General features: G+C 54.6%; 97 protein-coding genes and 1 tRNA gene (1 of these 98 only partly in view). 46 read left to right on the plus strand and 52 right to left on the minus strand.

Annotation, left to right across the window (positions count from 1 at the left end; all coding sequences use genetic code 11):
* The 6 genes from QK300_RS06260 to QK300_RS06285 all read left to right on the plus strand — a co-directional run.
* Nucleotides 1-676: the 3' portion of an ABC transporter permease gene (locus QK300_RS06260; RefSeq protein WP_281300898.1), read on the plus strand. Its footprint begins 98 nt before the window's first position; only the last 676 of its 774 coding nucleotides appear in the window; its start codon lies beyond the left edge, outside the window; the stop codon is at nucleotides 674-676.
* Nucleotides 673-1,449, plus strand: a complete 777-nt coding sequence (locus tag QK300_RS06265; protein ID WP_281300897.1) for an ATP-binding cassette domain-containing protein — start codon at nucleotides 673-675, stop codon at nucleotides 1,447-1,449. The genes QK300_RS06260 and QK300_RS06265 overlap by 4 nt, the downstream gene beginning before the upstream one ends.
* A gap of 88 nt (nucleotides 1,450-1,537) precedes the next feature.
* A complete protein-coding gene (radA, locus tag QK300_RS06270) occupies nucleotides 1,538-2,923 on the plus strand; it encodes a DNA repair protein RadA (RefSeq protein WP_281300896.1) in 1,386 nt (461 codons plus the stop codon).
* Between the two features lie 98 nt (nucleotides 2,924-3,021).
* Complete coding sequence (locus QK300_RS06275; RefSeq protein ID WP_281300895.1) at nucleotides 3,022-3,711, plus strand: CvpA family protein; 690 nt, start codon at nucleotides 3,022-3,024, stop codon at nucleotides 3,709-3,711.
* A 159-nt stretch (nucleotides 3,712-3,870) separates the two neighbouring features.
* Nucleotides 3,871-5,358: an amidophosphoribosyltransferase gene (purF, locus tag QK300_RS06280; protein ID WP_281300894.1), complete on the plus strand. Its 1,488-nt coding sequence runs from the start codon at nucleotides 3,871-3,873 to the stop codon at nucleotides 5,356-5,358.
* Nucleotides 5,359-5,376: 18 nt separating this feature from the next.
* Entirely contained in the window at nucleotides 5,377-6,117 is a 741-nt protein-coding gene (locus QK300_RS06285) for an SDR family NAD(P)-dependent oxidoreductase (protein WP_281300893.1), read from the plus strand.
* Here QK300_RS06285 and QK300_RS06290 read toward each other — a convergent pair.
* Genes QK300_RS06290 through QK300_RS06310 form a run of 5 tightly spaced genes read right to left on the minus strand, consistent with a single transcriptional unit; the run spans nucleotide 6,114 to nucleotide 10,235 of the window.
* Nucleotides 6,114-6,752 carry a glutathione S-transferase family protein gene (locus QK300_RS06290; RefSeq protein WP_042086197.1) on the minus strand — a complete coding sequence of 213 codons (639 nt, stop codon included), beginning with the start codon at nucleotides 6,750-6,752 and terminating at the stop codon, nucleotides 6,114-6,116. The two genes, QK300_RS06285 and QK300_RS06290, sit on opposite strands and share 4 nt — an antisense overlap.
* 10 nt (nucleotides 6,753-6,762) lie before the next feature.
* Nucleotides 6,763-7,380 (minus strand): DUF6445 family protein, encoded by a 618-nt coding sequence (locus tag QK300_RS06295; protein WP_281300892.1) that lies wholly within the window; start codon nucleotides 7,378-7,380, stop codon nucleotides 6,763-6,765.
* 59 nt (nucleotides 7,381-7,439) lie between these two features.
* A complete protein-coding gene (locus QK300_RS06300) occupies nucleotides 7,440-7,790 on the minus strand; it encodes a 2Fe-2S iron-sulfur cluster-binding protein (RefSeq protein ID WP_281300891.1) in 351 nt (116 codons plus the stop codon).
* Nucleotides 7,787-8,965: an aminotransferase class V-fold PLP-dependent enzyme gene (locus QK300_RS06305; RefSeq protein ID WP_281300890.1), complete on the minus strand. Its 1,179-nt coding sequence runs from the start codon at nucleotides 8,963-8,965 to the stop codon at nucleotides 7,787-7,789. The genes QK300_RS06300 and QK300_RS06305 overlap by 4 nt, the downstream gene beginning before the upstream one ends.
* 58 nt (nucleotides 8,966-9,023) lie before the next feature.
* Nucleotides 9,024-10,235, minus strand: coding sequence for a cysteine desulfurase family protein (locus QK300_RS06310; protein WP_281300889.1), 1,212 nt, complete (start codon nucleotides 10,233-10,235; stop codon nucleotides 9,024-9,026).
* Between the two features lie 191 nt (nucleotides 10,236-10,426).
* Between QK300_RS06310 and QK300_RS06315 the strand changes: the two genes are divergently transcribed.
* Entirely contained in the window at nucleotides 10,427-11,065 is a 639-nt protein-coding gene (locus tag QK300_RS06315; RefSeq protein WP_042086199.1) for an alpha/beta hydrolase, read from the plus strand.
* A gap of 26 nt (nucleotides 11,066-11,091) precedes the next feature.
* On the opposite strand, the gene QK300_RS06320 is transcribed toward QK300_RS06315, so the two are convergent.
* Entirely contained in the window at nucleotides 11,092-12,243 is a 1,152-nt protein-coding gene (locus tag QK300_RS06320; protein ID WP_281300888.1) for an anhydro-N-acetylmuramic acid kinase, read from the minus strand.
* A 117-nt stretch (nucleotides 12,244-12,360) separates the two neighbouring features.
* Here QK300_RS06320 and tyrS point away from each other — a divergent pair, with 117 nt between their 5' ends.
* Nucleotides 12,361-13,644 (plus strand): tyrosine--tRNA ligase, encoded by a 1,284-nt coding sequence (tyrS, locus tag QK300_RS06325; RefSeq protein ID WP_281300887.1) that lies wholly within the window; start codon nucleotides 12,361-12,363, stop codon nucleotides 13,642-13,644.
* Between the two features lie 28 nt (nucleotides 13,645-13,672).
* Here tyrS and QK300_RS06330 read toward each other — a convergent pair whose 3' ends face one another.
* On the minus strand, nucleotides 13,673-16,954 hold the full coding sequence (locus QK300_RS06330) for a DUF3971 domain-containing protein (RefSeq protein WP_281300886.1): 3,282 nt from the start codon (nucleotides 16,952-16,954) through the stop codon (nucleotides 13,673-13,675).
* A gap of 143 nt (nucleotides 16,955-17,097) precedes the next feature.
* Between QK300_RS06330 and QK300_RS06335 the strand changes: the two genes are divergently transcribed.
* The 10 genes from QK300_RS06335 (at nucleotide 17,098) to QK300_RS06380 (ending at nucleotide 28,494) form a co-directional block, all read left to right on the plus strand.
* A complete protein-coding gene (locus QK300_RS06335; RefSeq protein ID WP_281300885.1) occupies nucleotides 17,098-20,013 on the plus strand; it encodes a bifunctional [glutamine synthetase] adenylyltransferase/[glutamine synthetase]-adenylyl-L-tyrosine phosphorylase in 2,916 nt (971 codons plus the stop codon).
* A complete protein-coding gene (bcp, locus tag QK300_RS06340) occupies nucleotides 20,010-20,510 on the plus strand; it encodes a thioredoxin-dependent thiol peroxidase (RefSeq protein WP_281300884.1) in 501 nt (166 codons plus the stop codon). The genes QK300_RS06335 and bcp overlap by 4 nt, the downstream gene beginning before the upstream one ends.
* A 21-nt stretch (nucleotides 20,511-20,531) precedes the next feature.
* A complete protein-coding gene (locus QK300_RS06345) occupies nucleotides 20,532-21,371 on the plus strand; it encodes a ferritin-like domain-containing protein (protein ID WP_281300883.1) in 840 nt (279 codons plus the stop codon).
* Between the two features lie 165 nt (nucleotides 21,372-21,536).
* Entirely contained in the window at nucleotides 21,537-22,970 is a 1,434-nt protein-coding gene (locus tag QK300_RS06350) for a peptidoglycan DD-metalloendopeptidase family protein (RefSeq protein WP_281300882.1), read from the plus strand.
* Nucleotides 22,957-23,607: a polymer-forming cytoskeletal protein gene (locus QK300_RS06355; RefSeq protein WP_281300881.1), complete on the plus strand. Its 651-nt coding sequence runs from the start codon at nucleotides 22,957-22,959 to the stop codon at nucleotides 23,605-23,607. The genes QK300_RS06350 and QK300_RS06355 overlap by 14 nt, the downstream gene beginning before the upstream one ends.
* Before the next feature lie 244 nt (nucleotides 23,608-23,851).
* Nucleotides 23,852-25,774 (plus strand): alanine/glycine:cation symporter family protein, encoded by a 1,923-nt coding sequence (locus QK300_RS06360; protein ID WP_281300880.1) that lies wholly within the window; start codon nucleotides 23,852-23,854, stop codon nucleotides 25,772-25,774.
* 226 nt (nucleotides 25,775-26,000) lie between these two features.
* Complete coding sequence (locus QK300_RS06365) at nucleotides 26,001-26,363, plus strand: c-type cytochrome (RefSeq protein ID WP_281300879.1); 363 nt, start codon at nucleotides 26,001-26,003, stop codon at nucleotides 26,361-26,363.
* Nucleotides 26,364-26,443: 80 nt separating this feature from the next.
* On the plus strand, nucleotides 26,444-27,100 hold the full coding sequence (locus tag QK300_RS06370; protein ID WP_281300878.1) for an ABC transporter substrate-binding protein: 657 nt from the start codon (nucleotides 26,444-26,446) through the stop codon (nucleotides 27,098-27,100).
* Between the two features lie 31 nt (nucleotides 27,101-27,131).
* Nucleotides 27,132-28,175: a dipeptide epimerase gene (locus QK300_RS06375; protein ID WP_281300877.1), complete on the plus strand. Its 1,044-nt coding sequence runs from the start codon at nucleotides 27,132-27,134 to the stop codon at nucleotides 28,173-28,175.
* Between the two features lie 76 nt (nucleotides 28,176-28,251).
* Nucleotides 28,252-28,494 carry a DUF4170 domain-containing protein gene (locus QK300_RS06380; protein ID WP_042086218.1) on the plus strand — a complete coding sequence of 81 codons (243 nt, stop codon included), beginning with the start codon at nucleotides 28,252-28,254 and terminating at the stop codon, nucleotides 28,492-28,494.
* A gap of 89 nt (nucleotides 28,495-28,583) precedes the next feature.
* Here QK300_RS06380 and QK300_RS06385 read toward each other — a convergent pair whose 3' ends face one another.
* A complete protein-coding gene (locus tag QK300_RS06385) occupies nucleotides 28,584-30,068 on the minus strand; it encodes a leucyl aminopeptidase (RefSeq protein ID WP_281300876.1) in 1,485 nt (494 codons plus the stop codon).
* 212 nt (nucleotides 30,069-30,280) lie between these two features.
* On the opposite strand from QK300_RS06385, the gene lptD reads away from it, so the two are divergent.
* The 4 genes from lptD (at nucleotide 30,281) to rsmA (ending at nucleotide 35,839) form a co-directional block, all read left to right on the plus strand.
* Nucleotides 30,281-32,488, plus strand: a complete 2,208-nt coding sequence (gene lptD / locus QK300_RS06390) for an LPS assembly protein LptD (RefSeq protein ID WP_281300875.1) — start codon at nucleotides 30,281-30,283, stop codon at nucleotides 32,486-32,488.
* A 189-nt stretch (nucleotides 32,489-32,677) separates the two neighbouring features.
* Complete coding sequence (locus QK300_RS06395) at nucleotides 32,678-33,955, plus strand: peptidylprolyl isomerase (RefSeq protein ID WP_281300874.1); 1,278 nt, start codon at nucleotides 32,678-32,680, stop codon at nucleotides 33,953-33,955.
* Between the two features lie 49 nt (nucleotides 33,956-34,004).
* A complete protein-coding gene (pdxA, locus tag QK300_RS06400; RefSeq protein ID WP_348651838.1) occupies nucleotides 34,005-34,970 on the plus strand; it encodes a 4-hydroxythreonine-4-phosphate dehydrogenase PdxA in 966 nt (321 codons plus the stop codon).
* Entirely contained in the window at nucleotides 34,967-35,839 is an 873-nt protein-coding gene (gene rsmA, locus QK300_RS06405) for a 16S rRNA (adenine(1518)-N(6)/adenine(1519)-N(6))-dimethyltransferase RsmA (RefSeq protein ID WP_281300872.1), read from the plus strand. Before pdxA ends, rsmA begins: the two co-directional genes overlap by 4 nt.
* Nucleotides 35,840-35,852: 13 nt before the next feature.
* On the opposite strand, the gene gmk is transcribed toward rsmA, so the two are convergent.
* Entirely contained in the window at nucleotides 35,853-36,488 is a 636-nt protein-coding gene (gene gmk, locus QK300_RS06410; protein ID WP_281300871.1) for a guanylate kinase, read from the minus strand.
* A 140-nt stretch (nucleotides 36,489-36,628) separates the two neighbouring features.
* Between gmk and QK300_RS06415 the strand changes: the two genes are divergently transcribed.
* Nucleotides 36,629-37,390, plus strand: coding sequence for an SDR family NAD(P)-dependent oxidoreductase (locus QK300_RS06415; RefSeq protein ID WP_281300870.1), 762 nt, complete (start codon nucleotides 36,629-36,631; stop codon nucleotides 37,388-37,390).
* On the opposite strand, the gene mltG is transcribed toward QK300_RS06415, so the two are convergent.
* The 5 genes from mltG to fabD all read right to left on the minus strand — a co-directional run bounded on the left by mltG (nucleotide 37,362) and on the right by fabD (nucleotide 41,932).
* Nucleotides 37,362-38,360, minus strand: a complete 999-nt coding sequence (gene mltG, locus QK300_RS06420) for an endolytic transglycosylase MltG (RefSeq protein ID WP_281300869.1) — start codon at nucleotides 38,358-38,360, stop codon at nucleotides 37,362-37,364. The genes QK300_RS06415 and mltG overlap by 29 nt on opposite strands.
* A 30-nt stretch (nucleotides 38,361-38,390) precedes the next feature.
* Nucleotides 38,391-39,659: a beta-ketoacyl-ACP synthase II gene (fabF, locus tag QK300_RS06425; protein ID WP_281300868.1), complete on the minus strand. Its 1,269-nt coding sequence runs from the start codon at nucleotides 39,657-39,659 to the stop codon at nucleotides 38,391-38,393.
* A 102-nt stretch (nucleotides 39,660-39,761) separates the two neighbouring features.
* Complete coding sequence (locus tag QK300_RS06430; protein WP_042086239.1) at nucleotides 39,762-39,995, minus strand: acyl carrier protein; 234 nt, start codon at nucleotides 39,993-39,995, stop codon at nucleotides 39,762-39,764.
* A gap of 206 nt (nucleotides 39,996-40,201) precedes the next feature.
* Nucleotides 40,202-40,960, minus strand: a complete 759-nt coding sequence (gene fabG, locus QK300_RS06435; protein WP_281300867.1) for a 3-oxoacyl-[acyl-carrier-protein] reductase — start codon at nucleotides 40,958-40,960, stop codon at nucleotides 40,202-40,204.
* A 30-nt stretch (nucleotides 40,961-40,990) separates the two neighbouring features.
* Nucleotides 40,991-41,932 (minus strand): ACP S-malonyltransferase, encoded by a 942-nt coding sequence (gene fabD, locus QK300_RS06440; RefSeq protein ID WP_281300866.1) that lies wholly within the window; start codon nucleotides 41,930-41,932, stop codon nucleotides 40,991-40,993.
* 242 nt (nucleotides 41,933-42,174) lie between these two features.
* Here fabD and rpsF point away from each other — a divergent pair, with 242 nt between their 5' ends.
* The 4 genes from rpsF to QK300_RS06460 all read left to right on the plus strand — a co-directional run bounded on the left by rpsF (nucleotide 42,175) and on the right by QK300_RS06460 (nucleotide 44,911).
* The gene (rpsF, locus tag QK300_RS06445; protein ID WP_281300865.1) at nucleotides 42,175-42,675 is read left to right on the plus strand and encodes a 30S ribosomal protein S6; all 501 of its coding nucleotides are present in this window, start codon (nucleotides 42,175-42,177) and stop codon (nucleotides 42,673-42,675) included.
* 2 nt (nucleotides 42,676-42,677) lie between these two features.
* Nucleotides 42,678-42,923, plus strand: coding sequence for a 30S ribosomal protein S18 (gene rpsR, locus QK300_RS06450; RefSeq protein WP_042086242.1), 246 nt, complete (start codon nucleotides 42,678-42,680; stop codon nucleotides 42,921-42,923).
* A gap of 11 nt (nucleotides 42,924-42,934) precedes the next feature.
* Nucleotides 42,935-43,546, plus strand: a complete 612-nt coding sequence (gene rplI / locus QK300_RS06455; RefSeq protein WP_281300864.1) for a 50S ribosomal protein L9 — start codon at nucleotides 42,935-42,937, stop codon at nucleotides 43,544-43,546.
* 171 nt (nucleotides 43,547-43,717) lie between these two features.
* A complete protein-coding gene (locus QK300_RS06460) occupies nucleotides 43,718-44,911 on the plus strand; it encodes a cyclopropane-fatty-acyl-phospholipid synthase family protein (RefSeq protein ID WP_281300863.1) in 1,194 nt (397 codons plus the stop codon).
* Here the strand turns inward: QK300_RS06460 and QK300_RS06465 are convergent, their stop codons facing one another.
* The 5 genes from QK300_RS06465 to QK300_RS06485 all read right to left on the minus strand — a co-directional run bounded on the left by QK300_RS06465 (nucleotide 44,912) and on the right by QK300_RS06485 (nucleotide 51,113).
* Nucleotides 44,912-46,396: a DUF4139 domain-containing protein gene (locus QK300_RS06465; protein WP_281300862.1), complete on the minus strand. Its 1,485-nt coding sequence runs from the start codon at nucleotides 46,394-46,396 to the stop codon at nucleotides 44,912-44,914.
* 103 nt (nucleotides 46,397-46,499) lie between these two features.
* Nucleotides 46,500-46,997: a single-stranded DNA-binding protein gene (gene ssb / locus QK300_RS06470; protein WP_348651839.1), complete on the minus strand. Its 498-nt coding sequence runs from the start codon at nucleotides 46,995-46,997 to the stop codon at nucleotides 46,500-46,502.
* Between the two features lie 91 nt (nucleotides 46,998-47,088).
* Nucleotides 47,089-47,199 carry an aa3-type cytochrome c oxidase subunit IV gene (locus QK300_RS13600; protein WP_348651840.1) on the minus strand — a complete coding sequence of 37 codons (111 nt, stop codon included), beginning with the start codon at nucleotides 47,197-47,199 and terminating at the stop codon, nucleotides 47,089-47,091.
* A gap of 111 nt (nucleotides 47,200-47,310) precedes the next feature.
* On the minus strand, nucleotides 47,311-50,475 hold the full coding sequence (locus QK300_RS06480) for an autotransporter outer membrane beta-barrel domain-containing protein (RefSeq protein ID WP_281300859.1): 3,165 nt from the start codon (nucleotides 50,473-50,475) through the stop codon (nucleotides 47,311-47,313).
* 335 nt (nucleotides 50,476-50,810) lie between these two features.
* Entirely contained in the window at nucleotides 50,811-51,113 is a 303-nt protein-coding gene (locus QK300_RS06485; protein WP_281300858.1) for a hypothetical protein, read from the minus strand.
* An 807-nt stretch (nucleotides 51,114-51,920) separates the two neighbouring features.
* Here QK300_RS06485 and QK300_RS06490 point away from each other — a divergent pair.
* The gene (locus QK300_RS06490; RefSeq protein WP_281300857.1) at nucleotides 51,921-53,360 is read left to right on the plus strand and encodes an ATP-binding protein; all 1,440 of its coding nucleotides are present in this window, start codon (nucleotides 51,921-51,923) and stop codon (nucleotides 53,358-53,360) included.
* Nucleotides 53,361-53,406: 46 nt separating this feature from the next.
* On the opposite strand, the gene QK300_RS06495 is transcribed toward QK300_RS06490, so the two are convergent.
* The 3 genes from QK300_RS06495 to QK300_RS06505 form a co-directional block, all read right to left on the minus strand.
* A complete protein-coding gene (locus QK300_RS06495) occupies nucleotides 53,407-54,792 on the minus strand; it encodes a TolC family protein (protein WP_281300856.1) in 1,386 nt (461 codons plus the stop codon).
* Nucleotides 54,793-54,863: 71 nt separating this feature from the next.
* The gene (locus QK300_RS06500) at nucleotides 54,864-55,901 is read right to left on the minus strand and encodes an HlyD family efflux transporter periplasmic adaptor subunit (RefSeq protein ID WP_281300855.1); all 1,038 of its coding nucleotides are present in this window, start codon (nucleotides 55,899-55,901) and stop codon (nucleotides 54,864-54,866) included.
* Nucleotides 55,898-57,577 (minus strand): ABC transporter transmembrane domain-containing protein, encoded by a 1,680-nt coding sequence (locus QK300_RS06505; RefSeq protein ID WP_281300854.1) that lies wholly within the window; start codon nucleotides 57,575-57,577, stop codon nucleotides 55,898-55,900. Before QK300_RS06505 ends, QK300_RS06500 begins: the two co-directional genes overlap by 4 nt.
* Nucleotides 57,578-57,685: 108 nt before the next feature.
* Between QK300_RS06505 and QK300_RS06510 the strand changes: the two genes are divergently transcribed.
* Complete coding sequence (locus tag QK300_RS06510; protein ID WP_281300853.1) at nucleotides 57,686-58,597, plus strand: hydrogen peroxide-inducible genes activator; 912 nt, start codon at nucleotides 57,686-57,688, stop codon at nucleotides 58,595-58,597.
* 153 nt (nucleotides 58,598-58,750) lie between these two features.
* Nucleotides 58,751-59,806, plus strand: coding sequence for a hemolysin family protein (locus tag QK300_RS06515; protein WP_281300852.1), 1,056 nt, complete (start codon nucleotides 58,751-58,753; stop codon nucleotides 59,804-59,806).
* 96 nt (nucleotides 59,807-59,902) lie between these two features.
* Here QK300_RS06515 and gyrA read toward each other — a convergent pair whose 3' ends face one another.
* From gyrA to QK300_RS06530, 3 genes are all read right to left on the minus strand, one after another.
* Complete coding sequence (gyrA, locus tag QK300_RS06520) at nucleotides 59,903-62,704, minus strand: DNA gyrase subunit A (RefSeq protein WP_281300851.1); 2,802 nt, start codon at nucleotides 62,702-62,704, stop codon at nucleotides 59,903-59,905.
* Between the two features lie 200 nt (nucleotides 62,705-62,904).
* A complete protein-coding gene (locus QK300_RS06525; RefSeq protein WP_281300850.1) occupies nucleotides 62,905-64,014 on the minus strand; it encodes a DUF2336 domain-containing protein in 1,110 nt (369 codons plus the stop codon).
* 92 nt (nucleotides 64,015-64,106) lie between these two features.
* Nucleotides 64,107-64,373, minus strand: coding sequence for a hypothetical protein (locus QK300_RS06530; protein ID WP_281300849.1), 267 nt, complete (start codon nucleotides 64,371-64,373; stop codon nucleotides 64,107-64,109).
* Nucleotides 64,374-64,410: 37 nt separating this feature from the next.
* Here QK300_RS06530 and QK300_RS06535 point away from each other — a divergent pair, with 37 nt between their 5' ends.
* The gene (locus tag QK300_RS06535) at nucleotides 64,411-66,087 is read left to right on the plus strand and encodes a DEAD/DEAH box helicase (RefSeq protein ID WP_281300848.1); all 1,677 of its coding nucleotides are present in this window, start codon (nucleotides 64,411-64,413) and stop codon (nucleotides 66,085-66,087) included.
* Nucleotides 66,088-66,284: 197 nt separating this feature from the next.
* The gene (locus QK300_RS06540) at nucleotides 66,285-67,121 is read left to right on the plus strand and encodes an enoyl-CoA hydratase-related protein (protein WP_281300847.1); all 837 of its coding nucleotides are present in this window, start codon (nucleotides 66,285-66,287) and stop codon (nucleotides 67,119-67,121) included.
* 40 nt (nucleotides 67,122-67,161) lie between these two features.
* Here the strand turns inward: QK300_RS06540 and der are convergent, their stop codons facing one another.
* From der to panB, 4 genes are all read right to left on the minus strand, one after another.
* Nucleotides 67,162-68,667: a ribosome biogenesis GTPase Der gene (gene der, locus QK300_RS06545; protein ID WP_281300846.1), complete on the minus strand. Its 1,506-nt coding sequence runs from the start codon at nucleotides 68,665-68,667 to the stop codon at nucleotides 67,162-67,164.
* Between the two features lie 13 nt (nucleotides 68,668-68,680).
* Nucleotides 68,681-70,015 carry a PQQ-binding-like beta-propeller repeat protein gene (locus tag QK300_RS06550; RefSeq protein WP_281300845.1) on the minus strand — a complete coding sequence of 445 codons (1,335 nt, stop codon included), beginning with the start codon at nucleotides 70,013-70,015 and terminating at the stop codon, nucleotides 68,681-68,683.
* On the minus strand, nucleotides 70,012-70,725 hold the full coding sequence (locus tag QK300_RS06555; RefSeq protein ID WP_281300844.1) for a tetratricopeptide repeat protein: 714 nt from the start codon (nucleotides 70,723-70,725) through the stop codon (nucleotides 70,012-70,014). Before QK300_RS06555 ends, QK300_RS06550 begins: the two co-directional genes overlap by 4 nt.
* A 106-nt stretch (nucleotides 70,726-70,831) precedes the next feature.
* Nucleotides 70,832-71,710 carry a 3-methyl-2-oxobutanoate hydroxymethyltransferase gene (panB, locus tag QK300_RS06560; protein ID WP_281300843.1) on the minus strand — a complete coding sequence of 293 codons (879 nt, stop codon included), beginning with the start codon at nucleotides 71,708-71,710 and terminating at the stop codon, nucleotides 70,832-70,834.
* Nucleotides 71,711-72,008: 298 nt separating this feature from the next.
* Between panB and QK300_RS06565 the strand changes: the two genes are divergently transcribed.
* Nucleotides 72,009-73,139: an alkene reductase gene (locus QK300_RS06565; protein ID WP_281300842.1), complete on the plus strand. Its 1,131-nt coding sequence runs from the start codon at nucleotides 72,009-72,011 to the stop codon at nucleotides 73,137-73,139.
* Nucleotides 73,140-73,323: 184 nt separating this feature from the next.
* On the plus strand, nucleotides 73,324-75,498 hold the full coding sequence (gene katG / locus QK300_RS06570) for a catalase/peroxidase HPI (RefSeq protein WP_281300841.1): 2,175 nt from the start codon (nucleotides 73,324-73,326) through the stop codon (nucleotides 75,496-75,498).
* 111 nt (nucleotides 75,499-75,609) lie between these two features.
* On the opposite strand, the gene QK300_RS06575 is transcribed toward katG, so the two are convergent.
* From QK300_RS06575 to QK300_RS06610, 8 genes are all read right to left on the minus strand, one after another.
* Nucleotides 75,610-75,825 (minus strand): helix-turn-helix transcriptional regulator, encoded by a 216-nt coding sequence (locus tag QK300_RS06575; protein WP_042086696.1) that lies wholly within the window; start codon nucleotides 75,823-75,825, stop codon nucleotides 75,610-75,612.
* On the minus strand, nucleotides 75,822-76,307 hold the full coding sequence (locus tag QK300_RS06580; protein WP_281300840.1) for a hypothetical protein: 486 nt from the start codon (nucleotides 76,305-76,307) through the stop codon (nucleotides 75,822-75,824). The genes QK300_RS06575 and QK300_RS06580 overlap by 4 nt, the downstream gene beginning before the upstream one ends.
* A 133-nt stretch (nucleotides 76,308-76,440) precedes the next feature.
* Entirely contained in the window at nucleotides 76,441-77,988 is a 1,548-nt protein-coding gene (guaA, locus tag QK300_RS06585) for a glutamine-hydrolyzing GMP synthase (protein ID WP_281300839.1), read from the minus strand.
* Nucleotides 77,989-78,046: 58 nt separating this feature from the next.
* Nucleotides 78,047-78,676: a hypothetical protein gene (locus QK300_RS06590; RefSeq protein ID WP_281300838.1), complete on the minus strand. Its 630-nt coding sequence runs from the start codon at nucleotides 78,674-78,676 to the stop codon at nucleotides 78,047-78,049.
* Between the two features lie 80 nt (nucleotides 78,677-78,756).
* The gene (locus QK300_RS06595) at nucleotides 78,757-80,085 is read right to left on the minus strand and encodes an RsmB/NOP family class I SAM-dependent RNA methyltransferase (RefSeq protein WP_281300837.1); all 1,329 of its coding nucleotides are present in this window, start codon (nucleotides 80,083-80,085) and stop codon (nucleotides 78,757-78,759) included.
* Nucleotides 80,086-80,165: 80 nt separating this feature from the next.
* Complete coding sequence (gene guaB, locus QK300_RS06600; RefSeq protein ID WP_348651842.1) at nucleotides 80,166-81,638, minus strand: IMP dehydrogenase; 1,473 nt, start codon at nucleotides 81,636-81,638, stop codon at nucleotides 80,166-80,168.
* A 122-nt stretch (nucleotides 81,639-81,760) separates the two neighbouring features.
* Complete coding sequence (locus QK300_RS06605) at nucleotides 81,761-82,504, minus strand: RlmE family RNA methyltransferase (RefSeq protein ID WP_042086748.1); 744 nt, start codon at nucleotides 82,502-82,504, stop codon at nucleotides 81,761-81,763.
* A gap of 62 nt (nucleotides 82,505-82,566) precedes the next feature.
* Nucleotides 82,567-83,634, minus strand: a complete 1,068-nt coding sequence (locus QK300_RS06610; protein WP_281300834.1) for a Ppx/GppA phosphatase family protein — start codon at nucleotides 83,632-83,634, stop codon at nucleotides 82,567-82,569.
* 234 nt (nucleotides 83,635-83,868) lie between these two features.
* Between QK300_RS06610 and QK300_RS06615 the strand changes: the two genes are divergently transcribed.
* Together QK300_RS06615 and QK300_RS06620 are read left to right on the plus strand one after the other, a co-directional pair.
* A tRNA-Gln gene (locus QK300_RS06615) sits at nucleotides 83,869-83,942 on the plus strand.
* Between the two features lie 155 nt (nucleotides 83,943-84,097).
* The gene (locus QK300_RS06620; RefSeq protein WP_281320827.1) at nucleotides 84,098-84,289 is read left to right on the plus strand and encodes a hypothetical protein; all 192 of its coding nucleotides are present in this window, start codon (nucleotides 84,098-84,100) and stop codon (nucleotides 84,287-84,289) included.
* On the opposite strand, the gene QK300_RS06625 is transcribed toward QK300_RS06620, so the two are convergent.
* A complete protein-coding gene (locus tag QK300_RS06625; RefSeq protein ID WP_281300832.1) occupies nucleotides 84,286-85,077 on the minus strand; it encodes an SPOR domain-containing protein in 792 nt (263 codons plus the stop codon). The genes QK300_RS06620 and QK300_RS06625 overlap by 4 nt on opposite strands.
* A gap of 170 nt (nucleotides 85,078-85,247) precedes the next feature.
* On the opposite strand from QK300_RS06625, the gene QK300_RS06630 reads away from it, so the two are divergent.
* The 3 genes from QK300_RS06630 (at nucleotide 85,248) to QK300_RS06640 (ending at nucleotide 90,175) form a co-directional block, all read left to right on the plus strand.
* A complete protein-coding gene (locus QK300_RS06630) occupies nucleotides 85,248-85,784 on the plus strand; it encodes a PadR family transcriptional regulator (RefSeq protein ID WP_281300831.1) in 537 nt (178 codons plus the stop codon).
* Between the two features lie 138 nt (nucleotides 85,785-85,922).
* Nucleotides 85,923-87,011 carry an efflux RND transporter periplasmic adaptor subunit gene (locus tag QK300_RS06635; protein ID WP_281300830.1) on the plus strand — a complete coding sequence of 363 codons (1,089 nt, stop codon included), beginning with the start codon at nucleotides 85,923-85,925 and terminating at the stop codon, nucleotides 87,009-87,011.
* A complete protein-coding gene (locus tag QK300_RS06640) occupies nucleotides 87,008-90,175 on the plus strand; it encodes an efflux RND transporter permease subunit (RefSeq protein WP_281300829.1) in 3,168 nt (1,055 codons plus the stop codon). Before QK300_RS06635 ends, QK300_RS06640 begins: the two co-directional genes overlap by 4 nt.
* A gap of 29 nt (nucleotides 90,176-90,204) precedes the next feature.
* Here the strand turns inward: QK300_RS06640 and pssA are convergent, their stop codons facing one another.
* The 3 genes from pssA to QK300_RS06655 all read right to left on the minus strand — a co-directional run bounded on the left by pssA (nucleotide 90,205) and on the right by QK300_RS06655 (nucleotide 93,627).
* Nucleotides 90,205-90,981 (minus strand): CDP-diacylglycerol--serine O-phosphatidyltransferase, encoded by a 777-nt coding sequence (pssA, locus tag QK300_RS06645; protein ID WP_281300828.1) that lies wholly within the window; start codon nucleotides 90,979-90,981, stop codon nucleotides 90,205-90,207.
* Complete coding sequence (locus QK300_RS06650) at nucleotides 90,981-91,676, minus strand: phosphatidylserine decarboxylase (protein ID WP_281300827.1); 696 nt, start codon at nucleotides 91,674-91,676, stop codon at nucleotides 90,981-90,983. The genes pssA and QK300_RS06650 overlap by 1 nt, the downstream gene beginning before the upstream one ends.
* Nucleotides 91,677-91,800: 124 nt before the next feature.
* Complete coding sequence (locus QK300_RS06655) at nucleotides 91,801-93,627, minus strand: ABC transporter ATP-binding protein/permease (RefSeq protein ID WP_281300826.1); 1,827 nt, start codon at nucleotides 93,625-93,627, stop codon at nucleotides 91,801-91,803.
* A gap of 101 nt (nucleotides 93,628-93,728) precedes the next feature.
* On the opposite strand from QK300_RS06655, the gene QK300_RS06660 reads away from it, so the two are divergent.
* Nucleotides 93,729-94,184, plus strand: coding sequence for a hypothetical protein (locus tag QK300_RS06660; RefSeq protein ID WP_281300825.1), 456 nt, complete (start codon nucleotides 93,729-93,731; stop codon nucleotides 94,182-94,184).
* 122 nt (nucleotides 94,185-94,306) lie between these two features.
* Entirely contained in the window at nucleotides 94,307-94,636 is a 330-nt protein-coding gene (hspQ, locus tag QK300_RS06665; RefSeq protein WP_281300824.1) for a heat shock protein HspQ, read from the plus strand.
* A 10-nt stretch (nucleotides 94,637-94,646) separates the two neighbouring features.
* Here the strand turns inward: hspQ and nrtS are convergent, their stop codons facing one another.
* Nucleotides 94,647-94,910: a nitrate/nitrite transporter NrtS gene (gene nrtS / locus QK300_RS06670; RefSeq protein ID WP_281300823.1), complete on the minus strand. Its 264-nt coding sequence runs from the start codon at nucleotides 94,908-94,910 to the stop codon at nucleotides 94,647-94,649.
* Nucleotides 94,911-95,016: 106 nt separating this feature from the next.
* Here nrtS and trmFO point away from each other — a divergent pair, with 106 nt between their 5' ends.
* The gene (trmFO, locus tag QK300_RS06675; protein ID WP_281300822.1) at nucleotides 95,017-96,351 is read left to right on the plus strand and encodes a methylenetetrahydrofolate--tRNA-(uracil(54)-C(5))-methyltransferase (FADH(2)-oxidizing) TrmFO; all 1,335 of its coding nucleotides are present in this window, start codon (nucleotides 95,017-95,019) and stop codon (nucleotides 96,349-96,351) included.
* Between the two features lie 23 nt (nucleotides 96,352-96,374).
* On the opposite strand, the gene QK300_RS06680 is transcribed toward trmFO, so the two are convergent.
* The 8 genes from QK300_RS06680 to hppD all read right to left on the minus strand — a co-directional run bounded on the left by QK300_RS06680 (nucleotide 96,375) and on the right by hppD (nucleotide 103,252).
* A complete protein-coding gene (locus QK300_RS06680; protein ID WP_281300821.1) occupies nucleotides 96,375-96,977 on the minus strand; it encodes a peptidylprolyl isomerase in 603 nt (200 codons plus the stop codon).
* A gap of 73 nt (nucleotides 96,978-97,050) precedes the next feature.
* Nucleotides 97,051-97,578, minus strand: a complete 528-nt coding sequence (coaD, locus tag QK300_RS06685; RefSeq protein WP_281300820.1) for a pantetheine-phosphate adenylyltransferase — start codon at nucleotides 97,576-97,578, stop codon at nucleotides 97,051-97,053.
* A gap of 90 nt (nucleotides 97,579-97,668) precedes the next feature.
* The gene (locus tag QK300_RS06690) at nucleotides 97,669-98,352 is read right to left on the minus strand and encodes a TIGR04282 family arsenosugar biosynthesis glycosyltransferase (RefSeq protein ID WP_281300819.1); all 684 of its coding nucleotides are present in this window, start codon (nucleotides 98,350-98,352) and stop codon (nucleotides 97,669-97,671) included.
* Entirely contained in the window at nucleotides 98,349-98,990 is a 642-nt protein-coding gene (locus QK300_RS06695; protein ID WP_281300818.1) for a hypothetical protein, read from the minus strand. Before QK300_RS06695 ends, QK300_RS06690 begins: the two co-directional genes overlap by 4 nt.
* 12 nt (nucleotides 98,991-99,002) lie before the next feature.
* Entirely contained in the window at nucleotides 99,003-99,878 is an 876-nt protein-coding gene (phhA, locus tag QK300_RS06700; RefSeq protein WP_281300817.1) for a phenylalanine 4-monooxygenase, read from the minus strand.
* Nucleotides 99,875-100,894, minus strand: a complete 1,020-nt coding sequence (locus QK300_RS06705) for a fumarylacetoacetate hydrolase family protein (protein ID WP_281300816.1) — start codon at nucleotides 100,892-100,894, stop codon at nucleotides 99,875-99,877. Before QK300_RS06705 ends, phhA begins: the two co-directional genes overlap by 4 nt.
* A gap of 55 nt (nucleotides 100,895-100,949) precedes the next feature.
* Nucleotides 100,950-102,098 carry a homogentisate 1,2-dioxygenase gene (locus QK300_RS06710; protein ID WP_281300815.1) on the minus strand — a complete coding sequence of 383 codons (1,149 nt, stop codon included), beginning with the start codon at nucleotides 102,096-102,098 and terminating at the stop codon, nucleotides 100,950-100,952.
* A gap of 50 nt (nucleotides 102,099-102,148) precedes the next feature.
* Complete coding sequence (hppD, locus tag QK300_RS06715; protein WP_042087293.1) at nucleotides 102,149-103,252, minus strand: 4-hydroxyphenylpyruvate dioxygenase; 1,104 nt, start codon at nucleotides 103,250-103,252, stop codon at nucleotides 102,149-102,151.
* A gap of 168 nt (nucleotides 103,253-103,420) precedes the next feature.
* Here hppD and QK300_RS06720 point away from each other — a divergent pair, with 168 nt between their 5' ends.
* Entirely contained in the window at nucleotides 103,421-103,939 is a 519-nt protein-coding gene (locus tag QK300_RS06720) for a MarR family winged helix-turn-helix transcriptional regulator (protein WP_281300814.1), read from the plus strand.
* A 29-nt stretch (nucleotides 103,940-103,968) separates the two neighbouring features.
* Here the strand turns inward: QK300_RS06720 and QK300_RS06725 are convergent, their stop codons facing one another.
* Nucleotides 103,969-105,183 (minus strand): acetyl-CoA C-acyltransferase, encoded by a 1,215-nt coding sequence (locus QK300_RS06725; RefSeq protein WP_281300813.1) that lies wholly within the window; start codon nucleotides 105,181-105,183, stop codon nucleotides 103,969-103,971.
* A 151-nt stretch (nucleotides 105,184-105,334) separates the two neighbouring features.
* On the opposite strand from QK300_RS06725, the gene QK300_RS06730 reads away from it, so the two are divergent.
* Genes QK300_RS06730 through QK300_RS06740 form a run of 3 tightly spaced genes read left to right on the plus strand, consistent with a single transcriptional unit; the run spans nucleotide 105,335 to nucleotide 106,467 of the window.
* Nucleotides 105,335-105,601 carry a hypothetical protein gene (locus QK300_RS06730; RefSeq protein WP_281300812.1) on the plus strand — a complete coding sequence of 89 codons (267 nt, stop codon included), beginning with the start codon at nucleotides 105,335-105,337 and terminating at the stop codon, nucleotides 105,599-105,601.
* Between the two features lie 25 nt (nucleotides 105,602-105,626).
* The gene (locus QK300_RS06735) at nucleotides 105,627-105,950 is read left to right on the plus strand and encodes a YbjQ family protein (RefSeq protein WP_042087303.1); all 324 of its coding nucleotides are present in this window, start codon (nucleotides 105,627-105,629) and stop codon (nucleotides 105,948-105,950) included.
* The gene (locus QK300_RS06740; RefSeq protein WP_281300811.1) at nucleotides 105,916-106,467 is read left to right on the plus strand and encodes a heavy metal-binding domain-containing protein; all 552 of its coding nucleotides are present in this window, start codon (nucleotides 105,916-105,918) and stop codon (nucleotides 106,465-106,467) included. The genes QK300_RS06735 and QK300_RS06740 overlap by 35 nt, the downstream gene beginning before the upstream one ends.
* Here QK300_RS06740 and QK300_RS06745 read toward each other — a convergent pair.
* On the minus strand, nucleotides 106,464-107,660 hold the full coding sequence (locus tag QK300_RS06745) for a flagellin (RefSeq protein WP_281300810.1): 1,197 nt from the start codon (nucleotides 107,658-107,660) through the stop codon (nucleotides 106,464-106,466). The genes QK300_RS06740 and QK300_RS06745 overlap by 4 nt on opposite strands.
* Nucleotides 107,661-108,152 lie beyond the last annotated feature (492 nt).

A 108,152-nucleotide genomic window follows, 5' to 3' on the forward strand; every position in this document is an offset into this window, starting at 1 on the left:
TTTGCCGCCCTTGTTTTTGAAAAACATCGGCCAGCAGATGATGGTCATCGGTTATAATTCCCTTCCCGTTGTGGGGCTTACGGCCTTGTTTACCGGCGCCGCCCTTGCCCAGCAGATCTATGTGGGATCGGAACGCTTCAATGCCGAAAGCACCATGGCCGCCGTGGTGGTGATTGCCATCGTGCGCGAGCTGGGCCCGGTTTTAGGGGGGCTGATGGTGGCGGGTCGGGTGTCTTCAGCAATGGCGGCAGAGATTGGCACCATGCGGGTGACCGAACAGATCGATGCCCTCGTCACCTTATCGACCAATCCTTATAAATATCTTGTGGTGCCGCGCCTCATCGCAGGTGTCGTCACCCTGCCCGGTCTGGTCATCGTCGCTAATATCATCGGGGTTTTTGGCGGTTTTCTGGTCGCCACCCAAAGGCTGGGATTCAATCCCGGCAGCTATCTCACGGTGACGATGAATTTTCTTGAAGTCACCGATATCGTCTCATCCCTTGTGAAGGCGGCGGTTTTCGGGTTCGTCATCGCCCTGATGGGCTGCTATCACGGCTATTATTCCACCGGCGGGGCACAGGGTGTGGGCCGGGCCACCACCAATGCCGTGGTTTCGGCCTTCATTCTCATTTTACTTGCCAATCTGATCATCACCATCACGGTTTTCCAATCATGAGCACCGCGCCTAAAATCGAACTCTCAGGCGTTAAAAAACGCTTTGGACCCAAAATCGTGCTGGATGGGCTCGATCTCAGCGTTGCCAAGGGCGAAAGCCTCGTGGTCATCGGCGGATCGGGCACCGGCAAATCGGTTTTGCTCAAATGCATCATCGGCCTTTTGACCCCCGATGAAGGCACCATCCGCATCGATGGTCAGGATGTGCTCACCCGCAGCCAGAAAGATCGGCAAAAGCAGATGTCGAAATTTGGCATGCTGTTTCAGGGGGCTGCCCTGTTCGATAGCCTTAAAGTCTGGGAAAATGTGGCTTTCGGTCTGATGAAAGCCCAGGGCATGGGGCGGGCGGAAGCCAAAAACATCGCCCTTGAAAAGCTCAAACGGGTGGGGCTGCAATCCGATGTGGCGGATCTGCACCCTGATGAGCTTTCAGGCGGCATGAAAAAGCGTGTGGGCCTGGCCCGGGCCATTGCGTCTGAGCCTGAAATCATCTTTTTCGATGAGCCCACCACCGGCCTCGATCCCATCATGGCCGATGTGATCAATGATCTGATCGTGGAATGTGTGCGCGATCTGGGGGCCACCACCGTCACCATCACCCATGATATGGCCAGCGCCCGCAAGATCGCGGATAATCTGGGCATGCTTTATGATGGCAAGATCATCTGGCATGGCAGCAAAGCGGATATCGATCAATCCGGCAATGCTTATGTCGATCAATTCATTCATGGGCGCGCTGAAGGGCCGATCAAAATGGCCCTGCGCTCTCATTAATCGGCTGGGATCGGCTGATGGGCTGATTTTTCGGGTTTTCATCGATTTCGCCCTTGGAAAAATAAGAACAAAACGCTAACATCGCCCAATGGTGAAAACAACAACACAATTTGTCTGCCAATCCTGTGGTGCGAGCTATCGCAAATGGCAGGGCCGCTGCGATCAGTGCCAGGAATGGAGCGCGATCATCGAGGAAACCGGCCTTGGCGGATCGGGGCGGCCCAAGGGCCTTGGCCCCTCGCGGGGGCGGAAGATCGAACTGGTGGGGCTGGATCAGCCCAGCATCAGCCCGCCCCGGATCATGAGCGGCATTGCCGAATTTGATCGCGCAACCGGCGGCGGTCTTGTCTCCGGCTCGGCTCTGCTCATCGGCGGCGATCCCGGCATTGGCAAATCCACCCTGCTCTTGCAGGCGGTGGCCGCCCTTTCAAAACGGGGCCATCATTGCGTTTATATCTCAGGCGAAGAAGCCACAGCACAGGTGCAGATGCGGGCGGATCGGCTGGCCCTGCGCGATGCCCCCATGGATTTGGGATCGGCCACCAATCTGCGCGATATTCTCACCACATTGGATCAGAAGAAGCCGCCTGCGGTTCTGGTCATCGATTCTATCCAGACCGTGTTTTCCGATCAGCTCGATTCCGCGCCGGGAACCGTGGCTCAGGTGCGGGCTTCGGCCGCAGAATTGATCGCCTATGCCAAAAGCCGTGGAACCATCATGCTGATCGTGGGCCATGTCACCAAGGATGGGCAGATCGCCGGCCCCCGGGTTTTAGAGCATATGGTTGATACCGTGCTTTATTTCGAAGGCGAGCGCGGCCATCAATATCGCATTTTGCGCAGTGTCAAAAACCGTTTTGGCGGCACGGACGAGATCGGTGTTTTTGAAATGACCGGCATGGGGCTATCGGAAGTTTCCAATCCTTCGCAGCTTTTTTTATCGGATCGCGCCTCCGCCGTGGCGGGGTCGGCGGTTTTTGCCGGGATTGAAGGATCGCGCCCTTTGCTGGTGGAAATTCAGGCGCTGGTGGCGTCCAATTCTGCGGCCAACCCAAGGCGCGCGGTGGTGGGCTGGGATTCCGGGCGTTTGGCGATGATCCTGGCTGTTCTCGATGCCCGCTGTGGGCTGGGCTTATCGGGATCAGATATTTATCTCAATGTGGCTGGTGGGCTGAAGGTGGGCGAGCCAGCGGCGGATCTGGCGGTGGCGGCAGCTCTGATTTCATCCATGTCGGGGGTGCCGGTGCCACAGGAAACGGTTATTTTCGGTGAAATCAGCCTGTCGGGGGATGTGCGCCCGGTAACCCAGGCCGAAGCCCGCCTTAAAGAAGCCGAAAAGCTGGGCTTTACCAAAGCCCTGATCCCCAACGGCACCAAGGCGGGGGCAACGGGCCTTTGCATCGAAAATTTCGGGCGTTTGCATGAACTGGTCGATCTGTTTGCCCCCGATGAACGGGCTTTGCATCTTGCTTAATCGAGCACTGGACAAAGGCGGTTTTTTCAGGCCACAAACACGGAAGGTAACCGAGATGAGGCCCGCAAAAATCCTTGGTGCATTGAAATGAGGACGCCATGTCGGAATCGATGACGGCATTTGATATCCTGGTTCTGATCGTGATGGCGGGCTTTTTCCTTTATGCCATCTTTCGCGGGTTCACCACGATGCTGCTCTCTGTTCTGGCCTGGATCGGGGCCATCCTGATCACCCTTTATGCCATGCCCACAGTATCGCGCTTTGCCCGCGACCTGATCGAACCGCCCACCCTGGCCGATTTCATCGCCCTGCCCGTTTTGTTCATCGCAAGCCTTGTCATCCTCAAGATCGTGGCGAATTTCATTGGCGGGCGGGTGCGCGCAGGGCCCGTGGGGTTTCTTGATCGTTCCCTTGGCGCGGCTTTGGGCCTGATTTTGGGGGCGATCCTGATTTCTTCCACCTATCTGTTTTTTTCCGCAACCCTAGGGGAAAAGCGCTATCCCGATTGGGTGCAACAGGCGCGCTTCAAGCCCATCGTTGCCTATGGCGCCACCATGGTGGCAAAAACCGGACCGGAAATTTTTCGCACAGTGGAACAGGATCGGACCGGCGAGGCGCTGTTGCAGCAGATGCGCAAAAGCTATGATAGCGGAAGCCGGCGCCTGCGCGATGTGGTTGAACCGGCTTATGAAGATGCCCAAAGACAGATGATGAACCAAAAGCTCGAAGAATTGCTGAAATCCCAAGACGATACGCAAAATTCAAAACCTGAAGCCAAAAACCCATAGCTCGATTTGATGTGATTTTTGCAGGGAAACGTCTTTTCACCGGCAGGCTCTGGGCGTATAGGAAGGCACAGAATAGATCTTGAAGCCGAACAGGATCGGCTTAGGTCTGGAACAGTCAAGCCTGCTTTAAGGGCAGCTCATTCGGGATCAGATCAAGACATGAGCCAATCGCCGCATAAAGCGCCCCTCATCACCTCGCCTTTCGATGATGATAAGCTGCATGAAGAATGCGGCGTCTTTGGGATCATCGGCACCGAAGATGCCGCCGCCCATACGGCCTTGGGCCTTCATGCCCTGCAGCATCGCGGGCAGGAAGCGGCGGGGATCACCGCTTTTGATGGCACGCATTTCGTTTCCCAACGCCAATTGGGCCATGTTGCCGATAATTTTACCAGCCAGAAGCTGATCGATACCCTGAAGGGCCACAGCGCCATCGGGCATGTGCGCTATTCCACGGCGGGCGGCAGTTCCATGCGCAATGTGCAGCCGCTTTTTGCCGATCTGGCCACCGGTGGCTTTGCGGTTTCGCATAATGGCAATCTCACCAATGCCTGGCATTTGCGTCGGCAGCTTGTGCGTCATGGCTCGATCTTTCAATCCACGTCCGATAGCGAGGTGATCATTCATCTGGTTGCCACATCCACTTATCGTTCGCTTTATGACAAGCTGATCGATGCCCTGCGCAAGATCGAAGGGGCCTATTCTCTTGTGATTCTGACGCGCGATGGGCTGTTTGGGATGCGCGATCCTTTGGGCGTGCGCCCGCTGGTGATGGGTAAGCTGGGCGACTCCCACATTCTGTGTTCGGAAACCTGTGCCCTCGATATTTTAGGGGCGCATTATGTGCGCGAAATCGAACCGGGGGAAATCGTTATCATCAGTGGTGAGGGAAGCGCGCAAACCGTCAAATCGATCAAGCCTTTCTCTCCGCAAAATCCCCGCCCCTGTATTTTCGAGCATGTTTATTTCTCGCGGCCCGACAGCCTGGTGGATGGCCTTTCGGTTTATGATGTGCGCAAACGCATCGGGGCCGAACTGGCGCGCGAAGCGCCCGTGGATGCCGATGTGGTGATCCCGGTTCCCGATTCCGGGGTGCCGGCGGCCATCGGCTATGCGGCACAATCGGGCATTCCCTTTGAACTGGGGATCATTCGCAATCATTATGTGGGGCGCACCTTCATCGAGCCATCGGATCATATCCGCCATTTGGGGGTTCGGTTGAAGCATAATGCCAATCGCTGGCAAATCGAAGGCAAGCGCGTCATTCTGGTTGATGATTCCATCGTCCGCGGCACCACATCGCTCAAAATCGTTGATATGGTACGGCAGGCGGGCGCGCGTGAGGTGCATATGCGGATCGCCAGCCCACCCACACGCCATAGCTGCTTTTATGGGGTCGATACCCCCGAACGTTCAAAGCTTTTGGCCGCCCGCATGGATATCGATGCCATGCGCGATTATATCCATGCCGATTCTCTGGCTTTCGTTTCCATCGATGGCCTTTATCATGCCTGTCTTCTTCCCGAAGGCCGTAATAACCAACAGCCACAATATTGCGATGCCTGCTTTAGCGGGGATTATCCAACGCATCTGACCGATCAGGAAAATGATCGCGATCAGGAACTTGCGTTATTTGTGGCCCCCTGAAACCAGCGGATAGCAAAAATGGCTTTATTAAAGGATCGGATTGCCGTCGTTACCGGCGCTTCACGGGGGATCGGCTATGCCGTTGCCAAAGCTTTGGCCGCCCAAGGGGCGCATATCGTTGCTTTGGCGCGGCCCCGCAGCGTGGGCGCTTTGGAAGAACTGGATGATGACATCCGGGCGATGGGCGGCTCGGTAACGCTCACGCCTCTTGATCTCACAGATTATGATGGGATCGATCGTTTGGGGGCTGCCCTTTATGAACGCTGGGGAAAGCTGGATATTCTGGTGGGCAATGCCGGGCTTTTGGGGTCGCTTTCACCCCTTGGTCATCTCGCTCCCAAGGAATGGGATGAGGTGATGGCCGTGAATGTGACCGCCAATTGGCGCCTGATCCGCAGCCTTGATCCGCTTTTGCGGCAATCGGATGCCGGGCGCGCCCTGTTTGTCACATCAGGGGCCGCGCACAAGGCTGTGCCTTATTGGGGGCTTTATGCCACAACCAAGGCCGCCTTGGAAAAAATGGTTGAAATCTATGCCGCAGAATGTGCCAAAACGGCGGTCAGGGTCAATCTGATCGATCCCGGCCCGATCCGCACCGGTATGCGGGCGAAAGCCTTTCCCGGTGAAGATCCTGAAACCCTGGCAAAACCGGCTGATATCGCGCCGCTTTTTCTGGAAATGCTCCGCCCTGATTATCAGGAAAACGGGGGCATGGTCCATTTCAAGGAATGGAAAACACGCCCCCGCCAAAAGGCTTAATTGGATGGGGTGGCCGCAAAGCTATAGGGGCCACCGGCTTTCAAAGCGCGGATATAAGCCGGGCGCTTTTGGATGCGGGCGACATAGCCGCTCAGATTCGGGCGTTCTTTCAGCCGTCCACTGCTTTGGGCGATTTCGGCAATGAAAATCAGCATGAAATCAGCCGCGCTCAGATCATCGCCCATGATAAAATCGCGGCCTTCCAGTGCTGCCTCAAGATAATCAAGCACATTATTGATTTCGCTGTTTATTCTTGGCCCCAAAGGCGCACCTGCTTCGCCCAGTTTTCCCACATATAACCCCAAAAGGAACGGCAGGATGGCCGATCCTTCAGCAAAATGCAGCCATTGCTGATGCGCCCAATGATCAGGATGATCGGTTTTAGGGATCAGCGCGCCCTGGCCATAAAGCTGGGCCAGATAGTCAACGATGGCCGCCGATTCAGCGATAACCAGATCGCCATCTTCGATCACCGGGGATTTTCCCAAAGGATGGATGGCTTTTAATCCTGCGGGGGCAAAGCGAGTTTCCGCATCCCGGGTCCAATGCTGGATTTCATATTCAGCCCCCAATTCTTCAAGCAGCCATAAAATCCGCTGCGAGCGGGATTCATTGAGATGATGGACCTTAATCATATTAAACCTTTCAAAGTGTTTGTTGATTTTGAAAAAACATCAGATAAACTAAACGGCCAGACACAACATCCCGACCAAATCCCGGCCCTGCCGTATGCCAATACCATGGACGCAATAAAACCAACCGGTTAAAGCGCATGGGCACCCGCATGATAGGCTCCCATTTTTCCATATTTCTACTATCGGGCAGCAGAATTTTGTCGGAAATATCCTGAAAGCTGTTCAATCCTGCGGCCGCCAACTGCGCATTGGTATAAGGCGCATGATCAAGCCCTGTGGGTATATGACGAAAGAAATCCGTGCCGCCCTGGCAATCTTCCGGACGACTGAGATAAAGAATTCCCGACCACACACATTGCGGATCAACATGAACCTTTCCCGCCCCTTCTTCGCCTTCAAGAGCCAGACGAAACTTTCCATGACCTGTGCCCGGAGTGGGCATCAAAGGTTCGCCCACAAGGCGGGAAATTTCCTGATCCAACCCATCGATCAGCAGCCTTTTATCGGAATTTCTGCCCGGAAAATTGCGCTTTTCTTCCGGCAGAGGATAATCAACCGCCAAGCCTGCCGCGCGGATTTCATCGGCATTCTGCAAAAAATCATCAATGATCAAGAGCGTTTTTGGCATGTTATTTTAATCCCCCGGCTTGGCTTTCGCCGGCTTTGTCATCCCAGCCCATTGTTTATTCAGCCCCAATCTTCATCATGATCGGGGGGTAGTTTGATCACCAGCCCATCATAATCCGGCCCGGTGATGATCTGGCAGCCTAGCCTCGATGTTGGGGTGACACCCGGCGTCAGATCAAGCAGATCGTCTTCATCCTCGCTCATGGGCGGTAATCTGGAAAAATCCTGCGGGGAAAAGATCATATGGCATGTGGAACAGGCAAGATTGCCGCCACAGGCCCCTTCCACATCCACGCCATAAAGATGCGCCAGTTTCATCAATGATATCCCGATGGGGGCCTCCACCTTTCTGCGGGATTGGCCATCCCCGGCCACAAAGATGATCTCGATATGATCCGGTTTCATAGTCATTGAGCGCGATCCCCGCTTTTGAGACCCCCCATTTCATCAATCACATGATTGATCGTTTCGTATGCGAAATTAATTTCTTCGATACTCGTCGTCCGGCCAAAGCCAAAGCGGATCGATGATAAACTCTCGGCACGCGAACGCCCGATGGCGCGGAGGACGTAGGATGGCCCCGATGTGGCCGAGGCACAGGCCGCCCCTGATGACACCGCCAGATCGCGCAGGCCAGACAAGAGCCGATCCCCATCAATCCCGGGAAAGGAGAGATTGAGATTGCCCTCATAGCGCTTTTCCAGATCGCCATTGATCAAAATCCCCGGATGCGCCTGCCGCAATCCTTCAAGAAATCGTTGCGAAAGCCTGCGCACATGGCGGCGATCTTCGTCCATTTGTTGGGTGGCCAGGCGGCTTGCCTCCCCCAATCCCACACATAAGGCCGGGGATAAAGTGCCCGACCGGACCCCTTCTTCCTGCCCACCCCCCGACATTTGCGGCACGAACCGCACCCGGGGCCGGGATCGCCGCATGAAAATCGCCCCCACCCCTTTGGGGCCATAGATCTTGTGGCCTGAAATGCTCAAAAGATCGATGTTCATCGCCTTGATATCAAGAGGAATTTTGCCAAAAGCCTGAGCCGCATCACAATGGAAATAAACGCCTTTCCGATGGCACAGGGCCCCAATTTCGGCCAAAGGCTGGATCACCCCGATTTCATTATTCAACGCCATCACCGAAACAAGGGCTGTGCGATCCGTGATAAGGCTGGCCAACTGATCCAGATCGATCAGGCCATCGCGCCCCACCGGCAACCATTTGACATGTGCGCCCCGGCGCTCCATCGCCAAAGCGGATTCCAGCACGCATTTATGTTCGGTCACCGGCACGATCAGTTCGGGCTTTACCGAAAGCATGGCCTCCATCACGCCTTTGATGGCCAGATTATTGGATTCCGTTGCCCCGGACGTGAAAAAAACCGCCCGGGGATCGGCCGCAATCACCTGCGCCACCGCCTTGCGGGCTTCATCAATGGCCGCAGCGGCTTCCCAGCCAAAACGATGGGTGGTGGAATGGGGATTGCCAAACCCTGCCCCAAACCATGGCGTCATTGCTGCATAAACCCGTTCATCAAGGGGGGTTGTGGCTTGAAAATCCAGATAGATCGGACGCTTCACAGGCATTTCACAAGTCCTGGCTTCATCGAAAATGGCTCGCCCCCCTCAGCTTCAGTCTGCAAGATCAACTCATCGACAGAGGGCGACGGGATCGGGCGCGATCATAAATCTTTTTCCACACCTCCAAAAACCGTTCGATATCTTCCATGGTGTTTTGCACACCCATGCTCAGGCGGATCACCTCGCCACACGCCTGTGATGCGGCCCCCATGGCTTTCAACACATGGCTGGTCCGCACTTTTCCCGATGAGCAGGCCGCACCGGAACTGACCGCAATGCCCTCAAGATCAAAGCTCATCACCTGGGTTTCCGCAGATAAGCCGGGCATCCGAATGGCGCTGGTATTGGCAATCCTTTCCACCGCCCGGCCATAAATTTCAGCCTCTGGCGCGATTTCGGCCAGCCTTTGTTCCAGATAACTGCGCAGGGCGGCAATCCCCTTCATTGCACCCAATTGCTGGCGAGCGTGAAGGGCGGCGGCGCCAAAACTTGCGATAGCAGGAAGATTTTCCGTGCCCGATCGACGCCCCTGTTCCTGCCCCCCCCCGGTGATGAACGGCATCAGCCCCAAAGCGGGGCGCAACCACAGGCAACCCACGCCCTTCAAAGCGCCAATTTTATGAGCCGAAAAGCTGATGCAATCAGGGCCATCCGCCGCCCCCACATCAATGGGCAGGCGGCCCAGCCCCTGCACCGCATCGCAATGCAAAAGCCCGCCCGCCTCATGCACGATACGGGCGATGGCGGCGATGGGCTGGATCACGCCGGTTTCATTATTGGCCAGCATGATCGAGACGAGCGCAGGGCCGGAGCTTTCAGCCAAACAATGGCGCAGGGCCGCAAAATCGATCAAACCATCCTGATCCACCGGGCAAAGGGCCATCTGATTGCGTGTCACCCCATCAGTATCCGGCCGCCCATCCAGCGCCGAAGCTGCCGCCAGCACGCTTTCATGCTCGGTGGCATTGATGATCAGGGGGCGGAAAGCAGCCGCATCCTTTGCCCCATCCGCGTTTTTAGGCAGGCGCAGGCCGCGCAGGGCCAGATGATTGGCTTCGGTGCCGCCGGATGTAAAAATAATATCCTGCGGCCGCGCCGAAATGAGGGCGGCCACCTCGGCCCGCGCCTTTTCCAGTTCGCGTTTGGCTGCCCGCCCTTCATGATGCACAGAAGATGGATTGCCAACCAAAAGCATGGCGCGCAGGGCCGCTTCACGGGCTTCAGGTAAAACCGGAGCCGTGGCATTATGATCAAGATAATGGCGTGTTGTTTTCATCCTTGTGAAATGGCATGTCATAAGCCCGGTTTCAAAGCTAAAAAAACCATCCTGCCAATTCCAATGGCTGGGCTGGTGCTGCACGATGGCTTGCGCCGGGGTACTACAGGGTTATATAAAGCAGGTTCGTTCCAGAGTCTGCGTGCTGGCACCCTGGTGATCATTGCCCGATCGGAGAGTACCCCAAACCTATGCCCGATGTTATTTTCAACGGTCCGGAGGGTCGGCTTGAAGGCCGATACCAACCCGGAAAATCAGCCAATGCGCCTGTTGCGCTGATCCTGCACCCGCATCCGCAATTTGGCGGCACCATGAATAACAAGGTGGTGTATCATCTGTTTCATGCCTTTGCGCAGCGCGGATTTGCTACCTTGCGCTTCAATTTTCGCGGTGTTGGCCGCTCGCAGGGCGAATTTGATCAAGGCATTGGCGAGCTATCGGATGCCGCATCGGCACTGGATTGGCTGCAAACCTTCAATAGCGAAGCGCCCGCCACTTGGGTTGCGGGCTTTTCCTTTGGTGCCTGGATTTCCATGCAGCTTTTGATGCGCCGCCCGGAAATTCAGGGCTTTATTTCTGTAGCACCGCCTGCCGATAAATATGATTTCAGCTTTCTGGCGCCCTGTCCTTCATCAGGGATCGTGGTGCAAGGCACGGCTGATGATATTGTCGCCCCCGCTGCCGTCCAAAAGCTGATCGAAAAGCTTAAGCAGCAAAAAGCCATTACCATCGATCAAGCCATCATCGAAGGCGGCGATCATTTTTTTGAAGGTAAGCTCGATCAGATGATCGGTGAAGTGAACCGCTATCTGGATAAGCGCTTAAGTTGAATTTTATGCCAGAATTGGCAGCAACATCATGAATGGGGGAACAGACGTCCCCCGCTCATGGCTTTTGGCACGCCCGTGGTTTGGGGCCAACTGATTGGCAAATCCAGTTTGGATCGCACTGCCAGATAGGCAAAGGCTTCGGCTTCCAAAACATCGCCATTCCAGCCAATCTGCTCCACGGGTTTTACCGGCACTGCCAGATGATCCGCAAGCTGGCGCATCAAACTACCATTATGCCGCCCACCCCCGGTGACATACCAGCCATCAACCGGATGGGGGAAATGATCCCGGGCCTTGCCAATGGCGCGCACCGTAAAATCCGTGAGTGTGGCCGCGCCATCCTCGGCCGATAGCCCCTTCAAAGATTGCAGGGAAAAGGCATCGCGATCCAAAGATTTGGGCGCAGGCTGCGCGAAAAACGGATGGGCCATCAGTTCCTTGATGATCCCTTCATCCGAACGCCCCGCAGCGGCCAGCCGCCCCCCCTCGTCATAAGACACCCCCAAGGATTGCCAGACCCAATCATCAATCAGGGCATTGCCGGGGCCGCAATCAAAGGCCATGATCCGCGCTTCATCCGCGCTATCGGGGTGATCCGGGGCGAGATCAAGCCAGGTCACATTCGCAACCCCGCCGATATTGAGGATGGCGACCACCTGATCCTTGAGCCGATCATCGGCACAGGTCCGGAATAGCGCCCGATGATAGGCGGGCACCAGCGGTGCCCCCTCACCCCCGGCGGCCACATCCCTGCTGCGGAAATCAGCCACCACATCGATCTGAGAAGCCTGCGCCAAAGCCCCGGCATCGCCGATCTGCCATGTCAGCCCATTTTTGGGATCATGAAAAAGGGTATGGCCATGAAAGCCGATCAGATCGATTTCATCAGGTGCCAGGCATGACTTTTGCAAAAGCTTATCCACGGCATTTTGATGCGCCGTGGTGATCCGGGCCTCGATAGCCGCCATTTCGGTTTTCACCCCAAATCCACCTTGGCGGGCGCGCGCCACCGCCTGTGCCAGATCATGGCGCAGTTCGGGTTCATAGGGCAAAAAACAGGAGGGACCGGGCCGCACCCAATCCTCGCCATCGGTTTCGATGATCGCCGCATCGATGCCATCGCGGGATGTTCCGCTCATCAATCCAAGGGCGCGATAGGCTGGCGCGGGCTTTGTCATGTCCATTCCCTGCTGTGCATCGGCCAATTGCAACCGGCGCACAGGCCGTGCTAGATAACCGGGCTTTTTCGTTCAAACACCATCTTTGGCCCCAATTTCTGACAAGAATCAATCCTTATGACGAGCTATCAATCCGATCTCATGCGTGTTCTTGATGAACGCGGCTTTTTGTTTCAAAGCACCAATGATGTGGCCTTCGATGCTTTGGCCGCCCGCCAAAGCCTGCCTGCTTATATCGGCTTTGATTGCACGGCCCCGTCCTTGCATGTTGGCTCATTGGTGCAGATCATGATGCTGCGCTGGATTCAGAAAACGGGCCATAAGCCGATTGTTCTGATGGGGGGCGGCACCACCCGCATTGGCGATCCCACGGGCCGGGATGAAGCCCGCAAATTTCTGAGCCTTGAAGATATCAATAGCAATATGGCGGGGATCAAGCGGGTTTTTTCCCGCTTCATCGATTTCGATGACAGCCCCACCGGCGGGCTGATGGTTGATAATGCCGAATGGCTGGATGGCTTGGGTTATCTTAGTTTTTTGCGTGATGTGGGCCGCCATTTTACGATCAACAGAATGCTGAGTTTTGACTCGGTGAAGCTGCGGCTGGAACGCGAACAGCCGATGACCTTTCTCGAATTCAATTATATGATCCTGCAGGCCTATGATTTTGCCGAACTCGCCAAGCGCCATGGCTGCCGCCTGCAATTGGGTGGTTCCGATCAGTGGGGCAATATCATCAATGGCATCGAATTGAGCCGGCGCATGGATGGGCTTGAGCTTTATGGCATCACCAGCCCCCTGATCACCAAATCCGATGGCAGCAAAATGGGCAAAACCGCACAAGGGGCGGTGTGGCTCAATGAAGAGGCTCTCTCTGCCTATGATTATTATCAATTCTGGCGGAATGTTCCCGATGCCGATGTTGGCCGCTTCCTCCGCCTGTTTACCGAGATTGATCTGGCCGAAATCGCAAAGCTTGAAGCCTTGGGCGGGGCGGAAATCAATGAAGCCAAGAAAATTCTGGCCTTTGAAGCTACAAGGCTGGCGCGCGGGGACGATGCCGCTTTGATGGCGCAAAATACTGCCACCCAAACTTTTGAGCAGGGCACATTGGCGGAGGGCCTGCCCCAAATCGTCATCGAGCCGGGGCGCCTCACTTCATCCGATAATCCTGCATCAACGGATGAGGGATTAAGCATCCTCGATCTTTATATCGAAGCCGGGCTAGCCCAATCGCGTAAGGAAGTGCGCCGCCTGATCAGCCAGGGCGGGGCGCGGCTCAATGATCAGCCCGTGGAGGACGAAAATTATCGGATTTCTGCCGATGATTTCGAGGGGCAGCAGCTCAAATTATCGGCGGGCAAAAAGCGCCATGCCCTCGTCATCCTGAAAGCCTCCTGAAATCCTCTTCAGCCGATCAGATGCAGCTTTAATGGGGCGGTTCGGCGCTTTCAGAGGCCGGATCGGCTTCCTCCTCATTTTTTGGCGGGTCATCCGGCTCGATCCGGCCCTTGCTGCCCTCGAAGGGTTTGCGCAAAATCCCCGGCATGATCGCCGTCAGCGCATTGACCGAGATATCGAGATCGGATGTGCGCCCCTTCACCCGATAAGACAAGGCAAACAAACCACCCCCCTGCCCGCCGGTGAACAATCCGCCGATCAAAGGAATATGGCCCAGAAAGGAATTGAGCCGATAGGCGGGAACGATCACCCCATTGATATTGATACGATCGAATTGTTCATCGATCTGCCCTTCCATGGTTAATCCGATGCGCGGACCATTGGCAGAGGCCCCATCAATATCCACGATGCCGTTTTGCAGGCTGAAGGGCACCCGCATGTCATTAAAGACCAGCCCCCCCGGGCCGATATAGTCCTCCAGCCCGCTGCTCGCATCGCCTGAAAGGGTTTCATTCTGCGATTGATGAAGGGTCACATTGCTCAGTCTGGCCTCGCCACGGGCCGCCAGATTGCCTTCAACAATGGAAAGATCGGCGCGCATATCCAAAGCGCCCCCTTCGGCATTGGGAAAAATGCCCAGTCCCTTCAGCGTCCGCCCCGCATTGCCAGACGACAAAACAAGGCTTCGACCATCCTTATTGTCCGCGGGCCCAGTATCCGCTGGCATCAGGCGCAGATATAAAGCCTCATCATTCCGGGCTTCACCATCTCCTGTTTGAGCCGATAGGTTCAAAGCCCGCACAATCTGCCCATCATGGCGACCGGAAATAGCCAGATCATAAAAGCTGATACCATCCAGCGTCACAAGCTCATCCAGATCAAAGGCAAAGGATATGGCCTCTATCGGCTGATCATCGGCTGTTTGTGCTGATGATCGGTCAGGCGAACCCAAGCGCGCGCCCAAAGATTTCAAAAGCCCCCTTAAATCAAGGCTTTTCCCATCTATATCAAGGATATAAGCTTGGTCTTTCAGGGATAATCTGGCGCTGATATCGGTTTCACCCATCTGCCAAAGGGGAAAATCGGCGGATAGAAAACGACCATCCCCGGCCAGATCAATCGAACCGGAAAGCGCGCCATCCGGCGATTGCATCCTGATCTGTTCAAAATGGATCATATCCTCATCGCTGAAATCGATGGAAAAGCTTGATGTTGCGGCCATCTCGGCGGGTTTGTGCCAGCCCAAAGGCTCCACGGCCAAAATCGCATCATCCAAATTCAGAGCCACCTGCCCCTTTTCGATTTCGGGGCCACGGCCTTGCAGGATGATCTCGGCTTTACCCGTGCCGGAAAAATAGGGCGCAGGATCAAAAAACAGATCAGCCAAAATCGCGCGATCAAAAGATGATGTTATGGTAAAATCCGAAGACAAGGACCCGTCTTCAGCCGTGAAATCTTCCCGCCAGATGATATCGAGATCGGCCACACCCAGCCGAGCCGTGCCCGCAACCTTCAGGCCATTGCGATCGACATGCAGATCAAGATTGCCGTCTTCTAAAGGTTTTTCGGCAAAAAGATCAGGGATCGCAAGCTTTTGCACAGTCGCCTGCACATCGATTTCCACATCATCCAAAGACAATTCTTTCACCAACGGAAAATCGAGCTGCGCCACAAGCTGGCCATCACCTTTCAGGCGATCCGCCTCCAGACCAAAAGCCGTAGTATAGCCTAAGGGCTCATAATCGATCAGCCGCAGAATATCGGGAAGCGGAGCCTCGACTTTCAAAGCAATGCTGGCCATTTGCGGGCCGGGCTGATCAAAATCATAAAGATGCACCTGTGATCCAGCCACCGGCAAGCCATCAGCCGCGCCGCCCTTAATCTGCAGCATCAGATCGCGCGCCGATAATGTGCCCTCGCCCGAAGCATCGAGGATGGGCGGCATCGGCCTTAAAACATGGGCCTCAAGTTTTTCAAATTTAAAATTGAGACTGAATTGTTCATTGCTCAGGCTTTCAGCCTGCCAATCTGCTGCACCAAGGTTCAAGATAAGATTGCCTTCATGAAGGCGGCCTTTGGGCATATTCTCAGCGATCCAGCGACGCGCCCCTGAAGCCAGATCATTGGGCCAATATTCCACCAGATCCTGCACCGGCAATTGCGAAAACCCGCCCTTCAAATTGATTGCGGGCGGCCCTTTGCGGCTGGGTAAAACCTTGCCTGATAAAAACAATTCCGTTTGGGCAAAGCGTGCCGAAAGGCCGGTGACCTCCAGCAATCGGCTTTTGCTGTCATATAAAAGCGATGCCGCCAATTCATCAAAAGCCCGGGGCGCCTCATACCACGGGCCTATTGCCAAAGCCCCGCTACCTGCCCGCAGATCAAGCATGATTGCCAATGTGCGATCCGGCCTTGCAGATAGATCAAGATGCAGATCCGTGCTCAGGGGCATCTCAAGACCAAGAAAAAACGCGAGTTCATCAATACCGCGCGCCAGATTGGGCAAGCGCAAAGCGGTTAAATTGGCATCAAATTGGCGCCGACCGTCTTTCCCGAAAACACGGCCTTCAAAGCTGATGGCACCGGCTGGGCCCTGATCCTTCGTGATGATCTGGCCCTGCCCCTTTATATTTAATTGCGCCTCTCCGGCCCGGCGAAATTGCAAGGCGGCATCGGGAATGGTCCAGACCACCCCGGATGGGCGTTCTTGCAATTCTATATGCGCGCTTTTGATTTCCAATTGAACAAGAGAGGAAAAGGGGGCATCGGAGCTCACTTCATCCGTCAACTGATCAATCACCGTTTTTAAAAGCGGCGGCATTTCTAGATCAAGGCCCGTATCATTGGCGTTTTCATCAAGAGTTTCAGCAACATCAACCGCCCGGCTTTCGCCGCGCAAAAGGACATCCAGCTTTTGCGCCGACCAGCCAATGCGCACATCGGCCTCTTCGATAATGATATTCAGCGGGCGAAATTGTCCCTGCAAAAGGGCGCTTGCCTCGCAATAAATGATCAGCGATGGCAGCTTCGCATCATTTTCATCACCGGCACCATCAAGCAGCGTCAGGGCCACATCCGATAAGGTGATTTCAAGGCGGTTTTCATCCCGGTTCCAAAAAAGCGCGGCCCGGGAAAAATCAACAGCGAAATCGGGATAGAGGTCATTAATAAAAATCGCCGCTTGATCAGAAAAAGGCCCAAGCGAGAAAGGCTTCAGGCTCAATCTGATCAACAAGGCCGCAGCCCCCAACACCAGCACCATCGTAAATGCGGTAATAAAAAGGGCGGTTGATTTCAGCCATCGGCGCACGCAGGATTCTCCAGAACAGGACTTTCTTTTCCCAAAAATCATGGCCCTGATATGACCGGATTCCGAACGGGACTTGACCCGATCATGCCGATTTCCGCATTGTCTGATCCATGATTTTGCGATCAGATCAGGAAGAGAGCCAGATGCCTGCCATAGCACCCCCCTATGATCAGATCAAAGCGGCAGATGCATATGACGCGCTTTTGAAGTCATGCGATGATCCCAAAGACTTGGCCCTTTTGAAACAAGCCGAAACCAAAGCGCTGGTTCACGCCATGGCAGGCAACAGCCCCTTTCTGGCACGGCTGTTACAAATGTGCCCGAATGCCTTGCTGGCGTTGCTATCCCTTGGCCCGGATGCGGCATGGACGGCACAGTGTGAAAACGTGCGACAACAGACATATTCGGCTGCCAATCTCGATCAACTGATGCAATGCCTGCGGATCGCCAAAATGCGGATGGCCCTTTTGGTGGCGGCAGCCGATCTTTCGGGCCAGTGGGATTTAGGAAAAGTCACCCGCGCCTTATCGGATTTTGCCGATCTCTCCATCGAATCGGGGGTGCAGTTTCTTTTACGGGATCGCATTCAGAAAGGTGAATTAAAGGCTGGTAACGATGGCGACAAACCCGAAGATTGCGGATATTTCGTGCTGGCCATGGGCAAGCTGGGGGCGCATGAACTTAATTATTCCAGCGATATCGATCTGATCGTTTTATATGACGAGGAAATCGCGCAAGCCACGGGCCCGCGTTCCCTATCTGATTGCATGATTAAGATCACCCAGGATCTGGTGCGGATTCTTGATGCCCGCACGGCTTATGGTTATGTGTTTCGCACCGATCTTCGGTTGCGGCCCGATCCCGGGGCGACATCCATTGCTTTATCGGTGGGGGCGGCGGAATCCTATTATCAAAGCCTTGCCCAGCCATGGGAGCGCGCCGCCATGATCAAGGCCCGGGTCTGTGCCGGTGATCGCAAGGCAGGCGCCGCCTATCTGCAAAGATTATCGCCGTTCATCTGGCGGCGTTCGATGGATTTTGCGGCCATCGAGGATATTCACCGCATCAAAAACCAGATCCATCGCCATCATCATCATGAAAAGGGTGTTTTCAGCCTCCCGGGATTTGATGTGAAGCTGGGCCGGGGCGGCATTCGTGAGATCGAATTTTTCACCCAGATCAATCAGCTCATAGCCGGGGGCAGAAACCCTGCCTTACGCAGCAAAGCAACTCTGGAAACACTTGATCATCTGGTGCAGCACAATCGGATCAAGGCCATCGAGCGGGATGAACTGGCCCAGGCCTATCAATTTTTGCGGATGATCGAACATCGCCTGCAAATGATCCATGATGCGCAAACCCATAAAATCCCCGAGCAACCCGATGATCTGGCGCGGATCGCCTGTTTTTGTGGGTTCGCATCCCCTGATGCTTTGCACAGCGCGCTCAAAAATCATCTGGACCCTGTCAGCCGGCATTATGAAGCCCTATTGCCCGCCGGCGATGAAACGGAAGACAGCGGATATCCAAATGAGGCAGCGCTGCTTTCCTTGCTTGAAGAGCTGGGCTTTGCCAATCCATCCGATATGGTGCAAGTGATCGACCGCTGGCAAAGGGGCCGCTATCGGGCCTTGAAAACGGCCCGGGCGCGCAAGCTATTATCGCATTGCCTAAAGCCGCTTTTGGAAGCCTTTTCCGGCACCCAGCAACCGGATCGCGCCCTCAGCCGATTTGATAGCTTCATCGCCCAACTGCCTGCCGGTGTTCAGATTTTCTCGCTCTTTCAATCCAACCCTTCACTCTTTCGGCTGGTGGCGCGGATCATGGGCATCGCCCCCGCTTTAGCCGAAAACATGGCCCGCCATCCCCATTTGGTGGATGCGATCCTTGATCCCGGTTTTTTTGCGCCCTTGCCCGATCAACAGACCTTGCGCGCCGATTTGGAAACCGCTCTCAAAAGGGCGCGGGATTATCAGGATATTCTCGATATCGTGCGGCGCTGGACTGATGAGCGTAAATTTCAGCTTGGGGTGCAGGCGCTTGAAGCCATTTGCGATGTGCGTGAAACCAGCCTGTCGATGACCAATCTGGCCGATGCCGTGATGGAAACGCTGCTGCCCCGGGTCGAAGATCAGTATGCCGAGCGTTTCGGGCGTTTTCCCGGCGGGGCCTTGGGCATCGTGGCGATGGGCAAATATGGCGGCCGGGAATTGTCTTTCGGCTCCGATCTCGATCTGGTGTTTCTTTATGATGTGGCGGGCGATGCCCAACAATCCGACGGCCCCAGACAGGTGGGGCCATCGCGCTATTTCAGCGGCCTGGGGCAAGCGCTATTGACCGCCTTTACGGCGCTGACATCCGAAGGGCGGCTTTGGGAGGTGGATACCCGGCTGCGGCCATCGGGCAATGCGGGGCCGCTGGTCGTCACCTTGAAAACCTTTGCCGAATATTATCGCGATGCCGCCTGGACATGGGAGCATATGGCCCTCACCCGGGCCCGACTGGTGGCCACACCCGAAAAAATGGCCGATGATATCAGGCGCAGCATTCACAGCACCCTCACCGCCGGCCATAATCCCAAGGCCTTGTTGCCCGCCGTTTTTTCCATGCGGGAAAGGCTTGCCGCGCAATTTGCAACCGATAATCCCTGGAGCCTGAAACACGTGCGGGGCGGGCTGATCGATATGGAGTTCATCATTCAATATCTGTTATTGCGCCATGGCCAAAAGCAACAAACAATCTTCACCCCAAGGCTTGATGATTGCATCGATCATCTGATCACCATCAAGGCGCTGAAATCAGATGCCGGGGATAAGCTGAAAGCGGCCCATGCGCATTTCCATGCCATCCAAAGCATCTTGCGATTGACCTTGACCGGCGAGCCTGATGAGCGCAGCTTTCCGCCCGAATTGCGCGCCGTGCTTGCCCGGGCGACCCAGTCCACAGATTTTGAGAGCACGCAAAAGCAATTGATGACCGGGCTTGCCGATGTGAAGCAAATTTATCATCATTATCTGGGTCAACACGGACAAACAGAACAAAGCGAGACAGTTTCATGACCGACAATCCATCCGCAACCGGCCCCGCAACCGGCCCCGCAATCGGCGATCACGCTCCCGATTTTTCCCTGCCCGCAGATGGCGGAGACACCTTGCGCCTTGCCGATTTCAAAGGACGGAAGCTGGTGTTGTATTTCTACCCAAAAGACAACACCCCCGGCTGCACCACCGAAGCGAATGATTTCAGCCGTCTGAAAGCGGATTTCGATGCCGCCGATACAGTGATCCTCGGCGTTTCAAAGGATTCCGTCAAAAAGCATGAAAATTTCATCGCCAAACACGATCTCAAAATCCGGCTCTTATCAGATGAAAAAGGCGATGTTTGCGAACGCTATGGCGTGTGGCAGGAAAAACAGATGTATGGCCGCAGCTATATGGGCATCAACAGATCGAGCTTTCTGATCGACCGGGAGGGCAATATTGCCCATCTCTGGCCCAAGGTGAAGGTGAAGGGCCATGCCGATGAGGTTCTGGCCGCTTGTCAGTCCTTGGCGTGATTATGGTTTTGGCGTGATAGCATGTGCAATGCCGCACTGACGAATGCTCCACCCCAATCCTTGGGGGCCATGGCGGCTCAGGTTCTGGGTTGTGATGATGCCATCCTGAAAGCCCGCAAAAGCCGGGAAGCTGCCAGCCTGTGGCAGGCGGGTGCGCTGGTGGCTAGCTTTCCCGAAGCCTTGGCCGCCCGCCCCGGACGACCGCCGAAGCCGCAGCTTTTGCCGCCCGGTGAAATGCCCCGCAGGCGCAAAGCCGGAAGCCTTGCCACCCGCATCGCCCTCCTTCATGCCGTGGCCCATATCGAATTGAATGCCATCGATCTCGCATGGGATTTGATTGCCCGCTTTGGCGCGGATATGCCCCGTGATTTTCTTGATGATTGGGTGGGGGTCGCCGATGATGAAGCCCGCCATTTCATGCTGATATCAGATCGTTTGATCGCCTATGGCTCGGCTTATGGCGATCTGCCCGCCCATGATGGGCTGTGGGAAGCGGCCATCAACACTGCGGATTGTTTTGAAGCCCGCCTTGCGGTGGTGCCTTTGGTTTTGGAGGCACGAGGCCTTGATGTTACCCCATCCATGATTGCGCGATTCCAATCCATGGGCGATTCGGAAAGCGTAGAAGCGCTTTCGACCATTTATCATGATGAAATCGGCCATGTGGCGGCAGGGGCGCGCTGGTTTCACTGGCACTGCGAAAGGCTTGGCCTTGATCCCGAAAAAAGCTTTCAATCCCTTGTCACCCGCTATTTTCGCGGGGCTTTGAAGCCGCCCTTTAATGTGGAGGCCCGCAGCAAAGCCGGGCTGGCAGAAAGCTTTTACCGGCCGCTGGCAGCTCAAACCGCTGAAAACCCTTGATCTTTGGGTCTTTTGACGGTCATTTATATCAGGAACATGAATGAATTGAGAACAATTGCTTGTCTTGTTAAGGCATTTGCAAATCATCTGCCCATAACATAAGGCTCTTGTGGCTTTCAGTTTCAGGCAAAGCAGAAATACGGTTCATAGGGATAGATCAGTCTTTTGCGTATCCACAAAGAGCATATCCTGCGTCAGGCAACGCAGCTTTTTGAGCGGGCATTTCCCGAACGCCAGATTTTTTTCCGTACCCGCGGCGAAGTCCGTTTCGCGCGCCTCTCGCCTTTGTTTCAGGCATCGGTGTCGGTCGTCGCCCTTGGGCTGATCGCCTGGACCTTGACCGCATCCATTTCCTATCTCACCGATGATAATCGGGTTGCCACCAAGCAACAGGAATTGAAATATGTCTCTCACGAATTGAATTCCCTGCTGGTTGAATTGGAACGCCTGAAAAGCAGCGCCCTTGATCGGGCCGAGCGCCTGGAAGCCAGGCAGAAATTTCTTGAAAAGCTGGCCCCTGCGGCCACCCTGAAGACGGCTGTTTCACAGCAACCCAATGAGGATGCGGCGGGCAACCCATCGCCGGATGGGCCGCTTGTTTTGCGCCCACCCCTTCGCCCCCAAAACACATCCGATGCCGCAGATGTGGATATGGATAAAGCCCATGAAACCGGCAATGAGCCGGCCCAAGACGATCTTTCATCGGTCGAGGGCGATCACCTGGATGAAGGCGCTCGTCTGAACCCTTCCGGCACGCAGTGGAAAGCGGCAAATTTTGCAAATGCGGCGATGGGCGGATTGGGGATTTCCGGCGCACAGGCAGCCCCCACACTTGATCTCATGTCGATCCCTTCCTCTTCAGATGCAGTGACATCCATTTCTGAAAGCCTTGATCTCATCATCGAAAAACTTGATCGGGTTGAACGTAATCAGGATCGAACGGCCCAAGCGCTGATCCTTTCGGAGCAGAAAAATATCGAGCGCAGACATGAGGTGATCGCCAGTTTGGGTATTCCCTATGAGGCTTTGCTGAAGAAAGCCGATCCACCAAGTGGGACTGGCGGGCCTTTTACGAGCGCCGACCCGTCTATATTTTCGCAAATATTCAAAAAACTTGGGCAATTGGCGTTTCAGCGTAGCCTGATCGATCAGGCAATCGCGAATATTCCATCCCATATTCCTGCCGCAAAATATTATATCAGCAGCCAGTTCGGGGCGCGAATCGATCCCTTTCGCAAAAGCTGGGCGGATCATTCCGGCCTTGATATGGCGGGCTGGCCGGGGGAACCCATTATGGCTGCCGCCGCTGGAACCGTGGTTACTTCTGCCCGCAAGCCGGCTTATGGGCTGATGGTGGAAATTGATCATGGCAATGGTTTTCGGACACGTTATGGCCATATGCGCAGTTTAAGCGTAAAATCCGGGGAACGTGTGAAACCCGGTCAGAAGATTGGTGAAATGGGATCAACAGGTCGATCAACAAGTACGCATCTGCATTGGGAAGTCTGGTTCAATGGTGCTCTTGTCGATCCCTTGCCCTTTATTGAGGCTGCTCTCGATGTTCAAGCGCTCCAGCAAGGCAGATATGAAGAAAATTGATCCAGCACCCAATGGAAAACGGGACAGCAGCCTATCGGGGGCCCCCTCGATCATCAGCAAGGCTGTTGAGATTCTGGGTAATATTGATAGCCCGGGTGAAATTCAGCTCGATGGCAATATCAAGGGCGATGTCACCTGCGATTCTTTGACCGTGGGGGATTGCGGCAGTATTTTGGGCACCATCCGGGCTTCGACTGTGACCATCAGGGGCACTGTGGATGGCGAAATTCGCGGCCACGCCGTGCGGCTTGAAAAAACGGCCCATGTTACGGGTGATATTTTACACCAATCTCTGTCGGTTGAGGCTGGGGCGAAATTATCCGGCAAGATCGTGCATGTGGATAATCCCCTGAAAGAAGAAACCGCAAGCAAGGCCGATCCCGTTGAGCAGCCTGAGCCTCAATCAGCCAGCAATGAAGGGGACTCCCGCCCCGCAGATCGCCAAACAGATCGCCAGACAGATCGCCAGACAGATCGTTCTGGCCGACAAAAAGATCAGGGTTACCCCGAAACGCGCCCTTTGGGTGCGGGCCTTTATGGCCGCTCGGCAAGCTCTGGACCAGCAAGCTCTGGACCAGCAGGCTCTGCTCCCTCTGGAGCCGATGGCCCATCGCGGGAAAAACAAAGAACATCCTGATCCCGCCATCAGCGGATTATGGCTTCATTCCGACTAAATGATGACGGTTTTGTTGTGCTTCGGATGCCAAGCGGCTAGCATCTCCGCCAATGCCCATTCGGTGGGCCAAAAACCAAACGATAAGGCGGGGGGCTTCATGTGTCTCTTGTCTGTGGGATGGTTGGGCATAGTGGCGGTTGCATTACCAAATGCAGCATAAAATGCATCCAAAGCCGTTCGGGGCGAAAATAATTGTGAGGCGTTCATGAAGATTGCGACCATAGCCGTTACATCGGCTCTTCTTTTCTGGTTTTCCTTCTCAAATCCGGCATCTGCCGCGCCGCCAGATCAATGCACCCCCCCAGAATTAAGTGTCGATGAAAAGATCAATGCGCTGGTCAGCCCGATCACAGATGCTGTTTCAAATTTCATCTTTTACCCAATCCCCATCAAAGGCGGGCAGGATCAATCCACGGGGGCCATCCGGGTCAGTGAAACCCGGCTTTTGGAAAACGACCGTTTAACCATTTCGATTGCAGGCAAAAGCCGGGTTTATGAAATCGATAGCGATGGATTTGTCTGCCCCGGCCATAATGCTGTGCAAAGGGCCGCCACCGGCAGCGAAACAGCCGCCAATCTGGAAGCCGCCATTTTAAACGATTTCGCGGATAGCGGCATCAGCCTCGAACGCGAACGTAATGTCATCAACCTTTCGGTTTCCAGCAATCAGAACGCATCCTTTACCCCGCTGGCATCGGGATTATTTGTCAAGGCGCTGGATAATGGGGCCATCGGCATTCCCTTCATCGTTTTGTGGCTTTTGTTCGGTGCCATTTTCTTCACCTTAAAAATGCGCTTCATCAATCTGCGCGGTTTTGTGCAATCTTTCCGCATTGTCAGCGGTAAATATGACAATCCCAAAGACCCCGGCGAGGTGACCCATTTCCAGGCACTGACGGCGGCCCTTTCGGGCACCGTGGGGCTGGGGAATATCGCGGGCGTTGCCATTGCCATTTCCATTGGCGGCCCGGGGGCCACATTCTGGATGATATTGGCCGGGCTGTTTGGCATGACCTCCAAATTCGTGGAGTGCACCCTGGGTGTTAAATACCGACAGATCGATGAAAATGGCGTCGTTTCCGGCGGCCCGATGTATTATCTCTCGCGAGGGCTGGAAAAACGCGGCATGGGCGGATTAGGCCGGGTTCTGGCCGTTATGTTTGCCATTTTGTGCATTGGCGGGGCTTTTGGCGCGGGCAATATGTTTCAGGTCAATCAATCCTCCCAGCAATTCATGGATGTGATGGTGCCGGCGCTCTTTGGCCCTGACAGTTTCATGAGCGGGAAAACCTGGATCATCGGCTTGATCTATGCCGGGGCCGTGGGGCTGGTGATCATCGGGGGCATTCGCTCCATCACCCGGGTGACAGAACGCCTTGTTCCCATGATGGGCATTTTATATGTCACATCCGCGCTCATCATTTTAGCGATGAATATCGGCCATATTCCGTCCGCCTTTGGGGCGATCATCGCCGGGGCCTTTGCCCCCATCGGGATTGCGGGCGGGTTTGTTGGTGTATTGGTGCAGGGCCTGCGCCGCGCCAGCTTTTCCAATGAAGCCGGTGTTGGTTCGGCGGCGATTGCCCATTCTGCGGCCAAAACCAAGGAACCGGTTGCCGAAGGCCTGGTCGCTTTGTTGGAGCCTTTCATCGATACCGTGGTCATCTGCACCATGACGGCTTTGGTGATCATCATCACCAATATGCATCTGGAAGCCGAAATCTCGGATGGTATTGCCCTCACATCAGCCGCCTTCGCTTCGGTTTTTGGCTGGTTTCCCTATGTGCTGTCGATTGCCGTTCTGCTCTTTGCTTTTTCCACATCGATCACCTGGTATTACTATGGCGAGCGATCTTTCGTCTATCTACTGGGCGGCAATAAAAAAATGCCAATCACCCTTTTCAAGATGGTATTCCTTTCGGTTCTGGTGATTGGTTCATCCATGCAATTGACCAGTGTGATGGATTTTGCCGATGCCATGATATTGGGCATGGCCCTACCCAATATTATTGGGCTTTATATCCTGTCGTCTGAAGTCAAGCGGATGCTCGAGGATTATCTGGCCCGTGTGCGCTCCGGCGATTTGCCCACCAATGCCGAGCGGGCAGCGCAACAACCGGCGGAATAGCGGGCGTTTCAAATCCGTGGATAAAAACCGCCGATCAAACGGGCTGCCGATAAACGGTGGCCCGTTTCGTTCATTTTACTGATCTGCATCATGAGGCGATATGCGATCTGATCTCCCCATTCCATCATTCAGCCACGCACAGCGATATCGGCGCGGCATCATTTGTGTTTTGCTGCTGATCGCGATGGCTTGCAGCATTCCCGCTAAAGCGGATGAAACCCTATCCATGCCCGGCGGTGATGCGGAACGCGGTCGCATTCTTTTTTTCAGCTGCAAGGCTTGCCATGATTTGGCCCCGGCTGATATCCACATGACCGACGACTCAAAGCCCAATCTGTTTGGCCTTTTTGGCCGAAGGGTTGGGTTTGATCCAAACTATCAACATTATTCCGCAACCCTGAAGGATGCGGATTTTATCTGGACTGAAGATCGTCTTGATCAATGGCTTAAAAGCCCGAATTCTTTATTGCCGGGCAATAAAATGCCATTTTCAGGGATTATGAAAGATCAGGATCGTTTGGACCTGATCGCTTATTTGCGACAATTCAAGGCTGATCCGCCGCCCGATGCCGTGATGACGATCAAGTGAACAGGCTTGCCATCGACATGAACGCCTCTAAATACCATAAAATGCTGCAGCATAGATCAAGAGAAGGATACCGCCCCAGAATGAAACAGAACCATTCAAGCCCATTCATCCATTGGCAGGTCCTTGTCGCAAGCCTTGTCCTCATCATCGGGCTTTTCTCATGGCAGGCAAGCGCACAGGAAACGGCTGCCGCCGATCCCGAAGGTGCCAAGGATTTCATCGCCCAGCTTTCAGATGATGCCGTCGAGGTTTGGGCAGATCCCACGAAAACCGAGGCCGAACGCCAGGCCGCCTTCCGCCAGCTTCTGCATGAAGGGTTCGATGTGGATTTCATCTCGAAGCTGGTACTGGGGCGCTATATGCGCACGGCATCTGAGGCGCAATTACAGGAATATCAAAAACTGTTTCCTGATTTCATCGTCAATAGCTTTGCGGGCCGCATCGGCGATTATGGCAATGAAAAGCTGGTTGTGGATGGCACCACGGAAGCCGGCCCCCGGGATATTTTTGTCAGAAGCAAGATCATTCGTCCGGGCGGCGAGCCTTTATTGGCGGATTGGCGGCTGCGGAAAAAAGATGACAAATTCCAGATCGTTGATATCAAGGTTGAAGGCATTTCCATGGCCATCACCCAGCGGGATGAATTTTCATCCCTCATTCAGCGCGAGGGATTTGATCGTCTTTTGGAAACCTTGAGAAAAGGGGCCAATGCGGCATCCGCCAATGAAGCGGGATAAGCGGTGATCAGGGCCTTCCTTGTGGCGTGGCATGAAATTTGATCGCTTTGGCTATCCCGAGATCACCCTGCCGCCTTTAAAGATGCGGATCGGGACTGAAAGCTTCCCCCTTGCCCGCCCTTTTCGGATTGCCCGGGGCAGCAAATTGAGCGCCGATGTACTGACCGTTATGATCGATGATGGGCAGTATCAGGGGATCGGTGAGGCCGTTCCCTATGCCCGCTATGATGAAAGCCTCAGCAAAGCCCTTGCGCAATTGCGCCCCCTTATCGAGCCCTTGGCCGAAGGTCGCCTGCGCTGGCCCGATTTGGGGATAAGGCTGCCCCCGGGGGCGGCGCGCAATGCCCTTGATTGCGCCTTATGGGATTATTGGGCACAATATAATGGCCGATCGGTGGCTGATCTCCTCGGCCTGCCGCCCTTATGTGATCAGATCACAGCTTTTACCATCAGCCTTGATCATCCCGATATTATGGCCCGGCAAGCCGCTCAGGCCGCACAAACATTGCCGCTTTTAAAGCTGAAGCTGGGCGATGCCCCCCTTGATGCGGATCGTATCAACCGATGCCGGGCGGCAGCGCCCAAGGCGCGCCTGATCATCGATGCCAATGAAGGCTGGGGCTTTGATGATCTTATGCATTTGGCGGCTGTGGCCCAAAATTGCGGTATTGAATTGATCGAGCAACCCCTGCCCGCCCATCTTGATGTCGCTTTGGGCGATTATCATGGCCCGGTTCCCCTTTGTGCCGATGAAAGCTGCCATGGTGATGATCCGGCACAAATGCGCCTTCTTTCCCGCTTTTTTCAGGCGGTTAATCTCAAGCTTGATAAATTGGGCGGGTTGAGCCCTGCCTTGCCCATGATCGATGCCGCCCGCGATGCCGGGCTCGATCTGTTCATCGGCTCGATGGTCGCCAGTTCCCTGGCTTTATGCCCGGCTTTGTTATTGGCGTCTCGCGCCCGTTGGGTGGATCTGGATGGGCCGCTTTTATTGGCCCAGGATAGATCAGGCGGCCTGATCATCGAGAATGGGGTGATCAAAGGCGCGTTATGTCGGCTATGGGGTCACGCATAAATCTTCAAATGGCAGGTTTTGCGTGCTATCTCACAGGCGATTTCCATAAAGCCACGCTTTGATGACAGGATAAACCATGACCAAAGAAACGACCGGCCCCGCCCAAAAGCCGCTTTTGCATCTGGTTTTCGGCGGCCGGGTGAATGATCCCCAAGGCCTTGATTTTGAAAATCTCGATGAGATCGAAATGATCGGCATTTTCCCCAGCTACAAGGAGGCGGAAAAAGCCTGGCGTGGGGTGAGCCAGGCCAATGTGGATGATGCTATGAAAAAATATGTGATCGTGCATCTGCATCGCTTGCTTGAGCCCGATGCCTGAAAACAGCGGCTAAAACCTGATCCAAAATGGCCAACGACGCCCCCGCACAGGGGCGTCGTTTTTTTGAAACCGATCAACCGATCAACCGATCAGCCTTTATGATCGCGCACATAGCGATCCAGCAAGCGCACACCAAAGCCCGTGGCCCCCTTTTCATAAAGATCATGCTCTTTATCCGACCAGACCATGCCCGCAACATCGATATGCACCCATGGCACATCATTGCTGAAGCGCTTGAGAAACTGCGCGGCGGTGATCGATCCTGCCGCCCGGCCGCCAACATTTTTCATATCGGCGATATCGCAATTGATCAGCTTGTCATACTCATCGGCCAAAGGCATCCGCCAAACCTTGTCCCCTGATTGATCGCCCGCCTTATAAAGAGCAGCGGAGAGACCCTCATCAGCGGTGAAATAGCCGGCATATTCATGCCCCAGTGAAATGATAATGGCCCCGGTCAGGGTTGCCAGATCAATCATGGATGTGGGTTTGAAGCGATCCTGAGTGTACCAAAGGGCATCGGCCAGAACCAGCCGCCCTTCGGCATCGGTATTGATCACCTCGATGGTTTGACCCGACATCGATGTGACCACATCGCCCGGACGCTGGGCAGATCCCGATGGCATATTTTCCACCAGACCAATCACCCCCACCACATTGGCTTTGGCTTTTCTGCGGGCAAGGGCGCGCATCAGGCCGGTTACGATCCCGGCGCCGCCCATATCCCATTTCATCTGTTCCATGCCTTCGGCTGGCTTGATGGAAATGCCGCCGGTATCAAAGGTTACCCCTTTGCCAACAAAAGCGATGGGCTGATCCGCCGGATCGCCCCCATTCCAGCGCATCACCACAAGGCGGGATTCGCGTTCGCTCCCCTGGCCCACCCCCAAAAGCGCATTCATCCCCAGTTTGCGCATCTCTTTCTCATTGAGCACCTCAACATCGATCCCATCATCGCCAAGGCTTTGGGCAATTTTGGCAAAGCTTTCGGGATAAAGGATATTGGCAGGCTCAGAGACCAGATCACGGGTCAGGAAAACGCCGGAGACAACCGCATTTTCCACGTTGAACAGGGCTTGCGCCTTTTTATGATCGGCGCTGGCCAGCACCAGTTCCTTCAAGGTCGGTTTTTTCGATTTCGGTTCTTTGGTGCGATATTTATCAAAGCGATAGGATCGCAGCATGGCCCCTGTGGCCAAAGCGCAAGCCTGCTCCGCCAAGGGCAGATCGGCCCCTGTGTTATCAAGAAGGATGGTGGCCAGAGGATCGCCCGCAGATTGCAGATATTTCGCCAGCCGCCCCCCCAGCCGTTCAAAATCAGTGACCTTCAGGGTTTTCACATCGCCCAGGCCCGCAAGAATGATCCGGCTTGCATCAATCCCATTGGGGGCCAAAAGATCAAGAATATCGGTTGCTTTTCCGTCCCAGCGGCTTGATTTGATGGCCTTTGAGATGGCCCCGCCCGTAGCACCATCCAATCGCCTGACATGGGGATTTTGGATGGCATCCTTATCAGCCAAAAGCACCAGCACGCCCGATTTTGGATCTTTTGCTTCAGAAAACGATAGTTTCATTATGAATTCCCTACTCATCACAGACAACGCCCCGCCCTATGGGCCGGGACATATTGATCACGCGCCACCATAATGTGGGCTATGGCTGCTGAAAAGCCATAGTCATCGCCACCTCGTTGATTGCGACAAATGAAAACTGCCTGTATCAAGAGAGCCATGAACCCATAGCTGACCGAAAGTTCCCCACTATCGTGACCCGTGGAAAACCTTTTTTGACCGCCGCACTGCTTTGTGCCGCCTCGTCGCAGGCGATGGCCCAAAATCTTGAACAAAACCGTGAAGGCAACAGGCTCGAGGCGGTTCCCCTCTCAGAAGAGCCGCGCCGCAGTCTTTTCAAAATGCCGGAATTGCCCGATGATCGGTTTGTCGTTTTTTCCGCCGATCAAAGCTCCATCGATCCTTCAAATGGCGAGATCATTGCCCGGGGTAATGTGATTTTAGAGCATGGCGGCTATCGTCTTGAAGCGGGGCAATTGCGCTATAATGATGAAACCGGTGTCGCCCAGGCCGAAGGTGGCGTGAAGATCACAACGCCCGAAGGGATGATCCTGAAAGCCAGTTCGGTCAATCTGAGTGGTGAATTGCGGGCTGGTGTGATCATCAATGCCCGCTTGATTCTGGCCGATGGGGCGCGGGTTGCCGCCAATCGTGGGGAACGCTTTGAAAATGGCAATAGCGAATTGCGCGATGCCGTCTATTCCCCTTGCCCGGTGTGCGATGATCGTCCGCAAAAGCCCCCTTTATGGCAGATCAAAGCGCTGAAGGTGGTTCATGACAAGGATGAGCAGCGCCTTTATTACGAAAGTGCGCGCTTTGAATTTCTTGGCATTCCGCTTTTCTGGACCCCCTATCTTTCGCATCCCGATCCCACGGTGGAGCGCGATAGCGGCCTTCTGGTTCCCCAGATTCGCAGCCGTCAGGAATTGGGGTTCGTTGCCGAATTACCCTATCATATCGTCCTTAGCGAAAGCCGCGATCTGACCATCACCCCGATCATTGCCACTGAAGAACCCCCGGTTTTAGCGCTCGGTTATCGCCAGCATCTGGGCAAAGGCTATTTTCAGTTCGATGGATCGGTCAGCCACGGGGATCAGCCTTCGGAAGCTTTGACCGGCATTCCCGATAATGGCTTTCGGGGTCATATTTTCTCTGAAGGCCGTTTTGTTCATGGGAAGAATTGGCAATCCACCTATCATGCCCAGATCGCCAGTGATGATACCTTTCTAAGGCTTTATGATTTCTCCGATGTGGATACCTTGCAAAGCGATTACAGAATCGAAGGCTTTTTCAACCGCACCTATATTTCGGGCGAACTCGTTGGCTTCAATGGCCTGCGTTTGGAAGATGACAATGGGCTGACCGCTCAGGCCCTGCCCTGGATCGATGTGAATTATGTCTCAAAACCCGGTGTTTTGGGCGGCACTGTGGAGGCGCGGTTCAATTCCATTCAGCTTGTAAGATTTGATGGCGCCGATACCGCAAGGGCCACAACCTCTGTGCAATGGCAGGCTCCGGTGATCACCCCCATGGGTCAGCGGGTCGTTTTCGATGTTTTTGCACGCACCGATCTTTATGATGTGCGGGAAGCGCAAACGATCGATGATCCGTTTTTTGCTGGCGAAAATGGCAGCGAAGTGCGGAGCGTGGCTCGCGCCTCGGCCACCATTTCATGGCCCTTTTCCAGCCATTTGGGCGGCGTTTCCCAAAGGATCGAACCCATCGTGCAATTGGTAGCGATCCCTGAGACCGGACTTTCCACAGCTATCCCCAATGAAGATAGCCGCACCATTGAATTGAATTCCAAAACGCTGTTCGCGCTCAATCGCGCGCCCGGCTTCGATATTTGGGAAGGCGGCAGCCGGGCCACTTATGGCCTTAAATATGGGCTGGATATGCACGATATCGGCCTTGATGCGGTGATTGGCCAATCTTATCGGGTGAATGATCTCACGGAATTTTTACCCCAGGGCACCGGGCTGGGCTCCAAACGATCCGATGTGGTGGGCGCCCTCGATATCCGGGTGCAAAACTGGATCGATATCAGCTATCAATTTCAATTGGATCGGAAAACGCTTGATCCCCAAAGACAGGAAGTGATCTCCTCCTTGGGAAATGATGTTTTTTATGTCAATTTAAGCTATCTTCGAATCGACCGGGATCTGGAGATTGCCGAGCGCACAAATCGTGAAGAAATCCGCTTTGATGCAACCCTACAAGCAACAAAAAGCTGGCAGATCTTTGGTGGATTGATCCATGGTCTTGGCCGGGATGCAGAACCCATTGAGTATGAAACCGGAGTGCTATACGAGAATGAATGCATGGAGCTGGGCATTCAATTGCGCAAGCGTTTCACCGAAGATCGTGATATCGAACGCGGCACATCCATTGGCTTTCGGATCAGGCTGCGCAGTTTGGGCTAGGGAAATGTGGGACGAAACAGGAAAGATCAGCCCTTTGCCTGATTTTGGCCACAATCATTGCTCAACGAGCAAGAATTGAGAGACATGTTCAGTATTCAGTGTTTACGCTTCATGATGAAAACATCCGCTTCAAGAAGAGCCTGCCTGCCGAGGCGATCAACCGTAACGGCTTGGGCGGCTTTTTTGGTCATGGGGCTATCCTTTGCGCAGGTCGATGCTCAGGCCCAGTCGCAAAATCAGCCGCAGGGTCAATCAGCGGCACCGGAATCCAATCTCGTCATCCCCCAGCGTATTGTGGCGCTGGTGAATGACGAGCCGATTTCCGCCTATGATGTGGTGCAAAGATTGCGCCTGACCATTGCTTCCATCGGTGGGATTGAAGATGAAGAACAGCTTGCCCGCCTGCAGGAACAGGTGGTGCGCAATATGGTTGATGACAAGCTGAAGCTTCAGGAAGCGGCTGAATTCGAGCTCTATATCACCGATGATGATGCCCAATCGGCCTTTGTGCGCCAAGCCCAAAGCTTCAATCAATCTCCGCAACAATTTGAAGATTATCTCACCCGTTTGGGGATCACCAAACAGGCTTATCTCGAACAGATGAAGGCCGAAATCGCCTGGGGTGAACTGGTGAATGGTCGGCTTGGCCGCATGGCCAATGTGGCACAGGAAGAAGTTGAGCAGGAAATCGCCCGCATCGAATCCAATGCCGGGCAGCCGCAATATAATGTTTCTGAAATCTATCTGCTGATCGATAATCCTTCGCGCGAAAATGATGTGCGGCAAACCGCCATAAGGATCAGCGAACAAATCAAAAATGGTGCTAATTTTGCCGGATTTGCACAGCAATTTTCCCAATCCTCAACCGCCGCATCGGGCGGCGATATGGGCTGGGTAACCCCCGATCAATTAAACCCGGCACTGGCCAATGCCCTGACAAGCATTCCCGTGGGCGACATCAGCGAACCGATCCGCCATGCCGGCGGCTATTATATCCTGCAGTTGAAAGATCGCCGCCGGGTGCTGGAAGCCGATCCATTGGATATGCAATTGGATATCCGGCAGATTTTCCTGCCCATCACACCGCAAAGCACCGAAGCCGAGCAGATCGCTTTTTTCGAGACGTTCGAATCCATGAAATCGAATATGACATCATGCGAGGCAGTGCCGGACTATACGCAGGCTTTGGGGATTGAACCTTCCCCGCCTCTTGGTCGGCTCAGGCTGCGGGACCTGCCCGGTGGATTGCGCACAATTCTTGAAGATCTGGAAATGGGCCTGCCAAGCCAGCCTGTGCGCATGGAAGATGGCTTTCGCATCTTTTTTGTCTGTGATCGCAGCAAGCCAGAGGTGCCGCTCCCGCAATTTGATGAAATCATCGATCAATTGGAACGCCAAAAGCTGGCGATCATGGCCCGGCGCTATCTGCGTGATTTAAGGCGCAATGCCATTGTCGATTATCGCTAGATCAATGGCGAACGATTCGGCCAAGCCAGTAGCTCCCTTATGCTTGACCATGGGCGATCCCGCAGGCATCGGGCCGGAATTGGCAACCAAAGCATGGATGATGCGGCAGGCGCATGGCTTGCCGCCCTTTTTTCTGATCGGTGCTCGGAAAATCTTCAAACCACTGCAAAGCGATTGCCCGCTGATTGCCATTGATGATCCGGCCGAAACCTTTGCCATATTTGATCGGGGCCTGCCGATTTTAGAATATGATGGGATGGCCGATTGTCCCGATGGGCTGGTTCCCGGTCGTCCGAATAAGGCTTTTGCCCCTTTTATCATCAAAGCTATCGAACAGGCCGTTGCCCTGGTCATGGCCAAAAAGGTGGCGGCCATCATCACCAATCCCATTCACAAACAGGGGCTTTACAGCGCCGGTTTCAAAGACCCCGGCCATACCGAATTTCTGGCCCGCCTTGCCGGTTTGCCACCCGCCTCCAGTGTTATGATGCTGGCGGTTCCGGGCCTACGGGTGGTACCGCTCACGATCCATGTTCCCTTGAATGAAGTGGCCGCCCAGATCAGTGCGGAGAAGATCATAGCGGTGGCAAAAATTCTCCATCAGGCGCTCAGCCTGCATTTTGGGATCGAAAAGCCCCGCATTGCCGTTGCCGGTCTCAATCCCCATGCCGGTGAAGGGGGGACCATCGGTGGGGAAGAAGACAGCATCATCCGCCCGGCGATCACAGCCTTGCGCCAGGATGGCCTGTTGATCGAAGGCCCCTTTGCCGCCGATAGCCTTTTTCACATCGAGGCCAGAAAAACCTATGATGCGGTTTTATGCATGTATCATGATCAGGCCCTGATCCCACTGAAAACAATAGATTTTTATGGCGGTGTGAACATCACTTTGGGCCTGCCTTTCCTGCGCACATCTCCCGATCACGGCACCGCATTCGATCTTGCCGGGCACAATAAAGCCCGGCCCGATAGCCTGATTGCCGCCATCAGAATGGCCGCGAGCCTCAACGCATGAGCCATTCAAAAACGGATCCCCCGATTGATCCTTTGCCCCCCTTGCGCGAGGTAATTGCCCGCCATGGATTGCAGGCATCGCGCTCATTGGGTCAGAATTTCATTCTCGATCTCAATCTCACCCGGCGGATCGCCCGGGCCGCGGGGCCGCTCGAGGATTATGAGGTTTATGAAGTCGGCCCCGGCCCCGGCGGCCTGACCCGCGCCCTTTTAATGGAAGGGGCAGCCCATGTCACAGCCGTGGAACGCGATAGCCGCACCCTGCCCGCTTTGGCTGAAATTGCCGCCATCTGGGCTGATAAGCTTTCGATTCTGGCCGATGATGCCTTGAAGATCGATGAGGAAAAACTGTTTTATAACAAGCCGGTCAAGATTGTTTCTAATCTGCCTTATAATATCGGAACGGCACTTTTCGTGCGCTGGATGACCGGGCCATGGGCACCCTGGTGGTCGCAGCTTATCTTGATGTTCCAGCGCGAAGTGGCTGAACGGATCATCGCCAAACCCGGCTCGAAAGCCTATGGGCGGCTTTCCATCCTATCCCAATGGCGGGCCAAAGCGCGAATTATATTCCCCGTGCCCGCCCGGGCCTTCACCCCGGCACCGAAGGTGGATAGCGCCATTATCGAGATCATCCCCACCCAGCCCCTTGATCCGCTGGTTGAGCAAAAAACTCTGGAAACCATCACCGAACACGCCTTTGGCCAAAGGCGTAAAATGTTGCGGGCCAGTCTTCGGCCCCTGACCGCCGATAGCATCAGCCTGCTGAAGGCCGCTGATATCGATCCCACGGCCCGGGCGGAAGAGATCGACATTGCCGGATTTTGCCGCATCGCACGGCAATGGCAATTGATGCGTGATGGGAGCTAAGGGCTAAAGCTGCCTATTTCCTGATCAAGCTGATGGCCAGATCCTTGATCGCATACTCTTTTTCGGCGCGCACCCGCTCGGCTGTGAGGATGGCATGCAGGCGTTTGAAGCAGGCATCAAGATCATCATTCACCAGAACATAATCATAATCTTCCCAATGCGAGATTTCTTCATGCGCGCGGGACATCCGAAATTGCACGGTTTCTTCGCTATCCTGGGCCCGATGCCGCAAACGATGTTCCAAAGCCGCCATGCTGGGGGGCAGGATAAAAATTGAGATCACCCGGGCATCTTCTGCATTGCTTCTGATCTGTTGTGCCCCTTGCCAATCGATATCGAATAAAACATCGATTCCGGCATTCAAGCGCTTTTCAACCGGCTCACCGGGCGTGCCATAAAAATTGCCGAACACCTCGGCATGTTCGAGAAATTCGCCGCCTTTTTGCATGCGCTGAAATTTATCATGGCTGACAAAATAATAATCCTGACCCTCCACCTCGTTCTTGCGCCTTTCGCGTGTAGTGGCGGAAACCGATGTCCATAAGCGATCCCCTTCTTCGCGCCGCAAATGGCTGCACAGGGTTGATTTTCCGGCCCCCGATGGCGAAGAAATGATCAATAAAAGCCCCGGTCTGGTTTTAACGGTCATCCGCTTATCCGATTTTGAGAGGTTCGTCTTTGGAACCCTTTTGCACCCCTTGATGAGGTGATAGTGATAAAGCCTCGTGCGCCTGCGATCAATCGCTGGCTGGATGAAAACAGCCGGGCCAATTCAAAAAAGGGACTGCCATGACGGAACAGAAAGCCGGATCGATTTTGATTACCGGGGCATCGAGCGGGATTGGCGAGGCTTTGGCGCTTCATTATGCCAAACCCGGTGTGTTTCTGGCTTTATCCGGTCGCGATCAGGAACGCCTTGATGCCATTGCCCAAAGCTGCCGTGGGCGCGGCGCGGATGTGGATGCACAGATCATCGATGTAGTGGATGAACAGGCCATGCGCCAGTGGATCGAGCAGGTGGATGATGCCCATCCCCTTGATCTTCTGATCGCTAATGCCGGGATTGGCCTTGCCACATCAAAAGATCGCAGCCTTCATGAAACCACGAAGAAAACCTTTGCCATCAATGTTACGGGGGTTTTCAACAGCATCCATCCGGCGCTCGAACGCATGAAAAAACGCCAAGGCGGCCAGATTGCCATCATGGCATCGGTCGCGGGTTTTCGCGGGATGCCCGGCGCTGCCTCTTATTCCGCCAGCAAAGTTGCGGTGAAGGCTTATGGCGAAGCCCTGCGCGGGGCCTATTGGGGGCGGGTGAAGGTGAATGTGATCTGCCCGGGCTTTGTGGAAAGCCGGATGACCGCGCAAAATCGCTTCCCCATGCCCTTTTTGATGACGGCTGATAAGGCTGCCCGCATCATCGCCAAGGGATTGCGCAAGAATAAGGGGGTGATCGCCTTCCCTTTCCCAACAGCCTTTGCCATGCGCTTTTTGACCCTGCTGCCTCAGGCCCTTTCCGATGCTATTTTACGTCGCTCTCCTCAGAAATAGCGCTCTCTTTTTGCAAACGCCGCCACCGGGCCACATTATCATTATGCTCACGCAAGCTGCGGGCAAAGGCATGTCCGCCGCTTCCATCGGCCACAAAATAAAAATAATCGCTGGCGGCCGGATTGAGCGCAGCGCGGATCGATAATTCACCCGGATTGGCAATCGGATGCGGCGGCAGGCCCCTGATGGCATAGGTATTGAACGGCGTTTCCTGCCGCAATTCAGAGCGCAGAATGGGCCGCCCCAAAGGCAATCCTTCGTTCACCCCATAAATCACCGTGGGATCGGATTGCAGCCGCATCCCTTTACGCAGGCGATTGATGAAAACGCTGGCAATCAGGGGTCGTTCGCTGGCGAAGGCGGTCTCTTTTTCAATGATCGAGGCCAAAGTCACCGCCTCACTCCGGCTATCAAACGGCAGTTCCGCAGCCCGCTCGGGCCAGAGCCTGTCTAAAAGCGCGGTTTGCGCCTTTTGCATCCTTTGCACCAGATCGGATCGCGCATCGCCATAGCTGTAATAATAGGTTTCCGGCAAAAGGCTGCCTTCGGGTGGCATTTCGACAATTTCACCCATCAGCCCATCTGCCTTTTCTAAAAGGGTGACGATCTGCCGGGATGTCAATCCCTCAGGAAGGGTGAGGCGGCGCAATAAAGGCGCACCATATTGCAGATTTTCAAGGATTTGCAGGATACTGGCATGGGCGGGAATTTCATATTCCCCCGCCCGCAAAGCGCGATCCGCCCCCAAGATCCGGCCCGCCAAACGAAGCGCAAAGCCGTGCCGCACCACCCCTTCGCTTTGAAGCTGATGGGCAATGCGGCCAAGGCCGATGCCCCGCTCGATCAGAATGCGATGATCGCCATCATGCGGCCCGGGGCGGCTGATTTCATATGAGAAAAGCCCCAAGACCGCGAGCAGGAGAAAAAGCGGCGGCAGCACCAGAAACAGAAAAAATCGGGCTCGGCGCATCGATCCGGCCTTATCTGAACGCGCTGGGGATCAGCCGTTAAACGCCTTGATGATCAGGGATGCATTGGTGCCGCCAAAGCCAAAGCTGTTCGACAAAACCGCCTTGATCGGACGTTCTTTCGGAGCCAGCGGAACCAGATCCATGCCCAAACAGCCTTCACTGGGGTTTTCCAGATTGAGCGTAGGCGGAGCCACCTGATCATTAATGGCCAGAATCGAGAAAATAGCTTCGACCGCACCAGCGGCCCCCAAAAGATGGCCGATCGATGATTTGGTGGATGACATCGAAAGCGTTTTCACCGCATCGCCGAACAAACGTTTCACCGCGCCCAATTCGATTTCATCACCAAGCGGCGTGGATGTACCATGGGCATTGATATAATCGATATCGGATGGGGCCATGCCCGCCCGCTTCAAAGCCGCCCGCATAGCGCGAAAGGCACCATCGCCCCCGGGGGCGGGCGCCGTCACATGATAGGCATCGCCCGACATGCCATAACCCACGATTTCCGCATAGATTTTGGCACCACGCTTTTTGGCATGTTCCAGTTCTTCAAGCACCACAATGCCTGCGCCTTCACCCATCACAAAGCCATCGCGGCCTTCATCCCAGGGGCGCGACGCTTTTTCAGGGCTATCATTATAGCGGGTGGATAAAGCCTTGGCCTGAGCAAAACCCGCAACCCCCACCGGGCAGATCGCGGCTTCCGCCCCGCCCGCCACCATCACATCGGCATCATCGAGCATGATCATCCGCGCCGCATCGCCAATGGCATGGGCACCGGTGGAACAGGCCGTGACCACAGCATGATTGGGGCCCTTCAGGCCATAGCGGATGGAAACCTGACCCGAAACCAGATTGATCAGCCGTCCGGGAATGAAATGCGGCGACACCCGACGCGGACCGCGTTCATGCATCAAAACCGATGCCTCCTCGATCCCCGGCAAGCCGCCGATGCCCGAGCCGATCATCACGCCGCTGCGTTCGGCTTCTTCGCCTTCAGGCGCGGTCCAGCCCGCATCTTCAACGGCCTGTTGGGCGGCGGCAATGCCATAGACGATGAAATCATCCACCCGCCGGCGATCTTTCGGCTCGATATAATGATCTGCATTGAAGGTGCCATTGGTGCCATCACCCAAGGGCACTTCGCACACCACCTTGGCAACGCTATCGGCAGGATCGAAACGCGAAATAAGCCCGGCGCCGGATTTTCCAGCCAGAATATTGGACCAACTGGTTTTAACACCATCGCCCAAAGGCGTGACCATTCCCAGCCCAGTGACAACAACTCGTCTCATCGAGGCACCTGCAACATTCTAGAGATCAGCAAACGGCGACAAAGGCCATAAAACTTAATGACCTTGCCGCCGTATCAGAGTCAATCAAAGATCAAAACAGCCTTAGCTATTGGCATCGATAAAATCGATCGCATCCTTGACGGTCTGGATTTTTTCCGCAGCGTCATCGGGAATTTCAACACCGAATTCTTCTTCGAAGGCCATCACAAGCTCGACGGTATCCAAACTATCCGCACCCAGATCATCGATGAAGCTGGCATTTTCCGTCACTTTGGCTTCTTCGACACCCAAATGTTCAACAACGATTTTTTTAACGCGCTCGGCCGTATCACTCATTCCCAAAATCCTTATGCTGTGGGTTCAATCCCATAGGGTCAGGCCCGATACCCGGTTCAGTAGATCTTGTATCCCATGGAATACAATCATTATTTTTTGCCCGACCGATCAAAGCCCGACAAAATCGGCTTGGCTCTATCACAGTTAATCAGCATTTCAAAGCCGCCATTTCGCATCCTTGATAGCCCTGATTTATAGCGCTGTCCTCATATCATTGCCATCCCCCCATTCACATGCAAGGTCTGACCGGTCACATAAGCCGCATTTTCACTGGCCAAATAGACAGCCGCCGCCGCCACATCCGCCCCCTCGCCAAAGCGACCGGCAGGAATCCCCGCCAAAAGGCGCGCGGTCTGGTCTTCATTCAGGGCCTCGGTCATGGGGCTTTTGATGAAGCCCGGGGCGATACAATTCACCGTGATCCCGCGGGATGCGACCTCTTGGGCCAAAGATTTGGAAAAGCCGATCAGCCCGGCTTTAGAAGCCGCATAATTCGCCTGCCCGGCATTGCCCATCACCCCGACCACACTGCTGATCGAAATGATTCGACCAAAGCGCGCCTTCATCATCGGCCGCAAAACCGCGCGGGACAAGCGAAAGGCCGATTGCAGATTGATCCGCATCACATCATCCCAATCGGCATCTTTCATCCGCATCAAAAGCTGATCGCGGGTGATGCCGGCATTATTGATCAGAATATCAAGCCCGCCCATCGCCGCAATCGCCGCCGCGGGCAAGGCCTCGACGCTTTCAGAATCGGATAAATCCGCCACCGCCACATGAACATCAGCGCAATCCAGGCCATGGGAACGCTTCAATTCATCGGCAAGCTTTTCTAACGCCTCACGCCGTGTGCCGGATAAAACAAGGCTCGCCCCCCGGGCATGAAGCGCCTGGGCAATCGCCCCCCCGATGCCGCCTGACGCTCCGGTAATCAGGGCTTTTTTTCCTGCAAGATCAAACATTGCATATCCTTATGCTTATGAAGGTTCGGCTCAAAGCGAAGCCGCAAAATCATCGATATCGGCGGGGTCTTGAATATTAGCGAGCGCCAGGGTGCGATCAATCCTTTTCACAAGCCCCGTTAAAACCTTGCCAGCGCCGATTTCAACCACCTGATCGATCCCAAATCCGCCGAAAGCCGCCACCTGTTCCCGCCAGCGCACCCGCCCTGTGACCTGCTCCACCAATAAGCGGCGCAAGACTTCAGGATCGCGTTCAGGGGCCGCCGTGATATTGCAGATCACCGGAACGCACGGGGCCGCCATGGCCGCTTCGTTCAAGGCCGTGCGCATCTCATCGGCGGCGGGCTGCATCAAAGGGCAATGAAAAGGAGCCGACACCGGCAGGAGCATCGCCCGTTTCGCCCCTTGCTCCTTCGCCAGATTGATGACCGCATCAACCGCTGCCGCATGGCCTGATACCACCACCTGCCCGGGGGCATTATCATTGGCAATAGCGCAGATCAGATCAGCGTTTGCCGCCTTCGTCAGGCACTGTTCCACCTGATCGATTTCAAGCCCCAAAAGGGCGGCCATCGCCCCCTCGCCCACGGGCACAGCCTGTTGCATGGCCTGCCCGCGCCGTTTCAAAAGCCGTGCGGTATCAGAAAGTGATAAAGCCCCGGCCGCGCACAGGGCGGTATATTCGCCTAAAGAATGACCCGCCACATGGCTCGCCACAGATCGAACGGAAACACCCCCCGCATCGAGCACATGCAGGATCGCCATCGACATGGCCATCAGGGCGGGCTGAGTGTTTTCGGTAAGGCGCAAAAGGCTTTCATCACCTTCAAACATGATCTTCGACAGATGCTGTTCCAAAGCATCGTCCACTTCCTCAAACACGGCACGCGCCTGCGGATAAGCAGCGGCCAAAGAAGCCCCCATCCCCACAAACTGACTGCCCTGGCCGGGAAAAACAAATGCGCGTGTCATGGTTTGAGATATCCTCATCAAAAAATGGCCCCAAAAGGGCATTGAGATGCTGTTTATTCGGGGATAACCCACCCTTTGCAATTGTGCAACACAGGGATCATGCCGTTCCTTAAACCTTGCACTGGGGGCGGCAGTAGGTTATAGCCGCAGCGCGTTTGGGAATGCATCCCGCGCTTTTATGAAGAAGAAGGCTGGAGGCGTTGTGGCATGGGGCCCGGCGTGCGATCAGCAAGGAGCATCAGATGCCGAAATACGAGCATATCTTTATTGCTCGGCAAGATGTGAGCACGGCTCAGGTTGAAACCCTGACCGGCGAACTGACCAAAATTGTCGAGGATCTTGACGGCCGTGTCGTCAAAAATGAATATTGGGGCCTGCGTCCCCTCGCCTATCGGGTGAAAAAGAACCGCAAAGGACATTATGTCCTCCTGAATATCGATGCGCCTTATCCGGCTGTGGCCGAAATGGAACGTCAGGCTGGTATCAATGAAGATATCATCCGTTTCATGACCATTCGTGTGGATGACCTTGAAGAAGGCCCCTCGATCTTCCTGCGCAGCAAGCCTGAGCGTTCCGACCGCAGAGGCGGCCGTGAAGGTGGTGGTCGTGATGGTGGCCGCGAAGGTGGTCGTGATGGTGCCCGCGATGGCGGTCGTCCCGGTGGTTACCGCGATGGTGGCCGGGATGGCGGTCGCGAAGGTGGCCGGGATGGCCAGCGTGAATATCGTGAGAGGAGGGACTGATCATGGCTAGTAAAGCACCCGGCGCCCGTCGCCCGTTCTTTCGCCGCAGAAAGACCTGTCCGTTCTCTGGCGCAGATGCTCCAAAGATCGATTATAAAGATACCAAGCTGTTGTCTCGCTATATTTCCGAACGCGGCAAAATCGTGCCCAGCCGGATCACTGCGGTTTCAGCTAAAAAGCAGCGTGAATTGGCGCGCGCCATCAAACGCGCCCGCAATATCGCCCTGCTGCCATTTGTCGTGAAATAAGGAGCCGATCGATGAAAATCATTCTTCTCGAACGCGTTCCGAATCTGGGCAAAATGGGTGATGAAGTCACCGTGAAGCCGGGTTTTGCTCGCAATTTCCTGTTGCCCCGCAATAAGGCCCTGCGCGCAACCATTGCCAATCGCAAAGCTTTTGAAGCCCGTCGTCAGGAAATCGAAGCGCATAATATCAAAATGCGTGAAGAAGCCGAAGGCGTGGCCAAAGTGATGGATGGTGCGCGCTTCGTTCTGGTGCGTCAGGCCGGTGAAGCCGGTCAGCTTTATGGCTCGGTCACGGCCCGCGATATTGCTGATGCTTTGGGCAGGCTGGATTTCAAGATTGGCCGTTCGCAAGTGGAATTGCTCAAGCCTATCAAGGAATTGGGTATTCACAAGGTGCTGGTGCGGCTGCATCCTGAAGTGACGGTTTCGGTCACCGCCAATGTGGCGCGTTCCGAAGCCGAAGCCGAGCAGCAGTGGAAGACCGGCGGCGCCCTTCTGGGTGAAGAAGCCCGTGAAACAGCCACTGAATCTGCGGCTGAAGGCGAAGACGAGGCCTTTGATACGGAACAATTGGTGCAGGATCTTCTGGAAGAAGAAGAGCGCGCCAATGATGCGAATGCCTGATTTTTCCGCCTGATCATTTGATCTAGGTTGAAATTAATAAAAACAGCGAAAGCCTCACTGATTGTTCAGTGGGGCTTTTTTATTGGACTGATCCTGCATCTTTTGAAAATAATCGTTTAATCGTGCATGATAAAAAGGGAATTTAATTGGAATAAACAATGGAGGGTCACCATGGGCCTGGAGGGTTTATTTTCTCATATCATTCAAAATGGCAGGCTTGATCTTCAGATCGGTACAGGTCCGATCCACTCTATCGGGAATGATAGAGGCGAACCGATTGCGATCCATATCAGGGATTTCACCACAGCCAGAAAAATTGCCCTCGATCCCTATCTCAAGCTGGGAGAGGCCTGGATGGACGGCGGACTCGAAATCCGCAACGGCACGCTTTATGATTTTCTTGAACTTCTCACCAAAAATCTGGGCGATCAGGAGGATACGGACCCAGTTTTGCAACGAACATTAAGACTGTTCCGACGCGGGCTTCGGCCTTTTTCTCAATTCAATATTGCAGCCCGATCCCGAAAAAATGTGGCTCATCATTATGATCTTTCCAATGAGCTTTATCGCCTGTTTCTGGATGAAGGGCTCAATTATAGCTGTGCTTATTTCAAAGACCCGACAGATGATCTGGAAACGGCCCAAAGCAACAAGCTCACCCATATCGCTCAAAAACTGAACATCAGCCCGGGGCAAAAAATACTGGATATCGGCTGCGGCTGGGGAAGCATGGCGCTTTATCTGGCGGAACATCACAAGGCTCAGGTAACCGGCATCACGCTTTCAACCCAACAGGCTGCACTGGCGCGAAAAAGGGTGCGCGATGCCGGATTGGAAAGCCGGATCGATATCAGGCTCTGTGATTATCGCACCCTTGATGAACAGTTTGACAGGATCGTTTCCATCGGCATGTTCGAGCATGTGGGCCGCCCTTTTTATGCATCTTTTTTCAAGGTCATCAACAAATTGCTCACCCCCGAAGGCGTGGCCCTGATCCATCATATCGCCCGCAGCGATGGCCCCGGCGTCACGAATCCCTGGCTTGCTAAATATATCTTTCCCGGCGGTTATTCGCCGGCCTTGTCGGAAGTGATGCCCTCTATTGAAAAGGCCGGATTGATCTTAACCGACCTTGAAATCCTGCGTTTGCATTATGCCACGACATTGCGGCAGTGGCGTCAGAGATTTGAGGCCAATCGTGCCGAAATCAGCGTCTTGCAAGACGAGAAATTCTGCCGCATGTGGGAATTTTATCTGATCGGATCGGAGCTGGCCTTTCGCTATGGCGGCCATATGGTGGCGCAATGGCAACTATGCCGCGATCAGCACAGCCTGCCCCTCACCCGCAATTATCTTTATAATTGATCAGCGAACACGGCCCGGCTGTATAAGCTGAACGGTGAAATCCAGCGTCACATCCCCGCCCGCGGGAACGGCGATCCGCCATCGGGCCTGCTGCGCTGTTGCTTCGATCTGCTCATGGGATTGCTTGATGACCTCCCATGATTGGGCGGGCATCGCCTGCTCGATGGTCACATCGACAGCCGTCTTTTTTTGATTGCGCAGATGATAGCTTTGCCCCACTTCGGTCACTTGGCGCGCGGCACTGTTTTCAATAATCTCATAAGACCGCCGCAGAGGCTTGATTGTTACATCAAATGCTTTGCCAAGGGAAAGCGACGGCCGCCCGCCTTTGGGCGTGACCGCGATTTGATCCTCACCAACGAATAGAAGGCCCGCTTTTTCATCATCCTCGTAAAACCGCACCACCCCCGCTGGCAAAGGCACACCGGCCCCCGCATCATCATCATTAGTAAAGGATAATTCCAGATCGGCGGAAACGGGCCGATCAAGCGACGTCAGATCATTGGCCCGATAAAGATAGGATTTAAGCACCTTGATTTGGGGCAGATCAACGAAACCGACCTGTTTGCTTTCCCCATCCGCCAAGCTGATTTTATGTGGCAGACGATAAAGATAGCGATCCGCCATGGCATCGGGGGCCAGCATCACCGCCGCATCCGCCGCCATCATGCGATTGAGCGTCATAGGCCGGATCGGTTGCATCGCTTCTTTGCGATTGACCTCGCCTGCGATCACGGTGATCGCCGCCTCATCAAGATCGGCCCCGCTGCTGTTTTCAAGGCTGATCCGGCCTTCCATAGCCATCAGGGGATCATCGTCATCCAATATCGCCACATAATCAGCGGACCAGCGAAAACCGCCCGTAAGATAATTTAAAGTGAGATCCTGCGGCCCCTTTTTCGGCGCGGAAAACTTAGCGGAATAATGGGGCTGAAGCTGAGCATCCTTGGGCAATTGCGGGAACACCAGACGCCCGGGCATCTGATCAAGGCTTTCGATCCGCCCGGCGATATCGAGCAGAACACCATCCGCAACAGATAGAACACGGGCCTTTTCAATGCGGTCCTCGCCTGTTTTCGGATCGGTGCGATAGATATGCACGCTTTGCCCCAGATAAGCCTGCAACAGGCTCTCGCGGGTCAGCGTCCGGGCATCATAGCCCTGTTCCAGCATCCTGAAATCATCGGGCTTTCCATGATGATGCAAAAACAAAGACCGCGGCTCAACCATTGCGGTCAGCCCCGGCCAGAGCAATAGCCCCTCGCCCGCCGGGAGGATTACGCTTCGCCGATCCCGGATCTGCGCCAGATCCTGCTGATAAAAAGTGACCGACAGATCTGTGCGATCCGCCAAACCGACTTCAAGGGCCACGTCTTCTTGCGCCTGAACAAAAGGATGATGCGCCCAGAAAGGGGCAAAGGCGATCAGCGCCAACCCTTTCATGAGCCAAAGATGAAAACGCCCTGTGCCTGATCCGATCATCATAGCCTCCCCATGAAAAACCACAGCTAAACACGGAAATATGGTGAAAAGCCGATCAACGTCATCAAGCCATCACATGGATCATGAGAGGGGCTGCGGCATGATTTCAAAAGGGGATGTCGTCGTCGAGATCACCGGATGGCCCGCTTTGTCCGCCCCCCATATGGCTTCCACCATAGCTATCAGCTCCGCCCTGGCTTCCGCTGCCATAATCATTGCCACCCGATGAGCGCGCGCCGCCGCCATCGCTGCCACGACTATCGAGCATGGTGAGTTCACCGCGAAACCGCTGCAAAACAATCTCGGTGGTATATTTTTCAACACCATCGCGATCCTGCCATTTCCGGGATTGCAACTGACCTTCGATGAAAACCTTGCTGCCCTTGCGCAGATAATTTTGCGCGACCTTGGCCAGATTTTCGTTGAAGATCACCACACGATGCCATTCGGTGCGCTCTTTGCGCTCGCCCGATTGCTTATCCCGCCATGTCTCGGATGTTGCAATCGCCAGATTAACCACCGGCGAGCCATCCCCCAAAGATCGAACCTCGGGATCGCGCCCAAGATTTCCGATCAGCATGACCTTATTTAAACTGCCTGACATCAAAACCCTTTCTTGTGGAGCCACTTATGATCTTGCCGGAAATTTCAAAGGATTTCCTCTTCCAAAACCAGCACTCGCCTTGAACGGCGGCTCAGACCAGAAAGATCGCCATCAAAACCAAAACCACTATGGACGCGATTGTCAGCTTTTTGCTCAGTGATACGAAGCCATCAAAAGTGCGCTTCTGCTCGGAAATATCCATTTAACACTCCATCATCATCTCGATAACCAATCCTACCCGCTGTTTATAAGAAAAATCCCTCTCAGGAAACCCTCATCCTGCGCGGAGATTCATCCCCTATAACCCGTAACATTAAAAACGGATACGCACCGATATAGACCCACTGTGCGAGACGAAATCGCTGGCGCGTTCCTGTTCATAGCTAAAGGCTATATTGATGCTATCGGTCAGAAAAGAAAGCCCGATGCCGCCAAGAACCGTATCATCAAAAGCAATGGGGGTGCTGCGCAGAAAGCTCTGCCCGGCTTCGCCAAAGCGGGATTGGGTCTCGATCTCATCATCGCTCAATTCAGTGAGATAACCCACTTTCAGGCTGGGCATAAATTTCAGATCATTGCCCATAGTGAAAAGGGCATCGATTGAAGCGGTGGCTCCGGCGCGAAAAGATGTTGTCGTGCGATCATCGACGATGAAGCCAATGCCATTGGAAACGGCTTCGGTATAGCCATCCTCATCCAGCTTGGTGTAATTGGCAACGGCAGCTGCGCTCAATCCATAGCGACCAAGCTTCGCCCGATAACCCGCCTGGGCACTGCCGCCAAATTGAGTGGCATTCCAATCCGCTTCCACTGTTCTGCTGAAATTTTCAAAATTAATCAGTCGCGTCCGCTCAAAATCATGAAAGGCAAAGGTGCCCACCGCATCGATGAAAAACCCACCGGAAGAATAAGAACCATAGAGATTGAACTGGGTAGTAAGGGTATCGAAATCATCTTTTCCCTCAAAATCATCATCAAATTCCCCAATGGTCTGCATGATGCTGATCCCCAGAGCATCAAGCCCGAAAAGCGCCTTATCAACCCCTACGGCAAAACCGATGGTTTCCCCATCAAAGCCGATCACATCACCAACCGTATCGCGATTGGCGACATAGCCGATTTCCTGCAACCACATATTTAATCCGCCCCGGTTAACCTCGCGGGCCTGTCGTGCCGTGGCCAAAGCTATACGCGCAGAATTAGCAAATTCCACACCTTTACTATCGCGTAAAGTGGTAAATCGTTGAGAGAGGATACCCAAGGCCATATTCTGATTGCTCACAGCCGTATAGCGCGGCAATTCCGAACTTTCGGGCGCAATTTGATCAAGGGCGCTTTCCAAAGCTTCAACCGAAGAGAGATTGGCAATAGCCGCACCCAGTAGATTATCCTGCTGAAAACCAGGGATAGATTGATCAAAAAGTTGGCCACGGCGATCGCTGAGCCCAATTTCCTCCGCCGTACGCTGACGAAGATTGACCACAAGACGATCCTGATCCCCTAGGATGAATTCCAAGGATTGGTCGAAAATCACCGATGACAATCCGATCTGAAGATTAAGGCTTTCAAGGCTGTCTTCAAGGAGCAGATTTTGCGCAGATATCAGAAGAATCGGGATTTCAGATTGTGGAAAAGCAAAGAAATTAGGATCGATGATCGTTCCAGCGCCAATCAAAACATCGCCCGACGCAATCAGAGCCCCATTATTGCTGGCATTCCCTGCAAGGCTAAGGGCCAAAGTGGAGCCTTCAGTGAAGCTTGCCGAGCGGACCTGCACATTAAAGGCATTATTGGTTCTGAATATCGAATTCACGACGCTGAGATCGATATTTTCCCCCAGCAAAGCACCGGAAAAATTCGACTCATTGATCAGCGAAAAGCTGTTATTCCCGGCACCCATATTGAAGGTCCCGGCAAACAAACCCCCATCCATCGACATCGTATCATTGCCGCTCCCCAGCAAAATATCACCGATGATCGAGCCATTATTGATCAGGGTCATATCCGATTGCGAGGCTGAGAAATCGGCCGCCACCCGCACGCCATCAGGATTATTGGGGGTATTGACCGTGAGTGTGCCCGTATTGATAAATTCCGTTATGGTCCCGGAAAGATCCCTGATCCCAAAGCCCCTTGAATCCGCGCCCGCAGCCGCCACCAGAATGGACCCGCGATTAACAAGGCGATCCACACGGCCATTGTCCTCGATCAAAATCGCCGTAGCATCGCCCCCGGGGCCAAATGTATCTTGCACCCCATCAGAATCTGAATCATCACTGGTGCGTGTGGATTGCGCGGTGATCGCACCAAAATTTTCGATCAGGGGCACTTCGGCAAATTGCCCGATGCTGATGGTGGTGGCCGACTGATCGATGGAGGTGCTTTGGATCACCCCGGCCAAATCATTGCGCAGGCCGCCTTCCAATATCGTGCGAAAGATCTGATCGCCAGATTGTGCGCCTTCAATGCGCACGGTATTGACGATAAAATCACTTTCCTGACTATCGGCGCGGATCGTTCCACGATTGAGAAAGCCAAAGGCCTCGTTTTCCGTGCCAAAAGCACCAAGGGTAACATCGCCAAGGCTGCCATCCGATTTGATAGCCGAAATTTTTACCGCATTGCCTGCGCCACGGGCTGAAATAGTTGCCCCAGCCCCCGGAACAGGATCGGCAATTCCATCACCATTCGCATCAGGATTTTCAGGGATAACAGGCGGGCCATTCACAAAACCCCGCGCCACATTGGAAGAAATAAACACCCCGGGCCCGCCGGAAAGCTGCGGCAAAATATCGAGATTATTATCAAACCCCTGATTTCTGCCGGTGGTGATGGCCCCCAGATTCAGCACACTGCCCGCCACATCGCCCTCGATCAAAAGGCCGGTTTCGCCGCCAAAATTAGTGCCTGTGATCTGGCCCGCATTCTCGACATTTCCGCTGACCGACCCCCGCACGGCAATAGCCACGGAATCTTCGCCAAGCATCTGGATCGTTCCGCCATTGCGCACGGAACCGATGATGTCGCTCCCCAGATCAAGACCCACAGACCCGGTCCCGAAAACCTGAACACGGCCAATGTTGGTGATATCGATCGATCCCGTGAAGGGACCGTCGCCCCTCAGCCGAAGACCAAAATTCGGCCCTCCGAGAAGCTCTTCATTATTATCAAAATTACCAAGAAGAATGATGCTGCCGGCAATCGAAATATCAGAGCTAATGCCACCATCACCGGTGCGCACATCCACCCCCACGCCATCGACCCGATCATTATTGCGGATCGTGCCATTCAATGTGAAATCATTGGAACTATCGACCACCGCCGCAATGCCATCCTCGATGGTGATGCTGCCGCCAGTCGCGACCACGATATCAGCCGGATTGCCCCCGTCCACCGTGGATGTACGGATCGTTTCGGTCCGCTCGTTTTCGATGGTTACTTCCTGGGCAAAGGCCGGCCCATAGGCGGGTATCGCCATCACAAGCGCCAAAGCCGTCAGCGCTGATCCCCTGCTAAGGCATGACGTTTGATGGGGAGATCGAAATCCATGATCATGGATCGTTTTATCAGAATTTGGCGTTGCGCCGGGATGATCACTCACAGATTTCAGCTCCGCATTTCTGGTTGTCATGAGATCAGCCTGCGCTTTTTCTTCAAGGATGATCATGCAAAGGCACGACACAGTGCCATGATCACATCAGAATGCAACAGATGATCTCTCTATAGCTTGCCCCTCATAATCCGGCTGATCAACAAGAGCAAGGCTCTCGGCAATTTCATCAACCAAACGCGGCGACTATAGAGAGAGGCCAGTCAGGACCGGTCTCGCGCGCGCCTGCCATACCACAGGCTGAAGCGACGGGATAAGCGCCTTACGGGGTGCAGATCCATCGACAGAACAATCACCCCCAAAGGTAACATCCAAAAACCCAGAACAGGTAAAAAGCCCATGGTTCCTCCAAGCAGCAACAAAATACCAAGGACGATCCGCTGGGGACGCGAACGGGGCAAACGGCGCTTGATATCCTTCACGCATTGGCGACTGAGGATGAACAGGGATGAAAAACGCTGCCTGGAACGGGATTTATTCTGGGCAGCCTCATGGTTATCAGGCATCCGGCATCCTTGTTCACATCATGCGTAAAGAGTCGAAAGTCTGCGATCCCCATGGCTCATAGTTGATCTCTATGACCATTGAAGGGCGGCCTTCATAAAAGAGACCGCGCTAAAAAATTTACACCTAAAAAGTGCATTCTTGAATTATTTTCTCTTTAATTCAAGAGATTTATGTTAAACTCTATGGGTTTGGTGGCGTGACGCAGATGAAATCTTCTTGATTATATTTAAACTTTACGTAATCTTATGAAAATCATGGTCTGATCATCATCAGAGATAATAAAATGATAAACGCCACCCAACATAATTGGCGAATAATTCAGTAGAATTAACCTAAAAAATTGAAATTAAAACAACACTCAAACTGATTTCAGGTTAGAATGAAATGCTTTTTGAAGCATTAAGAACAGAGAGTTTCATGGCTTCTATCGGGGTTTATATAATATGAGTTTTGCCGATGAAGGTGCGCATACTGTGCTTTCTTCTAAGGTGAAGAACAAAGACCCCCTGCCCCAGTCTCAAAACCATCATCCTTTTGCCTTTCGAATCATTCACAAGATTTTTTTGGGGTACGCTCTCGGCATCATATCTTTTTTATGGCTGTCTTATGCCACTTTTAGCGGCGTCAATGAACTCGCCAGAATTACAGAAGAGGTGCACCAGCATCCCTTTTTAGTGAGCAATGCCACTGCCGCCCTGCGCACAGATATCAGCGAAACCAGGCTATGTCTGATCGGTATCACGGATGCTGAAACAGAGGCGATGCGGCAAACCAAAATTCGATCCCTGCGCCAAGCCGAGAGCCGAATGTCGGACAATATCGCGATCATCCAGGATCGCTATCTTGGGCCGCAAGAAGACAGTTCTGCCGTCAGCCGGATTTTTGAAAATCTTCGGCAGAATAATCAAAGTGTTGTTGATGCCGCTATGGCCGGAAACGAAGAGCTTAGCCGCGATATTCTCAATGGGCGGGTTGAGCAATCAATTCTTTTGCTGGCCCAAAAAGTCGATGCCATTCACACTTTTGCCCGGGGTATGTCGCAAAATCTGCTGAAAAGAGCTAAAGAAAAAGAGCGCGATGTTCAAAGGCAGGTGCTTTTGGCCATCATCTTGGGCGGCACGATCATGGCATTTGCAGGCTTCATCCTCAATAGCTCGATCACGCGGCCCCTTTATCGCTTGCGATCATATATGGCGATCCTGATCGAAGGCGATACGAAGAAAAAAATCCCCGAGCAACATCGACAGGATGAAATCGGTGATATGGCCCGCGCTTTGGAGGTTTTTCGTAATGTTTTGGAAAACCGCGAGCAGGTCGAAAAAGCGCGACATGATGCAGAGGAACGGGCCCATCTCGCGGAATCAAACCGTTTGAAAGATCAGCAGGCGGCCACTGCTGCAGCGATGGCATTGCTCGAAAAACGTGTTGAAGATCACACGCGGGATCTGGCCGAGAGCAATAAGGCCTTGATTGCGGAAATCGAACAACGCAAGGAGATTGAACGGGCCCTGAAAAATGCTCTGCGCGATGTGGAGCTTTCAAGCGCAGCCAAATCAAATTTCCTTGCCCATATGAGCCATGAGCTCCGCACGCCCTTGAATGCCATCCTGGGCTTTACAGAATTATTGAAAACGAAAAACAAATCTGAAGATAGCACAGCTATTATCCACGAATATGCCGATCATATCGGTACGGCAGGCCATAATTTGCTTGAGATGGTGAACACCATTCTCACCCTTACGAATGAAGGCGCGAAAAACCTGAAAACCCAAGCAGATCGGAATTTTGTAAATGTGCAGGATCTGATCGATGCCGCCATGACCGCCCATGCCGAAGAGGCAAAAGCAAAATCCATCGAGATTGAAGCCGATCTGGCAGAGCCCCAAAGCCAGGTTCTGATTGACAAGGAAATGCTGATCAAGGCCTTGGCCAATCTGCTCTCGAATGCCATTAAATTTTCACCCCAGTCAGCCCCAGTTATGATTTCCGGCAGGCCGGCACAACAGCATTATATTCTGCAAATCATTGATCAGGGGATCGGTATTGCCCCGGATAAAATCCATTCCATCATGGAGCCATTTTCACAAACCGAAAACCCCCTCATCAGGGGCTATCAGGGCACCGGTTTGGGTCTGCCCCATGCCCGGCAGATGATCGAAAATAATGATGGCTCCATTGTCGTTGAAAGCAATCCGGGCGAAGGAACGATCGTGACCATATCCTTGCCATTGGCCCCAAATAGCTAAAGAGATAGCCAAAACACTGCTTGCTAATAAGGGAGAGGCCTGCCCCTCATCCCTGAAGATCGATGTCCTCCAAACCCAGGGCACCAAGCGCCAAGGTTGCAGCAAAAAGATCAGCCTCGGCCACCGCATAGCGCAAACGCGCATCAATTGCCCGCACTTTAGCATCCGCCACGCGTTCCTCACGAATATTCAGAAGAAAAAAGTCGCTCTCGCCATTTTCAAAACGGGTCTGCTCGGCCGTTACCATCAACCGGGCCTGAGCCAGTTCGCCCTCGGCAAGCTCCACCAGCCGAGACGACGTCGAGAGCGCCGTTGCGATCATTCGCAGTTCAACCTCCAGCCGATCCTGCTGCATTTGCCGCTCATGGCGCATGCGGGCGATTTCGGCTCTGGCCCGTGCCCTTTGCCCCTCGCCCAATCGCGTTTGCAAGGGGATGACCAGCTTCAATCCCAAAATCACATCCGTGCCCTCACGGGTGATGCTGCCATCGCCGAAATCCCGCGAAACCTCGAAATCAACATCAAGGCGGGGCTTCAAGATATTCTGGGCCAGTTTGAGATCATTCATGCCCGCTTGAAGCCGGGCATCAATCAATCGCAATTCAGGGCGCGCTTCCAATCCCTGAAGGGCTTCGGCAAGAAGAGTATCGGCATGATAGATCTGTGGCTCGGGGAGAGCGGCACCCAGGCGCTCGGCCCCGACGCGCACCGGCTGACGCGCATCATCACGCAGATAAAGGGAGAGCATCGTGCCTGCATCCCGAAAGCGCTGTTCAGCTTCGGCAAGCAGGATTTCCCGGCGAATGAGAATCTGACGATTTTCAACCATCAGAATTTCGGGGGCATCCCCTTGCGCCACCCGTCTCGACAAAGCCTGATCCCGATCTTTGGCCAAGGCCAGCAAGGTTCGATAAATATCCATTTGCCGCCCTGTGGCCTGCCAGGAATAGAAAGCCCGCATGGCGGCTTCCTGCACCACAAGCCGGGTTGCCAGCAGATCAAGATCGGCGGCACGAATATCGATGGCGCTATTCAGACGCTTCACCCGTCGGGCATCGATTTCCCTATCACGCAAAAGCGAAAGCGAGACCCCCGCCTTCAATTCACCAAAGCTGTTGGTGAACATGATGTCTTCATAGATCGGGAATTCTCCATCGGAAATCCGGTAGCCGCCATAAACCTGACCGCCAAAATTCTCCAATGGCTTTGTCACCGAAGATTCAAAAGTCTTGCCATCCCAAAATCCCGAAAGGCGCTGGCGTGTGCTTTGAGTGGCCTGGGCATCAAAAGCCCCTTGGGCTGCCAGATAATCCCCACGCCGTGCATCCCGCGCGGCCATGGCTGCCGCCACTTGCGGAAAATGCTGGCGCGCGCTTTCCAAAACCTCTTCCAAGGTCAGTTCATTGGCCCGGGCTGAACCAATATAAACCATGAGCAAGAGGCTGAAACTAAGGACTATAGCTGCTGAGGTCAGCCTTTGAAAAAGAGCGCATGCGATCCTCATCATGGGGCTTCACCCAATAATCCGGTGGGCATGTGCGGCGGAAAATTATTCAACCGGCGCCAGATTTCATAACCAACCGAGACTTCATTGAGCAAAACCGTGCCCCGGGCTCCGGCACCCAGCCTGATGAAATGTTCGTCCGGCCAGGGATAGTCATTTTTATCCTCAATGATCAGCACGCGAAAACGGCCATTGCGCGAAGCCACCGGATCAATGAATTGCACGATCCCGCCAAAGGTTCCAACCGCAACCGAAGGCCAGCCGCTGAATTGCAGGGTCGGCCACCCTTCAAACATCAGACGGGCTTTATGGCCGGGGCGAACCAAAGGCGCATCCCGCCCATCCACATAAAGCTCAACCACGCGCTCAACATTCAAAGGGAGAAAGGTGGCAAGCGCCTGCCCCTCTTTCACCATTGTCGCATTATCTCCGGCATTGAGGGTGAGCACGACACCATCGCGCGGCGCCACAACGGTTTGGCTTTGCAGGCGTGATTGCGTAACCTCAATGCGATTGAGCGCCGCCGCAGCGGATGCTTCACGGGCCTTCATTTCCTCATATTTGATCCGCGCCGTTTCAAGATCGAGCCGTGAACTCAGCCCCTCGGATTCCAGCCGCTGTTTTCTCTCATAATCGATGCGGGCCGTTTCCCGTGCCCGCTGTGCTGCTTCCAATTGGCGCTCGGTTGCGGCGCGTTCGCTTTCGATCCGTTCGATCAGCCGAGGATCGTTATCGATCAAACGAACGATTGGATCACCGGCTTTGACCTCCTGACCTTCCCGAACAAACCATGTCTCGACACGCCCCGAGACCATAGCAGTCACCGTTTGCAGGCGATCGCGCGGATCAAGGGTCGTCACCACACCGCTCCCCGCAGCGGTTTGCACCCATGGGGTCAACCACATGAACAGAATGGCAAGCACGAGAAAGCTCAGGATCAGCCAGATGAGCAATCTTATGGGCCGAGGGGGCTGAAGGGACTTGAGGGATTTGAAAATATCCCAATCAGATTGAGGAAAGCGTTCAGAATGCATCATTGCGACTGCTCCTCATGGTCATTGGCGGATGGCACATCATCACTCTTTAAAAATGGAGAAAAGCCCGCCGGTTGATGGTGATTGCTGAACAAGATTACGGTGGTTTGAGATAGGCTGGCTAAATAAGCGTGGAGCGCACTGGTCAATTCAGGCGACAGCATGTCGTAGATTTCACCGATCACCAGGATTTTTGGCTGCGCGAGCAAGGCGGCGGCCAATTTGAGTTGCAAGGCTTCAGCTACGGATAGCGGCCAGCCATTCGAAAAGAGCTCGGTATCAAATTGTTCATCCAATGAAGCGATAACATGAGACAATCCGACGATCTGCAAAGCCGCCTCAATCTCTTCATAGCGTGCCGAAGGCCTTGCCAGTTGGAGATATTCGGCAATGGTGCAGGAAATGATCGTCGGGCGATCCAGAACAACGATTTGATGCCGCAGGGCCATGATCTCGAACTGCCGGATATCCTCTCCGGCGAGCAGGATATGGCCGCGTTCGGGGTCTATATGGCGTTTCAGAAGATTGGTGAATAGGCGCTGAAAGCGGCTATCGGCCTTATGGGCAACGACCTTGGTGCCTGCCGCTATCTTGAAGTTGAACGCCGTGCTCTCGCCCCCGAAATTTACTTCCACAGCGGCAAATTCCAGATCCGGAACACGGTCTTCGATGGTTCTTGTGCCCTTATTGGGCTCCAGAGGGGCGCTGAAAACCTGCGATAATTCCTCGATTGAAGCGGCGAGCAGATAGAACTTATCAAGATAAACACTGAATTGAGAAAAGCCGAAAAACGCCGCAGATAAAATAAGCTCAGCCGCAACAAGTTGCCCCAAAGTAAGCTGATTTTCGATCACCAGCCAGCCGCCAATGCCTAAAAGGGCCGCGCTCGCCAAAGCATAAAGCGCCAGCAGGCTGATGGTTTGGGCAAAACTCGCCGCATATTGCTGTTCCTGAGCGCGCAGATACTCTGCCCCCAGTCTTTCCGTGCACAAAAGGGCGTGATCCACATGGCTGCGGCGTTTGTAAAATCCGTTGGTCGCGGCCAGAGAGTTTAGCCAATGAGCCATGCGATATTTGGCATGGCTCACCTGAACCTGCCCTAATGTTCCCCTTTTGCCCCAGATGATCCAGATAAGCCAAATGATAAAGCTGTAACCAAGGATCAGGGCAAAGAACATCGGATGGTAAAATGAGACCACCACAAAGCCGATTCCAGCCTGAAAGACGATGGAAAAACCACCGATCAGAATTTCCGGCACTGTTTTTTGCAGGACCATGATATCGAAATAGCGATCATAAAGATCGCTGCGGCGGGCTTCCTCGAACCAATCTGTGCGGGCATGAATGGCCGTCATGGCCATTTCCGATGACAAACGGGCATGGATACGACGGGAAAAAATTTCCATCAGATAAGCCCGCGCCGCCCATAGCCCGCCGGAGATGGACAGGAGGCCAAAGAGGCTGAGCGATAAAACCACGACAGGCTGGATAAGCGCCGTATTGGCAACGCTATCAACAAGCATCTGCACTGAAATCGGAATGGCAAGAGTCAAAAGGCTGATCGCGGTGCCGAGGATGATCGCGGCATAATAAAAACGACGCTCAGGGCCAAGCACCCAGATCATCCAGCGCCAGATAAGTCTGATTTCGGCAGTATCATCCGTCGCATGATTGGCCATCTCTTCACCTTCCCGTTGATTCAGATCAAGCAGATGGTGCGCCTTTTTTGATTGTTCAAATCAATATTTTCTATGATATTAATAGGTATATACCTATGGAAATAAGCAATGCATCGCCCTACCCTTCGCCAGATTGAATATTTTGTTGTCTTGTCGGAATGCAGCGCCTTCAGGGAAGCCGCAGCGCGCTTGCACGTCACCCAGCCCACTTTAAGCGGCCAGATCGCCGATCTCGAAGATCGTTTGGGCACGCGATTATTCGAGCGGGGCCGCTTTGGCGTTCGCCTCTCCGCCGATGGGGTGGCACTTTTGCCCCGGGCGCGTCAGCTTCTCATTGATCTTTCAGATTTTTGCAGCGCCGCCAAATCAATGCCAAATATCTTTGCGGGAACGATCCGCATCGGGGTGCCCACCAGCTTAGGGCCCTATCTGCTGCCGCGTTTGGTGCCGGAATTGCATCGCCGCTGGCCAAAGATGAAGCTTTATGTGCGCGAAGATGTGCCTGCCGCTCTGGAACAGGAATTGATGGAAGGGCGCTATGATCTTTTACTCAATTCCCTTGACGGCGATTCTCATCGATTCGAGATTGAAAGCCTGTTTCACGAGCCTTTACTGATCGGGCTTGCACGAGATCACCCCCTGGCCTTGAAAGAAACCCTTTATGCCGCCGATCTCAAGGGCAGCGCCATTCTGGCCCTTGGCCCCAGCCATCGCTTTCATGATCAGGTCGAGCGATTATGTCGGCGCCTTAAGGCACATCTTTTGACTGATTATGAAGGGACCAGCCTTGATACCTTGCGCCAGATGGTTGGCATGGGTATGGGCCTGTCATTTTTTCCGCATTTCTATGTGCAATCGGAAATGCTCGGCGACCCGGCGATCATCGTTCGCCAGATCACCGATATGCCGATCTCCAGAGAAATCGGCCTTTTATGGAGAAAAAACGCCCCCGGTGCCGAAGCTTATCGAATGCTGGGTGGATTGATCCTCAAGCTTTCGGGCCTCAACCCCACGCAATGATGCGCCCGGGCATGGAATCATCCCTTTTTTATTGGGCGATTCCTTCGCATCGGGATACCCTGAAAAACATGATGACGGCGGCTTCTGAACCAAAATTGCCCATGGCAGAAGGAAAATTCCGACAATTTGGCCCCTTTAAAAGGCTTATATTACATGACGTTGCTTCTCATCTATTTGCTACTCGCTCTTTGTGTCTCGTTTTTTTGCTCCATTTCAGAAGCCGTACTGCTTTCGGTCCGACCTGCCTATGTGGCCACCCTTGATCGGCAAGGGCGTAGCGGAGCGAAAACTTTAAAAAAACTGCGCAATAATCTGGATCGGCCTCTCGCTGCCATCCTGACGGCGAATACGATTGCCCATACCGTAGGAGCAGCCGGTGTTGGGGCGCAGGCGATTATTGTTTTTGGGAGCAACTCGGTTGGCATTACATCAGCTATTCTCACCCTGCTCATTCTGGTGATTTCAGAAATCATCCCCAAAACCATCGGTGCCAATTACTGGCAACAGCTTGCGCCAACCTTCGCCATTCTGATCGACGGTCTTGTGAAGCTGCTTTTTCCCTTTGTCTGGATGTCGCAAAAACTGACCCGTCTTTTATCGCCATCCGGTGCCAGCGCCTTTACCTTCAGCCGTGAAGAAATGGAAGCAATGGCCGAAATCGGGGTCAGCGAAGGTCTTCTTGAAGACAAGGAATCAACAATCGTCCGCAATCTGATGCGGCTGCATCACTTATCCGTGCGTCATATCATGATGCCGCGCCCCGTTATGTTCACAGTAGCGGCAGATATGACCGTGCAGGCCTTCTTCTCACAACATTCCGACAAGCCCTTTTCCCGCATTCCGCTCTATGCGGCAGGGAATGATGACATAACGGAATATGTTCTAAAATCCGATCTGCTGATCGCACAGGCCAAGGACCAGTTCGACAGAAAATTGTCCGAGTTTGGCCGACCCTTTTTGATCATTCCCGATCTGCTTTCAGCATCCGTTGCCTTCGACCGTCTGATGCATGACAAGAGCCACATCGCCCTTGTCGTCGATGAATATGGGGCAACGCAAGGGCTGGTGACGATCGAGGATGTGATCGAAACCCTGATCGGTTTGGAAATTACCGATGAACTTGATAGCGTCGAAGACATGCAAGCGCTCGCACAAAGGCGTTGGCGCGAAAGAATGAAGCGGATAGGGATCGACCCGAACACTGTCTGATCCCGATCCAATGATAAAGCGTGCTGTCACCAACAAGACTGAAAACGCGCCATGCGCAAATTCAAATCTTGAGGGCGTACCTAATGGGTCATGATCCTAATCATCATCCCCATTAAGATCGGTCTCGGGATCATCCAATGGCTCCTGATCGCCATCGACCTCGATTTCGGCATCCTGAGCCGCCTGTGGCGATTCCAGATCCTCGTCTCGCTGATCTTCTGCTTCTTCACCGGGTTCGGGCACCTTGGCCACACTCACCACTTTTTCTTCAGGATCAATACGGAACAAAGTCACGCCCTGGGTATTGCGGCCCGCGATGCGGATATCCTGAATCCCGATCCGAATGATTTTGCCGGCATTGGTCAGCAACATCAATTGTTCGCTGGTGGTAACCGGACCAGAGGCGACGACCGCACCATTGCGATCACTGGTCACGATATTCACGATCCCCTGCCCGCCCCGGCCCGTGGTGCGATATTCATAAGAACTGGTGCGCTTGCCATAACCATTTTCGGTGATGGTGAGGATGAATTGCTCGCGTTCGGCCATCCTCTCCATTTGTTCAGGCGAAAGATCACCCAAAGCCTTTTCATCGTTATTCACGGCTTCATTGTTCTTCCATGCGGCCGCCTTCAGATAAGACTCCCGCTCATCAGCCGTGGCATCCTGCCCATTCAAAATGGACATGCCAATCACCTGATCCCCCGATGCCAGCCGCATGCCGCGCACCCCGGTGGCCGTTCTGCCCTTGAAAACCCGAACATCGCGCACCGGGAACCGAATGCATTTGCCGGAATGGGCCGCCAGCAGCACATCATCTTCCTCGCGGGCCACACGCACCCCGATCAGACGATCATCGGCCCCTTCTTCAAATCGGATGGCGATTTTACCATTCGAGGGAACATTGGTGAAATCCGACAGCAGATTGCGGCGCACATTCCCGCTGCGGGTGGCGAAAATCACGTTCAATTCGCTCCAGCTTTCCTCATCTTCAGGAAGCGCCATGAGATTGGTGATGATCTCGCCGTCCGTCAGCGGCAGCAGATTGATCAGAGCCTTGCCCCGGCTTTGCGGCGTGCCAAGGGGCAAGCGCCAAACCTTAAGCTTATAAACCTGCCCATAATTGGAGAAGAACAGCATCGGCTGATGCGTATTGGCAACAAAAACCGTGGTCAGCACATCTTCTTCGCGGGTGGCCATGGCCGAACGGCCCTTGCCACCACGGCGCTGCTCACGATAGCTATCAAGCGGCACGCGTTTGATATAGCCGCCATGGGTAACGGTAACGACCATCTCTTCATTGGCGATCAGATCTTCTTCATCAACACCGCTGGCTTCCAGCATGCTGATTTCGGTACGCCGAGGCGTGGCAAATTCTTCGCGCACGGCCACCAGTTCGGAACGCAAAACCTCATATAAACGAACACGCGAGCGCAGAATTTCAAGAAATCCGCGGATTTTTTCCGCCAGTTCATCCAGTTCCTTGCCAATTTCATCGCGGCCTAATGCCGTCAAACGATGGAGACGCAAATCCAGTATGGCCTTCACCTGCACCTCGGTCAGCCGATAGACCGAGCCTTCAGAGCCCGGCATGGGTGGCTCGCCGATCAGATCGAGATAGGGCAGAATATCGGCGGCATCCCAATCGCGCTGCAACAGCGTTTCGCGGGCCACGGCGGGGCTGGGCGCGCTGCGGATGATGGCCACCACCTCATCGATATTGGTCACCGCCACCACCAGACCAACCGCCAGATGCGCCCGATCCCGCGCCTTGCCCAGCTCGAATTTGGTGCGACGGACAATTACCTCTTCACGAAAGGCGATAAAGGCTTTCAGCACATCGCACAAAGAAAGCTGCTCGGGCCGCCCATGATTAAGGGCCAGCATATTGATGCCGAAATAGGTTTGAACCGGGGTGAACCGGTAAAGCTGATTGAGCACGACATCGCCCACCGCATCGCGCTTCAATTCAATGACCACCCGCACGCCATCGCGATCGGATTCATCGCGCAGATCGGCAATGCCCTCGATCCGCTTGGTTTTCACGGCCTCGGCGATTTTTTCGATCATCGAGGATTTGTTCACCTGAAAGGGCGTTTCGGTGATGATGATGGCTTCGCGCCCGCGCACTTCCTCGAAATGCGAGAGCGAACGGATGATGATCGATCCCCGGCCCGTTTCGATGGCCGATCTGATCCCGGCCCGGCCCAGAATGATCCCACCCGTGGGGAAATCAGGCCCCTTCACATAGGCCATCAATTCGGCATTGGTGCTGGCCTCGCCATCGATCAGGGCCAAAGTGGCATCGATCACCTCACCCAGATTATGGGGGGGAATATTGGTGGCCATGCCCACCGCGATCCCGGCAGCGCCATTCACCAAAAGATTGGGAAAGCGGGCCGGCAAAACCACAGGTTCGGATTCAGAGCCATCGTAATTATCGGCAAAATTGACCGTATCCTTGTCGATATCGGTCAAAAGCGCGGTGGCCACCTTCGCCATCCGGGCTTCGGTATAGCGCATGGCGGCTGCCGGATCGCCATCCATCGAGCCAAAATTCCCCTGGCCATCCACCAAAGGCAGGCGCATGGAAAAATCCTGAGCCATCCGCACCAAAGCATCATAGATCGCGCTATCGCCATGGGGATGGTATTTCCCCATCACATCCCCCACGATGCGGGCCGATTTGCGATAGGGCTTATTCCATTCATAGCCATTTTCATGCATCGAATAGAGAATGCGGCGGTGCACGGGCTTTAACCCATCGCGCACATCGGGAAGCGCCCGGCTCACGATCACGCTCATGGCATAATCGAGATAGGACGCCTTCATTTCCTCTTCGATGGCAATGCTGGATATGGGACGAGATGGCGAAGACGTGTCAGAGGTATCAGCCACAGACGATGCACCCTTCTAAAGCGATCAATTGATTTCGTGCGTGAGACAAGAGCAGCTAAAGGCACGGCTCATAGAGACATCGTTGGATAGCAGGCCATGAAGCCTCGTGCGTCACGATAAGGGCTATTGTTAGCAATTGCCCTGCGCACGCGCAAGCGCCGGATGAGTGCCGCAGAATTGTTGGAGAGCCTGATCGAAGATCAGTTGGATTTTCGGCCCAGCTTGCCGATCAGATAATCCAGATTTTCAGTATCCAGATCCTGATCGATTTGCGTCAGAACCCGTTCGATCATGATCTTGCGAAAGAGATTGCGATCATCGCCGCTCGTCAGGCTCATTTCATCGGCAATCGATACACCGATCCGCCCCACATGCTGCAGGGCTTTGGGCATCCCTGCTTTTTCAAAAAGGCGGGGCAGGCCCAGATCGCCCTTGTCATGCACCAGTTTCCAGGCATTGGCAGCGGAAATCCCCGCCCTTTTGGCCAGAGCCGCTTCAAAAAAGGTGGTATCGCCCATGCACAAAGCGCGAATGATCAAGGTAGGGGTTAGCCGCCCATGCTCATAAAGCTGATCAACCAGAACCAGCACATCCAAAGCCGCCTTGCCGGGCGATAGCAGGCTGACCGTGGCCCGCTCCCGGCTTTCCAGCAAAAGATCGGTGGCAACGGAGGGCGACAATTCATGATGGGTGACCAGATGATCGCGCAGATTTTCGGTGACCAGCGACACCAGCCTTTCGGCAACGGCCAAAGGCAGCTTCTGGCGATGCGCAAGGGGCGTTTTTACGGCATCGCTGCCCGCATAGGTTTTTAAAACACGTTCAAAAGTCGTGTCCTTGATCTGCGCCCCTTCATTGCCCACAAGGGTGGAGACCACATCTTCATGACCGGAATCCGCCAGTGCATCCGCGATATCGGGTGAAACTTCAGCCCGTTTTGCAACAGCGATCTGACGCTCGGAATCTGCCGTGCCGATGATTTTTAAAAGATCCTCATCCTTTAGAACCGCCGAATATTCAATGATCGGCAAAGCCACTTCCTTGACATCAGAGGCAAGGCTGCGCGCCACATCCGCAGGCAGATCGGGATTATCCTTCAATGTTTCGGCAAGGGCTTTTCTCACCCGCACCTCGGCATCAAGCACGAAAGCGCGGAAAATATCCTCGGCCAGTTCGCGCTCGGGCCCCTTCAGGCTATCGGAAGAAAAATAAGCGCCAACTTTTCTCGCCGCTTCGGCACGATTCTCAGCCGATGGCTCAGCCAATAATTTGGCAACATCGGATCTGGATAAACTGGGGGGCGTGCTCAAAGGGTCAAATCCTCACTGATAACCAAAGGCGCAGACGCATCCTGTGCGAGACTGGAACACAAGGGCGTTGCCGCAGACTAGATGGCGAAAGGTTAAGTTGCGGTAAAATCGAGCGCAAGAAATTTTGCCCAAAAATGATCTTTTTGGCCATCCATTTTCGGTGTCGAAAAAAGAGACAGGCCATGAATTTCGTTTGATCTTTTTTCTGGTACAATGGGTCGTGGCGGCTCATAATAAGCATAAGAACGGCAAAGTTTGAGATCGGCACTGCCTTTTATTGACTTTGTGCAGTTTTTCCCTATTGTGGCGCGAAAATTTCGCTCATCCGGAACAGGATCAGATGAACGATTTATGTTCATCCTTCTTTTCCCCAAGCCAAGGCAATATCATTCGCCCATGAGTTTTGAATATCTCGGACTAAGCGATGAACTGTTGAGTGCGGTTCGGGACGCGGGTTACGATACGCCAACCCCCATTCAACGTCAGGCCATTCCTGCAATCCTGCAAGGAAGGGACGTGATCGGCATCGCCCAAACAGGAACGGGGAAAACCGCCGGCTTCACCCTGCCGATGCTGGATATCCTGTCTCAGGGACGGGCGAAGGCGCGGATGCCGCGCACCCTGATTTTGGAGCCAACCCGTGAATTGGCCCATCAGGTGTCTGAAAGCTTCGAGAAATATGGAAAAAATTCCAAGCTTTCGATGGCCCTGCTGATTGGCGGCGTTTCTTTCGCCGATCAGGAAGCCAAGCTTGAACGCGGCGTGGATGTTCTGATTGCCACCCCGGGGCGACTGCTCGATCATTTCGGGCGCGGCAAGCTGATGCTCAATGGGGTGCAGATTCTGGTCGTTGATGAATGTGATCGGATGCTTGATATGGGGTTCATTCCCGATGTTGAAACGATCTGCCAGAAAATGCCGCAGGCCCATCAAACCCTGTTTTTCTCGGCTACTTTGTCGAAGGAAATCAAGCGCCTGACCGATCAGTTTTTGAATGATCCCAAGTTGATCGAAGTGGCGCCTCCGGCCTCCACAGCTGCAACGGTCAGCCAAAGCATCGCCATTGTCGGCGCGCGTGAAAAATCAAAAGCCCTGCGAGAGCTTGTGGCCACCGAAGAGATCGACAGTGCCATCGTTTTTTGTAATCGCAAGGTGGATGTCAAATCCGTTTATACCAGCCTTAAACGCGCTGGCATCGATGTCGGCCAATTGCATGGCGATATGGCCCAGCCTGATCGGATGGACACGCTGGCCCGCTTCAAATCCGGCGATGTGCGCATTCTGATTGCCAGCGATGTGGCGGCACGGGGGCTTGATATTCCCAGTGTCAGCCATGTGTTTAATTATGATGTGCCCAATAATTCCGAAGATTATGTGCATCGGATTGGCCGCACCGGGCGCGCTGGCCGTGCCGGTGTTTCGGTCACTTTGGCGGTGCCCGCCGATGCCAAGGCCGTTTTGGAAATTGAAAAACTGATCGGCCGCCCGATTGAGCGCAAGCCACTGGAAAGCGTGAAAATTCGTGATTTAGCCGATGAGGCTGAGGGCGAAAAACCCAAGCGTTCGGGTCGCGGCAGATCGGGCAGCAAAGCCGCACCAAAAACTGCCGATGCCGCCCCCGATCCATCGACTGCGGAAAAACCAACGTCCGATGCTTCAGCCGACACATCTGCCATGGCAGATAACGCCCGAATGGATGCGCCAAAAGCCCGGGCCGATCAGCCTGAAGCCCCGGAGCAAAGCCAGCCCAAGCGATCCGGGCGGCGCCGCAGCCAAGCTGCCAAACCACAATCTGACAAAAAGCAAGCCGACAGCCGATCATCAGATAAGACGCAGCATGCCAAAGAAGCATCAAACCAGCCTGAGCGCTCAGATGCCCGCGATAAATCATCTGCAAGCGAGAGACAGGCTTCGTCCGATAGAGATCGTCGGCGTTCATCGTCGCCAAAAAATCACGATCATCGCCGGTCGTCTCATCATTATGCTCAGGATGATGAGCCCGATCATCAGATTGTCGGGCTTGGGGCGCATGTTCCGGCATTTTTGCAACGGCCCGTGCCCAAACGCGGATAAGGCCCGTGCCCAAACGCGGATAAGTCCCGTGCCCAAACGCGGATAAGTCCCGTGCCCAAACGCGGATAAGGCCCGTGCCCAAACGCGGATGAGTTTCTACCCCTTGTTTATGGCAGGGCTTTTGGGCTATGGCGCTTTTCTGAGCTGATCATTCCCTGATCCGGGCTATGGTTTTGGCGTGGAAAGGAATGCACATCATGCCCGATCATCGCCCCGAACCCTTCAAGGCCCTCAATTTTCAAACCATCGAACTGACGATCAATGGTTCATTGGCCATCATTCGGCTTAATCGACCGGATCGCCTCAATGCCTTGTCGCCTTTGCTTTTGCGCGAACTTCATCAGGCGGTCACAAGCCTTAGCGCCGGGGATAGCCCGGCCCGATGCCTGATCATTACCGGCGCAGGGCGCGGATTTTCCGCAGGTGCCGATTTGCTGGCCAATTCAGCCGAAAATGCCGTCGACAAGGCCCCTTCCCCCGATCTCTCCCACTCCTTGCGCAGCTTTTATCATCCGCTGATCATGGCCTTGTATGATTTGCCGATCCCGATCATTGCGGCTGTCAATGGCCCGGCAGCCGGGGCGGGCATGAGCCTAGCCCTCACCGCCGATTTCATTCTGGCGGCCCGGTCCGCCACATTCATGCAGGCTTTTGTGCAGATCGGCCTTGCCCCCGATGCCGGTTCGAGCTGGGCCTTGCCGCGCCTGATTGGACCTGCCCGCGCCGCCCGCCTGATGATGCTGGGGGAAAAGCTATCCGCCGAAGATGCTTTGTCATGGGGGCTGGTGATGGCCGTTCATGATGATGAAAAACTTCTGGATGAGGCCGAAAAGCTTGGCCACAGATTGGCGCAGGGGCCGAGCCAATCCTATGCCGCCATCCGCGCGCTTTTGCGGGCATCGGCTGATCATGACCTGCCTACACAGCTTGAACTTGAGGCCGAAACCCAGAAAAAACTGGGCCAAACGGCAGATTTCATCGAAGGGGTACGGGCCTTTATTGAAAAAAGACCTGCCCGGTTCAGCGGCCAATAGCGCGGGCACTCAAAATAGCAGAAAAGCCGCGCCTACGCGGTTATTTCCCGCGACGATTGTTTTTTTCTGTCAATCTTTGTTTCTGGGTCCGGCGTCCATCCACATAGGGATTTTTCGACGCCCGCAAATACAACCGCAAGGGAACCCCCGCCAGCCCGAAATCGCGCCGCATCTCATTTTCCAGATAACGCATATAGCTATCAGGCACCCCTGCGGGATGATTGGTGAAAATGGTAAAGGTGGGGGGCCGCGCCTTGATCTGCGCCCCATAGCGCATCCGGGTGGCCCGCCCCTGAACCGCAGGCGGTGGGTGGGATTCCGTGACGGCCGCCAGCCAGCGATTGAATTCCGAAGTCCGAATGCGGGAATTCCACAATTCATAAGCATCGATGACCGCAGGCATCAGCCGCTCGATCCCCTGGCCGGTGAGCGCTGAAACGGGTACCGTGGTCACCCCTTTCAATTGCGGCAAGGAGCGCGTCAAAATATCATTCACCCCCCTTTGAGCGGCCAAACGGTCTTCCACCTGATCCCATTTATTGAGGGCAATGACCAAAGCCCGGCCTTCTTCCACCACCAAAGAGGCGATCTTGATATCCTGCTTATCAACGCCGCGTTCGGCATCGATCATCAAAACCACGATTTCCGCAAAGCGCACGGCCCGCAAAGTATCGGCAACCGACAGTTTTTCGAGCTTTTCAATCACCCGCGACCGCCGCCGCAAACCCGCCGTATCAAACAGGCGCACGGGAATATCGCCATAATCCCAATCCACCGAGATCGAATCCCGGGTCAGCCCGGCTTCAGGGCCGGTGATCAGGCGTTCCTCGCCCACCAGATAATTGATCAGGGTGGATTTGCCGGCATTGGGGCGGCCAATCACCGCCAAGCGCAAGGGGCGTTCTTCGGTGAAAGCGATGACATCATCATCGGCTTCATCATCTTCAAATTCAAAATCCAGATCGCCTTCCACCAGATCTTCGGCGGCATCATCGGCGTCAGATGCGGTCTTTTGCTCGATAGCCCGAGGATCGACACCGATCAGGCGCGCCGTTTCATCGATGGCGGAATAAAGATCGCCCAAACCTTCAGCATGTTCAGCCGACAAGGCCACCGGATCGCCCAAACCAAGGGCATAGGCTTCATAAGCCCCTTCCGTGCCGCGCGTGCCTTCGGCTTTATTGGCGACCAAAATCACCGGAATTTTCTGAACCCTGAGCCAGCTTGCAAAATGCCGATCCAAGGGCGTGATCCCGGCGCGGGCATCGATCATGAACAAAACCATATGGGCACCGCCCAAAGCCGCTTCGGTTTGCAGACGCATCCGGCCTGCAAGGCTGGTGCTATCACCTTCTTCAAGACCTGCGGTATCGATGATATCAAAGCGCAGATCGGCCAGCTTGCCTACCCCCATGCGCCGATCCCGGGTCACCCCGGGTGTATCATCGACCAAAGCAAGCCTTTTGCCCACCAAGCGATTGAACAAGGTGGATTTCCCAACATTGGGCCTGCCAATGATGGCGATCGTCAGAGGCTGTTTTGACACGCCGGGATTCCTATCAGCGATATGCGACGAGGTCTGCACCCTCGGTCAGAAAATAAAGAGTTCCATCGGCAATGATGGGGGGCGCAATCACCCCATCAGACAGCGTTTCCGCCCCCAGAAATTCTCCCGTATAGGGAGAAACCGACAGGATATAGCCATGGGACGAGGCAATGATCAACCGATCCCCCGCCAAAACAGGCCCGGTCCACGAAAGGGGGGTATCGCGATCTTCGGGGTTTTTAAACCGTTGCAGGCGGGTCATCCAGCGCACACGTCCATCGGCCAGCGACAAGGCTACAAGTTCGGCATCCACACTCAAAACAAACAGATATTCACCCGCAATCCACGGCGTGTGAACCGAGGCGATGCTGCGTTCCCACACCCGTTCACCGCTGCGCATATCGATTGCCGCCATGCTGCCCGCATGGCCAACGGCATAAACCCGCCCCCTCGAGATGACCGGATTGCCATCGATATCGGCCAGGGATGCCAAGGGGGTCAGGCGTCGGGTGCGCGACAGGGTATCCTGCCAGGCCAAACGCCCATTTTCCACGCGCATGGCCATCAATTCGCCCGAGGACATGGCAGCCACCACTGTATCGCCAGCAATGGCCGGTGAAGCCGCGCCCAATAATCCGGCATCTTCGGGCAAGCTGGCCTGAGTCCAGATCAGCGTACCCCTTTGCGTATCGATGGCCAGAATCTGATTATCCTGAGTTTGCACAAAAACCCGGCCATCTTCAATGCTAGGGGCCCCGCGCAAAGGGATTATCCCAGCATAACGCCAGATTTCCTCACCACTTTTCGCGTCCAATGCGGCGAGAAAGCCATAGCCCGTTGAAACGAAAAGCCTGCCATCCGCATAGCCAACCCCGCCACCAAAGGCCAGCGCCCGTTTCTCGCCCTTCATCCTGAGTTGATTTGTCCAGATCTTGCGGCCATTGCTGGCATCAACGGCCGTTACCAGCCCACGGGTATCGATGGTATAGACCACCCCATCATAAACCACGGGCGAAGAAATCAAGCGGGTCAGGATATCTGATCCTTTCCCGACATTGGTGCGCCACACCCGCTTCAGGCTGCCATTCAACGCCAGATGCTGCACCACATTTTGCGGCGTGCCCCCCGATTGCGGCCAATCGCGATTGCGATAGGGCTGGGGCAGGATCACCCGCACATCGGCAATCGCCGGATCGGCTTCAAGCTCTTGATCGAATGTCAAAACCGGGATGCGTTCATCACTATCTGCGCCATGGCCGCCACCGGCATCCGGCTCGCTGATATCCTCGCCACCAGCGCAACCGGCGAGCAGGATCGGGATCAGCAGCCAATAGGGTTTCAAAGTCACTGAACCGGGCTCCCTGTATCGATCGGAGTGTCTTGATCAGCGGGCGTCTCATCCGCACCCATGTCAAAGAGAGCCGATAGCTCGCTGGCCCGGGCCGCCATGGCGGGGGGCGTGGCCGGATCTTCGGTCAGGCTGGCCAGGGTGCTGCGGGCGGCATCCAGATCATTGAGGCTGATTTGAATGATCGCCAATAATTCAGAAGCACTATAATAAAGAGGCTGGCCGGGTCTCGCCAAAGCCTGCAATTGCGCTTGCGCCGCATCCAACTGGCCAGCCTTTAGCTTGGCCGAAGCCGCCAGATAGGCGGCAAAAACCTTCACATGCCGATCCGAAGCTTTTTGCGCCACCCGATCATAGGCAAGGGCGGCCTCGGCAGGATTATTCGCTGCCAGCAAAGCACTGCCATGCTGCAATCCGGCCATCAATTCATAGCCGCCATCCAGATCCTTTGTCAGGTCGGCAAAAGAGGCTACAGCCTGTTCCGGGGCCTGCTGGGCGGCTTTTCCAATGCTGGTGGCAAAAAGATCAGAGGCATCGCGCAGGGCAGATTCGCGCATATTGGTCCAAAGCTGCCAGCCCACCACAACAGCAATCACGAAAACCACGGCAATGACAAAGCTCATCCCATGCTTGCGCCATAAGGCCAGCATCTGGGCACGGCGAACATCTTCATCAACTTCACGAAAAATGATATCGGATTCTTCAGCCACGGCTGTCGTTACTCCTTGAACTTTTCCAGCAGATCCCATTCCATGCGATCATTTGGAGGCGCTAGCACAGATCACAGATGATCACCAGATTAAACGGTTCGCCTGATCAGGACGCATCCTTTTTATCTCCAATAACCGGTTTTTTGGACCGCATTTTATAAACCTGGTCGTTGCCCGGAAAATTCCGGCTGCGCACATCCCTGGCATAGGCGGCCACCGCATCGGAAATGCCTGGCCCCAAGGCGGCATATTGGCGCACGAAACGGGGCGACCAATCAAACAGGCCTAGCATATCTTCGGTCACCAGAATTTGCCCATCACAGCGGGCCGAAGCGCCAATGCCAATCACCACAGGGTCCACCATATCGGTGATCTTTTCGGCCAGTGGCTCGGCCACGGCTTCCACCACCAGCGCAAAGGCGCCCGCATCAGCAATGGCTTTAGCATCATCCAGAATCGGCTGCCAATCCGCTTCCTCGCGCCCTTGGGCGGTATAGCCGCCCGTGCTCAAAACCGATTGAGGCCGCAGCCCCACATGGCCAATCACCGGAATCCCCCGCTCTGTCAGGAAATGCACCGTTTCGGCCTGCGCGCGACCGCCTTCAAGCTTCACCGCCTGCGCCCCGGTTTGGGCCAGCATCCGGGCTGCCGTTTCAAAAGCCTGTTCTTTCGAGGCTTCATAGCTGCCAAAAGGCATATCCAGCGCCACCAGCGCCTTTTGCGAGCCGCGCATCACCGCCAAGCCATGATTGATAATCATCTCAACAGTCACGCCTAATGTGGAGTCCATGCCATAAAGCGCCATGCCCACGCTATCGCCCACCAAAAGCATGTCGCAATGGGGATCGAGCAGGCGGGCCATCGGCGCGCTATAGGCGGTGAGCGTGACCAAGGGTTCGGGCGATCCTTTGCGCGCGGCGAATTGCGGCACGGTCATGCGTTTGACGATCTGCGGTTTTTGAGGGGTATCGGGTTGCAAACTCATCAGGCATGTCCTTCAGGCACGCAGCGGCGCACTATGGTTTCATGGGGCAGCAAAAAGCCCAAGCCCCAGCACTCTCATTTGGCGGCGCATTATAAAGACCTTGGCAGCCGGGTCCAGCGCCAGCATCAAAAAAGCACGAGCCATGAAGCCTCTTATTATAAACAGGAGGTTAAAGGCTGATCATGTGCTTGAAAAGCGATCCCACCATCCACATTTGCTGCACAACAGCAAAAATGCTACACCGAAATGCCATCCCTATCCGGCCAGCCTCAACCCAACTGATCAAGCGGAGACCATCATGATCCATGCGAACAAGCCCCTTGCCGAGGCGCGCAGCGAAACCAGCCTGTTCGAGCCAGTGACCATTGGCGCACTCAGCCTTAAAAATCGCATCGTGATGGCCCCCCTCACCCGCAATCGCGCCGCCGAAGGGCTGGTGCCCGGCCCCCATGCCGCTACCTATTACAGCCAGCGGGCATCGGCAGGTTTGATCATCGCCGAAGCCACCCAGATTTCAGCGCAGGCTCAAGGCTATGCCGATACCCCGGGCTGCTATAGCGAAGATCAGATCAAGGGCTGGAAAGCCGTGACCGATGCCGTGCATGAAAAAGGCGGCACGATCATTTTGCAGATCTGGCACACCGGGCGGATGTCACATACAAGCTTTCAGAAAAATGGGGCCGCCCCTATTGCCCCATCGGCAGTGCGGGCGCAGGGAAAGACCTTCATCAAGGGCGAGGGATTTGTCGATGTCTCAACCCCCCGCGCCCTTCTTATAGATGAAATCCCCGGCATCATCGCCGATTTTCGCCATGCCGCCCAATGCGCGATGAGGGCGGGCTTTGATGGCGTGGAAATCCATGCCGCCCATGGCTATCTGATCGACAGCTTCCTTCGCAATGGGGCCAATCAGCGCCGCGATGCCTATGGCGGCTCCATCGAAAATCGCGCTCGTTTTCTCATAGAAACCGTTGCCGCCTGTGCCGATGCCATCGGGGCTGATCGCCTGGGCGTGCGTCTGTCGCCGGTTTCTCCGGCGGGCGATAGCCAAGACAGCAATCCCCAAGCCCTGTTCAATCATGTGGTGGAACAGCTCAATGCTTTTCCCTTGGCCTATCTGCATGTGGTGGAAGGCGCCACCGGCGGCAAACGCGATCATCTGCCCTTTGATTATGAAGCCCTGCATCAGCGTTTTGATGGCGCATGGATGCTCAATAATGGCTATGATCGGGATATGGCTATCAAGGCCATTGCCGAAGGCCGCGCCGATCTCATTTCATTCGGACGGCCCTTTATCGCCAATCCCGATCTCGTGGCGCGGCTGCGCGATGATGCCCCCCTCAATCCTTTGATGGACCCCTCCACCTTTTACGGCGGCGATGCCCATGGCTATATCGATTATCCCACATTGACGGAAGCCGCTGCCTGAAGGGCGGCACCGAAAGGGTAGCGCGGTCGTGTAATCGCTTTTAACGATGAGGATGATTTGAATAATCAATTTCTTGAATGAATTAAACGGGTGTATGATGTGCTTCTTCACGTGATATCAAATTTATGAGAGGTCACATCAAATGATGAAAAGCATATCCATCATTGCCTTGCTTGCCGCAAGCATGACACCACAATTTTTGGCCCTGCCCGCACAGGCTCAGCAGCAAGAAGCCAAATCGATGCAGGATTGGTGGCCAGAGCGGCTATCCTTGGCCCCCTTGCGCGCCCATTCGGTGGAATCCAATCCCTATGGTGCAGATTTTGATTATGCTAGGGCTTTCGCCAGCCTTGATCTTGATGCCGTGAAAGCCGATCTCAAGGCGCTGATGACGGATTCCCAGCCCTGGTGGCCCGCCGATTATGGCCATTATGGGCCGTTTTTCATTCGCATGTCATGGCATAGTGCGGGCACTTATCGGGTGGGTGATGGCCGGGGGGGCGCCGATGGGGCGCAGCAGCGTTTTGAACCCCTCAATAGCTGGCCCGATAATGTGAGCCTTGATAAGGCCCGGCGTTTATTATGGCCAATCAAGCAAAAATATGGCCGGAATATTTCCTGGGCCGATCTGATCGTGCTCGCAGGTACGGTGGCCATGGATGATATGGGCTTCAAAACCTATGGCTTTGCTGGTGGCCGCACCGATGATTGGGAAGCCGATCGGGTTTATTGGGGCCCGGAAGCTGCCTTTTTGGCCGATGAACGCTATAGCGGTGATCGCGAATTGGATCGGCCCTTGGCAGCGGTGCAGATGGGGCTGATCTATGTGAATCCCGAAGGCCCCAATGGCAATCCCGATCCCCTGGCGGCGGCTCGCGATATTCGCGAAACCTTTGGCCGCATGGCGATGAATGACGAGGAAACCGTGGCCCTGATCGCCGGTGGCCATACCTTTGGCAAGGCCCATGGCGCCCATAAGCCTGATGACTGTTTGGGCGCCGAACCGTCTGCCGCCCCAACCGAGCAACAGGGTTTGGGCTGGAAAAACCGCTGCGGCAAGGGCAATGCCGAAGATACCATCACCAGTGGTCTGGAAGGGGCATGGTCGGCCAATCCCATCGCCTGGAGCACGCAATATCTGGATAATCTCTTCAGATTTGAATGGGTGCAAACCAAAAGCCCGGCGGGGGCCATCCAGTGGATTCCCAGCGAGGAAAGCGCCGCTCAAATGGTGCCCGATGCCCATGATCCCGCAAAGCGCCATGCGCCGATCATGTTCACCACCGATCTCTCGCTCAAATTCGATCCGGCCTATCGCCAGATCGCCAAACGCTTTCAGGAAAATCCCGATGCCTTTGCCGAAGCCTTTGCCAAAGCATGGTTCAAGCTGACCCATCGCGACATGGGCCCGCGCAGCCGGTATATCGGTTCGGATGTGCCCGATGAAGCCCTGCTCTGGCAGGATCCCGTTCCGGCTGTTGATCATGCCCTGATCAATGAAAAAGATGCCGACAAGCTGAAAAAAGCGATCCTTGAGACCGGCCTTGGCGTTCCCCAATTGGTGCGCACGGCTTGGGCATCGGCCGCAAGTTATCGGGGTTCGGATCTGCGCGGCGGCAGCGATGGCGGCCGCTTACGGCTTGATCCCCAAAGAAATTGGGCGGTAAACAATCCCCAGGAACTCGATCAGGTTCTGGGCCAACTCACCAAAATCGCTGAGGATTTCAATGGGCGCCAGAAAGGCGGCAAGAAAATCTCGCTCGCCGATGTGATCGTTCTGGGTGGTGCGACAGCGATCGAACAAGCAGCCAAGGACGCCGGTTTTAAGGTGAAGGTGCCCTTCACACCCGGGCGCATGGATGCAACACAAGCGCAAACCGATGTTCAATCCTTCGCAGCGCTGGAGCCAAAGGCCGATGCCTTCCGCAATTATTATGCCGCCGAGAACCGTTTGTCTCCGGCAGAAATGCTGGTTGAACGGGCGGATCTTTTGACCCTCACCGTGCCTGAAACCACCGTTCTCCTGGGCGGGCTGCGCGCTCTTAATGCCAATAGCGGCGGCGTGCAGCATGGGGTTTTCACGGATCGTCCGGGCACATTGAGCCATGATTTCTTTGTCAATCTGCTCGATATGTCCACGCAATGGGTGAAATCCTCCAGCAATGATGGGCTTTATGAAGGCCGTGATCGCGAAACCAATGCGGTGAAATGGACCGCTACCCCGGTGGATCTCATTTTCGGTTCGCATTCAGAATTGCGGGCTGTGGCCGAAGTCTATGGCACCAATGATGCGGGAGAAAAATTCGTTCAGGATTTCGTCGCCGCATGGACGAAAGTGATGAACCTCGGTCGCTATTGAGCCATCGTTCAAGATAAAAAGCGAAGGCGGGGCCATCACGGCTCCGCCTTTTTCATATTCACCACATCTCATCACCCGGTCCCCTCTTTCATCGCCCCGGGCCCTCATAGGTCATCCGCTCGGATCGAACTGAAAAACCGCCTCGAAAGGCTGATTGAAGGTGCGGGCAATGCGAAAGGCCAGTTCCAGAGAGGGGGCGTATTTTCCCGCTTCGATGGCGATCACGGTCTGCCGCGTCGCGCCTACGGCGGCGGCAAGCTCTTGTTGTGTCATCCCCTCTGCCAGCCGCAGCGCACGGATGGCATTTCGCACCCGGCCCTTACTCATCGCCGGTAATAAATGATCGCGGAACCATCGCGCACCAGTTCCGCAAGGCTCATCAGAAGGAAGAGGGTGAACACCCAATCGGCACGGCTTTCAATGCGCGGATGGAGCGGCTCCCAATCGGCGGGCAAAACGCCGTTGGCGATCAGAAGAACGAGTAGGATGCCAAGCGCCGTCTGCAGAAAGATCATAGCATTGCGCCGCGCTATGCCAAGAATGTTGCGGTCGCGCTCATCCATCTCGAAGCCGTCATGTTGATCTTTGGATGTGGCCATGCCTATGATCGCACGATGCATTGCCGCAACACCGAAGCTAAACGCAAAAATCACGATAGAGAGTATGATCACCGGTATAAAGACGCCGACGAGCGCCATTCCTTCAAGCTGGACAACCTGCCCATCGGATATCATGATCCTAGAGACAAAGAGCAAAATCAGGAAATTCCCGACCAGCATGACCCACCGCCCCATTTCCGCCTGCGACATTGATTTTCCCTCTATGTAAAAGATATTTGACATAGATAGAGTGCCCACCGTTCAATGTAAAGAGTTTTTTACATTCGATAGTCACAAATTCCGTCGCTTCAGGCTTGAAACAGGGGAAACATTTTTAGTGCCATCATTCCCACTCAATGGTGCCGGGGGGTTTTGAGGTGATATCATAAACCACGCGATTGATCCCGCGCACTTCATTGATGATCCGCGTAGCCACACGCGAAAGAAAAGCATGATCAAAGGGATAGCTATCGGCGGTCATGCCATCCACCGAGGTCACCGCGCGCAGGGCCAGCACATGATCATAGGTGCGGGCATCGCCCATCACCCCCACGGTTTTGACCGGCAAAAGCACCGCAAAAGCCTGCCAGATGCTGTCATAAAGGCCTTCATTGCGGATTTCTTCGAGATAAATGGCATCCGCCTTGCGCAGAATATCCGCCTTTTCCTTCGTCACGCCACCCGGAATACGAATGGCAAGTCCGGGCCCGGGAAAGGGATGGCGGCCAACGAAATCATCCGGCAGGCCCAGTTCCCGCCCCAAAATCCGCACTTCATCCTTGAACAATTCGCGCAAGGGCTCCACCAGCTTCAGATTCATCTTTTCCGGCAGGCCACCCACATTATGATGGGATTTGATGGTCACTGATGGGCCGCCCGAAAAGGACACGCTTTCAATGACATCGGGATAAAGCGTGCCCTGGGCCAGAAAACCGGCATCCTGAATTTTATCGGCTTCTTCCTGAAACACATCGATGAACAGCCGACCAATGATTTTGCGCTTGGCTTCAGGATCGGTCACGCCATCCAATTCATCCAAGAACAGATCCGATGCATCGCGATGGATCAGCGGAATATTATAATGTTTGCGGAACAGATCCACCACCTGCTGCGCTTCGCCCATGCGTAAAAGGCCGGTATCCACAAAAACGCAGGTGAGTTGATCGCCGATGGCTTCATGCAGTAAAACCGCCACCACCGAGCTATCAACCCCCCCGGAAAGGCCGCAGATCACCCGGCTATCGCCTACTTGGGCACGAATTTCAGCGATTTTGGCATCACGAAAAGCCGTCATCGACCAATCGGCCGCACAACCACAAACGGCATGAACGAAATTGCTGATCAGCTGTTTGCCATGGGGGGTGTGGATCACTTCGGGATGAAATTGCAGGCCATAAAAACGGAGGGCATCATTGGCAATGGCGGCAAAGGGCGCGCCTTTGGAGGTGCCCACAACCCGAAAGCCATCCGGCAGGGAGGCCACCCGATCCCCATGGCTCATCCACACCTGTTCGCGGCCGCCCGCCTGCCAAAAGCCTTCAAATAAATGGCAATCATCAACCAGATCGAGAAAGGCCCGGCCAAATTCCTGATGATCAGAGACCGAGACAACACCCCCAAGCTGCTGCACCATGGTTTGCTGACCATAGCAGATCCCGAGAACAGGCACCCCCATGCTGAACACCCGATCCGGGGCGCGGGGCGCATCATCCCATGTGACCGAGGCTGGCCCGCCCGATAAAATAATGCCTTTGGGGGCAAAATCATCGAGCATCGCCTCCGCCGCATTAAAGGGGACGATTTCGCAATAAACCCCGGCTTCACGCACACGTCGGGCGATGAGTTGGGTAACCTGACTGCCGAAGTCAAGAATGAGGATATGATCTGACATAAGCGGCTTTTAAACGGCCCTTTCGCGGCTGTCCATTCCTGAATTTCATGCCCGGATTTCAGGGATTTTGCGGATCGCCAACGCCAGCATCGGGGCCAGCATCGGGCCCAGCTTCAGACTCAGTGCCAGCATCGGGAGCAGCCTCTGGCCCTTCGGCATATTGAGCTTTGTAGCGATCAATAGCCTTTGCCACGCTGGTCATTTCCTCGCAGCCCTGATCCGCACAAAGCCGCTTTAGAAGTTCAAGATTATCGAGCGCCTTCACCAAACCATCATTGGCCAGATAAATCAGGCTTTCCGCCTTGATGGCCGCCAGATTATAAGGTTCGATATCAAGCACACGGCGATAATAATCCATCCCCGCGCGGCGATCCCCCATCGCCTGATACACATCGCCCAAGCCGATCAAGGCCATCATATTGGCGGGATCAGCAATCAGCGCGGCTTCAAACTTCTTTTGCGCCGCATCGAAATTTTCCGCTTTCATCGCTGCCACCCCGGCATCGATAAGATTTTGTGAGGCCGATTGAAAGCGCTTTGCTGTGCCCCCGCTGGCATAAGATGCCGGAGCCATCAGGGCGAAAAGCCCCAAAACCATCAACAACAAACCCAAAAGCCGAAATCCATCATGGCCTTGATGCTTCACTCTGCACTGGCTTTGATTGTTCAGATCAAAAGCGGTTTTCATTGGTTTGGGCCTCATGTCGCTTTTATACCATTCGCACAGAAACAGGGTTGATATGTCGTCGCCACCCGGCACAATCAAGATTATACCTCAGGGCAGCGCTGCAAAAGTGCCAGAAAAAATCCATCCGTGCCATGGCGCGCCGGGGTCAGTTGCAGCATTTCAGGCGCATGGGATGCCGTTTCCGGCAAATCCGCAAGCCCCACATCCCCAAGCCTGCGATGATAATCCGTCAATTCCCATTGATCATTGCGGGCAAGGGCATAATCGATAACATCTTCATTTTCTTCGCCCAGAATGGAGCAGGTCATATAGGCAATGCGCCCCTTGGGGCCCGCCAGCATCATGGCTTCAAGCAAAAGACTGCGCTGCAAAGCCACGGCTTCGGCCAGAAACTCTTCATCCAAACGCCAGCGCAATTCAGGGTTACGCCGCCATGTGCCGCTGCCCGAACAGGGCGCATCCACCACCACCAGATCCATTTGCCCATGAAAGCGATAAAGCTGATCGGCGCGTTTTTCAGCGCCCGAGGTGAGGCGATGAATCTGCAGATTGGTCAATCGGGCACGATCTGCCCGCTCCTTCAATTCCTGCAAGCGGCGCTTATCGGTATCAAGGGCATAAATCTGGCCCTTATTCTGCATCAAAGCCCCCAAAGCCAGCGTTTTACCGCCCGCGCCCGCACACAGTTCCAACACCTGATCACGCGGCGCAACACCGCTTAATAATGCCGCGATCTGCGAGGCTTCATCCTGAATTTCAAACAGGCCCTTGCCAAAAGCAGGCAAGGATTTCAAGGGCACCGGATCGGCCAGGCGCACCCCCAAGGGGCTATAGGGGGTTTTGGTGGCCGCAAAGCCATGATCTGCCAAAAGTGCGAGCACATCATCGCGCGAAGATTTAAGGCTGTTGATCCGCAAATCAAGCGGTGCGCGACCGGCCAAAGCCTCAATCTCGGTTTCCGTGGCATCGCCATAGCGATGGATCAGCCGCTCCGCCAGCCAGGGCGGCACATTGAGCCGGGCATCCAAGGGTGGCGTTTCCAATCCTTGGGCCCGCAAAAGCCGGGCGGCCTCGTCCTCGCTTGGGGCCTCGATGGCATAGGTGCCCAGAAACAAATCAGCGGGCAAGGGCTGATCAACAGGCAGGTTTAGGCGCAGATAAAGCAGGGCAAGGGTGCGGGGTTCGATGGTCAGGCCAGCCGACATCAGCCGCCAGCCATAATCGCCGCGCATTCGGATCACCCCATAAACATGATCGGTGATGGCCGCGCGATCCGATGAACCGGCATAGCGGCGTTGTTGGAAATAACGCCGGATCAACTGATCGGCCGCCGCCCCACGATGCTTTAAGGCTTCATCGATTTCGGTCAACAGATCAATGGCCGCAGCCAATCGGGCAGAAGGGGTCATCAGCGGATCTTTTCTTTTTTTAAGGAGCCATCAGATAGGGGGCTAATGAAGGTTTTGCCTGAATAAGCGCCCATAACACATTAATTCAAATTATAATTTGGCGATTCACGGGTGATCGAAACATCATGCACATGGCTTTCCCGCAGGCCGGAATTGGTGATCCGTACAAAGCGCGCGCGCTGGTGCATCTCTTCGATCGTGCGAGAGCCGGTATAGCCCATACCCGCCCGCAAACCGCCCATCAATTGATGCAGCACATTCTTGCACGGGCCTTTGAACGGCACCTGACCTTCCACCCCTTCGGGCACCAGCTTCAAGCTGTCTTTGATATCTTCCTGAAAATAGCGATCCGCCGAGCCGCGCGCCATGGCCCCCACCGATCCCATGCCGCGATAGGCTTTATAAGATCGGCCCTGATACAAAAACACCTCGCCCGGCGCTTCCTGTGTGCCCGCCAGCAGGGAACCGATCATGCAGGCATGGGCACCGGCGGCAATGGCTTTGGCCACATCACCTGATTGACGCAAGCCGCCATCGGCAATCACCGGGATACCATACTGCCTGGCCACCGCCACCACATCCATGATCGCGGTGAGCTGCGGCACCCCTACCCCGGCCACAATCCGGGTGGTGCAGATCGATCCCGGCCCGATCCCCACCTTCACCGCATCGGCACCGGCATCGATCAGGGCCAAAGCGGCATCGGCGGTGGCGACATTGCCCGCCATTAATTGCACATGGCCATAAGCCCGCTTGATCCGCCGCACCGTATCGATCACCCGCGCGGAATGACCATGGGCGGTATCCAGAACGATCAGATCGCACTCGGCATCGATCAAGGCTTCGGATCGTTCGAACCCCTGATCCCCCACGGTCGTTGCCGCCGCCACCCGCAGGCGCCCGGTGCCATCCTTGGCGGCATCGGGATAAGCCACTGACTTTTCCATATCCTTCACCGTGATCAGTCCGATGCAGCGGAAATGTTCATCCACCACCACCAGCTTTTCAATCCGGTGCTGGTGCAGCAGCTTTTTCGCCTGCTCGCTGGAAACGCCGGGCTGCACCGTGATCAGACCTTCGCGGGTCATCAATTCAGAAATCGGCTGCCCGGGATTGGTGGCAAAGCGCACATCGCGATTGGTCACGATCCCCACCAAACGGCCCGGCCCCACGCCATTTTCGCGGGTGACGACCGGAATCCCGGAAATTTTATAGCGGGCCATCAGATCAAGGGCATCGGCCAGAGTTTCATCGGAATGCATGGTCACCGGATTGACAACCATCCCGGCTTCGAATTTCTTGACCTGCCGCACCATCTGCGCCTGTTCGGCAATGCTGTTATTGCGATGCAAAACCCCAATGCCCCCATATTGGGCAAGGGCAATGGCCAGATCGGTTTCCGTGACGGTATCCATCGCCGACGATAAAAGCGGCACTTTGAGCCTGATGTCTTTCGTGATGTGTGTGCTCAGATCAGCCTGGGCCGGCATCACATCCGATGCACCGGGAACAAGCAGAACATCATCAAATGTCAAACCCAAAGGAATATCCATGGTGCGGGGTCCTCTCTTCACGCGTCTCGTCCGGAAAACATGGCGCCTATATGCCATTGCGGGTCCACAAGTCCAAAGGGTTTCTTGGAATTTGCGACCCATCCGCCTTGTTTAAAAAACGCTCAATCCGGCTCGGGTGGCTCCATGCGGGGGGAATGGCTTTTGGATCGACCCTGAAAGCCGGTGGCAATCACATACCATTCAACCGATTCAGGGCGGCTGGCAGGCGGCTTGCTATGCCTGACTTTGGCGAAATTTTCTTTCATCCGTTGCAACAATTCACCTTCTGTGCCCCCACGTAAAACCTTGGCCACAAAAACCCCACCATCAGCGAGCACATCCATGGCAAAATCAAGCGCCGCTTCGCACAGGCCCATGGTGCGCAAATGATCGGTTTGTTTATGGCCGGTGGTGGGGGCGGCCATATCCGAAAGCACCAGCTGTGCTTCCCCGTTCAAAAGCGCTTTCAGGCGGTCGGGGGCGTCGGGATCGAGAAAATCCATTTCGATCAGTTCGGCCCCGGTGATCGGCTCCATGGGCAGAATGTCGATCCCCACGATTTTGGTGTCTTTCCAGCCGCTTTTAGCGTGGCGCTGAGCCAGAACCTGTGTCCAACCCCCGGGGGCGGCGCCCAGATCGACAACCCTTTGCACGCCTTTCAACAAACCAAATTTCTCATCAAGCTCCAAAAGTTTAAAGGCGGCGCGGGAGCGAAAACCCTGCCTGCGTGCCTCTTCTACATAAGGATCGTTCAACTGCCTTTGAAGCCATCGCGTGGATGATAATTTTCGGCCCCGTGCCGTGCGCACCCTCACCTTCAGGGCACTTCGGCCTCGCGGTCCGCTTTTTGCCGGCGGTCGCGCCATGGCTGTCTCCTCAATCTTCATTGCCCGGCCACATCTGCGGCCCCGGGTCACCCATTTGAAATCTAGATCGTGCGCCCCGGGCCAATCACGGCGCCCGCGCCCATCAGCCCCCGCAAAACCCCCTCGCGAATGCCGCGATCCGCCACCCGCAGCCGTTTGAAGGACCATTGCGCCAAAAGAGCATCAAGAATAGCACAGCCAGCCACCACATAATCCACCCGATCTTCGCCAATGCAGGGTTCAGCGAGCCGCGCTTCATAGGGCATCAGGGCAATATTGCGGGCCAGATCATGGATGCTTGCCTGTTCGAGCCAGGCGCCATCCACCTTGTTGCGATCATAACGCGGCAGGCCCATTTGCACGCTGGCAAGGGTGGTGATCGTGCCCGATGTACCCAAAAGCTGCATCGCCCCGTTTTTTTGCAAAGCGCGCAAGGACGCCAAGGCTTCAAACCGATCGAGATGCGCGCGGATCAGCCCCACCATCTCAGCATAGCGGGCGCGATCAAGGGATTGGCAATCAAATCGCTCGGATAGATTGACAACGCCATAGGGCATCGAGGTCCAGGCCAGAATATGCAGGCGATTTTTCGGGCGACGCTCGACCAGAATAAGCTCGGTACTGCCGCCACCAATATCGAAAACAAGGGCATGGCCATAAGCCGGATCGAGCAAAGACTGACAGCCAACAACCGCCAGACGCGCTTCTTCAGCCGGAGAAATGACATCGAGATTAAGCCCGGTTTCCGCCTTCACCCGGGCCACGAACTGATCGCAATTTTTGGCGGTTCGGCAGGCTTCGGTGGCAACCGACCGCATGCAGGTTACCTGCTTGTGGCGGATTTTCTGGGCACAGATCTTAAGGGCAGCAATCGCCCTGTCCATTGCCTCATCCGACAAACGACCCGTGGCCCCCAGCCCTTCGCCCAGGCGGACGATCCGGGAAAAAGCATCCACCACGCGAAAGCCCGCATAAGTGGGGCGGGCTATCAAAAGCCTGCAATTATTGGTGCCCAGATCAATGGCGCTATAAACCGCCCGATTGCGGGCATAAGGCCCGGTCCGGCTCTTGGCAGGTCCATCCTTTGCAGGAGATAGCTTCGCTATACCCTCATCCTGTGCGCTCGACATAAAAACAGATACTCATCAAAAACGAACGGCGCTTTTTTAAGCCCGATCGAAACTTGATCCCTGTTTAGCATCATATTGGCTTTATCTGCCAGCCTGAGATTACGCACGAAGGGGCCAAAAAGTTTTTTCACGTCATCAATGGATCCGTTTCGCCCTCAAAGAGCCCATGCGCGCATCATGAAGGCGTTGACAAAGATGAGCATGCCGCCTTATAAGCCGCCACATTCTCATGATTGCCCCGTCGTCTAATGGTAGGACAACGGATTCTGATTCCGTCAGTGGAGGTTCGAGTCCTCCCGGGGCATCCATATCTTCCTCACACCTTTCAGCCTAACCTTTTCAAGACCTGCTCAGTGCCCTGCCCTGATCATGGGCAATTATAGTCCTGTGTTCCATTTTTGTTCTTGCCATAAGAACAATAAGCCACTATAAGAACAAATATTGAACATAGGAGGCAATGACCATGCTGATCCATCTTTTGGGGCTCGCCATTTTTGCCATCATGGGCCTTTGTGCTCTGAGCAGCCTGCGCGATGCCGCCCGGCTTTTTGCAAAGCACCTGCCCAAGCGGCAAGAAAATATCCATGCAAACAAGCCTCAATGGCATCGGCGGGCGGATCACCCGGCTATCAAGGGCTATCATCAAAGGGCTTAAAGTGGTTCGCCATCGAAATTGGAAAGCTGGCAAAAAGCCCCGCTTTCACGCAAGGACGAACATAAAACCCGAGCCGGGGCGATCTCTTTGAACGGACCTGCAACCAGGCGATAAAAGCGCCCGCCCATCTGCTCTAAATCCAGCACCGAAAGCCGAGGAGACAGGCCTGATAAAAGGGCCGGGTATTTATTTGAAAGATCAGCCCAGCCTTCGGTGGCAGCCTTTGCATCGCGATAAGATGCCAGATGCACGGCATAAAGTTGGCCGGTGCCCACCGCCAGATCCACCCCATCCGCGCGCGCTTTTTCAGCTTCCGCACGATTGGCGGCATTGCGGACCTCATTATCCTTGGCAGTTTGCGCCTCAAGGGTTTTTTCCACATCGGCCAGCCGAATGATCAGGCTGTTCATCAGGCCGGTTTGTTCTGCCAATTGCGTCTGCAGATCATCGATCCGGGCAAGCAAGCCCCTCTGATCGGCTTTCAATCGGGCGATGTCTTCAGCCGGAACTGCTTCCGATCCACCTAACCTTTGATTGATATCGCGTAAGGCCGCATCAAAAGCCGCCAGCCTTTGCCCGGGCTGTGATGCGCCCTGCCCCCCTTGATCTGCGCCAATTCCAGCGGCATCAGCAGCCGGAGCAGCGGCCAGATTGGGGCGATACAGGCCAATCTGATCATCGGTGACACGCATGCTATCGGTGGCGCAGCCCGCCAGAAAAAACACGAGACAACAAACCGCGCCAAATCCCCTTGGCTTGATCCCACTAGTTCCTATGCCATGATCCATGAAAAGGCCCGATCCATTGCAAAACATTCATATCAAAAGGCTTAACAGAAATTTCTTGCCTGTTCGTAAAATCTTTAAAAAAGGGGCCTGCGTATTAGGTTTGCATCAAGAGACACAAAGCATTATATCGTACTGATAGTATTTTCTTAGATGGTTCGGGGTTTATTTATATGGATGTTCGCACGCTTTGTCTTGGCATCCTCGCTTTAGGCGATGCCAGCGGTTATGAAATCAAAAAAATGGTGGCCGAAGGCAGCTTCAGCTTTTTTAGCGAGGCGAGCTATGGATCGATCTATCCATCGCTGACCCGCCTGACCGAAGAAGGCTTTGTCACCTGCGAATCTTTTTCCCAAGATAAGCGCCCCGACAAAAAAATCTACAGCCTCACGGAAAAAGGCCGCCTGGCGCTGACCGAAGAATTGCGTCGCGACCCCGGACCTGACAAAAATCGGTCCGAATTTCTGGCTGCCCTGCTTTTTGCCGAGGCCGTATCTCCTGATCGAATTCAGAACCTGGTGGAAGAACGGATCGATGAACACCGCATGAAAATCCGTTCCTTGCAAAAATTGCTTGATGAAGCCATGTCGCCGGCTTCACATTTTGTGATCAATTATGGCATTGCCATGCAAAAGGCGGCCCTCGATTATCTGGAACATCATCAGGCCAGCCTGATCAAAAAAATCATAGCAGCCGGGCCAACCGAATGAACCCTATCGCCGCCCGCACACCTGCCAGATTCGTTATGCACGATGCTATGGTCATCAAAAAGATCGGGTTCTCCTGCTTTAAAACAGATTATACTGCGAAAATGATGGGCTTGTTCCCGGTAAAAGCGTGTGATGTACATGAATAAATCTATCCTGATTGCCATCGCCGTCACTCTGGTTCTCACCTTATGGGTGGTATCGGGACTCATTTTTTCAGGCGACAATCAGCCCGCCACCGCGCAGGCCGAAAAATCCGAACAGGCGGTCTTCATGGTCAGCACCCGACGGGTGAGCGCCGAGCCCTATCGCCGCAATCTGGTGATCCATGGGCGCACGGATGTTATGCGTTCGGTGCAGTTACGCAGTGAAATCAGTGGCAAGGTGATGGAAACCCCGGCCATTGAGGGCACAAGGGTCAAGGCGGGCGAGATCATCTGCCGTTTGGCCACCGATGAACGTAAAGCCAATCTGGCACAGGCCAAGGCTTTGGGAGAACAGCGCCGCCTTGAATATGATGCCGCCCTTGAACTCACCAAAAAGGGGCATCGCTCAGCTACTCAATTGGCGCAGGCCAAAGCCCAGTATGAAGCCGCGCTGGCCCAGATCGAACAGATGCAGATCGCCCTTGATAACACAATGATCAAGGCGCCCTTCGATGGTCTGCTCAATGAACGCCCCGCCCATATCGGCGATTATCTGCAGATAGGCCAGCTTTGTGGGACCCTGCTCGATGATCAGCCTTTCCTTGTGGTGGGTGAAGTCTCGGAAGCCGATGTGGGCAAGCTGGAAAAAGGCAGCCCAGCGCGGGTTCAGATCACCAATGATGCAGAGCGTGAGGGCACCATTCGCTATATTTCCGCCAATGCATCCGAACGCACCCGCACCTATCGGGTTGAGGTACTGATCCCTAATCCCGCCCTCGATCTGCGGGCGGGGATGTCGGCCACCGTTCATGTGCCTTTGGAACAAAGCACGGCTTTCAAGGTCTCTGCGGCATCGCTGGTCTTGAATGCCAGCGGTCGGTTGGGCCTGCGTGCCGTTGATGAAAATAATATCGTGCGCTTTTATCCCGTCACCATCATGAGCGATGTGGGCGAAGATCTATGGGTTTCGGGCCTGCCTGCCGCGCTTTCGAGCATCGACCTCATTACCGTGGGTCAGGAATTCGTCAGTGAGGGCCAAAGAGTGCGAACCGATAAAGAAAAAACGCCGGAGATCGCCGGATGAAAACCATCATCGCCTATGCCATCGATTCCAAAAGGCTGGTGATGTCTATCCTTTTGCTGATCCTGATTGCTGGCGGCTATGCCTATTACGCCATCCCCAAAGAAGATAACCCCGACGTTCAATTTCCCTTTTTCTCGGTCAGCATCACCCATGATGGCATCTCACCCGAAGATGCCGTGCGCATGATCATAAAGCCCATGGAACGCCAGCTTCAAACCATTGAGGGCGTGAAGGAAATGACCTCCACGGGTTTTGAGGGCGGGGCCAGTCTGGTGCTGGAATTTCAGCCCGATGTGGATGCCGATCAGGCGCTTTTGGATGTGCGCGAAGCGGTGGATATGGCAAAAGCCGACCTGCCCGATGATTCAGATGAACCGGTGGTAGCGGAATATTCCGCAGGCAAATCCCCGATCATCACCATTGTGCTTTATGGGGATGCTCCTGAGCGCACCATGGTGCAGCTTGCCGAGGATCTGAAGGATCGCCTTGAAACCATCCCCAGTGTTTTGGAAGCACAGCTGGGCGGCAAGCGCGAAGAAGTGCTTGAAGTCATTGTCGATCCCGCAAAAATCGAAATTTATGATGTCTCGCTCAATGAGCTTTTGACGGTGGTCCAGAATAACAACCGGCTGATCGCCGCAGGGGCCATGGATGCAGGCGATGCCCGCTTTGCCATCAAGGTTCCGGGTTTATTTCATGATGCCCGCGATGTGGCCAATCTGCCGGTGAAAACATCGCGTGACGGGGTGGTGACCCTGGGCGATCTGGGGGAAGCCCGGCGCACCTTCAAGGATGCCACATCTTTGGCCAGATTCAATGGCCGCCCGGCTATCACCATCGAAGTGATCAAGCGGGTTGGCACCAATACCGTTGAAACCGCGGAGGCGGCAAAATGGATGACCCAGCAATCCGCAGCCCTTTGGCCTGAGACCGTTCGCTATGAATATCTGGGCGATACCTCGGTTTATGTCAGCGATTTTCTGGAAACCTTGCGCAATTCCGTTTTATCGGCCGTGGCTTTGGTGGCCATCGTCGTTGTGGCGGCCCTTGGCTGGCGCTCGGCGCTTTTGGTGGGGGTCTCCATTCCCGGGGCCTTTTTGTTTGGCATTTTGATCCTTTATGCCTTGGGTAACAGCATCAATACGGTGGTTTTATTCGGGCTTATTCTGGCCGTTGGGCTGCTTGTGGATGGGGCCATTGTGGTTTCCGAATATGCGGATCGAAAATTGCTGGAAGGCGCATCAAAACGCGATGCCTTTCGCTTGGCCGCACAGCGCATGGCCTGGCCGATCACCGCTTCAACCGCCACCACCCTCATGGCCTTTGCCCCTTTGCTTTTTTGGCCCGGTATCATCGGCGATTTCATGAGCTATCTGCCGCTGACCCTGATTTTCACGCTGATCGGCTCTTTGCTCATGGCTTTGATCTTTCTGCCCACATTGGGTGCGACCATTGGCAAGCCGGGCGAAGGCAATGCGGAATTGATGGAGCATCTGGCCGGAGACAAAGGCGAAGACCCCCGAAAATTGGGCGGCTTTACCGGGGCTTATGCCCAATTTCTATCCCGGGTCATGCACCATCCGGGCAAGATTTTAAGCCTGACCCTTCTGGCCCTTGTCGGCACATGGACCTTGTTCATCACCGATAATAACGGGCAGATTCTGTTTCCCGATGGCGAGCCCAATAGCGCCCGCCTTTTGGTTCATGCGCGCGGCAATCTCTCTATCAATGAAATGAGCCGTATCGTTTCCAATGTGGAAAGCAAGGTGCTCGATGTAGAGGGGGTGGAAAACCGCTATACCCGGATCGGGGCCGGATCGGGCGATGCCGATGATATTATCGGGCGGATCACCTTATTGTTCATGGATTGGAAAGAACGCCGCCCCGCCACCGAAATCGAAGCGGAAATCCGTCAGCGCGTGGCCGATATTCCGGGCGTGAAAATTGAATTTTCCGAAGAACAACAAGGCCCGGTGCAGGGCAAAGCCATTCAGATCGAAATTGCCAGCGATCATTCCTCGCTTCTAACCGCGGCTGTGGATAAAATCCGCCGCCATCTCGATCAGATGGATGGGCTGGTGGATCAGGAGGACAGCCGCCCAACGGCTGGGATCGAATGGCGGCTTGATGTTGATCGATCAGAGGCCGGGCGCTTTGGCACGGATATCACCAGCGTCGGCAGCTTTATCCAGCTTGTAACCAATGGCGCGCTGGTGGGCCGCTATCGCCCGGATGGGGCCGATGACGAAGTGGATATAAGGGTGCGTTTCCCCGGCGATGAGCGCGGCATTCTAGCCCTTGATCGCCTGCGCATCCCAACCGAATTTGGCAGTGTTCCGATCAGCAATTTCGTGGAGCGGTCAGCGCGGCCCAAAACCGGCGATATCGAACGGATCGACGGGGAAAACGTGCTGACGCTTCAAAGTGATGTGGCTACCGGCGTTCAACCGGCTCGGAAGGTTGAAGAATTGCGCCAGTGGATTGCCGATCAGAATTTTGATCCCCGCCTGAAAATAAGCTTTGCCGGACAAGATGAGGTGGAGCGGGAATCGGGCAGTTTCCTGATCAATGCCTTTGCCGTGGCCCTTTTTGGCATGGGCCTTATTCTGCTCGCGCAATTCAACAGCTTTTACCATGCCGGGCTGATTTTATCCTCGGTGATCTTATCAACTGTCGGCGCGGTTTTCGGCCTATGGCTTTTGGATCGGCCCTTTGTGATCGTGATGACCGGGGTGGGCATTATCGCTTTGGCCGGGATCGTGGTGAATAATAATATCGTGCTCATCGATACTTATGATCGTTTGGTGAAAAGCGGGATGAAACCCCTTGATGCCATCGTTCGCACCGGTGCCCAAAGATTACGCCCGGTGCTGCTCACCACCATCACCACGGTCACCGGCCTTTTGCCGATGGTTTTTCAGGTGAATGTCGATTTCATCAAACGCAATGTGGAAATCGGCTCCCCCACCAGCTTCATCTGGGTGGATCTGGCCCTGGCCATTGTATTCGGGCTCAGCTTTGCCACCCTTCTGACCCTGGTGGTCACCCCCTCGATGTTGGCCTGGCGGGTTTTAATCCGGGAAAAGCGCGCCTTACGCAAAAAACAAAAGGCAGCAAAGGCGCAAGCGGATCATCGCGGCGATATAAAGCAGGCTGCCGAATAACGACCGGAATCGGGCGAAATTTTACCTGCTCAATCGGGTGCTTTGGATTTGGCGCTCTCGTGCTTTTTCCGGCGATAAATGCTGAGCGCCAAAGGGATCGACCCCAGATATAAAATCACGACGATAGACAAAGCCGCCCAGCGATAAACTGTCACCGATGCCGCGAAAAGGGCAATCAAAAGCAAGGTGGGCACCATCGCATCGCGGCGCACCCGAAATTGCTTCAGGGAAAAGGTTGGCAGCCGCGATACCACCAAAGTTGCGATCAGCCCCACATAGCCCACCAGCACGATCGAACGCTGGAACAAATTGGATTCAAAGGCAAAATCGAGAAGCATCGGCAGCAAAACCAGCATCGCCCCGGCAGGGGCGGGCACCCCGGTGAAATAGCCATGGGGCCGATGGGGATCATCCTCATCCTCGATCGCCGCATTATAGCGCGCCAAACGCAAGGCGACAGAGACCCCATAGGCCAGAGCCACAATCCAGCCAAACCGGCCCATATCCCCCAATCCCCAAGCATAAAGCAAAAAGGCGGGCGCCATGCCAAAGGCCACGACATCTGAAAGGCTATCAAGTTCGGCCCCAAAGCGGCTGGTGCTTTTCAAAAGCCGGGCCACAGCGCCATCCATGGCATCGAGCACCGCAGCCGCAATCACAAAGACCACAGCCAATTGAAACCGTCCTTCAATGGCAAAGCGGATCGCCGTCATCCCCGAGCACAAAGCAAGGGTAGTGACAACATTGGCCGCCATCATGCGGGCGGTAAAGACATTGCGGCCCATATCTTTTTTTGGGGTGCGCATCAATCCGCCCGGCCATCGGGGCGTGGATTAACCGCATCATCGGTGGCCAGAATAGTTTCACCCCCTACCACCGTTTGCCCCACGGCAATCACCGGCTCCATGCCTTTGGGGCAATACACATCCATGCGGCTGCCAAAACGGATGATCCCGAACCGCTCTCCGGCCAGCACATTCTGTCCCACATCAAGGGAACACACGATGCGCCGGGCGATCAAACCGGCAATCTGCACGAATGCCACCGACCGACCATCCGCCCGATCAAGGCGCACAAGCTGGCGTTCATTATCTTCGCTGGCTTTATCAAGGGAGGCATTGATGAATTTGCCCGGCACATAAACCAGCTTACTGATCGATCCTTCGCAGGGCACGCGATTGACATGCACATTCAAAACCGACAGAAAAATCGAAATGCGGGTGAGCGGGCCATCCCCCATTTCAAGATCGGCAGGCGGCGCCGCTTCATCGATTTTGGAAACCACTCCATCGGCCGGGCTGATCAGGGCATCGGGCAGCAGCGGGGTCATGCGCACCGGATCGCGGAAAAAATAAACGATATAAAGGCCCAGAACGATAAAAATCCATCCCAGCGTTTCAGACAGGAAGATCATAAACAGGGCCGCCAGACCAAAAGCGATCAGAACAAAGGGGATGCCTTCCCGATGAACGCGATTGAAAGCAGAACGAAACGGATCCATCGGATAAAACCTTTCCATATGATGCAAACCTAGATGAACGGTTTGCTGAGCGTGCATGACCTTTGACACAGATATATCTTATCCGGCCTTGTTTCGCGAACTCTGACCAAATTGTTGCAAAAGGTCAAACATCTGATGGCGATCCATCAAGCTGGCGCTGCCACATGGCATGATAAGTGCCTTGTGCGAGCAATAAGCTTTCATGCGCGCCGCGCTCGATGATCCGCCCCTGATCAAGAACCAGAATTTCATCCGCATTCACCACGGTTGACAGGCGATGCGCAATCACCAATGTGGTGCGGTTGCGTGAAATCTGCTCGATGGCCTCCTGAATTTCCTGCTCGGTGCGGCTATCGAGTGCACTGGTCGCTTCATCAAGCAACAGGATCGGCGGATCTTTCAAAATCGTGCGCGCTATCGCCACCCGCTGCTTTTCGCCGCCCGATAGTTTCAATCCCCGCTCGCCCACTAAAGTTTCATAGCCATCGGGTAATTGATCGATAAAGCCATCGATGCGCGCAAGGCGGGCCGCTGTGCGAATATCCTCATCGCTGGCATCGGGGCGGCCATAGCGGATATTATAGGCAATGCTTTCATTGAACAGCACCGTATCCTGCGGCACGATCCCAATCGCTTTGCGCAAGCTTTTTTGGGTGACATCGCGAATATCCATGCCATCGATCAGCACCGCCCCCGAGGCTATATCATAAAAGCGGTACAGAATGCGCGACAAGGTGGATTTACCCGCCCCGCTCGGCCCCACAATGGCAACGGTTTTCCCTGCCGGCACATAAAAGCTCAGATCATGCAGGATCTGGCGGCGGGGATCATAACCAAAATCAACCGCCTGAAACCGGACCTCGCCGCCTTTGACAACCAGCGGCACGGCATCCGCCTTATCGGCGATTTCCTGATTTTGATCGAGCAGGCCAAACAGATAATCCATATCAATCAGGGACTGCCGAATTTCCCGATAAACAAAGCCCAAAAGATTGAGCGGGACAAAAAGCTGGATCAACAGGGAATTGGCCAGCACCACATCACCCAAAGTGAGGGTGCCCGCCAGCGCATCCCGCGCCGTGAGAATCATCACGCCCGCCAAGGCAATATTGATGATCAGCGCCTGACCGGCATTCAACAAAGAAAGAGACGACTGGCTTTGGAGAGCAGCGCCCTGATAGGTTTTCAAGGCCCGATCATAGCGGTTGGCTTCATGCTCTTCATTGCCGAAATATTTCACCGTTTCATAATTCAAAAGGCTATCGATGGCGCGGCTATTGGCTTTGCTGTCCTGCTCGTTCATGGTTTTGCGAAAGCGCGTGCGCCATTCCGTGATGACCACCGAAAATACGATATAAATGGCAACCGCCACCAACAGGCACAGGGCATAGATCCAGCCGAAATGGACCCAGAAAATGCCTGCCACCAAAAGCAGTTCAAGCACCGTGGGCACGATATTGAAGGTCAGGAACCGCAAGAGAAAATCAATCGCCCGGGTGCCCCGATCAATGGCCCGCGACATGCCCCCCGTGCGTCGTTCCAGATGAAACCGCAAAGATAAAGCATGCAGATGCTGGAAGGTTTGCAAAGCCACACTGCGCAGGGCATGTTGCGAGGCTTGGGAGAAAACCGCATCACGCAATTGCGCCAAAGCCACCCCGCCAAAGCGCGCCATGCCATAAGCCATCAGTAGAAAAGCCGGAATGAGCACCGCCTGCCCTGTGGGCGACTGAAGATTGTCGATCGCCGATTTATAGAAAAATGGGGTGTACACCGTCACCCCTTTGGCCAGCAGCATCAAAAGCACGGCAAAAACGATCCGCAGCTTCAGGTCGAAACGATCCCGTGGCCATAAATAAGGAATGAGACGCCGGATTGATTGCCAATGATGTGTTGTTGGCTCATTAGGCCCTGTGCTATCTATTGGCGAATGTTGCAGGCCACGCGGCATCAGATTTGTCCTTAAAAAAGATAGAAAACAATTCGTTTTACGGTTCATTAAGCCTGACAGAGCATGATCAGGCAGATAAATCATCAGGCTTTTTGTGTATCATGACCCAGTATCAATCCGATTTTCAGGCTGACTCTGCCCAGCTTCCCGCCTTGTATCAGATTTTGGAACAAGCGCAGAAAGAGATCGATAACCCGACCCTGCAATTTCCGCTCATCTTCAGCTTTATATGGGATGGCATAGAATTTGAATGTTCCATCAATAAGCCAAGGCACGGACAATCGCGCCTCAGCCTGAAAGCAAGGCTGGGCTATCTGCCCTTTTCAGCCGAAAACCCGGATGGCAGAAGGCATATGATCGCCATTTTGGAGCAATCGAAATTGCGCGATCATGATCAGATCACCAAAGATGCCCAAGGGCTGATCAGCTTTTCCAGCCTTACCGATATCGATGAACCCACCGATCTGCACGATATCATCAAGGCTTTGACAATCATTCTCTTTTCCATCGAAACCACCTTCAGCCGATTACATGGATGCTTTTCCCCCATTTCCTAAAACCAAATGGGTAAATTCCTTTCGGCACCGGGGCCAAAAGCGCTTGATCAGCGGCCCTACTCTCCTTTAATTTTAGCCCATTGCAGCACTTTAATGATCAGAAACAATCACAGGCACCAAAAGTGACAAGATTTGCGGAAGGAAAATTTTCAATCGGTCAGATCGTGAAACACAGGATCTTCCCATTTCGCGGGGTGATTTATGATGTCGATCCCGTTTTCGACAATAGCGAAGAGTGGTGGCTGTCTATCCCCGAAGCCATGCGGCCCAGAAAGGATCAGCCTTTCTATCATGTTCTGGCGGAAAATGAACAATCCACCTATATGGCCTATGTCAGCCAGCAAAATCTGGAATCCGATACATCCGGCCCTTGCCGCCATCCCGATATTCCCAATCATCTGGGCCCCTATCAGGATGGAAGCTATCGGCTTCCCCTGCACAGCCTGAATTGATGGCTATGGCTTAGCGAGGCTCTGGCTTAGCGGCCTGCATGCGGCTTTGGGCCACGATATGGGCCGCCCCGGAATAGCTGGAAACGCAATAGGGCACGATGAAGGTCATGATCACCTTCCAAAGCGGCGGCATCTCGCCTTTTAAAAGCAGCTCACCCTGATTGATCAAAACCAGAATAACACCAACAATCAGAGCCACTTTCAGCCCTCGATTAACCACGGATCGCAGGCGCAAAGCTTCAAATAATGTCATGGGCTGCGCGTTAGAATTCATGAAACCCTCTTGCCTCTGTTCACCAGATTTGAAATAGACTGCAAAGCCATCAACGGCAACCGCAAAAGCGCGAAGGCCACCCTCCCCCTCTCATAGGATTTTTCTCATGAACACTTGCGTCCATATCATTGGCGGGGGATTGGCGGGATCGGAAGCCGCATGGCAAATCGCCGAGCAGGGCATTTCCGTCATCCTGCATGAAATGCGCCCCAAAAGAACCACCGCCGCCCATCATGGTGAGGGATTGGCTGAATTGGTCTGCTCCAATTCCTTTCGATCCGATGATGCACAAAATAATGCCGTTGGCCTTTTGCATGAAGAAATGCGCCGGATGAATTCGCTGATCATGCGCTGTGGCGATGCCACCAAAGTGCCTGCGGGATCGGCCTTGGCGGTGGATCGCGATCATTTTTCGGATATGGTCAGCACCACCCTCAAAAATCATCCCCTGATCGAAATCGAGCGCGATTGCATCGATGAATTGCCCCCCGCCGATTGGTCGAATGTGATCATTGCCACCGGCCCCCTGACTTCGGATGGTTTAAGCCATGCCATCCTTGGTTTAACCGGAGAAGACAGCCTCGCCTTTTTCGATGCTATCGCCCCCATCGTTTATAAAGACAGCATCAATTTCGATATTGCCTGGTTTCAATCCCGCTATGATAAAGGCGAAGGGGCCGATTATATCAATTGCCCCCTCGATCAAGCCCAATATGAAGCCTTTATCAAGGCCTTACTGGAAGGGGAGAAAACCAGCTTCAAGGAATGGGAAGCCAACACCCCCTATTTTGAAGGCTGTATGCCCATCGAGGTGATGGCCGAACGCGGCCATGAAACCCTGCGCTTTGGCCCCATGAAGCCGGTGGGCCTGATCGATCCCCGCACCGGGCGCCAGGCCCATGCCGTGATCCAATTGCGGCAGGATAACAAGCTGGGCACGCTTTATAATATGGTGGGCTTTCAAACCAAGCTGAAATATGGGGCACAAACCGATATTTTCCGCATGATCCCGGGGCTTGAGCAGGCGCAATTTGCCCGTTTGGGTGGGCTGCATCGCAATACCTTCATCAATGCGCCAAAACTGCTCGATCAAAGCCTGCGGCTGAAAGCCGATCCCCGCCTGCGCTTTGCGGGGCAGATCACCGGCGTTGAAGGCTATATCGAATCCGCCGCCATCGGTCTGTTGGCCGGTCGGTTCGCCGCCGCCGAGGCGAAGGGCGAAAGCATCAGCCATCCGCCCATTGTCACCGCCTTTGGGGCACTTTTGGCCCATATCACCGGCGGCGCCCATGCAGAAAGCTTTCAGCCGATGAATGTGAATTTCGGGCTGTTCCCGCCTTTGGAAGGCCGGATCAGGAAAAAAGAGCGCAAGCCCGCCATGAGCGAACGCGCCCTTTTGGCCCTTGAGCAATGGCGGCAAAGCGCAGACAGCGCCGCCTGATCGCCAAAAAACCGCATCCGGCCCTATTGATTGGCTGATTGCGCGCTTTTATTTTGATCCGCGCTGTCTGATGCCAGGCTCATCTTGATGATTTTGCTCGGCTCCACAGGGGGTTCCCCTACGGCCAAGGCATCCACATGCTCCATGCCTGAGACCACGCGGCCAATGATGGTATATTTATTATCAAGGTTGCCGACCCGGCTGAAGGTGATATAAAACTGGCTGTTGGCGCTATCGGGATTATCGGCCCGGGCCATGGCCATAGTGCCCCGCAAATGCAAAAGATCACTGAATTCGGCTTTTAAATCCGGGAGTTCCGAACCGCCAGAGCCATTTCCTGCCGGATCACCGCCCTGCGCCATAAAGCCGGGGATCACCCGATGAAAAATCAGCCCATCATAAAAACCCCGGCGCACCAGTGTTCTGATCCGCTCCACGCTATTGGGGGCTTTATCAGGGCGCAATTGGATGGTGACCCGGCCCGTTTCCAGATCGAGATAAAGTGTATTTTCAGGATCGGCTAAATCCACAGCCTGATTTTCAGCTTGATTTTGCGCTTCGGCCGTGACCGCTGCACCGCTTAAGCTCAGGGCCAATAAGCCTGCAAGCCATTTTTTCAATATCATCGAAAACACCTTCAATTTCGCATATCCATTTCCCAACGCCCCAAATCTAATAAAACAGCGGGCATAGGGGCCATCAAGGGACCGCTTTGCGGCGGCGGCGATCAGCAATCTGGGCACGCACCGCATGGGCCACGCGCTTTGGAATGAATTGATCGATCCGCCCGCCATAGCTTGCGATTTCCTTCACCAGTTTTGAAGCAATCGGCTGATATTTGGCATCCGCCATCAAAAACACGGTTTCCACATCAGGATTGAGAAAGGCATTCATTCCGGCCATCTGAAATTCATATTCAAAATCCGAAACCGCCCGCAAGCCCCTGATGATGACCACCGCCCCGATTGTTTCGGCAAAAGACATCAACAAATCATCAAAAGGCTCGACCGTGATTTTGGCAGCGCAATTTTGGGCCAGTTCCGCCGTTTCGGCGCGCACCATTTTCACGCGTTCATCCAGCGAAAACAACGGGTCCTTGGAAGGATTGGTGGCAACACCGATCACAAGATGATCCACCAGCTTTGATCCGCGCCGGATAATATCCAGATGGCCATTGGTCACCGGGTCGAATGTTCCCGGATATAGCCCGATCCTTTCAGGTGCCACGCTGCCCTCCGCTGCTCGATCAATGAAAGATGCGCCTAGAATTATAGAGCGGGACCACAATAAGCAAGGCGGGCGACATGTCACTCAAAATCACATGCGCGTTTGATCGCTTTCCATCTGGCGCACCCATGCCATCAACCGCCTTTGGGCCGGGCTGCGATTGGCTGGCATTTCATGGGTCAGCGCCGCTAAATCTTCGGCTTCATCAATATCGTTTAAAAAATCGAGCATGGCGGGTGCGGGAAAGGCATGGGCTTTAAGGGCATCGATGAAATCGGCGCGGGCATGGGGCGTGCTATAGCGCGGGGCCAGCCACAGCGGCTTTGGAATCGGCCTTTTACCGCCAAAAAGCCAGAAACCCCCATCATGGGCGGGGCCAAAAACAAAATCCTGATCGTCTAGAGCCTGCTGCGCCGCCTTTAAATGTTTGGCCCCCATTTGCGGGGCATCGGCACCAATCAGGAAAACCTGCCCATGCACCCGGCGCAAGCCTTCATAAACCCGCCACATCCGCTCACCCAATGTGCCCGGGCCGGTATGACGCGCCCCAAAATCGCGCCAACGCGGATCCTCCACCCCCTCTGCTTCGGCCACGGCCCAGCGGGCGATCCAATCCTTGCGGGGCTTTAAAAAGCGCGACACGCTAAAGGCCACACAATCAAGGCTGTGGCTATAGAAATCTTCTGCCTGCGCGGTTCCAATGCCCCGGGCAAGCCGTGTTTTGGCCGGGGTCAAACCCGGTGTTTTAACAAAAATGGCAATCGCCCCGCTCATGGTCTCCGGCTCCATAATAAGGCCCAGGCCTCTGGTGCGGCCTGTTTGATCCAGCGAAATTGATAAAGCAGGGTCAAACGCAGCCAGCCTTTATCGCGATAGGTGCGGGCACTGGTCAATAAGGGAGCCGCGATGGGATGAAGGCGCACCCCCGCCCGCCGGGCCTGCCAGACGAATAAATGATCCTCGCCATAGGCGCAGGCTTCATCATAAGGCCCGCATCGCGCGAAAATTTTGGCCGAACAGGCCAGCCCCTGATCACCAAAGGGCACCGATAAAAGCCGTGAGCGCCAAAAAGCCCCCCATTGATTGAGCTTCACCCAAAAACCTGCCGCATCATCAAAAACCAGATCGAAATAATGCAAGGCATCCGGCTGGCGATGAAAAGCCAGCCGAAGCTTTTCAATGCTATCGCCTTCAAGGCGGCTATCGGCATGAAGAAACCACAAAATCGCGCCCTTGGCCCGAAGCGCCCCAGCATTCAAACTTTTCGCCCGGCTGCCCTCATTCATCACCAGAATTTCACACAGACCGGGTTGACCTTCAAGCTGGGCCAGCAAAGCGGGCAAAGCCGGCTCATCGGGCCGCACCGGGATAATCACCGAAATATCATCCATGATCAGGAAAGCTGCGCGCAAAACCAGCGCCCATCAGGCATCCTTGAGAGCCGCCGATTGCGCCATGGCATAGGCCTGGGTTCCTTGATGATGCACATGATCTTCATCCAGAATCGTTGCAACGGCATATTTGGGACGGGCTTTGATATGATCATAAACCGGCCCAAAAGGCTGATATGTGGCATCAAGAAGTTCTTTGAAGCTATTGATGACAAAATAGGTTTGCTGAAAATCATCGATACGGTAATCGGTGCACATCACCCGTTCAAGATCAAAATGCAGTCGATTGGGCGATAAATCTTCCAGCGCAAAGACCGATTCCGCCGGGCTGGAAACGATCCCCGCCCCATAAAGACGCATCCCCGCATCGGTTTTGATCAGGCCAAATTCCACCGTGTACCAATAAAGCCGGGCCAGATTATGCAAAACACCGCGCCCGGCCGCAGCCAATCCGCCCTTGCCATAGGCTTCCATATAATCCGCGAATACCGGATCGCTGAGCATCGGCACATGGCCGAAAACATCATGAAAAACATCGGGTTCCTGAATATAATCGAAATGTTTTTCATCCCGGATGAAATTGCCCGCCGGAAAGCGGCGATTGGCCAGATGATCGAAAAAAACCTCATCAGGCACCAGATCCGGCACCGCCACGACCTGCCAGCCGGTCCGCGCCATCAGGCGATCAGACAAATCCTTGAAATTGGGAATACCGCCATTCGAAAGTTTCAAAGCTTCAAGCCCGTGGAGAAACTGATCACAGGCCCTGCCCTGCAAAACATCGCGCTGGCGGGCATAAAGGCGATCCCAGCGATCATGTTCTGCCGGGCTGTAATGCCCCCAATCCTGATCAATGGTATAATCGGCATTGACCTCAACCTCGCGGCCTAGCCTTGTGGTGATTTTCATCTGCCGGGGCCTTCATATCTGGTAATTTTCTGATCGATCGCGCCAAATAATGACCGGCCACCCGCATCGCGCATTTCGATACGCACCCGATCGCCAAATTGCAGGAAAGATGTACGCATTTCGCCGGTCTGGATTTTTTCGATCATGCGGATTTCGGCGATGCAGCTATAGCCCGCGCCACCTTCGCCCACCGGTTTGCCCGGGCCGCCATCAAGCTTGTTTGAAACCGTGCCCGAACCGATGATGGTGCCCGCTTCCAAAGGCCGGGATTTGGCAGCATGGGCGATCAATTGCGGGAAGTTGAAGGTCATGTCGATCCCGGCATTGGGCTTACCGAAAGGCGCATCATTCAAAAAGGATAAAAGCGGCAGATGCAGCTTGCCATCCTGCCATGCTGCCCCCAGATCATCGGGGGTGAGCGCTAAAGGCGAAAAGGCCGATGAGGGCTTCGACTGAAAAAAACCAAAGCCCTTGGCCAATTCAGCCGGGATCAGATTGCGCAAAGACACATCATTCACCAGCATCAACAGGGCGATATGGGCCCCCGCATCCGCAACCGAAACGCCCATGGGCACATCATCGGTGATAATGGCGATTTCCGCCTCGAAATCGATCCCCCAGCCCGTATCCGCCATGGAAATATCATCATGCGGTGCCAGAAAACGATCAGACCCGCCCTGATACATCAGGGGGTCTTCCCAAAAGCTTTCGGGGATCTCGGCCCCGCGCGCCTTCCGCACCAATTCCACATGATTGACATAAGCCGATCCATCCGCCCATTGATAGGCGCGGGGCAAGGGCGAGGCGCAGGCCGCTTCATCAAACGGTTCGCCATCGATACGCCCGGCATCCAGATCATCGCTCAAAGCCTGCAAGCGGGGTGCACAGGACGCCCAATCATCAAGCGCCGCCTGAAGCGTGGGGGCGATCATATCTGCACGCACCATCTTTTCATGGTCTTTACAAACCAGAACCAACTGGCCGTCACGCCCTTTTTTGATGGATGCCAATCTCATAAACTCTCCTTGTCTTCGTCATCACGGTCAGCCTCAGAATTGAAAGACTGCCAGCCTATTCGGCGGCCGGGTCCATCCGCTTGGCGGCGCCCCAGCTTAAATAATAATCGGACCATTCCACCCCTTCCGCCTCGGCATGAATGGTCAGGGCATCGCGGGTATCGATCATCACTGCCACTTCATCTGTGGCGGTTTTCTGCGCTTTCAACCCCGCCGCAAACGCTTTGGGATGGGGGCCATGGGTAAAGCCGCAAGGATGCAGGGTCATCATCCCGGGATAGATATTATCGCGGCTGAAAAATTCGCCTTTGTGGTAAAAGATGAATTCATCATAATCATCATTATTGTGGTAAAAGGGCACCTTCAAAGCCCCCGGATCGCTTTCGATGGGGCGCGGCACAAAGCTGCATACCACAAAACGATCCGCCACAAAGGTTGTGTGGGCGCTGGGCGGCAGATGATAGCGATGGCTCATCAGGGGGCGAATATCCCGCCAATTGATCCGCACCGGCAGCAGATCCCCCTTCCAGCCCATGGCATCAAGGGGATTGAACGGATAGGTGATGATGGTGGCCTGCCCCCGGCGCTTCACCACCACCCGCCACGTGTCTTCCGTTTGCTGAGCCTTGAAAGCCGCATCGATATGGGGGGTTTCCAAAATCGCGGGATCGAAAATGGCATGGGCACCCACCAGCCCTTTTTCGGGCAGCCGATAGCTGGAATTCGTTGCCTCGATCAGCATCATCTTGCTGGGCTGGTGCGGCTCGATCCGCCACATGGTGCCGCGCGGCAGCAGGATATAATCGCCATCGCGATAGGGCAGATGGCCAAAATCGCAAAACAGCGCGCCCGCCCCTTCATGAATGAATAAAAGCTCGTCGCCATCTGCATTGCGCACCAGATGATCCATAGCCCGATCACAGGCCCAAAAGCGAATGGCGGTATGGGGATTGGATAATAAAAGCGCGGCATCCCAAGGGCTTTCACCCTTTAATGGAAGCTGATTGCCATCAAAAGCCCGGGGCTTTAATGGCCCATCGAAGGCAATCCAGCCAGTGGGGGCATGGCGATGATAAAGATGCGTTGCCGGGCCAAAAAAGCCCTCATTCCCCATCTCCCGCTCGAAAGCGCCTTCGGGGAAATCGGCATGAGCCTGCCGCGAGCTTTCGCCCTCGATTTTCGGGAAACTGATCTTATTGCGCATGCCCCACCCTTTTTGATGAACGCCGATCTTGTGAAAGCTAAACCTTAGCCTTATTCCGCCGCTTCATTCGATGTCAGATAGCCGCGACGGATTTGATCCTGTTCGATCGATTCAAACAGGGCCTTGAAATTGCCTTCGCCAAAGCCTTCATTGCCTTTTCTTTGGATGATTTCATAGAAAATCGGCCCGATCACATTCTTTGTGAAAATCTGAAGCAGCATCCCGCCGCCCTGAGCTTCGCCGCCATCCACCAGAATGCGCCGCTTTTGCAATTCCGCCACCGGCTCGCCATGATCGGGCAAACGCGCATCGAGCCGTTCATAATAGGTATCCGGCGTATCCTGAAACGCCACATCATGATCGCGCAAAATATCCACCGATTGGTAAATATTCCCTGTTCCCAAGGCGATATGCTGGATTCCTTCGCCTTTATATTCATCCAGATATTCATTGATCTGGCTTTTATCATCTTCGGATTCATTAAGGGGAATGCGGATTTTACCGCAGGGGCTGGCCAAAGCCCGGCTCACAAGGCCCGTAAGCTTGCCCTTGATATCGAAATAACGGACCTGCCCAAAATTAAACAGGCGGCCATAAAAATCCCGCCACTTATCCATATTGCCCCAAATAACATTATGGGTCAGATGATCGATATAGGTGAGGCCCGCGCCCCATTGCTTCATCCGATCCTCGGCATCGGGCAGGATATCATAATCCTCGATCCAGGCATTGGTGCCGCCATAGCCATCCACCAGATAAAGCCGCGATCCGCCGATCCCCTCGATAGCCGGTTTCGACAAAATCCGGTCATCATCCGTGATCGGCGTGGCATCAAGGCGCACCGCCCGTTCAAAGGCCTGATCGGCATTCGCCACCCGAAAGCCCATGGAACAGGCGCAAGGCCCGTGCTTTTTGGCAAAATCTGCCGCAAAGCCGGTTTTTTCCGCATTGATGATAAAATTGATATCCCCCTGCCGATGCAGGGTGATGTCGCGCGTTTTATGGGTGCCGATCACCGGAAAGCCCAGCTTTTCAAAAAGCGTACGCAGCATCTGCGGATCGGGCGCTGCATATTCCACAAATTCAAAGCCATCAGTTCCCATCGGGTTTTCAACTTTGGGATTTTCGGGCTGATTAACGGGCGTATCAGTCATCGCAACGGCTCCTTTTCCGCATCTATTTTATTGGTTACATATGTAACTAAATAAGCCGATGGGGCCCTTTTCGCAAGTCCCAATCTGATTTGTACGCCATCACAAAGAAGCTATGGCGATCTGCGTGCCATCTTGGCATGATGGCTTTGGAACCAGATGGATGCGCCGATGACCGATGAACACCAGCCGATAGCGGATAAACCCCGCCCCCATAGCGATCAGAAGACCCGGCTGAAATTGCCGCAGTTTCTGCCCTATCGGCTCGCCACGCTCTCTAACCGGATTTCCCGCACCATCGCGGCGCTTTATTCCGAACGCTTTCATCTCAGCATCCCGGAATGGCGGATCATGGCCATTTTGGGCGATGAAACCGATTTATCGGCCAGTGAAGTGGCTGAACGCACAGCGATGGATAAAGTGGCGGTGAGCCGCGCGGTTTCACGGCTTTTGGCCAAAGGGCGGCTGGAGCGGCATTTTTCCAGCACCGACCGCCGCCGCTCGGTGCTGGCGCTTTCGCCCGATGGCCGGGCGATTTATCGCGAAATCATGCCGCTGGCTTTATCTTATGAAGCACATCTGCTTGCGCATTTGAGCGGTGAAGAGCAAACAGCTTTGGATCATCTGCTGCGAAGGCTGGAAAGTCTTGATCTGGAAATGATCAAGACCCCCCAACATAATCAGCCATAGGCTTTGGCCTGAAGCCTTTGATGCGCCGATCAGGATGGCAGTTCCACCGCCAGCGCCGTGGCCTCGCCGCCGCCAATGCACAAGGTGGCAATGCCGCGCTTTCCGCCCCGCTGTTTTAAGGCATTGATCAAGGTCACCATGATCCGCGCCCCCGATGCGCCGATGGGATGCCCCAAAGCGCAGGCCCCCCCATGCACATTCACCTGATCATGGGGCAGATCAAGGGCATGGATGGCGGCCATCGCCACCACCGCGAAAGCTTCATTCACCTCCCACAGATCAACGCTTTTCTGATCCCAGCCGGTTTTTTCCAGCACGGCCTTGATCGCCCCTATGGGGGCCGTGGTGAACCATTCGGGCGCTTGGGCAAAGGAGGCATGGCCCCTGATTTCGGCCAAAATTGGCAGGCCACGTTTTTCGGCCTCAGATCGTCGCATCAGGATCAGCGCCGCCGCGCCATCGGAAATGGACGAGGAATTGGCCGCCGTCACTGTGCCGTCTTTGGCGAAGGCGGGCTTTAATTGCGGAATTTTATCAAGCCGCGCTTTGCCCGGTTGTTCATCGATACTGATCGTTACACTGCCCTTCCGATCCTCGATCTGCAGGGGGATGATCTCGGCGGCGAAGGTGCCATCCTCGCAGGCCTTTTGCGCCCGTTTCAGGCTTTCGATGGCATAGGCATCCTGAGATTCGCGGGTGAATTGATAATGCTGCGCTGTGCTTTCGGCAAAGCTGCCCATCAAACGCCCGGTATCATAGGCATCTTCCAGCCCATCGAGAAACATATGATCTTTCACCTCGCCATGGCCCAAGCGAAGGCCGCCCCGGGCCTTTGGCAAAAGATAGGGCGCATTGGTCATGCTTTCCATGCCCCCGGCCACAACGATATCATTGCTCCCGGCCAGCAGGCTATCATGGGCCAGCATCATCGCCTTCATGCCCGATCCGCACATCTTATTCACGGTTACAGCCCCAATGGCATCGGGAATACCGGCTTTTTTTGAAGCCTGGCGGGCCGGAGCCTGCCCCTGACCCGCTGGCAAAACGCATCCCATGATGGTTTCATCCACCTGATCGGGGGATAAGCCGGCGCGTTCCAATGCCCCCTTGATGGCATGGGCCCCCAGATCCGATGCTGAAAGGGCGGAAAGATCGCCTTGGAACCCGCCCATCGGGGTGCGGGCCATGGATGTAATGACAATGGGATCATCGGCAAAAGATGAACGCGAAGGGCTGTGCGACATGATATGGTCTCCTTTGATGCGCCTATCAGATAAGGGCGCGCCCCACCCCGGCGCAAGCCCCCTTGTGTCGGCCAGAAGATGAAGCTAACACATGATAAAATGTGAATGATCTATCCTCATGCCCGATCTTCGCTCAGGAAAGTTGCCTTTGATGACCGCAAAACACAACGCGCCCCAGGCCTCACCGGCTGATGACAAAAAGCCCGATTATGAACGGCCCGATGGCCAGATGCATGATGATCAGCCCCGCCGCGATGATTTTTCGCTGATCGGCTTTTTGCTTTTTGCCGGATTGATGGGGGGGGCGATGATTGGCGGCTTTGGCTTTTATGCCCCGGTGCCCGGTGCGCTGATGGGGGCGGCCCTGGGGCTTGGCATTGCCTTTGCGCGCTATTTATGGGTCCGATCCCGCCGCTGAAGCCGCCAAAGCAGGAAAATCCAGCATGATCGTCATTTCAACAGATCAAATTCCCGGGCGGGTGATCTCAAAAACCCTTGGCATTGTGCAGGGCTCTACGGTGCGCGGCAAGCATATCGGGCGCGATATTGCCGCCGGGCTGAAGGGGATCATTGGCGGCGAATTGCGCGGCTATACCGAATTGATGAATGAAGCGCGGGAAGATGCCATTGCCCGCATGGTGGCCGAGGCGCAAAAGCTGGGCGCGGATGCCATTTTATCGGTGCGGCTGACAACGGCATCTGTGACCGGGGGTGCAGCGGAAATTCTTGCCTATGGCACGGCGGTCCGGCTCGATGTCCAATCCTGAACCTAAGCTGGATTGGATAGATATGCTGGGCCGCATTTTTGCGCCTTGGTGGTTTGATGGCGGGATCAATCTTGGGGAAATGCTGCTCAGCTGGCTCATTCTCACCGCCCTTCCCACCCTGGCCCTTGTGTATCTGGCCATGCGGATCTCGTTCAATCATGCCAAAAGCCTGAAACGGCGGGCCTCCCTGCCCCATCGCCCGTTGCTCACCACACTGAAAAACGCGCCTGCAGGTTATGGCGAGCCTATTCTGGTTTGCGCATCTTATGTTGGCTCCCATGCCCGCATCCGATCTTTGGTGATCTTATTCCAGCGCCTGATCGGCGGCCATATTCCGGTTCTGGAAAGGATGCTGGCCCGCAGCCGAAACGAGGCTCTTTTGCGGCTTGAACAGGAAATGATGGCGGTGAAGGCCGATCTTTTGATCAATCTGCGCTTTCAGCAAAGCCAGATTGGCCAGAATAACAGCATTGCAATCACCGCCTATGGCACAGCCTTGCGCAAAACGCGATCTTAGTTCCCGAACAATGCCAGAATCGATTGTGGCGAGCTATTGGCAATAGACAGCGCCTGTAAGCCCAATTGCTGCTTCACCTGAAGCGCCTGAAGGCTGGCAGATTCCCGCGCCAGATCGGCATCCACCAGATTACCGATCCCCACCTGCAATTCATCCGATAACCGAATGGTGAAATTGGTGGATAATTCAAGCTGGCGCGCCGCGGCACCAAATTCCGCCAATACGCTGTTCACCACCTGAAGCGCATTATCAACTTCCACCAATGCCTGTTCGGCCCGGACATTTGAGCTGAAATTATCCGCCGGTCTTGCGGTGATGGTAAAGGGCGTTGCTGTTGCGATTGAAAAATCGGCTTCCAATTCAGCCTGAGAGGTTCCTGCCGGGATCGTGAAGGTCTGACCGCCCAGGCTGATGGTATTTCCCGGTACTGCGGGGATGGGGAAGGTGACCCCCGAAAAATCAAAGCTCGCCGGATTGGTGGTGGGGTTAATGATGCCATCGGCATTGCCTGCCGCCACAAGGGCATTGACGAAATCGCGATCATCAAGATTTCGGGCGATATCGGAAAGATTAGTGATATTGACGTCAAAACCTATTGCGGGATCAATCTCGAAACTATTGATCATCATCTCAAGGCCGTTTGTCGTCAGATCGCGGCCATTGATTTCAATGATATTTGATAATTCGGCTTCGCCCGCATCAACAATTCCATCGCCATTGATATCATTCACCGCCACCTCGGTGCCGGTAAGGGCGGTGATCCGGGTCAGTGAGGGATCAACGATATTGGTGCCGTTGAAATTGGCCTGACTGACAACCGAATTGACCTGCTCCAAAAGGCGGCTGAACTCATCGCTCAAGGCCTGGCGGGATTGGCTATCGATTCCGCTATCGGCAGCAGCGATGGTGGTTTCCCGCATATCGATCAGCAGATCGGATATGGTCTCAGCAGCCGCAATGGCGATATCGACCGTTGAAGTGGCGCGATCAAGGCTGGAGCGTACGGCTTCAAAACCCCGCACCTGCCCGCGCAAATTCTGGGCAATCGAGAAATTGGCCGGATCATCGGCAGCCGTTCGCACATCAAGGCCGGTATTAATACGGCTTTGGGTTATTTCCAGGCTGCGGTTGGTACCGACAAGCTGACGCAAGGCTTCTAATGCGCTACTATTCGTATTGACTGAAAAGGCCATTTTGCCCCTCCTTCATATTAAGGGCGACATCTGCCGCCGGTGCTTTTGCAATCGCAGCAGCTAATGCGAGAAGCGTGCCAATTCAGAATTAATTTTATAAGTAATTGTTTTTGATCAATAATTTTTAGAATTTGTGCGCGTTGAGATGCGAAGAAAGAAAGCTCATTCCACCGGATAGGGAAAATCCGCCCCAGCCAAAGCGGCAGAATTTACCACGTCTTTTGTGGCCCCCTCCCCCGTGTCATGCCGGATGCGGAGGAGCCCGAAGGGATGCGCCGCAGAGCCGGAGTCCATCTTTGAAGGATGGAGCATGGGAAAGGGTGGACCCCGGCTCGGGGGCCGGGGTTGTCTGTTTAAAATCTGGTAATCATAGCGTGCTGGCAGTGATAATGCCGGTATCGGATCGGGGAGGCCTCCCCGATCCGATGATGGTGGTCGCTCGTGCCGGGGTAGGGCTTATCGCTCGTCGTCATCGGGAGCGCCACCATCGCC

It is taken from the genome of Iodidimonas sp. MBR-22 (genome assembly GCF_029946565.1).
GTDB classification, from domain to species: Bacteria; Pseudomonadota; Alphaproteobacteria; order Sphingomonadales; family Rhodothalassiaceae; genus Iodidimonas; species Iodidimonas nitroreducens.

Excerpts from the sequence above, each read along its gene's own strand:
- QK300_RS06265 (WP_281300897.1), top strand. The coding sequence starts at position 673 with ATGAGCACCGCGCCTAAAATCGAACTCTCAGGCGTTAAAAAACGCTTT.
- radA (WP_281300896.1), top strand. The coding sequence starts at position 1,538 with ATGGTGAAAACAACAACACAATTTGTCTGCCAATCCTGTGGTGCGAGC.
- QK300_RS06275 (WP_281300895.1), top strand. The coding sequence starts at position 3,022 with ATGTCGGAATCGATGACGGCATTTGATATCCTGGTTCTGATCGTGATG.
- purF (WP_281300894.1), top strand. The coding sequence starts at position 3,871 with ATGAGCCAATCGCCGCATAAAGCGCCCCTCATCACCTCGCCTTTCGAT.
- QK300_RS06285 (WP_281300893.1), top strand. The coding sequence starts at position 5,377 with ATGGCTTTATTAAAGGATCGGATTGCCGTCGTTACCGGCGCTTCACGG.
- QK300_RS06290 (WP_042086197.1), bottom strand. The coding sequence starts at position 6,752 with ATGATTAAGGTCCATCATCTCAATGAATCCCGCTCGCAGCGGATTTTA.
- QK300_RS06295 (WP_281300892.1), bottom strand. The coding sequence starts at position 7,380 with ATGCCAAAAACGCTCTTGATCATTGATGATTTTTTGCAGAATGCCGAT.
- QK300_RS06300 (WP_281300891.1), bottom strand. The coding sequence starts at position 7,790 with ATGACTATGAAACCGGATCATATCGAGATCATCTTTGTGGCCGGGGAT.
- QK300_RS06305 (WP_281300890.1), bottom strand. The coding sequence starts at position 8,965 with ATGCCTGTGAAGCGTCCGATCTATCTGGATTTTCAAGCCACAACCCCC.
- QK300_RS06310 (WP_281300889.1), bottom strand. The coding sequence starts at position 10,235 with ATGAAAACAACACGCCATTATCTTGATCATAATGCCACGGCTCCGGTT.
- QK300_RS06315 (WP_042086199.1), top strand. The coding sequence starts at position 10,427 with ATGCCCGATGTTATTTTCAACGGTCCGGAGGGTCGGCTTGAAGGCCGA.
- QK300_RS06320 (WP_281300888.1), bottom strand. The coding sequence starts at position 12,243 with ATGACAAAGCCCGCGCCAGCCTATCGCGCCCTTGGATTGATGAGCGGA.
- tyrS (WP_281300887.1), top strand. The coding sequence starts at position 12,361 with ATGACGAGCTATCAATCCGATCTCATGCGTGTTCTTGATGAACGCGGC.
- QK300_RS06335 (WP_281300885.1), top strand. The coding sequence starts at position 17,098 with ATGCCTGCCATAGCACCCCCCTATGATCAGATCAAAGCGGCAGATGCA.
- bcp (WP_281300884.1), top strand. The coding sequence starts at position 20,010 with ATGACCGACAATCCATCCGCAACCGGCCCCGCAACCGGCCCCGCAATC.
- QK300_RS06345 (WP_281300883.1), top strand. The coding sequence starts at position 20,532 with ATGTGCAATGCCGCACTGACGAATGCTCCACCCCAATCCTTGGGGGCC.
- QK300_RS06355 (WP_281300881.1), top strand. The coding sequence starts at position 22,957 with ATGAAGAAAATTGATCCAGCACCCAATGGAAAACGGGACAGCAGCCTA.
- QK300_RS06360 (WP_281300880.1), top strand. The coding sequence starts at position 23,852 with ATGAAGATTGCGACCATAGCCGTTACATCGGCTCTTCTTTTCTGGTTT.
- QK300_RS06365 (WP_281300879.1), top strand. The coding sequence starts at position 26,001 with ATGCCCGGCGGTGATGCGGAACGCGGTCGCATTCTTTTTTTCAGCTGC.
- QK300_RS06370 (WP_281300878.1), top strand. The coding sequence starts at position 26,444 with ATGAAACAGAACCATTCAAGCCCATTCATCCATTGGCAGGTCCTTGTC.
- QK300_RS06375 (WP_281300877.1), top strand. The coding sequence starts at position 27,132 with ATGAAATTTGATCGCTTTGGCTATCCCGAGATCACCCTGCCGCCTTTA.
- QK300_RS06380 (WP_042086218.1), top strand. The coding sequence starts at position 28,252 with ATGACCAAAGAAACGACCGGCCCCGCCCAAAAGCCGCTTTTGCATCTG.
- QK300_RS06385 (WP_281300876.1), bottom strand. The coding sequence starts at position 30,068 with ATGAAACTATCGTTTTCTGAAGCAAAAGATCCAAAATCGGGCGTGCTG.
- QK300_RS06395 (WP_281300874.1), top strand. The coding sequence starts at position 32,678 with ATGGGGCTATCCTTTGCGCAGGTCGATGCTCAGGCCCAGTCGCAAAAT.
- pdxA (WP_348651838.1), top strand. The coding sequence starts at position 34,005 with ATGGGCGATCCCGCAGGCATCGGGCCGGAATTGGCAACCAAAGCATGG.
- rsmA (WP_281300872.1), top strand. The coding sequence starts at position 34,967 with ATGAGCCATTCAAAAACGGATCCCCCGATTGATCCTTTGCCCCCCTTG.
- gmk (WP_281300871.1), bottom strand. The coding sequence starts at position 36,488 with ATGACCGTTAAAACCAGACCGGGGCTTTTATTGATCATTTCTTCGCCA.
- QK300_RS06415 (WP_281300870.1), top strand. The coding sequence starts at position 36,629 with ATGACGGAACAGAAAGCCGGATCGATTTTGATTACCGGGGCATCGAGC.
- mltG (WP_281300869.1), bottom strand. The coding sequence starts at position 38,360 with ATGCGCCGAGCCCGATTTTTTCTGTTTCTGGTGCTGCCGCCGCTTTTT.
- fabF (WP_281300868.1), bottom strand. The coding sequence starts at position 39,659 with ATGAGACGAGTTGTTGTCACTGGGCTGGGAATGGTCACGCCTTTGGGC.
- QK300_RS06430 (WP_042086239.1), bottom strand. The coding sequence starts at position 39,995 with ATGAGTGATACGGCCGAGCGCGTTAAAAAAATCGTTGTTGAACATTTG.
- fabG (WP_281300867.1), bottom strand. The coding sequence starts at position 40,960 with ATGTTTGATCTTGCAGGAAAAAAAGCCCTGATTACCGGAGCGTCAGGC.
- fabD (WP_281300866.1), bottom strand. The coding sequence starts at position 41,932 with ATGACACGCGCATTTGTTTTTCCCGGCCAGGGCAGTCAGTTTGTGGGG.
- rpsF (WP_281300865.1), top strand. The coding sequence starts at position 42,175 with ATGCCGAAATACGAGCATATCTTTATTGCTCGGCAAGATGTGAGCACG.
- rpsR (WP_042086242.1), top strand. The coding sequence starts at position 42,678 with ATGGCTAGTAAAGCACCCGGCGCCCGTCGCCCGTTCTTTCGCCGCAGA.
- rplI (WP_281300864.1), top strand. The coding sequence starts at position 42,935 with ATGAAAATCATTCTTCTCGAACGCGTTCCGAATCTGGGCAAAATGGGT.
- QK300_RS06460 (WP_281300863.1), top strand. The coding sequence starts at position 43,718 with ATGGGCCTGGAGGGTTTATTTTCTCATATCATTCAAAATGGCAGGCTT.
- QK300_RS06465 (WP_281300862.1), bottom strand. The coding sequence starts at position 46,396 with ATGATGATCGGATCAGGCACAGGGCGTTTTCATCTTTGGCTCATGAAA.
- ssb (WP_348651839.1), bottom strand. The coding sequence starts at position 46,997 with ATGTCAGGCAGTTTAAATAAGGTCATGCTGATCGGAAATCTTGGGCGC.
- QK300_RS13600 (WP_348651840.1), bottom strand. The coding sequence starts at position 47,199 with ATGGATATTTCCGAGCAGAAGCGCACTTTTGATGGCTTCGTATCACTG.
- QK300_RS06480 (WP_281300859.1), bottom strand. The coding sequence starts at position 50,475 with ATGGCGATACCCGCCTATGGGCCGGCCTTTGCCCAGGAAGTAACCATC.
- QK300_RS06485 (WP_281300858.1), bottom strand. The coding sequence starts at position 51,113 with ATGCCTGATAACCATGAGGCTGCCCAGAATAAATCCCGTTCCAGGCAG.
- QK300_RS06490 (WP_281300857.1), top strand. The coding sequence starts at position 51,921 with ATGTCGGACAATATCGCGATCATCCAGGATCGCTATCTTGGGCCGCAA.
- QK300_RS06495 (WP_281300856.1), bottom strand. The coding sequence starts at position 54,792 with ATGGTTTATATTGGTTCAGCCCGGGCCAATGAACTGACCTTGGAAGAG.
- QK300_RS06500 (WP_281300855.1), bottom strand. The coding sequence starts at position 55,901 with ATGATGCATTCTGAACGCTTTCCTCAATCTGATTGGGATATTTTCAAA.
- QK300_RS06505 (WP_281300854.1), bottom strand. The coding sequence starts at position 57,577 with ATGGCCAATCATGCGACGGATGATACTGCCGAAATCAGACTTATCTGG.
- QK300_RS06510 (WP_281300853.1), top strand. The coding sequence starts at position 57,686 with ATGCATCGCCCTACCCTTCGCCAGATTGAATATTTTGTTGTCTTGTCG.
- QK300_RS06515 (WP_281300852.1), top strand. The coding sequence starts at position 58,751 with ATGACGTTGCTTCTCATCTATTTGCTACTCGCTCTTTGTGTCTCGTTT.
- QK300_RS06530 (WP_281300849.1), bottom strand. The coding sequence starts at position 64,373 with ATGAACATAAATCGTTCATCTGATCCTGTTCCGGATGAGCGAAATTTT.
- QK300_RS06535 (WP_281300848.1), top strand. The coding sequence starts at position 64,411 with ATGAGTTTTGAATATCTCGGACTAAGCGATGAACTGTTGAGTGCGGTT.
- QK300_RS06540 (WP_281300847.1), top strand. The coding sequence starts at position 66,285 with ATGCCCGATCATCGCCCCGAACCCTTCAAGGCCCTCAATTTTCAAACC.
- panB (WP_281300843.1), bottom strand. The coding sequence starts at position 71,710 with ATGAGTTTGCAACCCGATACCCCTCAAAAACCGCAGATCGTCAAACGC.
- QK300_RS06565 (WP_281300842.1), top strand. The coding sequence starts at position 72,009 with ATGATCCATGCGAACAAGCCCCTTGCCGAGGCGCGCAGCGAAACCAGC.
- katG (WP_281300841.1), top strand. The coding sequence starts at position 73,324 with ATGACACCACAATTTTTGGCCCTGCCCGCACAGGCTCAGCAGCAAGAA.
- QK300_RS06575 (WP_042086696.1), bottom strand. The coding sequence starts at position 75,825 with ATGAGTAAGGGCCGGGTGCGAAATGCCATCCGTGCGCTGCGGCTGGCA.
- QK300_RS06580 (WP_281300840.1), bottom strand. The coding sequence starts at position 76,307 with ATGTCGCAGGCGGAAATGGGGCGGTGGGTCATGCTGGTCGGGAATTTC.
- guaA (WP_281300839.1), bottom strand. The coding sequence starts at position 77,988 with ATGTCAGATCATATCCTCATTCTTGACTTCGGCAGTCAGGTTACCCAA.
- QK300_RS06590 (WP_281300838.1), bottom strand. The coding sequence starts at position 78,676 with ATGAAAACCGCTTTTGATCTGAACAATCAAAGCCAGTGCAGAGTGAAG.
- QK300_RS06595 (WP_281300837.1), bottom strand. The coding sequence starts at position 80,085 with ATGACCCCTTCTGCCCGATTGGCTGCGGCCATTGATCTGTTGACCGAA.
- guaB (WP_348651842.1), bottom strand. The coding sequence starts at position 81,638 with ATGGATATTCCTTTGGGTTTGACATTTGATGATGTTCTGCTTGTTCCC.
- QK300_RS06605 (WP_042086748.1), bottom strand. The coding sequence starts at position 82,504 with ATGGCGCGACCGCCGGCAAAAAGCGGACCGCGAGGCCGAAGTGCCCTG.
- QK300_RS06610 (WP_281300834.1), bottom strand. The coding sequence starts at position 83,634 with ATGTCGAGCGCACAGGATGAGGGTATAGCGAAGCTATCTCCTGCAAAG.
- QK300_RS06620 (WP_281320827.1), top strand. The coding sequence starts at position 84,098 with ATGCTGATCCATCTTTTGGGGCTCGCCATTTTTGCCATCATGGGCCTT.
- QK300_RS06625 (WP_281300832.1), bottom strand. The coding sequence starts at position 85,077 with ATGGATCATGGCATAGGAACTAGTGGGATCAAGCCAAGGGGATTTGGC.
- QK300_RS06630 (WP_281300831.1), top strand. The coding sequence starts at position 85,248 with ATGGATGTTCGCACGCTTTGTCTTGGCATCCTCGCTTTAGGCGATGCC.
- QK300_RS06635 (WP_281300830.1), top strand. The coding sequence starts at position 85,923 with ATGAATAAATCTATCCTGATTGCCATCGCCGTCACTCTGGTTCTCACC.
- QK300_RS06640 (WP_281300829.1), top strand. The coding sequence starts at position 87,008 with ATGAAAACCATCATCGCCTATGCCATCGATTCCAAAAGGCTGGTGATG.
- pssA (WP_281300828.1), bottom strand. The coding sequence starts at position 90,981 with ATGCGCACCCCAAAAAAAGATATGGGCCGCAATGTCTTTACCGCCCGC.
- QK300_RS06650 (WP_281300827.1), bottom strand. The coding sequence starts at position 91,676 with ATGGATCCGTTTCGTTCTGCTTTCAATCGCGTTCATCGGGAAGGCATC.
- QK300_RS06655 (WP_281300826.1), bottom strand. The coding sequence starts at position 93,627 with ATGCCGCGTGGCCTGCAACATTCGCCAATAGATAGCACAGGGCCTAAT.
- QK300_RS06660 (WP_281300825.1), top strand. The coding sequence starts at position 93,729 with ATGACCCAGTATCAATCCGATTTTCAGGCTGACTCTGCCCAGCTTCCC.
- nrtS (WP_281300823.1), bottom strand. The coding sequence starts at position 94,910 with ATGAATTCTAACGCGCAGCCCATGACATTATTTGAAGCTTTGCGCCTG.
- trmFO (WP_281300822.1), top strand. The coding sequence starts at position 95,017 with ATGAACACTTGCGTCCATATCATTGGCGGGGGATTGGCGGGATCGGAA.
- QK300_RS06680 (WP_281300821.1), bottom strand. The coding sequence starts at position 96,977 with ATGATATTGAAAAAATGGCTTGCAGGCTTATTGGCCCTGAGCTTAAGC.
- QK300_RS06690 (WP_281300819.1), bottom strand. The coding sequence starts at position 98,352 with ATGAGCGGGGCGATTGCCATTTTTGTTAAAACACCGGGTTTGACCCCG.
- phhA (WP_281300817.1), bottom strand. The coding sequence starts at position 99,878 with ATGAAAATCACCACAAGGCTAGGCCGCGAGGTTGAGGTCAATGCCGAT.
- QK300_RS06705 (WP_281300816.1), bottom strand. The coding sequence starts at position 100,894 with ATGAGATTGGCATCCATCAAAAAAGGGCGTGACGGCCAGTTGGTTCTG.
- QK300_RS06710 (WP_281300815.1), bottom strand. The coding sequence starts at position 102,098 with ATGCGCAATAAGATCAGTTTCCCGAAAATCGAGGGCGAAAGCTCGCGG.
- hppD (WP_042087293.1), bottom strand. The coding sequence starts at position 103,252 with ATGACTGATACGCCCGTTAATCAGCCCGAAAATCCCAAAGTTGAAAAC.
- QK300_RS06720 (WP_281300814.1), top strand. The coding sequence starts at position 103,421 with ATGACCGATGAACACCAGCCGATAGCGGATAAACCCCGCCCCCATAGC.
- QK300_RS06725 (WP_281300813.1), bottom strand. The coding sequence starts at position 105,183 with ATGTCGCACAGCCCTTCGCGTTCATCTTTTGCCGATGATCCCATTGTC.
- QK300_RS06730 (WP_281300812.1), top strand. The coding sequence starts at position 105,335 with ATGACCGCAAAACACAACGCGCCCCAGGCCTCACCGGCTGATGACAAA.
- QK300_RS06735 (WP_042087303.1), top strand. The coding sequence starts at position 105,627 with ATGATCGTCATTTCAACAGATCAAATTCCCGGGCGGGTGATCTCAAAA.
- QK300_RS06740 (WP_281300811.1), top strand. The coding sequence starts at position 105,916 with ATGGCACGGCGGTCCGGCTCGATGTCCAATCCTGAACCTAAGCTGGAT.
- QK300_RS06745 (WP_281300810.1), bottom strand. The coding sequence starts at position 107,660 with ATGGCCTTTTCAGTCAATACGAATAGTAGCGCATTAGAAGCCTTGCGT.